Source organism: Mycobacterium spongiae (assembly GCF_018278905.1).
GTDB classification, from domain to species: domain Bacteria; phylum Actinomycetota; class Actinomycetes; order Mycobacteriales; family Mycobacteriaceae; genus Mycobacterium; species Mycobacterium spongiae.
Genome location: NZ_CP046600.1, coordinates 748,225 through 863,567 on the forward strand (window position 1 = coordinate 748,225; position 115,343 = coordinate 863,567).

Annotated in this window: 92 protein-coding genes and 2 pseudogenes (2 of these 94 only partly in view); 46 read left to right on the plus strand and 48 right to left on the minus strand. The window is 68.5% G+C overall.

Annotation, left to right across the window (positions count from 1 at the left end):
• The 17 genes and pseudogenes from mnhG to F6B93_RS03030 all read right to left on the minus strand — a co-directional run.
• On the minus strand, positions 1-18 hold the beginning of the coding sequence (gene mnhG / locus F6B93_RS02955) for a monovalent cation/H(+) antiporter subunit G (RefSeq protein ID WP_211697660.1). The gene continues 345 nt to the left of window position 1, outside the view; 18 of the gene's 363 nt are visible here — the first part of the coding sequence; it begins with the start codon at positions 16-18; its stop codon lies beyond the left edge, outside the window.
• Positions 15-290 (minus strand): monovalent cation/H+ antiporter complex subunit F, encoded by a 276-nt coding sequence (locus F6B93_RS02960; RefSeq protein ID WP_211697661.1) that lies wholly within the window; start codon positions 288-290, stop codon positions 15-17. Before F6B93_RS02960 ends, mnhG begins: the two co-directional genes overlap by 4 nt.
• Positions 287-853 carry a Na+/H+ antiporter subunit E gene (locus F6B93_RS02965; protein ID WP_211697662.1) on the minus strand — a complete coding sequence of 189 codons (567 nt, stop codon included), beginning with the start codon at positions 851-853 and terminating at the stop codon, positions 287-289. Before F6B93_RS02965 ends, F6B93_RS02960 begins: the two co-directional genes overlap by 4 nt.
• A complete protein-coding gene (locus tag F6B93_RS02970; protein ID WP_211697663.1) occupies positions 850-2,517 on the minus strand; it encodes a Na+/H+ antiporter subunit D in 1,668 nt (555 codons plus the stop codon). Before F6B93_RS02970 ends, F6B93_RS02965 begins: the two co-directional genes overlap by 4 nt.
• Positions 2,514-2,978, minus strand: a complete 465-nt coding sequence (locus F6B93_RS02975) for a Na(+)/H(+) antiporter subunit C (RefSeq protein ID WP_211697664.1) — start codon at positions 2,976-2,978, stop codon at positions 2,514-2,516. Before F6B93_RS02975 ends, F6B93_RS02970 begins: the two co-directional genes overlap by 4 nt.
• Entirely contained in the window at positions 2,975-5,884 is a 2,910-nt protein-coding gene (locus F6B93_RS02980) for a Na+/H+ antiporter subunit A (protein WP_211697665.1), read from the minus strand. Before F6B93_RS02980 ends, F6B93_RS02975 begins: the two co-directional genes overlap by 4 nt.
• Before the next feature lie 117 nt (positions 5,885-6,001).
• Positions 6,002-8,179, minus strand: coding sequence for an AAA family ATPase (locus F6B93_RS02985; protein ID WP_211697666.1), 2,178 nt, complete (start codon positions 8,177-8,179; stop codon positions 6,002-6,004).
• Positions 8,176-9,126 carry a CDP-diacylglycerol--serine O-phosphatidyltransferase gene (pssA, locus tag F6B93_RS02990; protein ID WP_211697667.1) on the minus strand — a complete coding sequence of 317 codons (951 nt, stop codon included), beginning with the start codon at positions 9,124-9,126 and terminating at the stop codon, positions 8,176-8,178. Before pssA ends, F6B93_RS02985 begins: the two co-directional genes overlap by 4 nt.
• Entirely contained in the window at positions 9,123-9,869 is a 747-nt protein-coding gene (locus F6B93_RS02995) for a phosphatidylserine decarboxylase (RefSeq protein ID WP_211697668.1), read from the minus strand. The genes pssA and F6B93_RS02995 overlap by 4 nt, the downstream gene beginning before the upstream one ends.
• Before the next feature lie 70 nt (positions 9,870-9,939).
• The gene (gene moeA, locus F6B93_RS03000) at positions 9,940-11,160 is read right to left on the minus strand and encodes a molybdopterin molybdotransferase MoeA (RefSeq protein WP_211697669.1); all 1,221 of its coding nucleotides are present in this window, start codon (positions 11,158-11,160) and stop codon (positions 9,940-9,942) included.
• A 284-nt stretch (positions 11,161-11,444) separates the two neighbouring features.
• Positions 11,445-11,633, minus strand: coding sequence for a hypothetical protein (locus F6B93_RS03005; protein ID WP_211697670.1), 189 nt, complete (start codon positions 11,631-11,633; stop codon positions 11,445-11,447).
• Positions 11,634-11,723: 90 nt separating this feature from the next.
• On the minus strand, positions 11,724-28,349 hold the full coding sequence (locus F6B93_RS03010; protein WP_211697671.1) for a hypothetical protein: 16,626 nt from the start codon (positions 28,347-28,349) through the stop codon (positions 11,724-11,726).
• Between the two features lie 170 nt (positions 28,350-28,519).
• Positions 28,520-28,693: a hypothetical protein gene (locus tag F6B93_RS03015; RefSeq protein ID WP_211697672.1), complete on the minus strand. Its 174-nt coding sequence runs from the start codon at positions 28,691-28,693 to the stop codon at positions 28,520-28,522.
• 51 nt (positions 28,694-28,744) lie between these two features.
• Positions 28,745-29,038 carry a hypothetical protein gene (locus tag F6B93_RS23360; protein WP_211697673.1) on the minus strand — a complete coding sequence of 98 codons (294 nt, stop codon included), beginning with the start codon at positions 29,036-29,038 and terminating at the stop codon, positions 28,745-28,747.
• Positions 29,025-34,952: a hypothetical protein gene (locus tag F6B93_RS03025; RefSeq protein WP_425518524.1), complete on the minus strand. Its 5,928-nt coding sequence runs from the start codon at positions 34,950-34,952 to the stop codon at positions 29,025-29,027. Before F6B93_RS03025 ends, F6B93_RS23360 begins: the two co-directional genes overlap by 14 nt.
• 1,641 nt (positions 34,953-36,593) lie before the next feature.
• Positions 36,594-38,093, minus strand: a pseudogene (locus F6B93_RS23670) (PE family protein); the annotation flags it as partial.
• A gap of 638 nt (positions 38,094-38,731) precedes the next feature.
• Positions 38,732-39,226 carry a cupin domain-containing protein gene (locus F6B93_RS03030; protein WP_211697675.1) on the minus strand — a complete coding sequence of 165 codons (495 nt, stop codon included), beginning with the start codon at positions 39,224-39,226 and terminating at the stop codon, positions 38,732-38,734.
• Positions 39,227-39,670: 444 nt separating this feature from the next.
• Here F6B93_RS03030 and groL point away from each other — a divergent pair, with 444 nt between their 5' ends.
• Positions 39,671-41,296: a chaperonin GroEL gene (gene groL, locus F6B93_RS03035; RefSeq protein WP_211697676.1), complete on the plus strand. Its 1,626-nt coding sequence runs from the start codon at positions 39,671-39,673 to the stop codon at positions 41,294-41,296.
• A 112-nt stretch (positions 41,297-41,408) separates the two neighbouring features.
• Here groL and F6B93_RS03040 read toward each other — a convergent pair whose 3' ends face one another.
• Genes F6B93_RS03040 through F6B93_RS03050 form a run of 3 tightly spaced genes read right to left on the minus strand, consistent with a single transcriptional unit; the run spans position 41,409 to position 45,190 of the window.
• Positions 41,409-41,864 (minus strand): pyridoxamine 5'-phosphate oxidase family protein, encoded by a 456-nt coding sequence (locus F6B93_RS03040; RefSeq protein WP_211697677.1) that lies wholly within the window; start codon positions 41,862-41,864, stop codon positions 41,409-41,411.
• Between the two features lie 52 nt (positions 41,865-41,916).
• The gene (locus F6B93_RS03045; protein WP_211697678.1) at positions 41,917-43,416 is read right to left on the minus strand and encodes a PPE family protein; all 1,500 of its coding nucleotides are present in this window, start codon (positions 43,414-43,416) and stop codon (positions 41,917-41,919) included.
• A gap of 40 nt (positions 43,417-43,456) precedes the next feature.
• Positions 43,457-45,190, minus strand: coding sequence for an N-acyl-D-amino-acid deacylase family protein (locus F6B93_RS03050; protein ID WP_211697679.1), 1,734 nt, complete (start codon positions 45,188-45,190; stop codon positions 43,457-43,459).
• A gap of 156 nt (positions 45,191-45,346) precedes the next feature.
• Here F6B93_RS03050 and F6B93_RS03055 point away from each other — a divergent pair, with 156 nt between their 5' ends.
• From F6B93_RS03055 to F6B93_RS03065, 3 genes are all read left to right on the plus strand, one after another.
• The gene (locus F6B93_RS03055; protein WP_211697680.1) at positions 45,347-45,727 is read left to right on the plus strand and encodes a thiol-disulfide oxidoreductase DCC family protein; all 381 of its coding nucleotides are present in this window, start codon (positions 45,347-45,349) and stop codon (positions 45,725-45,727) included.
• Positions 45,728-45,793: 66 nt separating this feature from the next.
• A complete protein-coding gene (locus tag F6B93_RS03060; RefSeq protein ID WP_211697681.1) occupies positions 45,794-46,318 on the plus strand; it encodes a mycothiol transferase in 525 nt (174 codons plus the stop codon).
• 9 nt (positions 46,319-46,327) lie between these two features.
• Positions 46,328-47,185 (plus strand): hypothetical protein, encoded by an 858-nt coding sequence (locus F6B93_RS03065; RefSeq protein WP_211697682.1) that lies wholly within the window; start codon positions 46,328-46,330, stop codon positions 47,183-47,185.
• A 40-nt stretch (positions 47,186-47,225) separates the two neighbouring features.
• Here the strand turns inward: F6B93_RS03065 and F6B93_RS03070 are convergent, their stop codons facing one another.
• From F6B93_RS03070 to F6B93_RS03105, 9 genes and pseudogenes are all read right to left on the minus strand, one after another.
• Complete coding sequence (locus F6B93_RS03070) at positions 47,226-47,930, minus strand: anti-sigma factor (protein WP_211697683.1); 705 nt, start codon at positions 47,928-47,930, stop codon at positions 47,226-47,228.
• Positions 47,931-48,047: 117 nt separating this feature from the next.
• A pseudogene (locus F6B93_RS23675) lies at positions 48,048-48,138 on the minus strand (sirohydrochlorin chelatase); the annotation flags it as partial.
• Positions 48,135-48,698, minus strand: coding sequence for a sigma-70 family RNA polymerase sigma factor (locus F6B93_RS03075; protein ID WP_211697684.1), 564 nt, complete (start codon positions 48,696-48,698; stop codon positions 48,135-48,137). The pseudogene F6B93_RS23675 and the gene F6B93_RS03075, both read right to left, overlap by 4 nt.
• Before the next feature lie 48 nt (positions 48,699-48,746).
• Positions 48,747-49,529, minus strand: coding sequence for a DUF1295 domain-containing protein (locus tag F6B93_RS03080; protein ID WP_211697685.1), 783 nt, complete (start codon positions 49,527-49,529; stop codon positions 48,747-48,749).
• Entirely contained in the window at positions 49,526-50,818 is a 1,293-nt protein-coding gene (locus tag F6B93_RS03085; protein ID WP_211699241.1) for a class I SAM-dependent methyltransferase, read from the minus strand. The genes F6B93_RS03080 and F6B93_RS03085 overlap by 4 nt, the downstream gene beginning before the upstream one ends.
• The gene (locus tag F6B93_RS03090; protein WP_211697686.1) at positions 50,815-51,558 is read right to left on the minus strand and encodes a DUF1365 domain-containing protein; all 744 of its coding nucleotides are present in this window, start codon (positions 51,556-51,558) and stop codon (positions 50,815-50,817) included. Before F6B93_RS03090 ends, F6B93_RS03085 begins: the two co-directional genes overlap by 4 nt.
• A complete protein-coding gene (locus F6B93_RS03095) occupies positions 51,552-52,895 on the minus strand; it encodes an NAD(P)/FAD-dependent oxidoreductase (RefSeq protein ID WP_211697687.1) in 1,344 nt (447 codons plus the stop codon). The genes F6B93_RS03090 and F6B93_RS03095 overlap by 7 nt, the downstream gene beginning before the upstream one ends.
• A 99-nt stretch (positions 52,896-52,994) precedes the next feature.
• A complete protein-coding gene (locus F6B93_RS03100; RefSeq protein WP_211699242.1) occupies positions 52,995-55,826 on the minus strand; it encodes an MMPL/RND family transporter in 2,832 nt (943 codons plus the stop codon).
• Between the two features lie 62 nt (positions 55,827-55,888).
• Positions 55,889-56,311: an MmpS family transport accessory protein gene (locus F6B93_RS03105; RefSeq protein ID WP_211697688.1), complete on the minus strand. Its 423-nt coding sequence runs from the start codon at positions 56,309-56,311 to the stop codon at positions 55,889-55,891.
• Positions 56,312-56,686: 375 nt separating this feature from the next.
• Here F6B93_RS03105 and F6B93_RS03110 point away from each other — a divergent pair, with 375 nt between their 5' ends.
• Positions 56,687-57,397, plus strand: coding sequence for a TetR/AcrR family transcriptional regulator (locus F6B93_RS03110; RefSeq protein WP_211697689.1), 711 nt, complete (start codon positions 56,687-56,689; stop codon positions 57,395-57,397).
• 38 nt (positions 57,398-57,435) lie between these two features.
• Here F6B93_RS03110 and F6B93_RS03115 read toward each other — a convergent pair whose 3' ends face one another.
• The 4 genes from F6B93_RS03115 to F6B93_RS03130 form a co-directional block, all read right to left on the minus strand.
• Entirely contained in the window at positions 57,436-57,765 is a 330-nt protein-coding gene (locus F6B93_RS03115) for a hypothetical protein (protein ID WP_211697690.1), read from the minus strand.
• 269 nt (positions 57,766-58,034) lie between these two features.
• Positions 58,035-58,484, minus strand: a complete 450-nt coding sequence (locus tag F6B93_RS03120; RefSeq protein WP_211697691.1) for a DUF5078 domain-containing protein — start codon at positions 58,482-58,484, stop codon at positions 58,035-58,037.
• 76 nt (positions 58,485-58,560) lie between these two features.
• A complete protein-coding gene (locus F6B93_RS03125) occupies positions 58,561-59,472 on the minus strand; it encodes a crotonase/enoyl-CoA hydratase family protein (RefSeq protein WP_211697692.1) in 912 nt (303 codons plus the stop codon).
• A gap of 31 nt (positions 59,473-59,503) precedes the next feature.
• Entirely contained in the window at positions 59,504-61,549 is a 2,046-nt protein-coding gene (locus tag F6B93_RS03130; protein ID WP_211697693.1) for a prolyl oligopeptidase family serine peptidase, read from the minus strand.
• A gap of 74 nt (positions 61,550-61,623) precedes the next feature.
• Here F6B93_RS03130 and exaC point away from each other — a divergent pair, with 74 nt between their 5' ends.
• The 6 genes from exaC to F6B93_RS03160 are packed head-to-tail and all read left to right on the plus strand — an operon-like array spanning position 61,624 to position 66,355.
• The gene (gene exaC / locus F6B93_RS03135; protein WP_211697694.1) at positions 61,624-63,147 is read left to right on the plus strand and encodes an acetaldehyde dehydrogenase ExaC; all 1,524 of its coding nucleotides are present in this window, start codon (positions 61,624-61,626) and stop codon (positions 63,145-63,147) included.
• The gene (locus F6B93_RS03140) at positions 63,147-63,674 is read left to right on the plus strand and encodes a DUF779 domain-containing protein (protein WP_211697695.1); all 528 of its coding nucleotides are present in this window, start codon (positions 63,147-63,149) and stop codon (positions 63,672-63,674) included. Before exaC ends, F6B93_RS03140 begins: the two co-directional genes overlap by 1 nt.
• A 20-nt stretch (positions 63,675-63,694) precedes the next feature.
• Entirely contained in the window at positions 63,695-63,973 is a 279-nt protein-coding gene (locus F6B93_RS03145; RefSeq protein ID WP_211697696.1) for a putative holin, read from the plus strand.
• Positions 63,966-64,637 carry a hypothetical protein gene (locus tag F6B93_RS03150; RefSeq protein ID WP_211697697.1) on the plus strand — a complete coding sequence of 224 codons (672 nt, stop codon included), beginning with the start codon at positions 63,966-63,968 and terminating at the stop codon, positions 64,635-64,637. Before F6B93_RS03145 ends, F6B93_RS03150 begins: the two co-directional genes overlap by 8 nt.
• Before the next feature lie 31 nt (positions 64,638-64,668).
• Positions 64,669-66,063, plus strand: coding sequence for a dihydrolipoyl dehydrogenase (lpdA, locus tag F6B93_RS03155; protein ID WP_211697698.1), 1,395 nt, complete (start codon positions 64,669-64,671; stop codon positions 66,061-66,063).
• Between the two features lie 7 nt (positions 66,064-66,070).
• Positions 66,071-66,355 (plus strand): hypothetical protein, encoded by a 285-nt coding sequence (locus F6B93_RS03160; RefSeq protein ID WP_211697699.1) that lies wholly within the window; start codon positions 66,071-66,073, stop codon positions 66,353-66,355.
• A gap of 7 nt (positions 66,356-66,362) precedes the next feature.
• On the opposite strand, the gene F6B93_RS03165 is transcribed toward F6B93_RS03160, so the two are convergent.
• On the minus strand, positions 66,363-66,947 hold the full coding sequence (locus F6B93_RS03165) for a carboxymuconolactone decarboxylase family protein (protein WP_211697700.1): 585 nt from the start codon (positions 66,945-66,947) through the stop codon (positions 66,363-66,365).
• Positions 66,944-68,368 carry an acetate metabolism transcriptional regulator RamB gene (gene ramB, locus F6B93_RS03170; protein ID WP_211697701.1) on the minus strand — a complete coding sequence of 475 codons (1,425 nt, stop codon included), beginning with the start codon at positions 68,366-68,368 and terminating at the stop codon, positions 66,944-66,946. The genes F6B93_RS03165 and ramB overlap by 4 nt, the downstream gene beginning before the upstream one ends.
• A gap of 150 nt (positions 68,369-68,518) precedes the next feature.
• Here ramB and F6B93_RS03175 point away from each other — a divergent pair, with 150 nt between their 5' ends.
• The 4 genes from F6B93_RS03175 to F6B93_RS03190 all read left to right on the plus strand — a co-directional run bounded on the left by F6B93_RS03175 (position 68,519) and on the right by F6B93_RS03190 (position 72,889).
• On the plus strand, positions 68,519-69,313 hold the full coding sequence (locus F6B93_RS03175; RefSeq protein ID WP_211697702.1) for an acyl-[acyl-carrier-protein] thioesterase: 795 nt from the start codon (positions 68,519-68,521) through the stop codon (positions 69,311-69,313).
• Positions 69,314-69,641: 328 nt separating this feature from the next.
• Entirely contained in the window at positions 69,642-70,928 is a 1,287-nt protein-coding gene (gene aceA / locus F6B93_RS03180; protein ID WP_211697703.1) for an isocitrate lyase, read from the plus strand.
• Positions 70,929-71,029: 101 nt separating this feature from the next.
• Complete coding sequence (locus F6B93_RS03185; protein ID WP_211697704.1) at positions 71,030-71,893, plus strand: 3-hydroxybutyryl-CoA dehydrogenase; 864 nt, start codon at positions 71,030-71,032, stop codon at positions 71,891-71,893.
• A gap of 135 nt (positions 71,894-72,028) precedes the next feature.
• Complete coding sequence (locus F6B93_RS03190) at positions 72,029-72,889, plus strand: cyclopropane mycolic acid synthase family methyltransferase (RefSeq protein WP_211697705.1); 861 nt, start codon at positions 72,029-72,031, stop codon at positions 72,887-72,889.
• Positions 72,890-73,109: 220 nt separating this feature from the next.
• Here F6B93_RS03190 and pcaA read toward each other — a convergent pair whose 3' ends face one another.
• On the minus strand, positions 73,110-73,973 hold the full coding sequence (pcaA, locus tag F6B93_RS03195) for a cyclopropane mycolic acid synthase PcaA (protein WP_211697706.1): 864 nt from the start codon (positions 73,971-73,973) through the stop codon (positions 73,110-73,112).
• Between the two features lie 206 nt (positions 73,974-74,179).
• Positions 74,180-74,884 carry a TetR/AcrR family transcriptional regulator gene (locus tag F6B93_RS03200; RefSeq protein ID WP_211697707.1) on the minus strand — a complete coding sequence of 235 codons (705 nt, stop codon included), beginning with the start codon at positions 74,882-74,884 and terminating at the stop codon, positions 74,180-74,182.
• Positions 74,885-75,043: 159 nt separating this feature from the next.
• Between F6B93_RS03200 and F6B93_RS03205 the strand changes: the two genes are divergently transcribed.
• The 6 genes from F6B93_RS03205 to deoC all read left to right on the plus strand — a co-directional run bounded on the left by F6B93_RS03205 (position 75,044) and on the right by deoC (position 79,748).
• Complete coding sequence (locus F6B93_RS03205; protein ID WP_211699243.1) at positions 75,044-76,414, plus strand: DUF445 domain-containing protein; 1,371 nt, start codon at positions 75,044-75,046, stop codon at positions 76,412-76,414.
• Positions 76,415-76,500: 86 nt separating this feature from the next.
• The gene (locus F6B93_RS03210) at positions 76,501-76,995 is read left to right on the plus strand and encodes a helix-turn-helix domain-containing protein (protein ID WP_211697708.1); all 495 of its coding nucleotides are present in this window, start codon (positions 76,501-76,503) and stop codon (positions 76,993-76,995) included.
• Positions 76,996-77,240: 245 nt separating this feature from the next.
• A complete protein-coding gene (gene hbhA / locus F6B93_RS03215) occupies positions 77,241-77,849 on the plus strand; it encodes a heparin-binding hemagglutinin HbhA (protein ID WP_211697709.1) in 609 nt (202 codons plus the stop codon).
• Between the two features lie 95 nt (positions 77,850-77,944).
• Positions 77,945-78,232 carry a DUF2516 family protein gene (locus F6B93_RS03220; RefSeq protein ID WP_211697710.1) on the plus strand — a complete coding sequence of 96 codons (288 nt, stop codon included), beginning with the start codon at positions 77,945-77,947 and terminating at the stop codon, positions 78,230-78,232.
• Positions 78,233-78,618: 386 nt separating this feature from the next.
• Positions 78,619-79,068, plus strand: coding sequence for a DUF2599 domain-containing protein (locus F6B93_RS03230; protein WP_211697711.1), 450 nt, complete (start codon positions 78,619-78,621; stop codon positions 79,066-79,068).
• On the plus strand, positions 79,068-79,748 hold the full coding sequence (deoC, locus tag F6B93_RS03235) for a deoxyribose-phosphate aldolase (RefSeq protein WP_211697712.1): 681 nt from the start codon (positions 79,068-79,070) through the stop codon (positions 79,746-79,748). The genes F6B93_RS03230 and deoC overlap by 1 nt, the downstream gene beginning before the upstream one ends.
• Positions 79,749-79,764: 16 nt before the next feature.
• On the opposite strand, the gene F6B93_RS03240 is transcribed toward deoC, so the two are convergent.
• Both F6B93_RS03240 and F6B93_RS03245 read right to left on the minus strand, forming a co-directional pair.
• Positions 79,765-80,847, minus strand: coding sequence for an LmeA family phospholipid-binding protein (locus F6B93_RS03240; RefSeq protein WP_211697713.1), 1,083 nt, complete (start codon positions 80,845-80,847; stop codon positions 79,765-79,767).
• On the minus strand, positions 80,844-81,674 hold the full coding sequence (locus F6B93_RS03245; protein ID WP_211697714.1) for a carbon-nitrogen hydrolase family protein: 831 nt from the start codon (positions 81,672-81,674) through the stop codon (positions 80,844-80,846). The genes F6B93_RS03240 and F6B93_RS03245 overlap by 4 nt, the downstream gene beginning before the upstream one ends.
• Positions 81,675-82,078: 404 nt before the next feature.
• Here F6B93_RS03245 and F6B93_RS03250 point away from each other — a divergent pair, with 404 nt between their 5' ends.
• Positions 82,079-82,642, plus strand: a complete 564-nt coding sequence (locus F6B93_RS03250; protein ID WP_211697715.1) for a TetR/AcrR family transcriptional regulator — start codon at positions 82,079-82,081, stop codon at positions 82,640-82,642.
• Between the two features lie 55 nt (positions 82,643-82,697).
• Here F6B93_RS03250 and F6B93_RS03255 read toward each other — a convergent pair whose 3' ends face one another.
• On the minus strand, positions 82,698-83,228 hold the full coding sequence (locus tag F6B93_RS03255) for a DUF2505 domain-containing protein (RefSeq protein ID WP_211697716.1): 531 nt from the start codon (positions 83,226-83,228) through the stop codon (positions 82,698-82,700).
• 26 nt (positions 83,229-83,254) lie between these two features.
• On the opposite strand from F6B93_RS03255, the gene F6B93_RS03260 reads away from it, so the two are divergent.
• Both F6B93_RS03260 and F6B93_RS03265 read left to right on the plus strand, forming a co-directional pair.
• A complete protein-coding gene (locus tag F6B93_RS03260; RefSeq protein WP_211697717.1) occupies positions 83,255-84,379 on the plus strand; it encodes a UDP-N-acetylmuramate dehydrogenase in 1,125 nt (374 codons plus the stop codon).
• A gap of 40 nt (positions 84,380-84,419) precedes the next feature.
• On the plus strand, positions 84,420-85,775 hold the full coding sequence (locus F6B93_RS03265; RefSeq protein WP_246540983.1) for a L,D-transpeptidase: 1,356 nt from the start codon (positions 84,420-84,422) through the stop codon (positions 85,773-85,775).
• On the opposite strand, the gene F6B93_RS03270 is transcribed toward F6B93_RS03265, so the two are convergent.
• Entirely contained in the window at positions 85,753-86,511 is a 759-nt protein-coding gene (locus tag F6B93_RS03270; RefSeq protein WP_211697719.1) for an SDR family oxidoreductase, read from the minus strand. The genes F6B93_RS03265 and F6B93_RS03270 overlap by 23 nt on opposite strands.
• A gap of 181 nt (positions 86,512-86,692) precedes the next feature.
• On the opposite strand from F6B93_RS03270, the gene F6B93_RS03275 reads away from it, so the two are divergent.
• The 6 genes from F6B93_RS03275 to regX all read left to right on the plus strand — a co-directional run bounded on the left by F6B93_RS03275 (position 86,693) and on the right by regX (position 93,044).
• Positions 86,693-88,021, plus strand: a complete 1,329-nt coding sequence (locus F6B93_RS03275) for an ROK family transcriptional regulator (protein WP_211697720.1) — start codon at positions 86,693-86,695, stop codon at positions 88,019-88,021.
• Between the two features lie 55 nt (positions 88,022-88,076).
• Entirely contained in the window at positions 88,077-89,429 is a 1,353-nt protein-coding gene (gene mshA, locus F6B93_RS03280; RefSeq protein WP_246540985.1) for a D-inositol-3-phosphate glycosyltransferase, read from the plus strand.
• Entirely contained in the window at positions 89,426-90,010 is a 585-nt protein-coding gene (locus F6B93_RS03285) for a type III secretion system chaperone family protein (protein ID WP_211697722.1), read from the plus strand. Before mshA ends, F6B93_RS03285 begins: the two co-directional genes overlap by 4 nt.
• Before the next feature lie 93 nt (positions 90,011-90,103).
• The gene (locus F6B93_RS03290; RefSeq protein WP_211699244.1) at positions 90,104-90,889 is read left to right on the plus strand and encodes a phosphoglyceromutase; all 786 of its coding nucleotides are present in this window, start codon (positions 90,104-90,106) and stop codon (positions 90,887-90,889) included.
• Between the two features lie 133 nt (positions 90,890-91,022).
• Complete coding sequence (locus tag F6B93_RS03295) at positions 91,023-92,258, plus strand: sensor histidine kinase (protein WP_211697723.1); 1,236 nt, start codon at positions 91,023-91,025, stop codon at positions 92,256-92,258.
• Positions 92,259-92,360: 102 nt separating this feature from the next.
• Positions 92,361-93,044 carry a two-component sensory transduction protein RegX gene (gene regX / locus F6B93_RS03300; protein WP_211697724.1) on the plus strand — a complete coding sequence of 228 codons (684 nt, stop codon included), beginning with the start codon at positions 92,361-92,363 and terminating at the stop codon, positions 93,042-93,044.
• Here regX and F6B93_RS03305 read toward each other — a convergent pair.
• Genes F6B93_RS03305 through F6B93_RS03315 form a run of 3 tightly spaced genes read right to left on the minus strand, consistent with a single transcriptional unit; the run spans position 93,041 to position 96,275 of the window.
• Positions 93,041-94,921 carry a GMC family oxidoreductase N-terminal domain-containing protein gene (locus tag F6B93_RS03305; protein ID WP_211697725.1) on the minus strand — a complete coding sequence of 627 codons (1,881 nt, stop codon included), beginning with the start codon at positions 94,919-94,921 and terminating at the stop codon, positions 93,041-93,043. The genes regX and F6B93_RS03305 overlap by 4 nt on opposite strands.
• Positions 94,918-95,283, minus strand: coding sequence for a hypothetical protein (locus F6B93_RS03310; RefSeq protein ID WP_211697726.1), 366 nt, complete (start codon positions 95,281-95,283; stop codon positions 94,918-94,920). Before F6B93_RS03310 ends, F6B93_RS03305 begins: the two co-directional genes overlap by 4 nt.
• Positions 95,280-96,275: a hypothetical protein gene (locus F6B93_RS03315; RefSeq protein ID WP_211697727.1), complete on the minus strand. Its 996-nt coding sequence runs from the start codon at positions 96,273-96,275 to the stop codon at positions 95,280-95,282. Before F6B93_RS03315 ends, F6B93_RS03310 begins: the two co-directional genes overlap by 4 nt.
• A gap of 166 nt (positions 96,276-96,441) precedes the next feature.
• On the opposite strand from F6B93_RS03315, the gene F6B93_RS03320 reads away from it, so the two are divergent.
• Positions 96,442-97,167 carry a FadR/GntR family transcriptional regulator gene (locus F6B93_RS03320; RefSeq protein ID WP_211697728.1) on the plus strand — a complete coding sequence of 242 codons (726 nt, stop codon included), beginning with the start codon at positions 96,442-96,444 and terminating at the stop codon, positions 97,165-97,167.
• Positions 97,168-97,178: 11 nt separating this feature from the next.
• Here the strand turns inward: F6B93_RS03320 and F6B93_RS03325 are convergent, their stop codons facing one another.
• Positions 97,179-97,973 (minus strand): DUF3109 family protein, encoded by a 795-nt coding sequence (locus F6B93_RS03325; protein ID WP_211697729.1) that lies wholly within the window; start codon positions 97,971-97,973, stop codon positions 97,179-97,181.
• Between the two features lie 126 nt (positions 97,974-98,099).
• Between F6B93_RS03325 and F6B93_RS03330 the strand changes: the two genes are divergently transcribed.
• The 9 genes from F6B93_RS03330 to F6B93_RS03370 all read left to right on the plus strand — a co-directional run bounded on the left by F6B93_RS03330 (position 98,100) and on the right by F6B93_RS03370 (position 106,025).
• Positions 98,100-99,134: a Ppx/GppA family phosphatase gene (locus F6B93_RS03330; protein WP_211697730.1), complete on the plus strand. Its 1,035-nt coding sequence runs from the start codon at positions 98,100-98,102 to the stop codon at positions 99,132-99,134.
• Positions 99,131-100,318 carry a hypothetical protein gene (locus F6B93_RS03335; RefSeq protein ID WP_211697731.1) on the plus strand — a complete coding sequence of 396 codons (1,188 nt, stop codon included), beginning with the start codon at positions 99,131-99,133 and terminating at the stop codon, positions 100,316-100,318. The genes F6B93_RS03330 and F6B93_RS03335 overlap by 4 nt, the downstream gene beginning before the upstream one ends.
• A gap of 18 nt (positions 100,319-100,336) precedes the next feature.
• Positions 100,337-101,179, plus strand: coding sequence for a sugar phosphate isomerase/epimerase family protein (locus F6B93_RS03340; protein ID WP_211697732.1), 843 nt, complete (start codon positions 100,337-100,339; stop codon positions 101,177-101,179).
• Between the two features lie 25 nt (positions 101,180-101,204).
• Positions 101,205-102,113: a thioesterase family protein gene (locus F6B93_RS03345; protein ID WP_211697733.1), complete on the plus strand. Its 909-nt coding sequence runs from the start codon at positions 101,205-101,207 to the stop codon at positions 102,111-102,113.
• Between the two features lie 35 nt (positions 102,114-102,148).
• On the plus strand, positions 102,149-103,024 hold the full coding sequence (gene proC, locus F6B93_RS03350) for a pyrroline-5-carboxylate reductase (protein WP_211697734.1): 876 nt from the start codon (positions 102,149-102,151) through the stop codon (positions 103,022-103,024).
• Positions 103,025-103,164: 140 nt separating this feature from the next.
• Complete coding sequence (locus F6B93_RS03355; protein ID WP_211697735.1) at positions 103,165-103,419, plus strand: cell division/environmental response transcriptional regulator; 255 nt, start codon at positions 103,165-103,167, stop codon at positions 103,417-103,419.
• Positions 103,420-103,643: 224 nt separating this feature from the next.
• Positions 103,644-103,745 (plus strand): 30S ribosomal protein bS22, encoded by a 102-nt coding sequence (locus F6B93_RS03360; protein WP_003402602.1) that lies wholly within the window; start codon positions 103,644-103,646, stop codon positions 103,743-103,745.
• Between the two features lie 73 nt (positions 103,746-103,818).
• Positions 103,819-104,952 carry an SDR family oxidoreductase gene (locus tag F6B93_RS03365; protein WP_211697736.1) on the plus strand — a complete coding sequence of 378 codons (1,134 nt, stop codon included), beginning with the start codon at positions 103,819-103,821 and terminating at the stop codon, positions 104,950-104,952.
• Positions 104,934-106,025, plus strand: coding sequence for a lysophospholipid acyltransferase family protein (locus tag F6B93_RS03370; RefSeq protein ID WP_211697737.1), 1,092 nt, complete (start codon positions 104,934-104,936; stop codon positions 106,023-106,025). Before F6B93_RS03365 ends, F6B93_RS03370 begins: the two co-directional genes overlap by 19 nt.
• Positions 106,026-106,085: 60 nt before the next feature.
• On the opposite strand, the gene cmaA2 is transcribed toward F6B93_RS03370, so the two are convergent.
• From cmaA2 to F6B93_RS03385, 3 genes are read right to left on the minus strand one after another with little or no spacing between them, the layout of a single operon-like run.
• Positions 106,086-106,994, minus strand: coding sequence for a cyclopropane mycolic acid synthase CmaA2 (gene cmaA2 / locus F6B93_RS03375; RefSeq protein ID WP_211697738.1), 909 nt, complete (start codon positions 106,992-106,994; stop codon positions 106,086-106,088).
• Between the two features lie 22 nt (positions 106,995-107,016).
• Positions 107,017-107,517 carry an FAS1-like dehydratase domain-containing protein gene (locus F6B93_RS03380; protein WP_211697739.1) on the minus strand — a complete coding sequence of 167 codons (501 nt, stop codon included), beginning with the start codon at positions 107,515-107,517 and terminating at the stop codon, positions 107,017-107,019.
• A gap of 45 nt (positions 107,518-107,562) precedes the next feature.
• Positions 107,563-108,486 carry an HAD family hydrolase gene (locus F6B93_RS03385; RefSeq protein WP_211697740.1) on the minus strand — a complete coding sequence of 308 codons (924 nt, stop codon included), beginning with the start codon at positions 108,484-108,486 and terminating at the stop codon, positions 107,563-107,565.
• Positions 108,487-109,215: 729 nt separating this feature from the next.
• Here F6B93_RS03385 and F6B93_RS03390 point away from each other — a divergent pair.
• The 6 genes from F6B93_RS03390 to hemB form a co-directional block, all read left to right on the plus strand.
• Positions 109,216-110,433, plus strand: a complete 1,218-nt coding sequence (locus F6B93_RS03390; protein ID WP_211697741.1) for a PPE family protein — start codon at positions 109,216-109,218, stop codon at positions 110,431-110,433.
• 102 nt (positions 110,434-110,535) lie between these two features.
• A complete protein-coding gene (locus tag F6B93_RS03395; protein ID WP_211697742.1) occupies positions 110,536-110,808 on the plus strand; it encodes a glutaredoxin family protein in 273 nt (90 codons plus the stop codon).
• Positions 110,809-110,955: 147 nt separating this feature from the next.
• On the plus strand, positions 110,956-112,359 hold the full coding sequence (locus tag F6B93_RS03400) for a glutamyl-tRNA reductase (protein ID WP_211697743.1): 1,404 nt from the start codon (positions 110,956-110,958) through the stop codon (positions 112,357-112,359).
• Between the two features lie 13 nt (positions 112,360-112,372).
• Positions 112,373-113,323, plus strand: a complete 951-nt coding sequence (hemC, locus tag F6B93_RS03405) for a hydroxymethylbilane synthase (RefSeq protein ID WP_211699245.1) — start codon at positions 112,373-112,375, stop codon at positions 113,321-113,323.
• A 21-nt stretch (positions 113,324-113,344) separates the two neighbouring features.
• On the plus strand, positions 113,345-115,036 hold the full coding sequence (locus F6B93_RS03410; RefSeq protein ID WP_211699246.1) for a bifunctional uroporphyrinogen-III C-methyltransferase/uroporphyrinogen-III synthase: 1,692 nt from the start codon (positions 113,345-113,347) through the stop codon (positions 115,034-115,036).
• A 64-nt stretch (positions 115,037-115,100) separates the two neighbouring features.
• Positions 115,101-115,343, plus strand: the start of a protein-coding gene (gene hemB / locus F6B93_RS03415; protein ID WP_211697744.1) for a porphobilinogen synthase. The gene runs 747 nt beyond the window's last position; the window shows 243 of its 990 coding nt (coding positions 1-243); the start codon lies at positions 115,101-115,103; its stop codon lies beyond the right edge, outside the window.

Here is a 115,343-nt window from a genome sequence, read left to right on the forward strand (position 1 = left end):
CACATCGAAGATGTTCACTTCGGCCCTTTCCGCCGGATGTCGGGTACCCGGAACCGCGCGACGCTGACCGATCCCACGAAGCTGATCAACGCCATGGCCGTCAGGCTGTATGTCGCGGTGCTGTCCAGACTGGACGCGGCCCACGTACCGATCGAGCACATCGTCACCGCAATCAGGGTGTCCAGCGCGACCAGCCGGTCCAGCGTGCTGGGACCGGCCAGCAGGCGGAAGACCGTGATGATCGCCGCGGTGCCGAGCAGCACCCCGGCAATGACCCAGATACCGTTCATGCATACTCCCGGGGCTGTCGCGATGGGCTGGCAGGCTGCCAGTCCGCATCCCGCTCGAAGGCCGCCACCAACAGCCGCTCGACTTCGGCGACTTGGCGATGGAACCGGTCCAGGGAGCGAGCCGAGCCCACGCCAATGGCATGCAGGTAGATCACTCGCCGCAGCTGGTCGATTTCCAACACGATCGATCCCGGAATCATCGTCAGGATGCTGGCGGCGTACACCATTACCAGGTCTGACTTGAGGGACATCTGTACTCGCAGTACCGCGGTGGGCGGCGGGGGACCAGGCCGCACCGCTAGCCAGGAGACTTGAATGCTGGACGCCGCAAGGTACCAAGCCACCTGGACGAACAGCCGCAGCAGCGACAGCGGATGAACCCGGCCCTGGACGCGCACGGGTGGCATCGGCAGCAGGGTCGTGATCGCCAACGCGACCAGCAGCCCGGTCAGCACAGTCGCTACCGACAGGAGATCCCACAGCAGGACCCACTGGGCGGTCAACCCGACCAGGATCGTGATCCGCAGGGCGACGGTCCTCGCGGTGGCGTTCGTGACGCTCATGGCCCGGCACCTCCCGGCCCACCCGAGCTGACTCCGGCCTGAACGTGCCGGCCCGTGTCATCGTCGGGCAGCACCGTCGAGATGTAGTGGCCGCGGTCGAGCACTTCGCTCGCTGCTCGCTGGCTGTAGGCGAAAATCGGCCCGGCCAGGACCGCCAACCCCAGCCCGACCGCTACGAGCGCTACGGTTGGGCCGATCATTGCGGTCGGCATCCGGCCGACGTCGTGGCGGTCGCCGAACGCGACAACGTCGTCCTCGGTATCGAGCAACGCAGCGGCTCGGGCGCTCACGAGGTCACCTTCCGGTGCGTCAGCACGCGGACGCCAGAACGCCTGGGTCCACACTCGCGTCACCGCGTACAGCGTGAGCAGGCTGGTGATCAACCCGCCGGCCACCAGCAACCACGCCAACACCGATCCGTCGGCGGCGCCGGCGCGTAGCAAAGCCACCTTGCCGATGAACCCCGAAAACGGCGGAATGCCGCCAAGATTCAGCGCCGGGACCAGGAACACGAACGCGAGCAGCGGGTTGGCGGCCAGGCCGCCGAGGCGGCGCAGGGTGGAGGCTCCACCCTGGCGTTCGATGAGCCCGGCCACCAGGAACAATGTGGTCTGAACGACGATGTGGTGCGCCACGTAGTAGATAGCGCCGGACATGCCCAGCCGATTCGACAGTGCCACCCCGAACACCATGTAGCCGATATGGCTGACCAGTGTGAAAGACAGCAGGCGCTTGATGTCGCTCTGCGCGATGGCCCCGAGGATGCCCACGAGCATGGTCAGCAGCGCGGCGACCAGCAGCACGCCGTCCAGCGTCGCACCCGGAAACAGCAATGAATGCGCGCGGATGATCGCATAGATACCGACCTTGGTGAGGATTCCGGCGAACACGGCGGTGACCGGTGCCGGCGCTATCGGGTAGGAGTCCGGCAGCCAGGCTGACAGTGGGAACACCGCGGCCTTCACACCGAAGGCAACCAGCAGCACCGCGAGTATCGCACTGCGGGTGCCGGCGCTCAGCGTGCCGACTCGCACCGCCAACTCCGCCAGGTTGAGCGTTCCCGTCGCGGCATACACCAGAGCTATGCCGAGTAGGAAGATGGCCGACGACACCAGCGATACCATCACGTAGCCGATACCGGCGCGCACCCGTGGGGCGCTGGCGCCGATGGTGAGCAGCACGAAGCTGGCGCTGAGCAGGACTTCGACGCCGACGAACAGATTGAACAGGTCGCCGGCCAGGAACGCGAGGCACACACCGGCCGCCAGGGCGAGATAGGTCGGCAGGAAGATCGAAATCGGTTGCCGCTCGTCGCCGTCGCGAATGCCCTGGCCGATTGCGTACACCACCACTGCCAGCAGCACGATCGACGACACCACCAGCATGAGCGCTGACAGCCGGTCCAGCACCAACGTGATGCCCAGTGGCCCCATCCCGGGTTCGGTCTGGCCCCAGCCGCCGACGTTGAGTGCGAGGGTGCCCGCTTGGTCCGTCAGGTAGAGCAGCACCGCGGAGACCACGACGATCGTCGTCAGCGCGAACAGCGTGACCGCGCGCTGTAACCGCGGCCGCCGGCCGGCGATGAGGTTCGCCGCGGCACCGATGGTCGGCACCAGCACCGGTAGCGGGATGAGGGCGGCGACTACGCCGCTCGACGAGCTCATCGCGACCCCTGACGGCCGGGTAGAGCGTCGAGCTCGTCGGGTTCGTCGGTGTCCGGGTAGGGCTCGGCCGGGTCGGTATCTGGCGCTGCAGCCTCCCTGATCGACAGCCGCGAGACCCGGGTGTCCTCGGGATCGTTGTCGAGCGCCTCGACGGTGGTCAGCCGATAGGCGCGGTAGGCCAGCGCCAGCACGAACGCAGCGACGCCCATGGTGATGACGATGGCGGTCAGGACCATGCCCTGCGCCAGCGGGTCGGCGATGGTGGTCTTGCCGACGCTCTCGCGGTCTTGTATCGGGGGACTGCCGGCAGGCCCGCCGACGGTAACGATCAGCAGGTTGATCCCGTTGCCGATGAGCAACAGCCCCAACAACATCCGGATCAGATTGCGTTCCAGGAGCAGGTACACACCGCAGCTGATGAGGCCCGCGATCATGAGCAACGGAATGAGGAAGACAGTCACCGCGCCGGGACCTTCGGTGCCACAGTGGGATCGTTTGCCTGCTCGTCGAGGCGCGCGCCCAGGCTGCGCAGGACGTCGAGCACCAGGCCGACCACGATCAGGTACACGCCGAGATCGAAGAACAATGCGGTGCTGAACTCGACGTGGCCGACGACGGGTACATCGAAGTGCACCAGCGCTGAGGAGAGCACCGGCGCCCCGAGCGCCAGCGACGCCAGTGCGGTGGTCGCGGACAGACCCAGGCCGGCGCCCAGGATCTTGCCCGCATCCAGCGGCAGCGTCTCGCCGAGTTCGTAAGGACCGCCCGCGAGATAGCGCAACACCAGTCCGAGCCCAGCCATGAGCCCGCCGGCGAAACCACCTCCGGGAGTGTTGTGGCCGGTGAGGAAGAAGTACACCGACACCATCATGATCATCGGAAAGATGGTGCGCGTGGTGACCTCCAAGACCAACGAGCGGTTCTTGGGGTCGCGGTAGTCGCTGCCGCGCAGCCAGGTGGTGTCGCCGATGGCCGGGCTATACGGTGTCGGCGGGCTTTGCGCGCTCCGGGGCTGCTCGGGTTGGCCGGTGTGGGGGATCCGCGGCGCGGCACCGAACCTGCGGTGCCGGAACACCATGGATGCCACTCCGGTCGCCGCGACCAGCAGCACCGAGATCTCGCCGAGGGTGTCCCAAGCGCGGATGTCGACCAACAGGACGTTGACCGTGTTGGCGCCGTGTCCCCGCAGGTGTGCCGCGTCAGGAAGCAAACTCGCGATCGGGCGGTCGGTCCGAGCGGCCATCGCGAACATTGCGAGGACCGTGACAGCGGCGCCTACCGCCACCGCCATGAGCGTGCGGGGCAGCCGGTGTTGGTTCATGGCGTCGCGGTCAACCTCCGCCGGCAGCGTCCGTAGGACCAGCACGAAGATCACCAGCGTCACGGTCTCGACCAAGAACTGCGTCAGCGCCAGATCCGGAGCGCCGTGATAGGCGAACACCGCGCCGCAGCCGTAGCCGGTCACGCTGACCATCAGCACCGCGGCTAGCCGATTACGCATCATCGTGGCGCCCAACGCACCGGCCAGCAGCGGGATGCCGAGCAACAGTTGCAGTGGGGTGTCCCAGATCCGGACATCGGGCCGGTCGCGGGCACCGGACAGCAGCGCAGCCGAGGATATGAGCACCAGCGTGCACAGGATCACGGCCTGGGTGGCGGGGATCGAGCCACGCTGGGTAATGGCCGTCAATCGCACCGAAAGCACGTCGAGGGCGCGGATCGTGCGTTGATAGACGCGGTCGGCGTTGCTCAGCGGCAGCCAATCCGGTCGGAGGCGGCGCAGCCGGGCGCGCGCGACGAACGCCATCGTTCCAGTCAGCAGGACCAGCGTCGACAGCAAGAGTGGCAGATCCGGGCCGTGCCACAGCGCCAGCTTGTAGCCGGGCGCGCCGGGCGCACGCGCAAACGAGGTATCGGCGTAGTCGGCGAGCACACGGCTCAGCCGTACGGGGGCCAGTCCGACTGCCAAGCCGGCCGTGGCCAAGATCGCCGGTGTGGTCAGGAATGTCGCTGCGGGACGGTGCAGGCCGGCCACGGGGGCGCTGGGGCCGGCGTTCCCTTTCCGGGCGAATGCGCCCCACAGGAAGCGCAGGCTGTAGATCAACGTGAACACCGAGCCGACGACGATCGCGCCGAGCACATAGGGAGTGGCCACGCCGAGTGCCGCACTGTGCGCCAGCGCCGCGAACCCGGCTTCCTTGGCAACGAACCCAAGAAAGGGGGGCAACGCAGCCATGCTGGCGGTGGCCGCTGCCGCGATCACGAATAGCCACGGGCAGCGGTTGCCGAGCCAAGCCAGCCGGTGGATATCCCGGGTGCCGGTGGCGTGGTCGATGATTCCGACCACCATGAACAGCGCGGCTTTGAACATCGCGTGTGCGCACAACACCGCCAGGCCGGCCAGCATCAGGTTGCGCCCGCCGCCGCCCACCAGCACGGTGATCAACCCCAGCTGGCCGACGGTGCCGTAGGCAAGGATCAGCTTGAGATCGTCTTCGCGGATCGCGCGCCAGCCGGCCAGCAGCATCGTGACCACACCCAGGACCAGCAGTGTTGGCCGCCACCCCGGAGAATCGGCGAAACCCGGCGCCAATCGTGCGATCAAATACACACCGGCCTTGACCATCGCCGCGGCATGCAGGTAGGCGCTGACCGGCGTCGGTGCCGCCATCGCGCCCGGCAGCCAGAAATGCAGCGGTACGATCGCCGATTTGCTCATCGCGCCGACCAGCACGAGCAGCACGGCAACGGTGACTGCCGTCCCCGACGGTGGGGCGGCGATCACGTCGGAGAGGTTGAAGCTGCCGGCGGCATAGCCCAGGATGATGATCCCGGCCAGCATCGTCAGGCCTCCGGCCGTGGTCACCAGCAGAGCTTGGGTGGCTGCCCGGCGGCTGGCGATACGTTCGGCGTAATGGCCGATCAGCAAGAACGACAGCACCGTGGTCAGTTCCCAGAACACGTAAAGGACCAGCATGTTGTCGGCGACGATCAGACCGAACATCGCTCCGGAGAACGCGAGCAGCTCGGCCGCGAAGCTGGGGAGCCGGTTCTCGGCGTCATCGTCGCGGGGACGGAAGTAGTCGGCGCAGTAGCACAGCACCAGGGCGCCGATCCCCAGCACCAGCACGCTCATGATCGCCGCCAGGATGTCGAACCGCAGCGCAATGTCCATCGAGAGGCCCGGCACCCAGGACACCGCCACCCGATGGTCGTCGCCCGGCGAGCTCGGCCAATTCGTGGCGACCCAGGCCAGCGAGATCAGCGGAACCAGTGCCAGCGGATAGAAGGCGAGCCGACCCCATTTGCGTACTAGTGCCGGCGCCAGGGCAGCGACCACCGCATGGGCGAGCAGGATCGCGAGCACGGCACTCCGAAGCGGTCTGCGATGAGCCCTCGGCGAAGAGCGCAAAGCGGGGTGTCAGCCTAATAGGGCCATTTCGGTGGGCAGTCTACCGGCCGGTTGCGACCGCGGGACTCGGCCTCACCGGCCTTCGGCGAACGCGCGCAACGATGCCACCTGGGCGGGATTCAGTGAGGGACCGATGGTTTCGCAGGCGGCGGCAAGGTCCGCGGCGGTGACGGTGGCCGCGTCGATGGTCCGGCGCATCGCGGTAAGCGCGGCCTCGCGCAGCAGGGCCACGCAGTCGGCGGCGCTGTATCCCTCCAGGCCGGCCGCTACGGCGTCGAGGTCAACGTCAGAACCCAGCGGGATCGACTTGCCGGCGGTGCGCAGGATTGCGCTGCGCGCTGCGGTGTCGGGCGGTTCGACGAACACGAGCCGTTCCAGCCGGCCCGGCCGCAGCAGCGCGGAGTCGACAAGGTCGGGCCGGTTGGTTGCACCGAGCACGACCACGTCGCGCAGCGGATCGATACCGTCGAGCTCGGTCAGTAGCGCGGCCACCACTCGGTCGGTCACTCCCGAGTCGAAGCTCTGGCCGCGTCGCGGCGCCAGCGCGTCGATCTCGTCGAGGAACACCAACGCCGGCGCTGAGTCGCGAGCCCGGCGGAACAATTCGCGCACCGCCTTCTCCGAGGAGCCCACCCATTTATCCATCAGCTCGGAGCCTTTGACCGCGTGCACGCTCAGCTGGCCGGTGCTGGCCAGCGCACGCACCAGATATGTCTTTCCGCAGCCCGGCGGTCCGTACAGCAGCACGCCCCGGGGCGGTTCGATACCGAGGCGGTCGAAGGTGTCGGGGTGCTGCAGCGGCCACAGCACGGTTTCGGTGAGTGCCTGTTTGGCCGCGGCCATGTCGCCGACGTCGTCGAGCGTGACGCTTCCCACGCTGACTTCTTCGCCGGCCGATCGTGACAGCGGCCGGATGACGGTCAGTGCGCCGAGCAGGTCGTCCTGGGTCAATGTTGGAGGCTGGCCGTCGGCGCTGGCTCGAGATGCCGCCCGCAACGCCGCCTCGCGCATCAGTGCGGCCAAGTCGGCGACGACGAAACCCGGTGTGCGGTTAGCGATCTCGTCAAGGTCGAGGTCTTCGGTCGGGACCGGCTTCAGCAGCGCCTCCAACAGCGATTTGCGGGTCGTCGCATCCGGTAGCGGAAGGCCCAGCTCCCGGTCGCACAGTTCAGGCGAGCGCAGCCGTGCATCCACTTGGTCGGGCCGGGCGGAAGTGGCGATCAGCGCTACGCCTTCGGTGTCCACGGCGGTGCGCAGCTGGGTCAGGATCAGCGCCGACACCGGTTGGGCAGCCGCCGGCAGCAGGGCGTCGATATCGGTGATCAGCAGCACGCCGCCGCCGTCGCGAACCGTCTTCACGGCCGAGGCGACGGCGCGCAGTCGGTCGTTGGCGGCCACCGCCCCGGCCTCCGGGCCGTCCAGTCGCACTACTCTGCGGCCGTCGCACACCGCGCGTACCAGCGTCTCCTTTCCCACGCCGGCCGGACCCGACACCAGCACACCGAGAAAGGTCTCGGCGCCCAGAGCCTTGAGCAGGTGCGGTTCGTCAAGGGCGAGTTTGAGCCATTCGGTGAGCTTGGCGGCCTGTGGTTGGGTGCCCTTGAGTTCTTCGACTTGGATCTCCGGGCTCGCGAGGTCACCGACGGACGTGGTGGCGACAGATTGGCCGGCGGAACCCCAGGTCACCAGCGAGTTGGGCTGCACGCTGACCGGACTCTTGGGGTCGACGCCGGTGACGGTCAGCAGCTCCGACGTCCAGCTGATCCCGACCGCCGCCGCCAGTGCACTGCTCGCCGCTGACGTCGACGTGCCGGGGCCCAGATCGCGCGGCAAGAGCGACACAGCGTCGCCCACCGTCATCACCTTGCCGAGCAGGGCTTGGCGCAGGGTGGCCGGGGGAATCGACTTGGTGGTCTGTGAGGAGCCGCTCAGTGTCACCGACCGCGCGCCGTAGACGGTGACCGGACCGACAAGGACCTCGGAGCTCTCCCGCAGCCCCGCGTTGGACAGCGTCACGTCGTCGAGCAACACCGTGCCCACCGGGACATCGCCCTCGGCCACCCCCGCCACCGCGGCAGTCGTTCGTGACCCGGTCAGCGACACCGCGTCCCACTCACGGATACCGAGGGCGGCAATGGCATTCGGGTGCAACCGGACGACGCCGCGGCGCGAGTCGACCGCCGACGTATTCAGCCGGGCCGTGAGTTTCAACTGGCGGGTCGTCCCGGATTGTGCACCGGGTTGGGTCATGGCCGCCCGCCAGGCTTGCGCAGGCCCAGGCGCGCCATCGACCGGCGGTGCGGTTGTGACCGGCGGCGGGTGGCGCGCCGCACGGCGCGCTGTTGCGCCCAGCGCTGCCTCGCCTTCGGGTCCCACGTTTCGGGGTGCTTCGCCAGAAACCGCTTGCTGCGTACCGCAAAGGGGATGTGGATGACATAGGCGACGATGATCGCCAGAAGCGTGAGGTACGGAAAGATGAATGCCGAGGCCACGCCGATGGCGAGCAGAGCCAGCATGGGGGCGACCATGGTCGGCGGCACCGTGAAGGTATGCACCTTGCGCATCGGGATGCGGCTGACGACCAGCAGGGAGACTCCGACGAGCCACACCGCCACCACCCAGTTGGCCCAGTCGGTGTTCCACCAGTCGTCGCGGAAACCCCATTCCTCCAGCTGCAGCTTCGCCGCAATGGGACCGACGGCTCCGACGGCCCCGGCCGGCGCCGGCATGCCGACGAAGTAGTTCTTGGCATAGACAGGCTGATCGACATCGAGCAGCACGTTGAATCGCGCCAGGCGCAGCACGACGCAGACCGCATAGAGGAGGACGACCAGCCAGCCAACCCTGGGCAGGTTCTGCAACAGGATTGCGTAGACGATGAACGCCGGGACGACGCCAAAGTTGATCGCGTCGGCGAGCGAATCGATTTCCTCGCCCATACGCGACGTCGCGTTCAGCACGCGCGCAATGCGCCCGTCGAGCGCGTCCAGCACGGCAGCCAGCACGAGCAGAGCCATTGCCCAGGTGGCCCGGCTGTGTTCGGGCATGCTGGTGTCTTGAGCGTATTTGACCGCGGTGAGCCCGAGGCAGATCGCCGCCACGGTCATGGCGCTGGGTAGGTAGCGCACGGTGATGTGCCGCTGCCTGTCGGGCCTGGTGGAACCTGTGGACCTGGCGGACCTGGTGGGCTTGGTCATGGCAGCTCGGCCAGGACGGTCTCGGCGCCCACCGCGCGCTGGCCCGGCGTGACCAGCACCCGCGAGCCCTCGGGAAGATAGGTGTCTAGTCGCGAGCCGAAGCGGATCAGGCCGTAGGTGTCGCCGATCACCAGCTTGTCCCCGGCGTGTGCGTCGCACACAATGCGCCGGGCTAACAATCCCGCTATTTGCACGACGATGACCTCTGAGACCTCTGAGCCCTCTGTGCCTTGGGCGCCGCCTGGGGTGCGGATCCGCACGCTGGTGCGCTCGTTGGCCGCGCTCGCCTCGGGCCGATCGGCTGATCCGAAGCGGCCCGGGCGGTGCTGGACGGCGATAACTTCGCCGCTCACGGGGACGCGCTGGACGTGAACATCCAGCAGCGACAGGAAGATGCTGATCCGCAGCCAGGGCACCTCGCCCATGCTGAGTTCGGCGGGCGGGGCGACGGAGTCGATCGCGCAGATCACGCCGTCGGCGGGTGCGACGACAGCGCCCGGCCGAGTGGGTGGCACCCGCGGGGGGTGTCGGAAGAAGCCCGCGCATGCGCCGGCGGCCAGCAGACCCCCCCGGCGCAGCCAGCGGAAGTTGCGCCCGGTTGCCGCTTGGCACAGAGCCCCGGCGGAGGCGACCGCCAGGCCGGTGGAGATGAAGGGGCGGCCTGCCGGGTGAATCGGCGGAACGGTGGAGCGCACCAACTCGAGGAGGTGTTGGGGGCCTTCGGGGCGGGGGCGTCGTGCCACGCGGTCATCTTACGGAAGGCATTGCGAGCCGAACTGGCCCGTCGGCACGGCTTTGCCCACCCGGTGTTGGCTACGTCAGATCCCAGACCTGCAGCTGGGTTCCGGCGGAAACCTCCACGGTGTCCTCCGGGATGTCCAGGAGCCCGTTGGCCAGCGCCAGCCAGCGCAGGTGATGCGACGCCGGTGGCCCGTAGCTGGTGACCTCGCCGGTTTCCTTGTTGAGGACGGCGCGGCGGAACTGCCGTTTGCCGCGCGGCGACGTCAGTGTCTCGGTGAGTACTGCGGCGCGGTGCGGTCGGTACGGATCCGGCAGCCCCATCGCCCTCCGCAGCGGCGGACGGATGAACACCTCGAAGGACACCAGCGCGCTGACCGGGTTGCCGGGCAGCGTGACGATCGGTGTGCCGGCGACCCGCCCGACGCCTTGAGGCATTCCCGGCTGCATGGCCACTTTGACAAATTCCACGCCCTCATCGGCCTGGCCGGAGGGGCCGAAGGCGTCTTTGACCACTTCGTAGGCGCCGGCGCTGACCCCGCCGCTGGTGATGATGAGGTCGACGTGGTACTCAGGGGCCGCGTGGCGGTCGAGGATCGCGCGGAATTGGGCGACGTCGTCGCCGGCGGTCGCGGTGGCGACCACCGTGGCGCCCGCGTCGCGGACGGCGCCGGCCAGCATGACCGAGTTGGACTCGTAGATCTGACCCGGCTGCAGCGGGGTGCCCGGGGTCACCAGCTCTGACCCGGTGGAAATCACCAGAACCCGCTGCGGAGGCAGCACGTGCAGCTCGGCGAGCCCGAGTGCGGCGGCCAGGCCGAGGGTGGCGGGAGTGACGATCTGGCCTTTGGACAGCACCGTCGTGCCCGCGGTGACGTCTTCCCCGGCCAGCCGGATGTGCTTGCCGGCGGTGGCCTGCTGGCGGATCGCCACGGACGCGACGCCGCCGTCGGTGGCTTCGACCGGGACGATGGCCGTCGCACCAGCCGGAACTGGCGCGCCGGTCATGATGCGGTGTGCGGTTGCGGGTTGCAACGTGAGTTCTTCGGTGCGTCCGGCGGGAATGTCTTCGGCCACCGGCAACACGATCGGATGGTCCGGTGTCGCAGCCGCGGTATCTTCGGCGCGCACCGCATAGCCGTCCATCGCGGAGTTGTCGAAAACCGGCAGTGACAGCGGCGCCACCACGTCGTCGGCGAGGGCCAGCCCTTGGGCGTGTTCGAGCGGTACCGAGGCCGCGGCGCGGGGCCGGATCAACTCGGCGACGACGCGCTGGTGCTCTTCAACTGAACGCATTTGGCCATTATCGGCGTGGGTCGTGGGGACGTCGGACACGGTCCCATAGAAGCAAAGCCTCGGGTCAGCTTCAGAGATAGTTCGGTGTCGTCAACTGTCTCGTGCGGAGACCGTCGCGAGATCTCGTGGCACGACTGTCGCCCGCCCGATGGGTGAATCGACGACCGTCGCCGCGCTCATCTAAGGGCACCGACGGATAGACATCGCGCGGCTCAAGCCGCATGGCCATCTGAGGCACATAGCCATCTGAGGATTGCGCCGCCGGCGAGTCGTTGCAGGGCCATTCAGGCCAGGGCGACGCAAAGCCCGCTGATCGTGTTCGGCTGGTCTGCGGCGATCACGATCAGATCAGGTATCGCGAGTTCGCCGAATACTGCCCGCAGTTTGGTCTTGTCGTATGCGGCAGCGGGAGTGTGTGAGCCGCAGCGAGGAGGCAGCCCTGCACGTGGTGGCGCATGGGCCGATTTGCCCACCGCGTGGCGATGCTAGCTCGTTGCGGAGACACGACGCGACCCGTACCCGTTGTTTGCGGGCACTACGGCCAGCCTAGCGGGTGTCCGCTGTTACGGTGCGACGCCGCCGGCCCCACCGGTGCCCGCGGTGCCGCCGGTGCCACCGCTGCCGCCGCTGACTCCCACCGGGCCGCTGCCTGGGTTGCCGTCGCCGCCGCTGGTGCCAGGGTCGCCGGGAGCCGGGATCCCGATGCCAGCGCCGTCGTTGCCGGTGCCGCCGTGTCCGCCGTCGCCGCCTTTGCCGCCGTCTCCACCGGTGCCCCCGGTGCCGGTGCCGGTGCCGGTGCCCCCGGCACCGCCGGTCCCACCGATGGCACCGTCACCGCCAGTCCCACCGGCACCATCCGGACCGGTGTCGTTGCCGTCGCCGCCTCTGCCGCCGGTGCCGCCGCCGCCGCCGGTGCCGCCGGCGCCGCCGTTGCCGTTGCCGCCGGCACCAGCGTCCCCGCCGATACCGCCATTGCCGGCGGCGCCGCCCGCGCCGCCCGCGCCGCCCATGAAGGGGCCACTCACAGGGGGTGTAGCACCCCCCTGGCCGCCGGTACCGCCGGTGCCGCCGGCGCCGGCGTCGCCGCCGTTGCCGCCGCCGGCACCACCCACGCCGCCGTTGCCGCCGTTGCCGGCGGCGCCACCGACGCCGCCTACGCCAGCGCTGTTCGAACCCGGAGCGCTTGTTTCGAGGGGACCGCCCACGCCGCCGGTGCCGCCGTCGCCGCCGCCACCACCGGCTCCGCCGGTGCCACCGCCAGTGCCACCGATGCCGGCACCGCCGGCACCGCCCTGCCCGCCGACGCCGCCGATACCGCCGACGCCGCCAGTTCCCGAGTCTAGGACGTCTTCCCCAGAGGCACCGGCCCCGCCGGCGCCGCCAATGCCGCCCTGCCCGCCGGCGCCCCCGTCTCCGGCGTTCCAGCCAGCACCCGCCGCGGATCCGGCGCCGCCGGCGCCACCGGCGCCGGCCGCACCACCCTGCCCGCCGTCACCGCCTCCGAGGCCGCCGGTATTACCGAAGCCGCCTTCACCGCCGCTGCCGCCCTTGCCGCCGGCGCCGCCGTTGCCGTTACCGCCGACACCAGCGTCGCCGCCGATACCGCCGTCGCCACCGGCGCCGCCGACGCCGCCGTTGCCGCCCTCGCCCGGGGAAATAATAGGACTCCCAAAGCCGCCGGCGCCGCCGTTGCCGCCGGTGCCGCCGGTGCCAGCGTCGCCGCCGTTGCCACCGCCGGTACCGCCGTTGCCGCCGTTGCCGCCGTTGCCGGCGGCCCCGCCAGCGCCGCCATTGGCGCCAACACCGCTAAGACGAGTAATGCTTATGCCGCCGTCGCCCCCGTCGCCGCCGGTGCCGCCGGCGCCGCCGATGCCACCGCCAGCAGAACCGATGCCGGCACCGCCGACACCGCCCTCACCGCCCGCGCCACCCATACCGCCGGGTCGGCCAGCCGCCTTACCAACAACGCCGTCTCCGCCAATCCCGCCGGTCCCGCCGGTCCCTCCCTCTCCGCCGGTGCCACCGGTGCCGTTGGCCCCGCCTCCGGCGCCGCCTGCGCCGGCAGCACCGCCTGCACCGCCGGTCCCGCCAGCTCCCGCGTTTCCACCGGCCGCGACTGCGCCGCCGTCGCCGCCTTTACCCCCAGCGCCGCCTTGGCCGCCGATGCCGCCGGTCCCGCCGGTGCCGGCGGTGGATCCGGTGCCGCCGGTGCCGGCGTCGCCGCCTGCGCCGCCGGTGCCACCTATGCCGCCGTCGCCGCCGACGACACCGCTGTTGGCGCTGTTGTCGGTGCCTGCGCCACCAGCACCGCCGGTGCCGCCTGTGCCGCCTTCACCACCTGTGCCGCCGGCGCCCTGGATGCCGCCCGTGCCGAGGCCCGCGGCGCCGCCGTCACCTCCGGTGCCGCCCTGGCCGCCGATGCCACCTGTGCCGCCGGTGCCGCCGCCTGCTGCGCCAGTGGTTCCGGTGCCGCCGGTGCCGCCGGTGCCGCCTTGGCCGCCGGTGCCGCCGTCGCCGGATGAGCCGTCGGCACCCGTGGCCGAGCCGGTGCCGCCAGCACCGGCATCGCCGCCGGTGCCGCCGGTGCCGCCTTGGCCGCCGTCGCCGCCGACGACCAGCGGGTCGGTGCTGTTGGTGCCCACACCACCCGTGCCGCCGGTGCCGCCGGTGCCGCCGTCGCCGCCTTGACCGCCGGCGCCCTGGATACCGCCGGCGCCGGCACCGGCGGCCCCGCCGGTGCCGCCGGTGCCGCCTTGGCCACCGGCCGCGCCTTGGCCGCCGTTGCCGCCATCGGCCGCCCCGACGGTGCCGGCACCGCCTTTGCCGCCGGTGCCGCCTTGGCCGCCGGTGCCGCCGTCGCCGGAGGAGCCGTCGGTGCCGGCGGTGGAGCCGGTGCCGCCGGTGCCAGCGTTGCCGCCGACGCCACCGAGACCACCCTGGCCGCCGGCGCCGCCGGCGACGCCGTCGTTGGCGCTGTTGTCGGTGCCGGCGCCACCGGTGCCGCCGGTGCCGCCGGTGCCGCCGTCGCCGCCTTGACCGCCGACGCCTTGGATGCCGCCTGTACCGGCGCCTGCTGCGCCGCCGCTGCCGCCGGCCCCGCCGGCCCCGCCGGTGCCGCCAGTGGCGCCTTGGGCGCCGGCGCCCACCACGGTGGTGTTGTCCGCGCCCGCGCCGCCGTCGCCCCCGGCCCCGCCGGCGCCGCCGTCACCGGCGGTACCGGTAGCGCCCGTGGTGGAGCCGGTGCCAGCGACACCGGCGTCGCCTCCCACGCCACCGTCACCGCCCTGGCCACCGGCCCCGCCGGCCAGCAGCGGATCGGTGCTGGCAGTACCGTCTCCGCCGGTGCCGCCTTGGCCCCCGGTGCCGCCGTCGCCGGCGCTGCCGCCGGCGCCTTGGATGCCGGTGCCTGAGCCGGCGCCGCCGTTTCCGCCGGTGCCGCCGGCGGCTGCGGCGCCGCCGGTTCCGCCGGCGCCATTGTTGCCCTGACCGACGCCGCCTATACCGCCATCGCCGCCGGTGCCGCCGTTACCGCCGGCACCGCCGTTTCCGTTGCCGCCGGCACCAGCGTTGCCGCCTATACCGCCATTGCCGGCGGCGCCACCGGCGCCGCCGATGGCGCCGTCGCCTTCGATAAAGGCCGGGCCGCCTGTGCCGCCGTTGCCGCCGGTGCCGCCATTGCCGGCGTCGCCGCCGTCACCGCCGCCGATGCCACCTGCGCCGCCGTTGCCGCCGTTGCCGGCGGCGCCGCCCAAACCGCCTACACCGGCGGGATCACCGGGGTTAAAGGCCTCGCCGCCTATGCCGCCGTTGCCACCATTGCCCCCGGCGCCGCCGGCGCCGCCGGTCCCACCGCCTGTCGAGCCGATGCCGGCGCCACCGATACCGCCGTTACCGCCGTTGCCGCCCATTCCGCCGGTAAAGCCGGGATCGCCGAAGCCTGAGTTGTCGCTAGCTTGGCGGCCGTTGCCGCCGGCTCCGCCCGCTCCTCCGGTTCCACCGGTGCCGTGAGCCCCGCCTCCGGCGCCACCCGCACCGGCCGCACCCCCTGCACCGCCGGTCCCGCCGGTCCCGCCGGTGGCGCCGCTGCCGAAGGCGCCGCCGGTGCCGCCATCACCAGCGATACCGCCAGTGCCGCCGTTACCGCCGCGTCCGCCGACGGCGCCGTCGATGCCCGCGCCACCGGCGCCGCCGGCCCCACCGGCTCCGCCGGCCCCGCCGTCACCGCCATCCTCGGGGCCGATGCCGCTGTCGCCTTTGCCGCCGGCCCCGCCGGTGCCGCCGTCGCCGCCGTTGCCGCCGCTTCCGCCTCCGACCCCGCCAATGCCGGCGCCACCGGCTCCGCCGGCCCCGCCGGCCCCGCCGGCCCCGCCATCGTCGCCGTTGAGGGCGGTCCCGCCGCCGTCTTCGCCTTGGCTGCCGGTCCCGCCCGTGCCGCCGTCGCCGCCAACCCCACCGGCGCCGGAGCTACCGTCAGCGCCGGTGCCCGACCCGCTGCCGCCGGCACCGGCCGCGCCGCCGGTCCCGCCGTCACCGCCATCCCCACCGATCCCGACGCCCTCAGGCTCGGCGTTGCCGCCGATGCCGCCGATGCCGCCGGTGCCGCCGGTGCCGCCGGTCCCGCCGTCGCCATCGCCGCCAGCGCCAGCCGCGCCACCCGTGCCGCCCGCGCCGCCTGTGCCGCCGGCGCCGCCGACACCTCCGTCGGGCGTGGATGCCCCGGTTCGGGAATCGCCAGCACCGCCGATGCCGCCGACACCGCCATCGCCAGCCGCACCCCCATCACCGCCGCCGATGCCGCCCGTGCCGCCAGCACCGCCATCGCCGCCGGTACCGCCGGTCCCGCCGGCACCGCCGTCCTCGCCGCCCTCGCCTGCGATGCCGCCGGCCCCGCCAGCCCCGCCGGTGCCGCCGGTGCCGCCGCCGGTGGCACCGATGCCAGCGCCGCCGGTGCCGCCGGTGCCGCCGACGCCGCCCTTGCCGCCGTCGCCACCCGGCTCGCTGGTGTTGGGGCCGTGGCCGCCTTGGCCGCCGGTGCCGCCATCGCCGCCGGCTCCACCGGTCCCTCCGGTGCCGTCGGCGCCCATGACGGATCCGGTGCCGCCTTGACCGGCCGCACCGCCGCTGCCGCCGTCGCCGCCGGCGCCCGCGTCGCCGCCGGCCTTCCCCGTCAGATCCGCGCTGTTGTCGACGCCGTTGGCGCCGGTGCCGCCCTTGCCGCCGGTCCCGCCGTCGCCGCCAGTGCCACCGGCGCCTTGGGTCCCGCCGGTGCCGGTGCCGGCGGCCCCGCCGGTGCCGCCTTTACCGCCGTCGCCGCCAACGGCACCCGCCGCGCCGTTATCGCCGGGGTTGGCGCCGTCGGCGCCTTGCCCAGCGGCGCCGCCGGTCCCGCCGGTGCCGCCGGTGCCGCCGTCGCCGGAGGAGCCGTCGGCGCCTGCGGTGGAGCCGGTGCCGCCGGTGCCGGCCGCCCCACCGGTGCCGCCGGTGCCGCCTTTACCGCCGGCCCCGCCCGCGGTGCCGTCGTTGGCGCTGTTATCGGTCCCCGCCCCGCCTTGGCCACCGGTGCCGCCGGTGCCGCCGTCGCCGCCCGCACCGCCGGCGCCCTGGGTGCCGCCGGCACCGAGGCCGGTCGCGCCACCGGCACCGCCGGCCCCGCCGTCGCCGCCGGTCGCGCCTTGGCCGCCGGTACCGCCATCGGCGGCGCCCATGGTGCCGGCACCACCGGCACCGCCGACGCCACCAGTACCGCCGACACCGCCATCACCGGCGCTGCCGTCGGCGCCTGCGGTGGAGCCGGTGCCGCCGGTGCCGGCCGCCCCACCGGTGCCGCCGGTGCCGCCTTTACCGCCGGCCCCGCCCGCGGTGCCGTCGTTGGCGCTGTTATCGGTCCCCGCCCCGCCTTGGCCACCTTGGCCGCCGGTGCCGCCGTCGCCGCCCGCACCGCCGGCGCCCTGGGTGCCGCCGGCACCGAGGCCGGTCGCGCCCCCGGCCCCGCCGGCACCGCCGTCGCCGCCGGCCGCGCCTTGGCCGCCGGTACCGCCATCGGCGGCGCCCATGGTGCCGGCACCACCGGCGCCGCCGGTGCCACCGATCCCGCCGGTGCCGCCATCCCCGGCGGACCCATCGCTGCCCGCGACCGAGCCGGTGCCGCCTTGGCCGGCGTCGCCGCCGGTGCCGCCGATGCCGCCTTTACCGCCGGCCCCGCCCGCGGTGCCGTCGTTGGCGCTGTTATCGGTCCCCGCCCCGCCTTGGCCACCGGTGCCGCCGGTGCCGCCGTCGCCGCCCGCACCGCCGGCGCCCTCGGTGCCGCCGGCACCGAGGCCGGTCGCGCCACCGGCCCCGCCGGCACCGCCGTCGCCGCCGGCCGCGCCTTGGCCGCCGGTACCGCCATCGGCGGCACCCATGGTGCCCGCACCACCGGCGCCGCCGGTGCCACCGATCCCGCCGGTGCCGCCATCCCCGGCGGACCCATCGCTGCCCGCGACCGAGCCGGTGCCGCCTTGGCCGGCGTCGCCGCCGGTGCCGCCGATGCCGCCTTTACCGCCGGCCCCGCCCGCGGTGCCGTCGTTGGCGCTGTTATCGGTCCCCGCCCCGCCTTGGCCACCTTGGCCGCCGGTGCCGCCGTCGCCGCCCGCACCGCCGGCGCCCTGGGTGCCGCCGGCACCGAGGCCGGTCGCGCCCCCGGCCCCGCCGGCACCGCCGTCGCCGCCGGCCGCGCCTTGGCCGCCGGTACCGCCATCGGCGGCGCCCATGGTGCCGGCACCACCGGCACCGCCGGTGCCACCGATCCCGCCGGTGCCGCCATCCCCGGCGGTACCCGCCGCGCCCGCGACCGAGCCGGTGCCGCCTTGGCCGGCGTCGCCGCCGGTGCCGCCGATGCCGCCTTTACCGCCGGCCCCGCCGGCGGTGCCGTCGTTGGCGCTGTTGTCGGTGCCGGCACCACCAGCACCACCGGTGCCGCCGGTGCCGCCGTCCCCGCCTTGACCGCCGGCGCCCTGGGTGCCGCCGGCACCGAGGCCGGTCGCGCCACCGGCACCGCCGGCACCGCCGTCGCCGCCGGTCGCGCCTTGGCCGCCGGTACCGCCATCGGCGGCGCCCATGGTGCCGGCACCACCGGCGCCGCCGGTGCCACCGATCCCGCCGGTGCCGCCATCCCCGGCGGTACCCGCCGCGCCCGCGACCGAGCCGGTGCCGCCTTGGCCGGCGTCGCCGCCGGTGCCGCCGATGCCGCCTTTACCGCCGGCCCCGCCGGCGGTGCCGTCGTTGGCGCTGTTGTCGGTGCCGGCACCACCAGCACCACCGGTGCCGCCGGTGCCGCCGTCGCCGCCCGCACCGCCGGCACCCTGGGTGCCGCCGGCACCGAGGCCGGTCGCGCCACCGGCACCGCCGGCACCGCCGTCGCCGCCGGTCGCGCCTTGGCCGCCGGTACCGCCATCGGCGGCACCCATGGTGCCGGCACCACCGGCGCCGCCGGTGCCACCGATCCCGCCGGTGCCGCCATCCCCGGCGGACCCATCGCTGCCCGCGACCGAGCCGGTGCCGCCTTGGCCGGCGTCGCCGCCGGTGCCGCCGATGCCGCCTTTACCGCCGGCCCCGCCCGCGACGCCGTCGTTGGCGCTGTTATCGGTCCCCGCCCCGCCTTGGCCACCGATGCCGCCGGTGCCGCCGTCCCCGCCTTGACCGCCGGCACCCTGGGTGCCACCGGCACCGAGGCCGGTCGCCCCACCGGCACCCCCGGCCCCGCCGTCGCCGCCGGCCGCGCCCTGGCCGCCGGTACCGCCATCAGCGGCACCCATGGTGCCGGCACCACCCGCACCGCCGGTGCCACCAGTACCGCCGACACCGCCATCACCCGCGCTGCCGTCGGCACCCGCCGCGGAGCCGGTGCCACCGGTGCCGGCCGCCCCACCGGTGCCGCCGACGCCGCCTTTACCGCCGGCCCCGCCGGCGGTGCCGTCGTTGGCGCTGTTATCGGTCCCCGCCCCGCCTTGGCCACCTTGACCGCCGGTGCCGCCGTCCCCGCCCGCACCGCCGGCACCCTGGGTGCCGCCGGCACCGAGGCCGGTCGCGCCACCGGCACCGCCGGCCCCGCCGTCGCCGCCGGTCGCGCCTTGGCCGCCGGTACCGCCATCGGCGGCACCCATGGTGCCGGCACCACCGGCGCCGCCGGTGCCACCGATCCCGCCGGTGCCGCCATCCCCGGCGGTACCCGCCGCGCCCGCGACCGAGCCGGTGCCGCCTTGGCCGGCGTCGCCGCCGGTGCCGCCGACGCCGCCTTTACCGCCGGCCCCGCCGGCGGTGCCGTCGTTGGCGCTGTTATCGGTCCCCGCCCCGCCTTGGCCACCTTGGCCGCCGGTGCCGCCGTCGCCGCCCGCACCGCCGGCACCCTGGGTGCCGCCGGCACCGAGGCCGGTCGCGCCCCCGGCCCCGCCGGCCCCGCCCGCGCCGCCGGTCGCGCCCTGGCCGCCGGTACCGCCATCAGCGGCACCCATGGTGCCCGCACCACCGGCGCCGCCGGTGCCACCGATCCCGCCGGTGCCGCCATCCCCGGCGGTACCCGCCGCGCCCGAGACCGAGCCGGTGCCGCCTTGGCCGGCGTCGCCGCCGGTGCCGCCGACGCCGCCTTTACCGCCCACACCGCCGGCGGTGCCGTCGTTGGCGCTGTTATCGGTCCCCGCACCACCAGCACCACCGGTGCCGCCGGTGCCGCCGTCGCCGCCCGCACCGCCGGCACCCTGGGTGCCGCCGGCACCGAGGCCGGTCGCGCCCCCGGCCCCGCCGGCCCCGCCCGCGCCGCCGGCCGCGCCCTGGCCGCCGGTACCGCCATCAGCAGCACCCATGGTGCCGGCACCACCGGCACCGCCGGCGCCACCGATCCCGCCGGTGCCGCCATCCCCGGCGGTACCCGCCGCGCCCGCGACCGAGCCGGTGCCGCCTTGGCCGGCGTCGCCGCCGGTGCCGCCGACGCCGCCTTTACCGCCGGCCCCGCCCGCGGTGCCGTCGTTGGCGCTGTTGTCGGTGCCGGCACCACCAGCACCACCGGTGCCGCCGGCGCCGCCGTCGCCGCCCGCACCGCCGGCGCCCTGGGTGCCGCCGGCACCGAGGCCGGTCGCGCCCCCGGCCCCGCCGGCCCCGCCCGCGCCGCCGGCCGCGCCCTGGCCGCCGGTACCGCCATCGGCGGCACCCACGGTGCCCGCACCACCGGCACCGCCGGTGCCACCGATCCCGCCGGTGCCACCATCCCCGGCGGTACCCGCCGCGCCCGCGACCGAGCCGGTGCCGCCTTGGCCGGCGTCGCCGCCGGTGCCGCCGATGCCGCCTTTACCGCCGGCCCCGCCGGCGGTGCCGTCGTTGGCGCTGTTGTCGGTGCCGGCACCACCAGCACCACCGGTGCCGCCGGTGCCGCCGTCGCCGCCCGCACCGCCGGCGCCCTGGGTGCCGCCGGCACCGAGGCCGGTCGCGCCCCCGGCACCCCCGGCCCCGCCCGCGCCGCCGGTCGCGCCCTGGCCGCCGGTACCGCCATCGGCGGCACCCACGGTGCCCGCACCACCGGCACCGCCGGCGCCACCGATCCCGCCGGTGCCGCCATCCCCGGCGGACCCATCGCTGCCCGCGACCGAGCCGGTGCCGCCTTGGCCGGCGTCGCCGCCGGTGCCGCCGACGCCGCCTTTACCGCCCACACCGCCGGCGGTGCCGTCGTTGGCGCTGTTATCGGTCCCCGCACCACCAGCACCACCGGTGCCGCCGGTGCCGCCGTCGCCGCCCGCACCGCCGGCACCCTGGGTGCCGCCGGCACCGAGGCCGGTCGCGCCCCCGGCCCCGCCGGCACCGCCCGCGCCGCCGGCCGCGCCCTGGCCGCCGGTACCGCCATCAGCAGCACCCATGGTGCCGGCACCACCGGCACCGCCGGCGCCACCGATCCCGCCGGTGCCGCCATCCCCGGCGGTACCCGCCGCGCCCGCGACCGAGCCGGTGCCGCCTTGGCCGGCGTCGCCGCCGGTGCCGCCGACGCCGCCTTTACCGCCGGCCCCGCCGGCGGTGCCGTCGTTGGCGCTGTTGTCGGTGCCGGCACCACCAGCACCACCGGTGCCGCCGGCGCCGCCGTCGCCGCCCGCACCGCCGGCGCCCTGGGTGCCGCCGGCACCGAGGCCGGTCGCGCCCCCGGCCCCGCCGGCCCCGCCCGCGCCGCCGGCCGCGCCCTGGCCGCCGGTACCGCCATCGGCGGCACCCATGGTGCCGGCACCACCGGCACCGCCGGTGCCACCGATCCCGCCGGTGCCGCCATCCCCGGCGGTACCCGCCGCGCCCGCGACCGAGCCGGTGCCGCCTTGGCCGGCGTCGCCGCCGGTGCCGCCGACGCCGCCTTTACCGCCGGCCCCGCCGGCGGTGCCGTCGTTGGCGCTGTTATCGGTCCCCGCCCCGCCTTGGCCACCTTGACCGCCGGTGCCGCCGTCGCCACCCGCACCGCCGGCACCCTGGGTGCCGCCGGCACCGGCACCGGTCGCCCCACCGGCACCCCCGGCACCGCCGTCGCCGCCGGCCGCGCCTTGGCCGCCGGTACCGCCATCGGCCGCGCCCACGGTGCCCGCACCACCAGCACCGCCGGTGCCACCGATACCGCCGGTGCCGCCATCACCCGCGGACCCGTCAGCACCCGCCGCGGAGCCGGCGCCACCGGTGCCGGCCGCCCCACCGGTGCCGCCGACGCCGCCTTTACCGCCGGCCCCGCCCGCGGTCCCGTCGTTGGCGCTGTTATCGGTCCCCGCCCCGCCTTGGCCACCTTGACCGCCGGTGCCGCCGTCCCCGCCCGCACCGCCGACACCCTGGGTGCCACCGGCACCGGCACCGGTCGCGCCACCGGCACCCCCGGCACCGCCGTCGCCGCCGGCCGCGCCCTGGCCGCCGGTACCGCCATCAGCAGCGCCGATGGTGCCGGCACCACCCGCACCGCCGACGCCACCAGTACCGCCGACACCGCCATCACCGGCGCTGCCGTCGGCACCCGCCGCCGAGCCGGTGCCACCGGTGCCGGCCGCCCCACCGGTGCCGCCGACGCCGCCTTTACCGCCGGCCCCGCCCGCGGTCCCGTCGTTGGCGCTGTTATCGGTCCCCGCCCCGCCTCGGCCACCTTGACCGCCGGTGCCGCCGTCGCCACCCGCACCGCCGGCGCCCTGGGTGCCGCCGGCACCGAGGCCGGTCGCGCCACCGGCACCCCCGGCACCGCCGTCGCCGCCGGCCGCGCCCTGGCCGCCGGTACCGCCATCAGCAGCGCCGATGGTGCCGGCACCACCCGCACCGCCGACGCCACCGATACCGCCGACACCGCCATCACCGGCGCTGCCGTCGGCACCCGCCGCCGAGCCGGTGCCACCGGTGCCGGCCGCCCCACCGGTGCCGCCGACGCCGCCTTTACCGCCGGCCCCGCCGGCGGTCCCGTCGTTGGCGCTGTTATCGGTCCCCGCCCCGCCTTGGCCACCGATGCCGCCGGTGCCGCCGTCGCCGCCCGCACCGCCGGCGCCCTCGGTGCCGCCGGCACCGGCACCGGTCGCGCCACCGGCACCCCCGGCACCGCCGTCGCCGCCGGCCGCGCCCTGGCCGCCGGTACCGCCATCAGCAGCACCCATGGTGCCCGCACCACCCGCACCGCCGGCGCCACCGATACCGCCGGTGCCGCCATCACCCGCCGACCCATCGCTGCCCGCGACCGAGCCGGTGCCGCCTTGGCCGGCGTCGCCGCCGGTGCCGCCGACGCCGCCTTTACCGCCCACACCGCCGGCGGTGCCGTCGTTGGCGCTGTTATCGGTCCCCGCACCACCAGCACCACCGGTGCCGCCGGTGCCGCCGTCGCCGCCCGCACCGCCGGCGCCCTGGGTGCCGCCGGCACCGAGGCCGGTCGCGCCACCGGCACCGCCGGCCCCGCCGTCGCCGCCGGCCGCGCCCTGGCCGCCGGTACCGCCATCAGCGGCACCGATGGTGCCGGCACCACCGGCGCCGCCGGTGCCACCGATCCCGCCGGTGCCGCCATCCCCGGCGGTACCCGCCGCGCCCGCGACCGAGCCGGTGCCGCCTTGGCCGGCGTCGCCGCCGGTGCCGCCGACGCCGCCTTTACCGCCGGCCCCGCCGGCGGTGCCGTCGTTGGCGCTGTTGTCGGTGCCGGCACCACCAGCACCACCGGTGCCGCCGGCGCCGCCGTCGCCGCCCGCACCGCCGGCGCCCTGGGTGCCGCCGGCACCGAGGCCGGTCGCGCCCCCGGCCCCGCCGGCCCCGCCCGCGCCGCCGGCCGCGCCCTGGCCGCCGGTACCGCCATCAGCGGCACCCATGGTGCCGGCACCACCGGCACCGCCGGTGCCACCGATCCCGCCGGTGCCGCCATCCCCGGCGGTACCCGCCGCGCCCGCGACCGAGCCGGTGCCGCCTTGGCCGGCGTCGCCGCCGGTGCCGCCGACGCCGCCTTTACCGCCGGCCCCGCCCGCGGTCCCGTCGTTGGCGCTGTTATCGGTCCCCGCCCCGCCTTGGCCACCTTGACCGCCGGTGCCGCCGTCGCCACCCGCACCGCCAGCACCCTCGGTGCCACCGGCACCGGCACCGGTCGCCCCACCGGCACCCCCGGCACCGCCGTCGCCGCCGGCCGCGCCCTGGCCGCCGGTACCGCCATCAGCAGCGCCGATGGTGCCGGCACCACCCGCACCGCCGGTGCCGCCAGTACCGCCGACACCGCCATCACCGGCGCTGCCGTCGGCACCCGCCGCCGAGCCGGTGCCACCGGTGCCGGCCGCCCCACCGGTGCCGCCGACGCCGCCTTTACCGCCCACACCGCCGGCGGTGCCGTCGTTGGCGCTGTTGTCGGTGCCGGCACCACCAGCACCACCGGTGCCGCCGGTGCCGCCGTCGCCGCCCGCACCGCCGGCGCCCTGGGTGCCACCGGCACCGAGGCCGGTCGCGCCACCGGCACCGCCGGCCCCGCCGTCGCCGCCGGCCGCGCCCTGGCCGCCGGTACCGCCATCAGCAGCGCCGATGGTGCCGGCACCACCGGCGCCGCCGGTGCCACCGATCCCGCCGGTGCCGCCATCCCCGGCGGTACCCGCCGCGCCCGCGACCGAGCCGGTGCCGCCTTGGCCGGCGTCGCCGCCGGTGCCGCCGATGCCGCCTTTACCGCCGGCCCCGCCCGCGGTCCCGTCGTTGGCGCTGTTATCGGTCCCCGACCCGCCTTGGCCACCTTGGCCGCCGGTGCCGCCGTCGCCACCCGCACCGCCGGCGCCCTGGGTGCCGCCGGCACCGGCACCGGTCGCGCCACCGGCACCCCCGGCACCGCCGTCGCCGCCGGCCGCGCCCTGGCCGCCGGTACCGCCATCAGCGGCACCCACGGTGCCGGCACCACCCGCACCGCCGACGCCACCGATACCGCCGACACCGCCATCACCGGCGCTGCCGTCGGCACCCGCCGCGGAGCCGGTGCCGCCGGTGCCGGCCGCCCCACCGGTGCCGCCGACGCCGCCTTTACCGCCGGCCCCGCCCGCGACGCCGTCGTTGGCGCTGTTATCGGTGCCGGCACCCCCGGTGCCACCGGTGCCGCCGGTGCCGCCGTCGCCGCCCGCACCGCCGACACCCTGGGTGCCGCCGGCACCGGCACCGGTCGCGCCACCGGCACCCCCGGCACCGCCGTCGCCGCCGGCCGCGCCCTGGCCGCCGGTACCGCCATCAGCGGCACCCATGGTGCCGGCACCACCCGCACCGCCGGCGCCACCGATACCGCCGGTGCCGCCATCACCCGCCGACCCATCGCTGCCCGCGACCGAGCCGGTGCCGCCTTGGCCGGCGTCGCCGCCGGTGCCGCCGACGCCGCCTTTACCGCCCACACCGCCCGCGGTCCCGTCGTTGGCGCTGTTATCGGTCCCCGCCCCGCCTTGGCCACCGATGCCGCCGGTGCCGCCGTCCCCGCCCGCACCGCCGGCACCCTGGGTGCCACCGGCACCGGCACCGGTCGCCCCACCGGCACCCCCGGCACCGCCGTCGCCGCCGGCCGCGCCCTGGCCGCCGGTACCGCCATCAGCAGCACCCACGGTGCCCGCACCACCCGCACCGCCGGTGCCGCCGGTGCCGCCGACACCGCCATCACCGGCGCTGCCGTCGGCACCCGCCGCCGAGCCGGTGCCACCGGTGCCGGCCGCCCCACCGGTGCCGCCGATGCCGCCTTTACCGCCGGCCCCGCCGGCGGTGCCGTCGTTGGCGCTGTTGTCGGTGCCGGCACCACCAGCACCACCGGTGCCGCCGGTGCCGCCGTCGCCGCCCGCACCGCCGGCGCCCTGGGTGCCGCCGGCACCGAGGCCGGTCGCGCCACCGGCACCGCCGGCCCCGCCGTCGCCGCCGGCCGCGCCCTGGCCGCCGGTACCGCCATCGGCGGCACCCATGGTGCCGGCACCACCGGCGCCGCCGGTGCCACCGATCCCGCCGGTGCCGCCATCCCCGGCGGACCCATCGCTGCCCGCGACCGAGCCGGTGCCGCCTTGGCCGGCGTCGCCGCCGGTGCCGCCGACGCCGCCTTTACCGCCGGCCCCGCCGGCGGTGCCGTCGTTGGCGCTGTTATCGGTCCCCGCCCCGCCTTGGCCACCTTGGCCGCCGGTGCCGCCGTCGCCGCCCGCACCGCCGGCGCCCTGGGTGCCGCCGGCACCGGCACCGGTCGCGCCACCGGCACCGCCGGCACCGCCGTCGCCGCCGGCCGCGCCCTGGCCGCCGGTACCGCCATCAGCGGCACCCACGGTGCCGGCACCACCGGCGCCGCCGGTGCCACCGATCCCGCCGGTGCCGCCATCCCCGGCGGTACCCGCCGCGCCCGCGACCGAGCCGGTGCCGCCTTGGCCGGCGTCGCCGCCGGTGCCGCCGATGCCGCCTTTACCGCCGGCCCCGCCGGCGGTGCCGTCGTTGGCGCTGTTGTCGGTGCCGGCACCACCAGCACCACCGGTGCCGCCGGTGCCGCCGTCGCCGCCCGCACCGCCGGCGCCCTGGGTGCCGCCGGCACCGAGGCCGGTCGCGCCCCCGGCACCGCCGGCCCCGCCGTCGCCGCCGGCCGCGCCCTGGCCGCCGGTACCGCCATCGGCGGCACCCACGGTGCCGGCACCACCGGCGCCGCCGGTGCCACCGATCCCGCCGGTGCCGCCATCCCCGGCGGTACCCGCCGCGCCCGCGACCGAGCCGGTGCCACCGGTGCCGGCCGCCCCACCGGTGCCGCCGACGCCGCCTTTACCGCCGGCCCCGCCCGCGGTCCCGTCGTTGGCGCTGTTATCGGTCCCCGCCCCGCCTCGGCCACCTTGACCGCCGGTGCCGCCGTCGCCACCCGCACCGCCGGCACCCTCGGTGCCGCCGGCACCGAGGCCGGTCGCGCCCCCGGCCCCGCCGGCACCGCCGTCGCCGCCGGTCGCGCCTTGGCCGCCGGTACCGCCATCGGCGGCACCCACGGTGCCGGCACCACCGGCGCCGCCGGTGCCACCGATCCCGCCGGTGCCGCCATCCCCGGCGGTACCCGCCGCGCCCGCGACCGAGCCGGTGCCGCCTTGGCCGGCGTCGCCGCCGGTGCCGCCGACGCCGCCTTTACCGCCGGCCCCGCCCGCGGTCCCGTCGTTGGCGCTGTTATCGGTCCCCGCCCCGCCTTGGCCACCGATGCCGCCGGTGCCGCCGTCGCCGCCAGCACCGCCGACACCCTGGGTGCCGCCGGCACCGGCACCGGTCGCGCCACCGGCACCCCCGGCACCGCCGTCGCCGCCGGCCGCGCCCTGGCCGCCGGTACCGCCATCAGCAGCGCCCACGGTGCCGGCACCACCCGCACCGCCGACGCCACCGATACCGCCGACACCGCCATCACCGGCGCTGCCGTCGGCACCCGCCGCGGAGCCGGTGCCGCCGGTGCCGGCCGCCCCACCGGTGCCGCCGACGCCGCCTTTACCGCCGGCCCCGCCCGCGGTCCCGTCGTTGGCGCTGTTATCGGTCCCCGCCCCGCCTTGGCCACCGATGCCGCCGGTGCCGCCGTCCCCGCCCGCACCGCCGACACCCTGGGTGCCGCCGGCACCGGCACCGGTCGCGCCACCGGCACCCCCGGCACCGCCGTCGCCGCCGGCCGCGCCCTGGCCGCCGGTACCGCCATCAGCAGCACCCACGGTGCCCGCACCACCCGCACCGCCGGCGCCACCGATACCGCCGGTGCCGCCATCACCCGCCGACCCATCGCTGCCCGCGACCGAGCCGGTGCCGCCTTGGCCGGCGTCGCCGCCGGTGCCGCCGACGCCGCCTTTACCGCCGGCCCCGCCCGCGGTCCCGTCGTTGGCGCTGTTATCGGTCCCCGCCCCGCCTTGGCCACCTTGACCGCCGGTGCCGCCGTCCCCGCCCGCACCGCCGACACCCTGGGTGCCGCCGGCACCGGCACCGGTCGCGCCCCCGGCACCCCCGGCACCGCCGTCGCCGCCGGCCGCGCCCTGGCCGCCGGTACCGCCATCAGCAGCGCCGATGGTGCCGGCACCACCCGCACCGCCGACGCCACCAGTACCGCCGACACCGCCATCACCGGCGCTGCCGTCGGCACCCGCCGCGGAGCCGGTGCCACCGGTGCCGGCCGCCCCACCGGTGCCGCCGACGCCGCCTTTACCGCCGGCCCCGCCCGCGGTGCCGTTGTTGGCGCTGTTATCGGTCCCCGCCCCGCCTCGGCCACCTTGACCGCCGGTGCCGCCGTCGCCGCCCGCACCGCCGGCGCCCTGGGTGCCGCCGGCACCGAGGCCGGTCGCGCCCCCGGCACCCCCGGCACCGCCGTCGCCGCCGGCCGCGCCCTGGCCGCCGGTACCGCCATCAGCAGCGCCGATGGTGCCGGCACCACCCGCACCGCCGGTGCCACCTTGGCCGCCGACACCGCCATCACCGGCGCTGCCGTCGGCACCCGCCGCCGAGCCGGTGCCACCGGTGCCGGCCGCCCCACCGGTGCCGCCGACGCCGCCTTTACCGCCGCCCCGCCCGCGTCCCGTCGTTGGCGCTGTTATCGGTCCCCGCCCCGCCTTGGCCACCGATGCCGCCGGTGCCGCCGTCGCCGCGCCGCCGCCCGCCGCGCCCTCGGTGCCGCCGGCACCGGCACCGGTCGCGCCACCGGCACCCCCGGCACCGCCGTCGCCGCCGGCCGCGCCCTGGCCGCCGGTACCGCCATCAGCAGCACCCATGGTGCCCGCACCACCCGCACCGCCGGCGCCACCGATCCCGCCGGTGCCGCCATCCCCGGCGGACCCATCGCTGCCCGCGACCGAGCCGGTGCCGCCTTGCCGGCGTCGCCGCCGGTGCCGCCGACGCCGCCTTTACCGCCCCACCGCCGCGCGTGCCGTCGTTGGCGCTGTTATCGGTCCCCGCCCGCCTGCCCACCGGTGCCGCCGGTGCCGCCGTCGCCGCCCGCACCGCCGGCACCCTCGGTGCCGCCGGCACCGAGGCCGGTCGGCCCACCGGCACCCCCGGCACCGCCGTCGCCGCCGGCCGCGCCCTGGCCGCCGGTACCGCCATCAGCAGCACCCACGGTGCCGCACCACCCGCACCGCCGGCGCCACCGATACCGCCGGTGCCGCCATCACCGGCGCTGCCGTCGGCACCCGCCGCCGAGCCGGTGCCACCTTGCCGGCGTCGCCGCCGGTGCCGCCGACGCCGCCTTTACCGCCGCCCCGCCGGCGGTCCCGTCGTTGGCGCTGTTATCGGTCCCCGCCCCGCCTTGGCCACCTTGACCGCCGGTGCCGCCGTCGCCGCCCGCACCGCCGGCACCCTCGGTGCCACCGGCACCGGCACCGGTCGCCCCACCGGCACCCCCGGCACCGCCGTCGCCGCCGGCCGCGCCCTGGCCGCCGGTACCGCCATCAGCAGCACCCACGGTGCCGGCACCACCCGCACCGCCGACGCCACCGATACCGCCGCACCGCCATCACCGGCGCTGCCGTCGCGCCCGCCGCCGAGCCGGTGCCACCGGTGCCGGCCGCCCCACCGGTGCCGCCGACGCCGCCTTTACCGCCGGCCCCGCCCGCGACGCCGTCGTTGGCGCTGTTATCGGTCCCCGCCCCGCCTTGGCCACCGATGCCGCCGGTGCCGCCGTCGCCGCCCGCACCGCCGGCACCCTCGGTGCCACCGGCACCGAGGCCGGTCGCGCCACCGGCACCCCCGGCCCCGCCGTCGCCGCCGGCCGCGCCCTGGCCGCCGGTACCGCCATCAGCAGCACCCATGGTGCCGGCACCACCCGCACCGCCGACGCCACCGATACCGCCGACACCGCCATCACCGGCGCTGCCGTCGGCACCCGCCGCCGAGCCGGTGCCACCGGTGCCGGCCGCCCCACCGGTGCCGCCGACGCCGCCTTTACCACCCACACCGCCCGCGGTCCCGTCGTTGGCGCTGTTATCGGTCCCCGACCCGCCTTGGCCACCGATGCCGCCGGTGCCGCCGTCGCCGCCCGCACCGCCGGCACCCTCGGTGCCACCGGCACCGGCACCGGTCGCCCCACCGGCACCCCCGGCACCGCCGTCGCCGCCGGCCGCGCCCTGGCCGCCGGTACCGCCATCAGCAGCGCCGATGGTGCCGGCACCACCCGCACCGCCGGTGCCACCAGTACCGCCGACACCGCCATCACCCGCGCTGCCGTCGGCACCCGCCGCGGAGCCGGTGCCACCGGTGCCGGCCGCCCCACCGGTGCCGCCGACGCCGCCTTTACCGCCGGCCCCGCCCGCGGTCCCGTCGTTGGCGCTGTTATCGGTCCCCGCCCCGCCTTGGCCACCTTGACCGCCGGTGCCGCCGTCGCCGCCCGCACCGCCGGCACCCTCGGTGCCGCCGGCACCGAGGCCGGTCGCGCCCCCGGCACCCCCGGCACCGCCGTCGCCGCCGGCCGCGCCCTGGCCGCCGGTACCGCCATCAGCAGCACCCATGGTGCCGGCACCACCCGCACCGCCGGTGCCACCAGTACCGCCGACACCGCCATCACCGGCGCTGCCGTCGGCACCCGCCGCCGAGCCGGTGCCACCGGTGCCGGCCGCCCCACCGGTGCCGCCGACGCCGCCTTTACCGCCCACACCGCCCGCGGTCCCGTCGTTGGCGCTGTTATCGGTCCCCGCCCCGCCTTGGCCACCGATGCCGCCGGTGCCGCCGTCGCCGCCCGCACCGCCGGCACCCTCGGTGCCGCCGGCACCGGCACCGGTCGCCCCACCGGCACCCCCGGCACCGCCGTCGCCGCCGGCCGCGCCCTGGCCGCCGGTACCGCCATCAGCAGCGCCGATGGTGCCGGCACCACCCGCACCGCCGGTGCCACCAGTACCGCCGACACCGCCATCACCGGCGCTGCCGTCGGCACCCGCCGCCGAGCCGGTGCCACCGGTGCCGGCCGCCCCACCGGTGCCGCCGATGCCGCCTTTACCGCCGACCCCGCCGGCGGTCCCGTCGTTGGCGCTGTTATCGGTCCCCGCCCCGCCTTGGCCACCGGTGCCGCCGGTGCCGCCGTCGCCGCCCGCACCGCCGGCGCCCTGGGTGCCGCCGGCACCGAGGCCGGTCGCGCCACCGGCACCGCCGGCCCCGCCGTCGCCGCCGGCCGCGCCCTGGCCGCCGGTACCGCCATCAGCAGCGCCGATGGTGCCGGCACCACCGGCGCCGCCGGTGCCACCGATCCCGCCGGTGCCGCCATCCCCGGCGGTACCCGCCGCGCCCGCGACCGAGCCGGTGCCGCCTTGGCCGGCGTCGCCGCCGGTGCCGCCGATGCCGCCTTTACCGCCGGCCCCGCCCGCGGTCCCGTCGTTGGCGCTGTTGTCGGTGCCCGCACCACCAGCACCACCGGTGCCGCCGGTGCCGCCGTCGCCGCCCGCACCGCCGGCGCCCTGGGTGCCGCCGGCACCGGCACCGGTCGCGCCACCGGCACCCCCGGCACCGCCGTCGCCGCCGGCCGCGCCCTGGCCGCCGGTACCGCCATCAGCAGCGCCCATGGTGCCGGCACCACCCGCACCGCCGGTGCCACCAGTACCGCCGACACCGCCATCACCGGCGCTGCCGTCGGCACCCGCCGCGGAGCCGGTGCCGCCGGTGCCGGCCGCCCCACCGGTGCCGCCGACGCCGCCTTTACCGCCCACACCGCCGGCGGTCCCGTCGTTGGCGCTGTTATCGGTCCCCGCCCCGCCTTGGCCACCTTGACCGCCGGTGCCGCCGTCGCCGCCCGCACCGCCGGCACCCTGGGTGCCGCCGGCACCGGCACCGGTCGCGCCACCGGCACCCCCGGCACCGCCGTCGCCGCCGGCCGCGCCCTGGCCGCCGGTACCGCCATCAGCGGCACCGATGGTGCCGGCACCACCGGCGCCGCCGGTGCCACCGATCCCGCCGGTGCCGCCATCCCCGGCGGACCCATCGCTGCCCGCGACCGAGCCGGTGCCGCCTTGGCCGGCGTCGCCGCCGGTGCCGCCGATGCCGCCTTTACCGCCGGCCCCGCCCGCGGTCCCGTCGTTGGCGCTGTTATCGGTCCCCGCCCCGCCTTGGCCACCGATGCCGCCGGTGCCGCCGTCGCCGCCCGCACCGCCGGCACCCTGGGTGCCGCCGGTACCGGCACCGGTCGCCCCACCGGCACCCCCGGCACCGCCGTCGCCGCCGGCCGCGCCCTGGCCGCCGGTACCGCCATCAGCAGCGCCGATGGTGCCGGCACCACCCGCACCGCCGGTGCCGCCGGTGCCGCCGACACCGCCATCACCGGCGCTGCCGTCGGCACCCGCCGCGGAGCCGGTGCCACCGGTGCCGGCCGCCCCACCGGTGCCGCCGATGCCGCCTTTACCGCCGGCCCCGCCGGCGGTGCCGTCGTTGGCGCTGTTGTCGGTGCCGGCACCACCAGCACCACCGGTGCCGCCGGTGCCGCCGTCGCCGCCCGCACCGCCGGCGCCCTGGGTGCCGCCGGCACCGAGGCCGGTCGCGCCACCGGCACCGCCGGCCCCGCCGTCGCCGCCGGTCGCGCCCTGGCCGCCGGTACCGCCATCGGCGGCACCCATGGTGCCGGCACCACCGGCGCCGCCGGTGCCACCGATCCCGCCGGTGCCGCCATCCCCGGCGGTACCCGCCGCGCCCGCGACCGAGCCGGTGCCGCCTTGGCCGGCGTCGCCGCCGGTGCCGCCGATGCCGCCTTTACCGCCGGCCCCGCCGGCGGTGCCGTCGTTGGCGCTGTTATCGGTCCCCGACCCGCCTTGGCCACCTTGGCCGCCGGTGCCGCCGTCGCCGCCCGCACCGCCGGCGCCCTGGGTGCCGCCGGCACCGAGGCCGGTCGCGCCACCGGCACCGCCGGCACCGCCGTCGCCGCCGGTCGCGCCTTGGCCGCCGGTACCGCCATCGGCGGCACCCATGGTGCCGGCACCACCGGCGCCGCCGGTGCCACCGATCCCGCCGGTGCCGCCATCCCCGGCGGACCCATCGCTGCCCGCGACCGAGCCGGTGCCGCCTTGGCCGGCGTCGCCGCCGGTGCCGCCGATGCCGCCTTTACCGCCGGCCCCGCCCGCGGTGCCGTCGTTGGCGCTGTTATCGGTCCCCGCCCCGCCTTGGCCACCGATGCCGCCGGTGCCGCCGTCCCCGCCTTGACCGCCGGCACCCTGGGTGCCACCGGCACCGAGGCCGGTCGCCCCACCGGCACCCCCGGCCCCGCCGTCGCCGCCGGCCGCGCCCTGGCCGCCGGTACCGCCATCAGCGGCACCCACGGTGCCCGCACCACCCGCACCGCCGGTGCCACCAGTACCGCCGACACCGCCATCACCCGCGCTGCCGTCGGCACCCGCCGCGGAGCCGGTGCCACCGGTGCCGGCCGCCCCACCGGTGCCGCCGACGCCGCCTTTACCGCCGGCCCCGCCGGCGGTGCCGTCGTTGGCGCTGTTATCGGTCCCCGCCCCGCCTTGGCCACCTTGACCGCCGGTGCCGCCGTCGCCACCCGCACCGCCGGCACCCTGGGTGCCGCCGGCACCGAGGCCGGTCGCGCCACCGGCACCGCCGGCCCCGCCGTCGCCGCCGGTCGCGCCTTGGCCGCCGGTACCGCCATCGGCGGCACCCATGGTGCCGGCACCACCGGCGCCGCCGGTGCCACCGATCCCGCCGGTGCCGCCATCACCGGCGCTGCCGTCGGCACCCGCCGCGGAGCCGGTGCCACCGGTGCCGGCCGCCCCACCGGTGCCGCCGACGCCGCCTTTACCGCCGGCCCCGCCGGCGGTGCCGTCGTTGGCGCTGTTATCGGTCCCCGCCCCGCCTTGGCCACCGGTGCCGCCGGTGCCGCCGTCGCCACCCGCACCGCCGGCGCCCTGGGTGCCACCGGCACCGAGGCCGGTCGCCCCACCGGCACCGCCGGCACCGCCGTCGCCGCCGGCCGCGCCCTGGCCGCCGGTACCGCCATCAGCAGCGCCGATGGTGCCGGCACCACCCGCACCGCCGGTGCCACCGATACCGCCGGTGCCGCCATCACCGGCGCTGCCGTCGGCACCCGCCGCCGAGCCGGTGCCACCGGTGCCGGCCGCCCCACCGGTGCCGCCGACGCCGCCTTTACCGCCCACACCGCCCGCGGTCCCGTCGTTGGCGCTGTTATCGGTCCCCGACCCGCCTTGGCCACCGATGCCGCCGGTGCCGCCGTCCCCGCCTTGACCGCCGGCACCCTGGGTGCCACCGGCACCGAGGCCGGTCGCGCCCCCGGCACCCCCGGCCCCGCCGTCGCCGCCGGCCGCGCCCTGGCCGCCGGTACCGCCATCAGCGGCACCCATGGTGCCGGCACCACCCGCACCGCCGGTGCCACCGATACCGCCGGTGCCGCCATCACCGGCGCTGCCGTCGGCACCCGCCGCGGAGCCGGTGCCACCGGTGCCGGCCGCCCCACCGGTGCCGCCGATGCCGCCTTTACCACCCACACCGCCCGCGGTCCCGTCGTTGGCGCTGTTATCGGTCCCCGCCCCGCCTTGGCCACCGGTGCCGCCGGTGCCGCCGTCGCCGCCCGCACCGCCGGCACCCTCGGTGCCGCCGGCACCGAGGCCGGTCGCGCCCCCGGCACCCCCGGCACCGCCGTCGCCGCCGGCCGCGCCCTGGCCGCCGGTACCGCCATCAGCAGCACCGATGGTGCCGGCACCACCGGCACCGCCGGTGCCACCAGTACCGCCGACACCGCCATCACCGGCGCTGCCGTCGGCACCCGCCGCCGAGCCGGTGCCACCGGTGCCGGCCGCCCCACCGGTGCCGCCGACGCCGCCTTTACCACCCACACCGCCCGCGACGCCGTCGTTGGCGCTGTTATCGGTCCCCGCCCCGCCTTGGCCACCTTGACCGCCGGTGCCGCCGTCGCCACCCGCACCGCCGGCACCCTCGGTGCCACCGGCACCGGCACCGGTCGCCCCACCGGCACCCCCGGCACCGCCGTCGCCGCCGGCCGCGCCCTGGCCGCCGGTACCGCCATCAGCAGCACCCATGGTGCCGGCACCACCCGCACCGCCGGTGCCACCGATCCCGCCGGTGCCGCCATCCCCGGCGGACCCATCGCTGCCCGCGACCGAGCCGGTGCCGCCTTGGCCGGCGTCGCCGCCGGTGCCGCCGACGCCGCCTTTACCGCCGACCCCGCCCGCGGTCCCGTCGTTGGCGCTGTTATCGGTCCCCGCCCCGCCTTGGCCACCTTGACCGCCGGTGCCGCCGTCGCCACCCGCACCGCCGGCACCCTCGGTGCCACCGGCACCGGCACCGGTCGCCCCACCGGCCCCGCCGGCCCCGCCGTCGCCGCCGGCCGCGCCCTGGCCGCCGGTACCGCCATCAGCAGCACCCATGGTGCCGGCACCACCCGCACCGCCGGTGCCGCCGGTGCCGCCGACACCGCCATCACCGGCGCTGCCGTCGGCACCCGCCGCCGAGCCGGTGCCACCGGTGCCGGCCGCCCCACCGGTGCCGCCGACGCCGCCTTTACCGCCGACCCCGCCCGCGGTCCCGTCGTTGGCGCTGTTATCGGTCCCCGCCCCGCCTTGGCCACCTTGACCGCCGGTGCCGCCGTCGCCGCCCGCACCGCCGGCACCCTCGGTGCCGCCGGCACCGGCACCGGTCGCGCCACCGGCACCGCCGGCCCCGCCGTCGCCGCCGGCCGCGCCCTGGCCGCCGGTACCGCCATCAGCAGCGCCGATGGTGCCGGCACCACCGGCACCGCCGGTGCCACCAGTACCGCCGACACCGCCATCACCGGCGCTGCCGTCGGCACCCGCCGCCGAGCCGGTGCCACCGGTGCCGGCCGCCCCACCGGTGCCGCCGACGCCGCCTTTACCGCCGGCCCCGCCCGCGGTCCCGTCGTTGGCGCTGTTATCGGTCCCCGCCCCGCCTTGGCCACCTTGACCGCCGGTGCCGCCGTCGCCACCCGCACCGCCGGCACCCTCGGTGCCACCGGCACCGGCACCGGTCGCCCCACCGGCACCCCCGGCACCGCCGTCGCCGCCGGCCGCGCCCTGGCCGCCGGTACCGCCATCAGCAGCACCCATGGTGCCGGCACCACCCGCACCGCCGGTGCCACCTTGGCCGCCGACACCGCCATCACCCGCGCTGCCGTCGGCACCCGCCGCCGAGCCGGTGCCACCGGTGCCGGCCGCCCCACCGGTGCCGCCGACGCCGCCTTTACCGCCGACCCCGCCCGCGGTCCCGTCGTTGGCGCTGTTATCGGTCCCCGCCCCGCCTTGGCCACCTTGACCGCCGGTGCCGCCGTCGCCACCCGCACCGCCGGCACCCTCGGTGCCACCGGCACCGGCACCGGTCGCCCCACCGGCACCGCCGGCCCCGCCGTCGCCGCCGGCCGCGCCCTGGCCGCCGGTACCGCCATCAGCAGCACCCATGGTGCCGGCACCACCCGCACCGCCGGTGCCACCTTGGCCGCCGACACCGCCATCACCGGCGCTGCCGTCGGCACCCGCCGCCGAGCCGGTGCCACCGGTGCCGGCCGCCCCACCGGTGCCGCCGACGCCGCCTTTACCGCCGGCCCCGCCGGCGGTGCCGTCGTTGGCGCTGTTGTCGGTGCCCGCACCACCAGCACCACCGGTGCCGCCGGTGCCGCCGTCGCCACCAACACCGCCAGCACCCTGCAAGGCACCGGTGCCGCCACCCTCGCCGCCGGCCCCACCGTCGCCACCCGCAAACCCAGTGCCACCGGTGGCCCCGGCGCCGGTGGCGTCGGTGCCGGCCGCGCCACTACCCCCCTGACCACCATCGCCACCATCGCCACCGAGACCGATGGCACCGGCGGCACCGGCCTGGCTGAAGATGTTGCCGGCACCGCCGGCGCCGGCCCGACCCGCGGCGCCGCCGAGGCCGCCATCACCACCCTCGCCACCGACACCGGTCAGGCCCTCAGCCCCGGTACCACCGGCCCCGCCTTGCCCGCCGATCCCGGCGGCTCCGCCGGCCCCGCCCGGACCGAACAGCAAAGCAGCCCGACCCCCGGCCCCACCGTTGCCGCCGAGCCCGCCGGCACCACCGTCACCACCGCCGCCACCATCGCCGACACCGTCGGCACCGGCCTTGCCCGCACCCCCGGCCCCGCCGGCCCCGCCGTCACCACCGCGCATGAACAGCCCGCCGCGCCCGCCGGCACCCCCGCTACCGCCGTCACCACCGACACTGCCGGTGGTGGCCGCCACGCCACCCGCACCCCCGGCACCACCGGCACCACCGACGCCGAACAGCCACCCCGGATTGCCGCCGACACCGCCGTCGCCACCGGTACCGCCGGGGGCACCGACCCCGCCGGCCCCGCCGGCGCCGCCGAAACCAATCAGCTGCCCGGCATGACCACCGTTACCGCCGGCCCCGCCGCCGATACCGCCCACGCCGCCGTGACCGCCGTCACCAATAATCAGGCCGCTGTTGCCGCCAGCACCCCCAGCCCCACCATCAATGCCGCCGAATCCGCCGGCACCGCCATCGCCGAACAACAACGCCCCGTTACCGCCGGCCCCGCCGCCGATACCACCGCTACCGCCGGCACCGCCAGCACCGCCGTCACCGAACACCCAGCCGCCATCACCGCCGCGTCCGCCGCCAGCACCGCCGGTGCCGCCATCGCCGAACACCAGGCCGCCATGGCCGCCGGTGCCGCCGACGAACCGGCCGCCGTCGCCACCGGCGCCGCCGTCCCCGCCACGGCCCCACAACCCCGCGTTCCCGCCGGCCCCACCGGTCTGACCAGAGCCGCCGGCCCCGCCAGCACCACCACTGCCGAAGAACGCGCCACTGTGCCCGCCCGCACCACCGGTGCCACCGCCGGCACCCCCGGTGCCCCCGGCGCCACCGATACCGCCGTTACCGATTAGCCAGGCACGTCCGCCCGCACCACCGGTGCCGCCACCGATCCCGCCGGACCCGCCGTTACCGCCACTGCCATACAGCCACCCACCAGAGCCACCGGCGCCACCGTTAGCGCCGATACCGCCCGCACCGCCGTTGCCGCCGTTGCCCAACAACCCGGCCGACCCGCCGGCCCCGCCGGCCTGCCCGGCTGCCCCGGCGGCGCCGCTGCCGCCGCTACCTAACAGCAGCCCACCATCACCACCGGCACCACCAGGAGTGGTCGCGTTGGCGCCATCGCCGATCAGGGGGCGGCCCAACAAGGCCAGGGTGGGGCCGTTGATCAGGTTGAGCAGGGTCTGCTCGACGTTGGTGGCCTCCGCGGCCGCATACGAGGCCGCGCCGCCCTGCAGCGTCTGCAGGAACTGTTCGTGATAGGCGGCGACTTGGGCGCTGATCGCCTGGTACTCCTGGCCGTACATGCCGAACATGGCCGCGATACGCGCCGAGACCTCATCGGCGCCGGCGGCCAGCACCTCGGTGGTGGCCGCGGCCGCCGCGGAGTTCGCGGCTTCCAGGGTCGAGCCAATACTCGCCAAATCCCCGATCGAGGCGGCGAGCAGGTCGGGGGTTATCGAGACGAACGACATGTGGCGGCTCCCGTTAGTGCGCGGCAACAGTCAGGGACCGCATCCACCCACAAATTGATGCGATCGTCATTTTGAAGGGTATATCGTCATTTTGAAACGTATTTCGTCTTTGGTTAACCGATTTGGTGGTTCCGCTAAACCTGCGGTTGGCCCCAGTTGGTTTGGCCCACGGTTTGTGAGAGTTGTGTGGTCCCGTGTGACGGGCGGGAGCTGGTATGACCGCGAGCAGATCGTGCCCCGGTATATTTCGACTGATCGGCTGCTGGTCGCCATGGGTGAGACGCGACGCGACGTCGTGCGGTGACCAGCCTGTCTCGGAGGCGAAGCGTCACCGACGGCCTAGCGCGTTGGGTGGCGATAGCCCGGGAGCGACACACCTTTGTCCAGATCTTTGTCCGGATCATGCGACGACACGAGCCGCAATCCATGCCAGATAGCTATTGACCAACACCTTCGAAGAAGGCCACGGGGCTGCCGGGCCGGGTAGCTGATGGCTGGGGCGCCGGGGGCAACGTTGGGTTGGCCGGCAACGGCAGCAATGGCGGTGGCGCCGGAACAAGGGGTGAGGCTACGCGGAGCCGGTTGAGGCGGACAGTCAGGCGGAACTGGACGGACAGGTTGACCTAGCCGGTTTGCCGCTACTGGATCCAGTAGTTGTCGTGGTGGATGAAGAACTCGCGGCGTTCGTCGTCAGTCATGTCGACAAGACCGGCCAAGCCTTCGAAGTAGCCCTGACGGGGTCCGCCCGGAGCGAACAGGATAAGGATCGATGCCGGTTCGTCAGCTTCGTTGCTAAAACCGTGCACCCCGCCCGGCGGCACGTAGAGGTAGTCCCCAGCAGATGCGTCGACCCAGTCCTGGCCGTTATGCATGCGCATCCTCCCAGTCAGGATGAAAAACGACTCGGACATCGTCTTGTGGAAGTGTGGGCCGGGTCCGCCGCCGCGAGGGGCGATCTCTAGTCGGAACAGGCCGAAGTCACCGTCGGTGGAGGTCTGAGTGGCCAAGTAGTGGAACTTGTTGCCGCCCAATTCATAGTCGGGCGGCTCGTCTCCACGCTTCAGCCATGCACTGACTTCACCGCGATCGCCGGTGTACCGGGGCGGCGGATACGGCGGCACTGCGAGCGACATCAACCAAGTATTGCGGTTGCCGTACCCACAAGCTAGGGCCGAAGAGCTCGCCCGGGCGGGGTTTGATGGTCCGGCTCCTCAGCGTGCCGCGCCCCGGCGCGCATCGTCGCCGGGGCGGGGTTTGATGGCCCGGCTCCTCGGCGTGCCGCGCCCCGGCGCGCATCGTCGCCGGGCGGGGTTTGATGGCCCGGCTCCTCAGCGTGCCGCGCCCCGGCGCGCATCGTCGCCGGGCGCCTTGCACTCGGCATAGGCGAGTGCTAAGAATGACGTTGGCACTCGCGACCGGCGAGTGCTAGGTCGGGACGGTGAGACTGGGCTCTGTCGTGGTCCCCACGGCAGTCGTGGTCGTCCGTCGCGGGCACTGCACCCGGCCAGCGTAAGTAATGGGGTCGACCCTCACCCGGTCACCCCGTTTCATTCCCGATCCGGAGGAATCACTTCGCAATGGCCAAGACAATTGCGTACGACGAAGAGGCCCGTCGCGGCCTTGAGCGGGGTCTGAACAGCCTCGCCGACGCGGTAAAGGTGACGTTGGGGCCCAAGGGCCGCAACGTGGTCCTGGAAAAGAAGTGGGGCGCCCCCACGATCACCAACGATGGTGTATCCATCGCCAAGGAGATCGAACTGGAGGACCCCTACGAGAAGATCGGCGCCGAGCTGGTCAAGGAAGTCGCCAAGAAGACCGATGACGTCGCTGGTGACGGCACCACGACGGCCACGGTGCTGGCCCAGGCGCTGGTTCGTGAGGGCTTGCGCAACGTCGCAGCCGGAGCCAACCCGCTGGGTCTCAAGCGCGGCATCGAGAAGGCAGCCGAGAAGATCACCGAGACCCTGCTCAAGGGGGCCAAGGAGGTCGAGACCAAGGAGCAAATTGCGGCCACCGCCGCGATTTCGGCGGGGGACCAGTCGATTGGCGACCTGATCGCCGAGGCGATGGACAAGGTCGGCAACGAGGGCGTCATCACCGTCGAAGAGTCCAACACCTTTGGTCTGCAGCTTGAACTCACCGAGGGCATGCGCTTCGACAAGGGCTACATCTCGGGCTACTTCGTAACCGACGCCGACCGTCAGGAAGCGGTCTTGGAGGAGCCCTACATCCTGCTGGTCAGCTCCAAGGTCTCCACGGTCAAGGATCTGTTGCCGTTGCTGGAGAAGGTCATCCAGGCCGGCAAACCGCTGCTGATCATCGCCGAGGACGTCGAGGGCGAGGCGCTGTCCACCCTGGTCGTCAACAAGATCCGTGGCACCTTCAAGTCAGTGGCGGTCAAGGCTCCCGGCTTCGGTGACCGGCGCAAGGCGATGCTGCAGGACATGGCGATTCTTACCGGCGGTCAGGTCATCAGCGAAGAGGTTGGGCTCAGCCTGGAGAACGCTGACTTGTCGCTGCTGGGTAAGGCCCGCAAGGTGGTCATCACCAAGGACGAGACCACGATCGTCGAGGGCGCTGGCGACACCGAAGCCATCGCCGGGCGAGTCTCCCAGATTCGCGCAGAGATCGAGAACAGCGACTCCGACTACGACCGGGAGAAGCTGCAGGAGCGCCTGGCCAAGCTCGCCGGGGGCGTCGCGGTGATCAAAGCCGGTGCCGCCACTGAGGTAGAGCTCAAGGAGCGCAAGCACCGCATCGAGGACGCGGTGCGCAACGCTAAGGCAGCGGTTGAGGAGGGCATCGTCGCCGGTGGCGGTGTGACCCTACTGCAAGCCGCCCCGGTGCTGGACGAGCTGAAGCTCTCCGGCGACGAGGCGACCGGCGCCAATATCGTCCGGGTGGCTTTGGAGGCTCCGCTCAAGCAGATCGCCTTCAACTCCGGGTTGGAGCCCGGCGTGGTGGCCGAGAAGGTGCGAAACCTTGCGGCCGGCCAGGGCCTCAACGCCGCCACCGGTGAGTACGAGGATCTGCTCGCCGCCGGCGTTGCCGACCCGGTCAAGGTGACCCGCTCTGCGTTGCAGAACGCCGCGTCCATTGCGGGGCTGTTCCTGACCACGGAGGCAGTTGTCGCCGACAAGCCGGAGAAGGCGGCCGCTCCGGCGGCCGACCCGACTGGCGGCATGGGTGGCATGGACTTCTAGTCCAGCGACCCCAGATATCCGAGCGGGCCGCGTTGCGGCCTTAAGCTGGACAGTCGGTTCGAGTCCGAGTACGAAAAAGCCCGGTCCCGTTGGGGCCGGGCTTTTTCGTGCACTACGCCGGTTCGGCGAACACCACACAGTCGTGCCGGCAGCCTTTTGCAGCCGCAGGTGAGTCCGGATCGGCGTCGCGGTGCAGCAACGCCCGAGTAGGCACGACAGTGCACCGCGCGGTCGCGGCCTCGTCGTCGCCGTTGGAGCCCGTGTCGTCGTGAGCCTCCGCGCGGCCGTCGACGATCAGGGAGTAGCCGCCCGGTTCGGGTGGGGGCCACAACAGTGTGACGTCACTGCGCCGGGTGAGATTTACTCGGGTGCGCCCGCCGATCAACCCGGCGTCGACAATCGTCCGGGGTCCATCGGGGCCGTCAAGGGACTCCCGCAATACCGGCTCGACCGCAACGGTGTGTATGCGGTAGCCGTCATCGACAGTGATCAGGTAGGCGAACGGATAGTCGGCCAGGGCAGCCGCCAGGCGCTTGAGGTCTACCTTCTTGGCGTTCTTAGCACCCATGGATTCGAGCATAGGCCGCACGTGGCTCGGTGCCGGTGGGTGTTGCGCGGTGCTAGTCCGTCCTGACTGGCAACAGTCTGATGACGTTGTTGACGTCCCCGGGCTCCTGTTCGTCCGCCGGGTAGAAGCTGGACTTGGGGATGCCTGCGGGTGGAGTGCTCGGGTTGCCGATGGCCGGTTCACGCACGCCTGCGTTGCGCATAGCGGCCTCGTTGGTGCCCGGGTTGTAGACGCTCGTGTAGCCCGGGGCTCGGAGGCCGGTGTTGGCAGCACCTGCCGTATTGGCGGCGTTTGCCGAGTTGGCGGCGCCGCTGCCGGGATTGCCTGGCTCGAAGCTGCCAGTAGGGGCGCTGGCTGGAGCGGCGACTGGCGCATTGACCGGGCCTGCCGTGGCGACCGGGGGTGGGTTGATGGGGCCCGCGAGTGCGGGGGTGAGCCCGCCGGTATTTGCCATCGCCGAGCCGAGAAGGCCGGAACTTAGCGCTACAGTGCCGCCCGTCGCGTAGCTGGCCGAGCTGGCCAGCCCTGCGTCCATGCCGGCCGCGCTTTCCACGCCAACGCCCTGCATGCTTGACGACCACAAGCCGGAGCCCATGCTGCCGACGCCGCCCAAACCGGCGTCGGCCAACCCCGAGTTTCCTAGGCCCGTGTTGAGCGAGCCCGAATTGCCGACGCCCATGTTTCCGTCGCCGGAGTTGAAGAAGCCGACGTTCCCGGTACCGGAGTTGCCGAAGCCAACGTTGTCGCTACCGGAGTTGAGGCCGCCGAAACCGACCTGGCCTTCGCCGGTGATCCCGAATCCGACGTTCCCGGTGCCGGTGTTACCGAAACCAATGTTGGAGTCACCGAGGTTGCCAAAGCCCATGTTGCCGCTGCCGGTGTTTCCGCTGCCGACGTTGCCGCTGCCGGTGTTTCCGCTGCCCAGGTTGTAGTTGCCGCTGTTGTTGTTGCCGATGTTGCCGCTGCCGGTGTTGCCGAATCCGAGGTTGACCGAGCCGTTCTTGCCGATGTCGATACCGAGGTTCCGCAGCACCTGTTGCCAAGGAGCCAGGTGTTCGGCCGCCGCCGATGCGTCGAAGTGGTAGCCCACCATTGCCGCGACGTCCAACGCCCACATCTGCTCGTAGGCGGCCTCGACATCCATAATGGCTGGAGTATTGAAACCGAACCAGTTCGTGTTCGCCAACACCTGCATCAGGCCCCGGTTGGCTTCCACTACCGCGGGCTGCACGGTCGCAGCCAGCGCTGTTTCAAACGCCGTAGCCGTTGCTGCAGCCTGCGCGGCCGCCTGTTCCGCCTGAGCTGCCGCGGCACTGAGCCATGACATGTACTGGGTGGCGACGGCCATCATCGCCGCTGCCGAGGGGCCCACCCAAGCACCGCTGGTCAGCTCGGATGTCACCGAGCTGAACGAGGTCGCCGACGAGATCAACTCTTCGGCCAGTCCGCCCCAGGCCGCGGCCGCGGCAAGTAGCGGCCCCGCTCCGGGACCGGCGAACATTAGTGCCGAGTTGATCTCAGGCGGCAACCACGCAAAATGCGGGCTTGTCACTGAACCAACTTAACTTCCAGCGCCCGCTGGCGTGGCCGGATTAGCCAGACACAGGGGCAGGTTTACGCCCGCGGACCAACTTCCCAGGTCGCGCAGGGGTCGGAACACCGTTTTCGGCGATGATCTGACCGGAAACCAGAGTCGCAATGTAGCCCTCGGCGGATTGGTCGAGGCGGCGGCCGCCGGCGGGCAAGTCGTAGGTGATGACCGGCTTGTGCAGCCGCAGCGCGGCGTGGTCGATGATGTTGAGATCGGCTTTGTAGCCGGTCGCGATGCGCCCGCGGTCGCCTAGCCCGGCAACGCGGGCCGGGACGGACGTCAGTTCGCGGATGGCTTCGGCGACCGTAAACTGTCCCGACTTCCGGTCGCGGGCCCAATGGGCGAGAAAGAACGTCGAGTAGCTGGCGTCGCAGATCATGCCGTAATGTGCGCCACCGTCTCCGAGACCGAGCACTACGTCCTCGCGGTGCAGCAGCTGGCCCACGGTGTCCAGCGAGTTGTTCTCCAGGTTGCTTGTCGCAACCAGCAGCATGGCCTGGCCCTCGTTGTCGAGCAGCCGGTCATAGGCTTCCTCCATCGGGCTTACCCCCCGAGCCCGCGCCCGGGCCCCGATGCTGGTCGAGGGGTCGGGCTCGTATTGGGGGTCGTCATCGAGCGGGAAGATCCAATCCCAGGCCTGAGCCACGTACAGGATCGGGTGACCGTCGCCGGGTTTGTCGGCCAGTATGCGGGCACGGACCTCGGGTTTGCGCATTTCGGCCACCCGTTCGGCCAGTGGCAGGTGGGCGATCTCGCGGTAGCTGGGATACAGCACGAACGGGTTGGCAGTCAGCTGCAACCCGATGATCAGCCCGATCGGACGCGGCAGCAGTTGTGCCGTGACGACGGACCCCGCTGTCGCCCGGCTATTGGCCTTTTCCACCATGGTGATGGCGTCCGGCCACGTGGGTTCGCCGGTGTTGGCGACGACCAGCGTAAACGTCACCGGCAAGCCGACCTCTTCGGCGACGTCGAACACCGTCTGGAGCACCGGTTGATAACCGCCGGCCGGAATGTCGGGCACAAATTGCAGCAGGCCACCGCCGCCGTCCACAACGCCGCGGGCGATCTCCTCGATCTCCCCACGAGCGGCGTCATAGCTGGGGATCTGTGCACCGCTCTCGGTCTTGTGGATCGCCAGCCGGGAGGACGCAAAGCCCAGTGCCCCAATCTCGATAGCCTCCTTGGCCAGTGCCCGCATCTTCGCCAGATCCTGGGCAGTGGCTGGCGCGCGGTCGGCGCCCCGCTGTCCCATCACGTAGACCCGCAACGGGGAATGGGGGAGATAGACGGCGACATCAATATCGCGCTTGCCTGCGTCCAGCGCATCCATGTACTCGGGGAAGGATTCCCAGGTCCACGGCAGCCCGTCAGTCATGACGACCCCCGGGATGTCCTCGACACCGGCCATCACGTCGACGAGTACCTCGTGATCCTCCTTGCGACAGGGCGCGAAGCCGACGCCGCAGTTGCCCATCACCGCCGTGGTTACCCCGTGCGCCGAGGATGGCGTTAGCCGATCCGACCAGATGGCCTGGCCGTCGTAGTGGGTGTGCAGGTCGACGAAGCCGGGTGTGACCAGCAATCCAGTCGCGTCGATCTCCCTCGCGGCATCTCCGTCGACGGCGCCGACAGCTGCGATGACGCCGTCGTGCACCGCGACGTCGCCAACGTACGGCTCGCCACCCAGTCCGTCGACGATGGTGCCACTGCGGATCAGAAGGTCGTAGGTCATCTAACTAATCTACGACCGTGTCGGTGGCTGATGCCAGGATCGATGATGTGCGACGTAGTGGCCTTGTCGGCGGGCAACTCAGCCGACGCTTCTCTCAGGGAAAATACTTGGTCTCTCAGCGAAAATACTGGCAGGCCTAGGGCGGGAAGGGTGGGCATGGAGGGCACGTTGTTCTTCGACGGCAAGTGCGGCATGTGCACTCGGAGCCGCGATCTGGTGGTAAAGCTAGATCGGCGCGGACGCGTGGCGACGGAACCCTTTCAGCGGCCCGGGTCCGCGGAAAGATTGGGTATTGCGGCACACCGGCTGGGGGAGTCGGTGTGGTGGTTGGACTCCTCAGGGGCGGTATATGGTGGCGCCGAGGCCGCAAATGCTGCCCTGTCGGCTGCGCTGGGCACTGGGCTGCCGCTGCTGATCTACCGTCGGATCCCGGGGATGCGGCGGCTGCAGGAGCGTCTCTACACCTGGGTAGCGGCCAACCGGTATCGCTTTCCCGGGACTACTCCCCAGTGCGAAGCTCATCCCGAGACCTGCTGACAAACGCGCAGGTTGAGCCCGGCGCTGTCCATGCCGGAGCCGCTGCAACGGCGTAGGGTCACCGGTATGTCAGGCGCCAAGGCTAGGGCCGATGCGGCCCAGGAGTTGCTGCGCGACGCATTCACCCGGCTGATCGAACACGTCGACGAACTCACCGACGAGCTGACTGACGACGTCTCCAACTATCGGCCGACCGCACACGCCAACGGCATCGCCTGGCTGATCTGGCACAGCGCACGGGTTCAGGACATTCAGGTTGCCCATATCGCGGGCGTCGAAGAAGTGTGGACCCGAGACGGCTGGGTGGACCGCTTTGCGCTGGATCTGCCCCGGCACGACACCGGCTACGGGCATACTCCCGCGGATCTGGTGAAGGTGCGGGCACCCGCGGACTTGCTGTCCGCCTACTACCACGCGGTGCACAAACTCACGCTCGATTACGTTGCCGGCGTGACCGCCGACGAGCTATCCCGTGTGATCGACACCAGCTGGGATCCGCCAGTGACCGCCAGCGCGCGGTTGGTGAGTATCGTCGACGACTGCGCGCAACACCTTGGCCAGGCCGCATACCTGCGGGGGATTGCCCAGTAGGTTCTATCCGTGCGATTCCTGGCGGCTGTGCTGTTTTGGCTGGCCACGACGCTTGCGCTCGCGGTCGCGGTCCCGGTGGTGTGGGCGCAGCGCAATGTCGTCGATGCGGACGGCTACGCCGCCTTGGCCCAGAAGGCGGCCGATGATCCGGCCCTGCAGGCCGCCATGGCGGCTGAGTTGACCTCCCGGGCGATGACGCTGATCGCCGAGCGTAGCGGGCAGCGCTCTCCGGTCGACAGCTCAGTGGTGCACGAGGCCGCCATCGCCTTCACGACGAGCCCATCGTTTCCGCCGCTGTTCGCTCACGTGGGCCGCGCCGCACACAGCTGGTTGTTCAGCGAGCCGCGGCCACACAACGGCGAGCAATGGGTGGTCGACTTGGCGCCGATGCTCAAAGACGACAGCTCGCTGCAGCAGTTGTTGAGCAGCTACAACGTGAAGGTACCGGCGACGCTGACCGTTCCGTTGACCGTCTCGGCACCGTTGGCGGAGGGGTCGATGCGGCAAGGACAGTTGCGGCGGCTAGCCGTCTGGGGGCCCTGGGTGAGCGTTGGTGCGGTAGCCGTGAGCGGTGTCTGCGCACTAGCGACCCTGGTGGCCGCGCGGCGCCGCGGCAAGGCGCTGGCCAGCTTGGGCGTTTCGGCGCTGCTGGTGGGTGCGGCCGGGTGGGCGGGAATCGAGATCGCCGGGCGTTATGTCAACGACGCGCTTAACAGGACCACCGGCGACATCCGCCGGGTCGCCGACGTGATGGTCAGCCATGCCGAGGACAGCATGCACCTATGGCTTAACGTCACGCTGGTCGGTGGTGTGGCGCTGGTGGTACTTGGCGTGTCCGTCGCGATGCTAGGCAGCCTCTTCACGTGATTTGTGCCGCGTTGCCCTGGTGGTCGTGCTGTTCCCTCGCTCACCCAAGGGGCAGCTCGGCCAGGAACGTGCCGGTCGGTTCCACCGATCCGGTGCCAGGTTCGACGGTGAACGCCAGCGCCCTTGAGGTGCCGAGGTCGCTCAAAGTGGCTGTTGTCGAAGGAGTCACCGCCGCCGCGCCCATGGTCCCCGCCGACGTCGGTCCCTTGGCGCCGAGCAACCACATCTGATAAACGGTGCCCGGAGCCGGCGGCGGCACATTGTTCATCACAAGTACGCCTGCATTGCGGTCCCGGGAGAACATGACCGTGGCGGTTCCTGGGCCGAGTGAGCCAGAGATCGTTTGCACGTCGGGTGCCGCCAAGACTTGATCCGCGACCGTCGGGGTTGGCGATGGCCGCGTTAGCGCCCCGAGGCCGAACGCCGCGAGCCCTATGGCGATTGCGGCCGCGGATGCCACAACAGCCAAAACAGTTTTGCGCCAACGTGATTGACGCTCAACGCTAAGTTCTAGGACAGCCAGGGTAGCGGCGCGCAGCTGCGCTGGCGGCTCGACCATCGTGGTGGCCGACACGACTGCCATCGTCTCGCGGACAGCGCGAACTTCTTCATTGAAGGCGGCCGCCACCGGTGCGGGCACCGCGGCAACCTGCCGGTCGATAGCGGCCCGCTCGTCGTCTGATACGGCATGCAGGGCATACGGAGTCGCCAGCTCGAGCAGCTCGAAGTCAGCGGGCTCAGTCATATGCGCCGCTCCTCCCCATCGCTGCGCTCTGCATCGTCGCCGGCGCGGTCATTAGCGCCGCTCCTGCGCATCGCTGCGCTCTGCATCGTCGCCGGCGCGGTCATTAGCGCCGCTCCTGCGCATCGCTGCGCTCTGCATCGTCGCCGGCGCGGTCATTAGCGCCGCTCCTGCGCATCGCTGCGCTCTGCATCGTCGCCGGCGCGGTCATGACACGTCCAGGCAGTTGCGCAACCCCCGCAGCGCGTCGCGCATCCGGGACTTGACCGTGGACAAGTTGGCCGCCAAGCGTTGCGATACGTCGGCATACGTCAGCCCGCCGTAGTAGGCCATTTCGATGCATTGCCGCTGCGCATCGGTCAACGCGTCCAGACACTCGGTCACCCGGCGCCGCTCATCACCGGCGATGGCGGAGTCGGCGACGACGTCGCTGGCAGGATCAATATTGGCGACGGCGTACCGGGATTCCCGCTGCCCACCGGCTTGCTCGGCACGCACCCGATCGACAGCGCGTCGGTGGGACATGGTCAGCAGCCAGGCGAGGGCCGAACCTTTTCCGGGGTCATAGACCGATGCTGTCCGCCACACCTCAAGATAGATCTCCTGGGTGGTTTCCTCGCTGTAGCCGGTATCACGTAGCACCCGTATCACCAGTCCGTACACCCGGGCCTTGGTGTGATCGTAGAACGCGGCGAAGGCGTCGGTATCGCCGCTCGCAATGCGAAGCAGCAACGCGTCGAGGTCGTTGCTGCGCCGTGGCGGTCCGGTCATCGATCGGTAGCCTATCGCCACCGACGACCGTGGTTGGCACACCGGTGGTCATGGGCGCGCCCACTGCGGCGGTCGGGGTACGAAATACGCGGTCCGCCGCTGGTATTCGGCAAAGCCGGGACGACCGTTCATGTACTTCTCGGTCAGCCGAGCCCCACTGACATTCACCAGGAAGTAGGTCATGACCATTGGCGAGGCCACCGTCACCAGTGGCAACCAACCGTTGACGGTGATCAGCCACAGCCCCCACCAGACGCAGGCATCGCCGAAGTAGTTGGGGTGGCGCGTCCACGCCCAGAGGCCGCGGTCCATGACCTTGCCGCGGTTGGCCTGGTCGGATTTGAATGCCCGCAGCTGCCGGTCGCCCACCGCTTCGAAGGTGAGACCGACACCCCACAGGGCCAAACCCACGCCCGCGACCGCCAGGAGCGGCTTCGGTGTCGGCCCGGTGACCGCCGACAGCTGCAGTGGGAACGAGATGAACAGGGTCAAAGACCCCTGCAGTACGAAGACCTTGCGCACCACCCGAGCGGTCGTGGCCCCGCGCAGCAGGTCGGCGTAGCGCGGATCTTCGCCCTTGCCGGCGGTCTTCCGGTATACGTGCCAGCTCAGGCGCAGGCCCCAAATCGAGACCAGTGCCAACAGCAGCCACCGGCGGGTGGGATCACCGTGACCGAGCAAGGCGCAAACAGCTGCGACCCCGACGAAGCCCAGGCCCCAGGCGACGTCGACGACGTTGTACCGGCCGATCCTCCTACCGATCACGAAGGCGGTCGAATGCACGACTGCCAGTGCTAGGGCCGAGACGCCGGATACGGCAACGATATTCACGGGTTGGTCCTACATTCGAACGTCCATTGGTACACGTCGAGGTAGCCGGACCTGAACCCCGCCTCTGAGTAGGCCAGGTACAGCTCCCACATCCGTTGAAACACGTCATCGAAGCCCAAGTGCACCAACGCATCTCGTTTCTGAATGAACTGTTCCCGCCACAGCCGCAAAGTCTCGGCGTAATGCGGTCGCAGTGAGGCGGTATCGATTGTGCGCAAACCGGTCTGGCGTTCGGTGATTTCGACGATGGCCTGTGTGGAAGGCAGCAGTCCACCGGGGAAGATGTACTTTTGCATCCACGTCTGGGTGTTGCGGGTGGCCTTCATTCGATGGTGCGGCATTGTGATTGCCTGAATCGCTACGCGACCACCAGGCCTGACAAGGCGTTCGAGCGTTCCGAAGTATGTCGGCCACGAACGGTATCCCACTGCTTCGATCATCTCGACCGAGACAATGGCGTCGTAGCCGGTCCCAACCTGGGTGACGTCGCGGTAATCGCACAGGTCGATCTGAACCAAATGGGACAGGCCGGCCGCGGCAACGCGCTGACGCGCTAGCCGTTGCTGTTCTGTCGAGAGGGTCACCGACTGGACTTGGGCTCCCCGAGCCGCGGCCTGGATGCAGAGCTCGCCCCATCCGGTGCCGATTTCCAGCACTCGGCTGCCATGCTCGACCCCGGCGGCGTCGAGAAGCCGGTCGATCTTGCGGCGTTGAGCTGCGGCCAAGTCGTGCCACGTTGCCGGCAAGTCGCTGAACAACGCAGACGAGTACGTCATCGTCTCGTCGAGAAACTCGGCGAACAGATCGTTGGACAGGTCATAGTGCTCGGCGACGTTGCGGCGGGCCTGATCTCGGCTGGGGTCCCGCCATATCGGCTGAAAGGCCGGCGCGATCGGTCGCAGCCAGTGCAGTGCTCGCGGCACCAGGTCGCCCACCGATTCGGCGAACACCGTCAGCACTCCGGTCAGGTCATTCGATGACCATTCGCCGGCCATATAGGACTCGCCGAATCCGATGAGTCCATGGCGTCCGACCCGGCGCGCGAACGCTTCCGGCTCGTGCAACACCAGGGTGGGGGACATCGGATTGTCGGCGCCAACCAGTGTTCCGTCGGGGTGGATCAGGCGAAGCGGCAGGCGGGCGGCGGCCCGATGCAGCAGCCCGCGGGCGATCGCGGCTGATGCCGTGGCGACCAGTCCGGACGGGACCTTGGCCACCGCGGGCCAGCGCTGCGAGTCTATTGCCGCGGAACGATTTTCGACGGTTCCTTGCAACGCCCGAGCGCTCATCGCGGTACTACCGGAAGTCGACGTAGCCATAACTTTATCCCCTGTATTCGGATACGAGCGGCCACCAACAATGGGGCCAGTGGTGAAATGAACTGCATAATCGCGACTTGGGTCCACGTCGCCGGCCGCAGGTCTCCGCGCAAATTGGCGATGAAGTCCGGGAAGGTGTTTTGGCGCTGTCGGTGCAGCGAAACGGTGACGTCGACTTCTTGGCCGGGTCGTGGTGCCCGCACCGAGTAGTAGCCGTCGACCTTATTAAACGGCGACACGTAGAACTTTTTGGCTGTCACGACAGGTAGATCTGCCGGGGGCAGCAAATAGGCGTGACGCCCGCCATAGGTGTTGTGCACCTCGGCCACGACATGGCGCAGACGCCCGTCGCGGTCGTGACACCAAAAGACGCTCAACGGGTTGAAGACGTAGCCAATAACTCGGGCCTGCAGCAATGCGGTGATCTGCCCGTCGGGCATGGCGATGTCATGGTCGGCGAAGACGGCTTCCAGGCGGTCGCGCAGCGAAGCGTCGGTGGCAGACGACGGATCCTCAGAAGGAGGTTCAGCGAAATGATCATCGGGGTTGAACCGGGCGAACGGGCGAAGCCACCACGGGAGTGCAGGGAGTTCGTCGACGTCGATGTACCAGCTGTAGCTGCGGTATTCGAACGAGTGGTGTATCGGTGTGTGCCGGGAATGGGTAATTCTGGTGCGGTAGATCGCCGGTGTCGGCGCTTGCGTCAGCATCCAACTACCGCCTTCGGACGGGTAGTTGCGGGCCAGTCGGCGCCGAGTCGTCGGGCCGCGCGCAGTCCCGACGCGGCACCGTCTTCGTGGAATCCCCACCCGTGGTAGGCGCCGGCGAATACCACACGATCGTCGTCGAGGGTCGGCAATAGGCGTTGGGCGGCAACCGATTCGGGCGTATACAACGGGTGGCTGTAGGTCATCTCGGCAATCACTGACTGCGGATCGACGCGGTCATGTCCGCCGAGTGTCACCAGAAAGCGCCGGTCGCCGCTAATGCGCATGAGGCGGGTGACGTCATAGCTGACCACGACATGGTCCTTGTCCGGTGCCATTAGGTAATTCCAGGATGCCCTAGCTCGGCGGTGGCGAGGCAACACTGACTCGTCGGTGTGTAGCTGGGCGCGGTTGGTCGAGTAGGGAATCGCTCCCAGAACGGCACGCTCGGCCCGCGTTGGAACGTCGAGTAGCAGCAACGCCTGGTCGGGGTGAACGGCGACGACGGCCGCGTCAAAGAACCGCGGCGTGTGGCTACCGGCTTGCACCAGCACGCCGCTGGGCACGCGCCGCAGCGAGTGCACGGGTGTTCGGGTCAATACCTCGTCGACCCCAGCCGCAATGGCCTGCACGTAGTTGGCCGATCCACCGGTCACCGTGCGCCATCTCGGCGAGCCGAACACCGAGAGCATCCCGTGATGTTCGAGGAAGACGAAGAGATACCGGGCCGGATAACGCATGGCGTTGGCTCCGGCGCAGGACCACACCGCCGCGACCAGCGGTGTCATGAAGTGATCGATGAAGTACTGCGAGAAGCGGTGTCGATTGAGGAAGGCTTGCAGTGTCTCCAGGTTGTTTTGAGCAGCGTCGGTATCCTCGCTCAGCAGTCGAAGAGCGGCGCGGTGGAAGCGCAGGATCTCGCCAAGCATCCACAGATAGCGAGGCCGCAGGGATTGGCGGCAGGCGAACAGTCCCCCGATTCCCAGCGCACCGGCGTACTCGAGGCCAGTGTCGTCGGCTCGGACCGACATCGACATGTCCGACTCCTGGGTCGCCACGCCGAGTTCCTCGAACAAGCGACACAGCGTTGGATAGGTCCGGTCGTTGTGGACCAGGAAGGCCGAGTCGACGCCGACGACGTTCGTGCCCTCGGGGCCGGCACCGCTGTCCACATAGTGGGTGTGGGCGTGACCCCCGAGCCGTTCGTCGGCCTCATAGAGGGTGACGTGGTTGCGTCCCGACAGAACGTAGGCGGCAGTCAGGCCGGCCACACCGCTGCCAATAACGGCTACCGAGCGTCCCGTGGAACGCCAGGGCTGTATCTGCTGCACACCAGTCATTCGGAGCTGTGGACCCCTCGGATGGCTATTCCGGCCGCGTGCGGTGGCGCGTGCGGCATCGGCCTGGAGATGGCCACGGGCGCTATCGGTCGGACCCTCCTATCGGTTGCCGCTCAACGCTAGGGACCGTTCCGCGGGCTGCGGTGCCAGATGCTCGGCCCGGGTTCTCGCGGGGCGCGAGCGCACGCGCATCGGCCACCAGAACCAGCGGCCCAGCAGAGCGGCGATGGACGGTGTCATGAATGCGCGCACGATCAAAGTGTCGAACAGCAGGCCCAGCCCAATGGTGGTGCCCACCTGTCCAATGACCCGCAGATCGCTGACGGCCATGGATGCCATGGTGAACGCAAACACCAGGCCCGCGTTCGTGACAACCTTGCCGGTACCGCCCATCGCCCGAATGATGCCGGTGTTGATCCCGGCGTGTATCTCCTGTTTGAACCGGGAAACCAACAGCAAGTTGTAGTCGGACCCCACCGCCAGGAGAACGATGATGGACATCGCAAGCACCAGCCAGTGCAATTGAATGCCGAGAATGTGTTGCCAAACCAGTACGGACAGGCCAAAGGACGCGCCCAGTGAAACAGCCACCGTACCCACGATTACCGTGGCAGCGACAAAGGCGCGGGTGAGGATCAGCATGATGATGAAAATTAGGCACATCGAAGCGATGCCGGCGATCAAAAGGTCCCATTTGGCGCCGTCGGCGATGTCCTTGAACACTGCTCCGACGCCGGCTATGTAGATCTTCGAGTCCTCCAGCGGTGTTCCTTTCAGCGATTCTTCGGCCGCGGTGAGTATTGGGTCGATGCTGGCGATGCCTTCAGGTGATGCGGGGTCGCCACGGTGCAAGATGATGAAACGGGCGGCATGTCCGTCTGCCGACAGGAACGAGCCCATGGCGCGCTGGAAGTCTTTGTTCTCGAAGACCTCGGGCGGAAGGTAGAACGAGTCGTCGTTCTTGGCCGCGTCGAAATCCTTGCCCATTGCTGTCGCGTTGTCGCTCAGCTCCTCCATCTGATCAAAGATCCCGGTCATCGTGCTGTGGAAGGTGAGAACCATGGCACGCATGTTCTCCATGCTGTCGATCATCGGCGGGAACGTCGCGACCATCTGCGGTGTGAGTCGATCCAGGTTGCTGATGTCGCCGATGAGGGCGGTGAGCTGTTCGTCGATCTGGTCGACCCCGTCCAGCGCGGTGAATACCGATCGCAGCGACCAGCAGATCGGAATGTCGTAGCAGTGTCTTTCCCAGTAGAAATAGCTGCGCAGCGGTCTCCAGAAGTCATCGAAGTCGGCGATGTTATTGCGTAGCTCATCGGTGATTTGCTGCATCTCTTCGGTGTCGAGAAGCATGTGGTGAGTGGTGTCGGAGAGTTGTGTCATCAAGCCCTGCATCCGGCGCATGAGTGCTGCCGTCCTGCCCATCTCGTCGGCTTGTTTGACCAAATCCTCCATTCGGTCACGCTGATACCGCAGGGTCTGTAGCTGACCAGCGTTTTGCATGCTGATCAGAAACGGTATTGACGTGTGATCCATGGTCGTCCCGTCTGGACGGGTTATTGCCTGCACTCGGGAGACACCTGGAACACGGAAGATGCCCTTGGCCAATCTGTCCAGGACCAGAAAGTCCGCGGAATTCCGCATATCATGATCCGACTCGATCATGAGGATCTCCGGCTTCAACCGGGCCTGAGAGAAATGACGATCCGCGGCCTCGAATCCTTGAATGGCGGGCGTGGATCTCGGCAGATACTCCCGGTCGTTGTAGCTGTTCTGGTACCCGGGCAGGGTGAGCAGTCCTATCAGAGCGACAGCGATGGTCGCGGTCAGGACGGGCAGTGGCCAGCGAACCACCACGGTGCCGACTCGTCGCCAGCCACGCACCTTGAGCAGGCGCTTGGGGTCGAATAGTCCGAACCGGCTGCCAACCGCGAGCACTGCTGGCCCGAGGGTGAGCGCGACTCCGACCGCGACCAGCATCCCCACCGCGCAGGGTATGCCCAGGGTTTGGAAGTACGGCATCCGAGCGAAGCTCAGGCAAAAGGTCGCTCCGGCGATGGTCAGCCCGGAGCCCAAGATGACGTGAGCGACCCCGCGGTACATGGTGTAGAAGGCGGTTTCTGGGTCCTCGCCGGCCTGCCGGGCCTCTTGGTAGCGCCCGATGACGAAAATTCCGTAGTCGGTACCGGCGGCGATTGCTAGCGACGTGAGCAGGCTGACCGCGAAGGTGGAAAGTCCGAACACCCGGGCTTGGCCGAGCAGCGCGACGGCTCCCCGTGCTGCCACCAATTCCATGCCGACCGTGGCCAGCAGCAGAACCACGGTGATGGGTGACCGGTAGACGAGCATCAGCATGATGAAAATCACGACGACGGTGGTCACGGTGATCTTGATCATGGATTTGTCGCCGCTCTCGTGCATATCCGAGACCAGAGCCGACGGTCCGGTGACGTAGGCGGTGACCCCGGGCGGCGTTGGCGTCTGTTCGACGATCTTGCGGACTGCTTCGACCGATTCGTTGGCTAGTGGCTCGCCTTGGTTACCGGCAAGATTCACCTGCACATAGACGGCCTTGCCATCGTTGCTCTCCGCGCCGGCAGCCGTGAGCGGGTCGCCCCAGAAGTCCTCGATGTTGTACACATGCTTCGTGTCAGCCCGCAGCTTGTGAATCAGACGGTCGTAGTACTCGTGGGTATCGTCGCCGAGGGGATGGTCGCCCTCCAAGACGACCATCGCCACACTGTCGGATTCCCCTTCGTCAAATACCCGCGCCATGCGGCTCAATGCGATGTACGACGGCGCATCCTTGGGGCTCAGCGACACTGAACGCTCCTGGCCGACCGTTTCCAGTGGCGGGACGAACACCGTCAGCAGGACGCAAATTGCCAGCCAGCCAAGGATGATGGGCACGGCAAAGGCACGGATCATTCGCGCAATGAACGGCTTTTCGGGCTCGGTGCTGGCGGCTGGGTCGTTCGCGTAGGTGGTACTCACGCGGACTTCACCACGCAAAAGGTATAGGCGTTGACGTCGTTGGTAACTCTCTCCGCTTTGACGACGCCGTCCACGATGATACGGCAGCCAATGCTGTTGCTATTCCCTTGGGCCACAATGTTTCCCATCACTGCCGCTGCATTTGTCGTGATATCCAACGACCATGGCAAGACTGCTCCATCCACACGCTGTGGCTCCGAGTTGACGTCGAAATAGCTGATGTCGGCGACGGTTCCAGGTGGTCCGAAGATCTCGTACGTCAGCTGTTTAGGGTTGAAGGGCTTGCGACCTTCCAGGTTGCTGTCGGAATACGACGCCCGCTTTTCCGAGCCGAAGTAACTGCGGATCCGGAACACAGTGAATCCCCCGACGACGACTACCGCCAGGATGACCAGTGGAATCCAAATCCGGGATAGCAACCTGAAAATCTTTGATCCCCTTCACCGGTTAGCACAGCTACGGCAAACGATACGCCGGCCCGTCGAGCCCTTTCTGGGCCTCTCCGAAGCCCTTTCGAACACGCTTCACTGCATCTCGTTCTTCTCGCCGCGTCGGACCCCACCGCGCTGGCGCCGACCGTGGCGGCGGCGGCAGGGCCACTTGCGAACATCGCCAGTCACCTCTCGCCAGGAGCGTCGTGGTGACGGCGCAACCAAGGCTTGCCTAAGTAAACCATGGCTCGATAGTGGCCCGTCGGGAACTGTCACTCCTCTCCGTTGAGCATCTGAGTCTAACGCATATCACGTGCGTAACAGGGGTTTGCAGTTTTGGCTTCTGCTCGCAAATCACGCGCTGTGCGTTACCCTCTGGCGGTGGGGCAACTTGGCTTTCAACGCGCCCGCACCGAGGAAAACAAGCGCCAACGTGCGGCGGCACTGGTGGAAGCCGCGCGCTCGCTGGCCCTTGAGGACGGTGTTGCGTCGGTGACGTTGACCGCGGTCGCCGATCGTGCCGGAATTCACTACTCCGCAGTACGCCGCTACTTCACCTCGCACAAAGAGGTCCTCCTGCACCTCGCCGCCGAAGGCTGGGTGCGGTGGTCGGACACAGTGTGTGAGCAGTTGGGCGCAGCTGGCCCGATGTCCTCCTCGCGGGTCGCGGAAACGTTGGCCAACGGTTTGGCCGCCGACCCGCTGTTTTGTGACCTGCTGGCCAACCTTCATCTACACCTCGAACACGAGGTGGATGTGGACCGGGTTGTCGAGGTCAAACGCACTAGCACTGCCGCGGTGCTTGCTCTCGCGGCCGCGCTCGAGCAAGCGCTGCCGGCGCTCGGCCGTTCCGGCTCCTTCGACATCTTGTTGGCCGCGTACTCATTGGCGGCCACACTCTGGCAGATCGCCAACCCCCCAGAACGGCTCACCGATGCGTATGCCGAGGCTCCCGAGGTGCTCCCGCCGGAGTGGAATCTCGACTTTGCCGCCGCACTCACCCGACTACTGACGGCCACCTGCGCCGGCCTTATCTCCGAAGCGTCGTCGGCAGACTACGGTTTCACGTTATGACCGGCCGTGCGTCGCGCGCTGGTCACCAGCTAGCTTGCCTATCCTGACAACACCGCGACGTCACGGATAATGTCGCCGGGTTCGTTCACCGGCGCCCCGCAGGTGCGGCACGACGAGCTGGAGTGGCGCCTGAGCCTGCCTACCTGCACCAAAGCTTCCGCCTCGGCGCGCCAAAGGCACGCGATGCACAGGATCGCGATGGTGTTCCCAAAGGGATCGAGGTGCGGATGGTCGCATTCGTCGACTGCGTGCATATGAACGATATGGGTGGCGCGGTTGGCGCAGCCAGTCTCGCTTTGGCAGGTGATCCCACGCCAGTCAAGCGCTGCCAGCGTGTCTGGGATCTCGTTGCCAGTCGTTTGGCTCATACGTCAACCTCTCCGGGCTTCCGGACCGCCAGCGCTTCCGACAGCTGGATGCGCATCGAATATCTCGGTGCATATCTCGGGGCGTGTCTCGGGTAGCGGCCTAATTATGGTTACCGTTGTACCGCCCTGGCAAGGGTTACCGGTGCGTTGTCACTCGTCGCAGGTTGAATTCATAGAACGGCAGAGCCACATCGGCGCACTTCTGGTAGCCACTCGACGCCTGGCTGACGGCGGGTTCGGAAGAACCGTCTCGACGAAATCCGCGCCGCTTAGGCCCAGTTCCACACCGACATATCGCCGGGAGGGTATGCGTTGCACTCCGCGGTGGACTTGGCGACAACGCCCTTGTTATTGAAGAAGATCTTCATGTGGTTTCGCCATCCCCACCACAGCGGATCGATGCCATCGTAAAAATGCTCGGAATAATCCCGGCGCTCCGCTGGCGTCAGCGAGAAGAACCAGTGGGCTTTGTCCTGGGTGGCTTGTTGAAACTCGGGGTGGTTGTTGTAGTCGATCATGTACCGCTGGTAGTAGATCGGGCTGGTATCCCTGGTGGCTGCCAGTATCTGTTCGGCATCGCACGTGGTCGCGATGATCCGGCGCGGGATCGGAAAGTCTTCGGTGGAGTCGGCGACGGCCGTTTTCGGCCAGGTCACGGCGGCCATGCTGAGAGCGAGGAAGGCAGCTCCTGCGCGCAGTGCCAAATTCAGCCGAGACATGTTGGTTACCGTAGCACTTTCGGTTGGTGGGCGGGTGGGCTCGGGTGAGCCGGGATCAGATTCATAGCTCAGCTTACTACGCATCGTCATCAGGAACGATCACATGTGTCGGGTCGGGCCGGCGCTCCGGCGGGGCCTGGCTGTAGTCGCCGAACGGACCGTCGCGGCGTTCGACTGCCGCCCGCACCCCCTCGGTCTTTGCGGTCTGGATGAATTCCACTGCATCGGGAGTGTTGCGCATCAGACCGTCGAGGATGCCGCCCAGCATCTGCGTGGTTGCCAGGCCCATGTTTTCGTAGGCCTGGTTCACGATCAGCTTCTGAGCGCGCAGCTGCGACAGTGGTATCTGCGCCAGCTCGGCCGCGATCTCGGCCACTCGGGCTTCGAGCCGTTCGAACGGCACGGCTTCGTTGATCAACTCGACGTCGGCGGCCTCGACGCCGGTCAGTGGCCGGCCCGTCAGCGAGTGCCATTTGACCTTGGCCAGGCTCAGCCGATACAGCCACATCCCGGTCAGATACGCCCCCCACATCCGACTGTAAGGGGTCCCGATCACGGCGTCGCTGCTGGCGATCACGATGTCGGCGCACAGCGCATAGTCGCTCGCGCCGCCGACGCACCAGCCATGCACTTGGGCTATCACCGGCTTGGACGCCCGCCAGATGGCCATGAACTTGTGCGTCGGCCCCGTCTCGTGAGCAGTGACCATGGCGAAATCCTTGCCCGGATCCCACTGTCCATCGGTCGTGATGCCGCCCGACCAATGCTGCAACCCTCCGCCGAAGTTGTAACCTCCGGAGAAGGCGCGGCCGGCACCGCGCAGCACAATGACCTTGACTTCCGGGTCGCGCTCGGCCAACCCGATGGCGGCCTCGATCTCGTCAGGCATGGGCGGAACGATGGTATTCAGCTGGTCCGGCCGATTCAGTGTGACGGTGGCAACCGCGCCGGCCGTCGCGTAGAGCAGCGTTTCGAAGTCAGTGGCCATAGCAGCAGCGAACTCATTTCCCCGGTGTCGGTCAAGCGTCGCCCAGCATCCGGCGCAGGAATGTGTAGCTCAATGCCGACTTGAAGGCGAGCTGTTCGTTGTCGGCCGCGCCCGCGTGCCCGCCCTCGATATTCTCGTAGTACCAGACCTGGTGGCCCGCGGCACGAAGGGCGGCTGTCATCTTGCGGGCATGGCCGGGATGCACCCGATCATCGCGAGTAGACGTGGTCATGAGCACTGGCGGGTATTTCCGGGTTGTCGAAATATTCTGGTACGGCGAATAGTCGGAAATGAACTCCCAGTCGGCTGGATTGTCCGGGTCGCCGTACTCGGCCACCCACGAGGCGCCAGCCAGCAATAGGTGGTAGCGCTTCATGTCCAGTAGCGGTACGTCGCAGACCAGCGCGCCGAACTTCTCCGGGTATTTGGTCGCCATGATCCCCATCAACAGTCCGCCGTTGCTTCCGCCTCGCGCGCCGAGCTGCTCGACGGTACAGATGCCACGGTTCACCAAATCTGCGGCCACCGCCGCGAAATCCTCGGCGACCTTGTGCCTGCCCTCCCGCATCGCCTGCGTGTGCCAGCCCGGTCCGTACTCGCCGCCACCGCGGATGTTGGCCAGCGCAAAGCTGCCCCCGCGGGCCAGCCACAACCGGCCAAGCACGCCGTCGTAACCGGGTGTCCGCGCCGTCTCGAATCCGCCGTAGCCGCTCAGCAGCGTGGGGCCGGGTCCATGGGAGCTCTCGGGATCGGCAGCCCGCACGACGAAGTATGGAACCGAGGTGCCGTCATCGGACGTAGTGAAATACTGTGCCACGGAGAGGTTTTCAGCATCGAAGAAGGCCGGCGCGGACTTGATCGGGTCCAGCGGGCCGGTGTCGGTGCCGCGGAGGAGTCGCGACGGCGAGTCGAATCCACTGGAGTCGAGAAAGAACTCGTCGCCGTAGCGGTCGGCGGTCACGACGACGGTATTGGTGGCGGCTGGGATGCCAGACAGCGGTTCGCGTCGCCAGGTTCCCGGGGTGGCGATCTCGACTCGGCTGGCGACGTCGGCCAGCGTAACGATCAGCAGCCGGTCTCGGGTCCACGCGTACTGATACAACGCGGTGTGTTGGTCGGGCTCGAACACCACCTGGATTTGCGCCGTGCCGGCCAGAAAGGCTGCATAGTCGGCGGCCAGCAACGAGCCGGCACGGTATGTGGCGTTACCCAGGACCCAGTCGGAGCGCAGTTCGATCAGCAACCAGTCACGATGAATGGACACGTTCGCGTCGGTTGGTGCATCGATGCGAACCAGCTCGTCGTCGCGCAGCTCGTAGACCTCGTCGTTCCAGAAGTCGAGGGCGCGTCTTAACACGGTGCGCTCGAATCCAGGCGTCCGATCCACCGACGCCGTGACGCTCACGTCGCTGCGCGCGCCCTCGAAGATCGTCGTTGCATCGGCCAGCGGCGTGCCGCGGCTCCAGCGTTTGATCACCCGCGGATAGCCGGACGTGGTGAGCGAGTCGGGACCAAAATCGGTGCCCACCAATATGGTATCCGGGTCGGCCCAGGTGAACTGCGACTTGGCCTCCGGTAGCGCAAACCCGTCGCTCACGAATTCGCGCGTCAGCATGTCGAATTCCCGCGCAACGATCGCATCCGAGCCGCCGGGCGAGAGGCTGATCAGAGCCCGCGTGCGGTCGGGCTCGATGACGGTGGCGCCGGCCCATACCCATTTCTGGCCGTCGGCGCGGCCGAGCTCGTCGATGTCGATGAGCACATCCCATTCGGGAGTGGCCGTGCGGTAGCTGTCCAGTGTGGTGCGCCGCCACAGCCCGCGCGGATTGTCCGCGTCGCGCCAGAAGTTGTAGAGGTATTCCCGGCGTCGGCCCACGTAGGGAATGCGGGTATCGGTGTCGAGCACCTCAAGAGCCTCGGCGCGCATTCTGTCGAACTCGTCCTGGAGCTTGCCGGCGCAGAACTCTTCCATGGTTGGCTGGTTGCGCGCGCGCACCCAATCCAGTGCCTCCTCACCGTCAACCTCTTCAAGCCATAGATAGGGGTCCGTGTCGTCCGCGGCAGCCTGCGATGTCATGAAAGCCATTGTGGCCTCCGGCGGTAGTGTGAGTTGTATTGCATCTGACGAGGATCGAACGAGGAGCTGAGCCAATGACTGTCTTTTCCCGTCCGGGTTCCGCCGACGCGCTGATGTCGTACGAGTCCCGATATGAAAACTTCATTGGGGGCCAATGGGTTGCGCCCGCCGCGGGCCGATACTTCGAAAACCTGACCCCGGTAACCGGCCAGCCGTTCTGCGAGGTGCCGCGCTCCGACGCTGCCGACGTCGACAAGGCGCTCGACGCCGCGCACGCGGCGGCTCCGGCATGGGGCAAGACCGCTCCAGCCGAGCGCGCAGCGATCCTGAACAAGATCGCTGACCGCATCGACGAAAACACCGCCGCGCTGGCTCTGGCCGAAGCCTGGGACAACGGCAAACCCATCCGGGAAACGCTGGCCGCAGACATCCCGCTGGCGGCCGATCACTTCCGCTACTTCGCAGCCGCTATCCGCGCTCAGGAGGGCTCGCTGTCGCAGATCGACGAGGACATGGTCGCCTACCACTTCCACGAGCCGCTGGGGGTGGTCGCGCAGATCATTCCGTGGAACTTCCCGATCCTCATGGGTGCGTGGAAGCTTGCCCCAGCGCTCGCCGCCGGCAACGCAGTCGTGCTGAAACCCGCCGAGCAGACGCCCGCCTCGATGCTCTTCTTGATGTCGTTGATCGGTGATCTCTTGCCGCCCGGGGTAATCAACGTTGTCAACGGATTCGGCGCTGAGGCCGGCAAGCCGTTGGCATCCAGCGACCGGATCGCCAAGGTCGCGTTCACCGGGGAGACCACGACTGGCCGACTGATCATGCAGTACGCCGCGCAAACCTTGATTCCCGTCACCCTGGAACTCGGCGGCAAGAGCCCGAACATCTTCTTCTCCGACGTGATGGCCGCGGGTGACGACTTCTGCGACAAAGCGCTCGAGGGGTTCACCATGTTCGCTCTCAATCAGGGTGAGGTCTGCACCTGTCCGTCGCGCAGCCTGGTTCAGGCCGACATCTACGACGAGTTCCTGGAGTTGGCGGCGATCCGCACCAAGGCGGTCCGGCAAGGCGATCCCCTGGACACCGAAACGATGTTGGGCTCCCAAGCGTCGAATGACCAACTGGAAAAGGTGTTGTCCTACATCGAAATCGGCAAGGGCGAGGGGGCAAAGGTCATCACCGGCGGCGAGCGCGCCGACCTTGGTGGCGACCTGTCCGGCGGCTTCTATATGCAGCCGACGATCTTCAGCGGCACCAACGATATGCGGATCTTCCAGGAAGAGATTTTCGGGCCCGTCGTCGCGGTGACCCCGTTTGCCGATTACGACGACGCGATGGGCATTGCCAACGACACGCTCTATGGTCTGGGTGCCGGTGTGTGGAGTCGCGACGGCAACACCGCCTACCGTGCCGGGCGGGACATTCAAGCCGGCCGGGTTTGGGTCAACTGCTACCACGTATACCCAGCACACGCCGCGTTCGGCGGGTACAAGCAGTCTGGTTTCGGCCGTGAGAACCACAAGGTGATGCTCGATCACTACCAGCAGACCAAGAACCTGCTGGTGTCCTACTCGGATAAGGCGGTTGGGCTCTTCTGATGGTCGCACCGGCGAGCGCCCCTCCGGGCGTGCTCATCACCGCCGATGCAGCCTCGCTGCTAGCGCGGCTGCAGGATCGCCATGGTCCGGTGATGTTCCACCAATCCGGCGGGTGCTGCGACGGGTCGTCGCCGATGTGTTACCCGAGCGGGGATTTCCTCGTCGGTGACCGCGACGTATTGCTTGGTGTGCTCGATGTCGGCCCATCATCGGGCTCGGACGGAGTCCCGGTGTGGATCTCGGGTCCCCAGTACGAAGCCCATTACCAGGGAGAAAAGCAGACCCAGCTGGTCATCGACGTCGTGGCCGGGCGCGGCGGCGGGTTCAGTCTGGAGGCGCCGGAGGGTGTGCGGTTCCTCAGCCGCGGTCGCGTCCTCACCGCGGCCGAGAAGGTGTTGCTGCAAGCTCAACCGGTGATCACCGGTGCCGGGTACGCCCGTGGTGAACGTCCGCCGTCGCGTGGTCATATCGTCGATCTCGATGACCACGATGCCGCGCCGGGCACGTGCCGCGCCACTGGGCAGTAACCGCAGTAAGGTCGTACACCGTGATTCCCCTACCACGGTCATGGCTGCTGACAAGCGCCATGCTGGTTGGCACGGCACTCGGGGTGCTCGCGGGGGTGGCGTTCACCGTGCTGGTCAGATCCCCGATCCGGCCAGATTTCGTCATTGCGCTGGTCGTCGGGATTCCCACGGTGACCGGGATGGCGGTCGTCCTGCTGTCCGGGCGTCGGTGGGTCACGATGGTGGGGGCATTCATCCTGGCGATGGCGCCGGGTTGGTTCGGTGTGCTGGTCGCGATCCAGGTGGCATCCGGTGGCTGACGACGGGCACCCGGCGGCGCCAGGCACTGAGCCTTTTATGCCGGATTTCGACGACATCGGCGAGCCCTCGGTGCCGTTCGTGCCGGATTTCGACACGGACGCCCAGCCCGTTGTTGCTGTGGCAAGCCCGAAGAAGTCTCGCCTGAGAATACGATCCCGCCTGAATAGGCAGCCCGGCCGGACAAAGAAGTCCGGCCCCCCGAAGAGATCCGGGGCGCACCGGACGCGGCAGCACGAGGACGAGCTCGAAGGTTCAGGGCCAGCCGGCATCGCGCAGGAGCCTACGCCCGATGCTTCGGCCACCGACGGGGCTGCCGCCCCGGTGGCGGTTCCTGGCAGGTACCAGTATGTGAAGTGGTGGAAACTGCTGTTGGTGGTGCTCGGCGTCTGGTTCGGCGCGGCGCCGGTCGGGCTGAGCTTGTTCTACTGGTGGTATCACACCATCGACAAAACGCTGACGGTGTTCGTCGTGTTGGCCTACGTCGTCGTGTGCACTGTGGGCGGCCTGATGCTGTCAATGGTGCGACGCAGACCGTTGATCGCGGCCCTGTCGCTTGCGGTGATGTCGGGACCGTTCGCCTCGGTCGCCGCCGCGGCACCGCTCTACGGTTACTATTACTGTGAGCGGGCTAGTCGTTGCCTGATTGGCGTCATCCCCTACTAGGTTTGTCGCGCCGGGCCACTAGGGTGGTGGCGTGACTCACTACGACGTCGTTGTTCTCGGAGCCGGACCCGGTGGATATGTCGCCGCAATCCGTGCCGCACAGCTCGGTCTGAAGACTGCAATCGTTGAACCCAAGTACTGGGGCGGCGTATGCCTCAACGTCGGCTGTATTCCTTCCAAAGCCTTGCTGCGCAATGCCGAGCTGGTCCACATTTTTTCCAAAGACGCCAAGAGTTTCGGCATGAGCGGCGAAGTGACCTTCGACTATGGGGTTGCCTATGACCGGAGCCGCAAGGTGGCCGATGGCCGCGTTGTCGGCGTGCACTACCTCATGAAGAAAAACAAGATCACCGAGATCCATGGCTATGGCCGATTCACCGATGCCAACACGCTATCGGTCGATCTCAACGATTCGGGCACAGAAACCGTCACCTTCGACAACGCCATCATCGCCACCGGTAGTAGTACCCGATTGGTTCCCGGTACCGAGTTGTCAACCAACGTCGTCACCTACGAGGAGCAGATCCTGTCCCGGGAGCTGCCCAAGTCGATCGTTATCGCCGGAGCCGGCGCAATCGGCATGGAGTTCGGCTATGTGCTGAAGAACTACGGCGTCGACGTCACGATCGTGGAATTCTTGCCGCGGGCACTGCCCAACGAGGACGCCGAGGTGTCCAAGGAGATCGAGAGGCAGTTCAAGAAGCTCGGCGTCAAGGTTCGCACCGCAACCAAAGTGGAGTCGATCTCCGACGACGGGTCGCAAGTCACTGTCACCGTGAGCAAGGGCGACAAGACCGAGGAGCTCAAGGCCGACAAGGTGTTGCAGGCCATCGGGTTTGCGCCCAACGTGGAGGGATACGGTCTGGACAAGGCGGGCGTCGAACTGACCGAGCGCGGGGCGATCGGTATCGACGACTACATGCACACCAATGTGCCGCACATCTACGCGATTGGTGACGTCACCGGTCTGCTGCAGCTTGCCCATGTTGCCGAGGCGCAGGGCATCGTGGCAGCCGAAACCATCGCAGGCGCAGAGACCTTGGCACTCGGTGACTATCGCATGTTGCCGCGGGCCACGTTCTGCCAGCCGCAGGTTGCCAGCTTCGGACTCACCGAGCAGCAAGCCCGGGACGAAGGTTACGACGTCGTCGTCGCCAAATTCCCGTTCACGGCGAACGCTAAAGCACACGGTCTGGGCGATCCCAGCGGGTTCGTCAAGCTGGTGGCCGATGCCAAACGGGGTGAGCTGCTGGGCGGGCATCTGATCGGCCACGATGTATCCGAGCTGCTGCCGGAACTCACGCTGGCGCAAAAGTGGGACCTGAGTGCCGCCGAACTGGCTCGCAACGTGCACACTCACCCCACGATGTCGGAGGCACTGCAGGAGTGCTTCCACGGTTTGACTGGCCACATGATCAACTTCTGAGCCAACGATGAGGCCTCACGAGACCACCGGGACCGTTGCGGGTGCTATCGGGGGTGCGGCACTCGGCTATGTCTTCTGGCTGGTCGCCATTTCGATCGGCGAGGACTTCTCAACGGTGAGTCGGTGGAGCCGGATCGTGTTGCTGGTGTCGGTTGCGCTAGCGATCGGCGCGGCCATCGGGGGTTTGCTCTTGCGATGGCGGCGCAAATATGCCTGGTCGGCGTTTGCGTTCTGTTTGCCGGTTCTTCCGGTCGTGCTGACGTTGGCCGTGCTGGCCGACGTCTACCTGTGATCGGCGGCTAGCGTTTGTCGACCGGGTTGTCCAGAGGGATAGCGAGGGCAGTCACCGTCGCGGCGATCCCGTCGTATTGAGTTGCGAGCATGCAGAATTCGATCAACCGTTGCCGATTGAGGTGAGTGGCCAACTGCTGAAACGTGTCGGCCGTGACCGAACGATTCGTGATCAACTCATCGGTTGCTTGCAGTAGCGCCTGTTGGCGGGCGCTCAAGACTTTCCGGGGACCGTCTGACTCGGGAGCCTCCGGCCACGCGAAAATCGTGGCCTGCGTTTGTGCATCCAGCCCCGCACCGCGGGCGATCCGGCGATGGTGCTGGAGCTCGTACTCGCAAGAGCGTAGGTGCGCGACCCGCAAGATCACCAGCTCGGTATCGGCGCGGGGCAGCCGTCCGCGCAGGAGCCGCCCGCCGTAGAGCAGGAAAGCCCAAAACAGCGACTGGCGATAACCCAGCGTGGCGAACAGGTGCATCCTCGGCGCCCGCAGCACGCGGGCGCCCACCTTGGCGATCACCCAATTGATCGGCCCGAGCTGGCGCAATCCGCCGGGCGGGATGCGCGCGATATCGCCAGATTGCGCCTCGGTCATGCCGGCTTCACCAGGTACGGGGACACGGTGCTGCGGTGCGCGTCGAGGTCCAATGCGCGCCCCAGGGCGGGGAATGCCCGCTGCGGACAGTTGTCGCGTTCGCACACGCGGCATCCCGCGCCGATTGGTGTAGCCACAATATTCGGGTCGCCCGACAAGTCGAGTCCTTCCGAGTAGGCGAGCCGGTGAGCGTGGCGGAGTTCGCAGCCCAGCCCGATCGCGAAGGTCTTACCGGGCTGACCATACCGGGCGGCGCGGCGCTCGACAGTTCTGGCCACCCACAGGTAGTTGCGGCCGTCCGGCATCTGGGCGATCTGCACCAGGATTTTGCCCGGGTTGGCAAACGTCTCGTAGACGTTCCACAGGGGGCAGGTGCCGCCGCTGGAAGAGAAGTGAAAGCCGGTGGCCGACTGGCGCTTTGACATGTTCCCAGCCCGGTCGACGCGGACGAAGGAGAACGGTACGCCACGCATGGACGGCCGTTGCAGTGTCGACAAGCGGTGTGCGATGGTCTCGTAGCTCACCGAGTAGAACGCCGACAACCGCTCGACGTCGTAGCGGAAGTTCTCCGCAACATCATGAAACTGGCGGTAGGGCAGCACCGCGGCGGCGGCGAAGTAGTTGGCAAGGCCGAGCCGCGCCAGCGTGCGCGACTCGTCGCTGGTGAACTTGCCTTCGGTGACCATGCTGTCGATCAGGTCGCCAAATTCGAGATATGCCAGTTCGGCGGCCATCTTGAACACCTGCTGACCCCATGCCAGGTGGCTACTGATCTCGAGTGTCTTCGTAGTCGGGTCATAGTGGTGCAGCACGGTATCGCCGAGATCAATCCGCTTGGCGATGCGTACTCCATGCAACTCGGTGAGTCGACGGGTCAATTCGCGGGACAGGTCGCCGTGGTGCATCCGCATTTTGGTCGTGAGGTCTTCAGCGGCGGTGTCCAGCTCGTGCAGATAGTTCTGGCGTTGGTAGAAATAGTCGCGCACCTCTTCGTGCGGCATGGTGATTGATCCGGTACCGCTGCCATCAAAGAATCGCTCCTCGGTGGCAGCGGCCAGCTGGGCGGTGGTGATCCGATAGCGTCGATGCAGATTGACCATCGCGCGAGCCAGGCCGGGATGAACACTGACCAATTCGGCGACTTCAGTCGGGGCGATGTCGACGTCCAGATCGCGGTCCATGGTCACCTCGCGGAGCTCGGCGATCAGACGCGTGTCGTCCTGAGAGGCAAAAAAGGTCGCGTCGACCCCGAACACCTCGGTGATCCGCAGGAGGACCGCCACGGTCAGCGGGCGAACGTCGTGCTCGATCTGGTTGAGGTAGCTCGGTGATATCTCGAGCATCTGAGCCAGCGCGGCCTGGCTGAAACCGCGCTCGCTGCGTAGCTGGCGCACACGTGCGCCGACATACGTCTTCGACACCTGGTCAAGCCTACCTGGCGTTGCGAAGGCTTCATTAGCAGAGTTCGCACCGGCGCGCGATTGGTGTTTCCGTGACGTCATTGGCATGATTCGCACCGGCGATCTCGGGTTGATCTGAGGCACCGACGAGGAGGAAACGGGGACTTAGCCGTGAGCCTGGACAAAGAATTGATGCCCGTGCCCGACGGTCACCCCGATGTGTTCGATCGCGAATGGCCACTGCGCGTCGGCGATATCGAGCGCACGGGCCGCCTGCGGTTGGACGCTGCTGCCCGGCATATTCAAGACATCGGCCAGGACCAGCTGCGCGAAATGGGCTTCGAGGAAACCCACCCGCTGTGGATCGTGCGCCGCACCATGGTCGATCTGGTCCGACCCATCGAATTCCAGGACATGCTGAGATGCCGGCGCTGGTGCTCGGGTACTTCGAATCGCTGGTGTGAGATGCGGGTCCGGATCGATGGACGCAAGAGCGGGCTGATCGAGTCCGAGGCGTTCTGGATCCATGTCAATAAGGAAACGGAGATGCCGGCGCGCATCGCCGACGACTTCCTGGCGGGTCTGCACAAGACCACCGCCGTTGATCGGCTTCGGTGGAAGAGCTATGTGAAGCCCGGGACCCGCGAGGACGCCACGGAAATCCACGAGTTCCCGGTCCGGGTCACCGATATTGACCTCTTCGACCACATGAACAACTCGGTGTACTGGAGTGTGATCGAGGACTACTTGTGGTCCCACCCGGAGTTGCTGCGCGGGCCGCTGCGCGTCACGATCGAACACGAGGCGCCGGTTGCGCTAGGCGACAAGCTGGAGATCATTGCGCACGTTCACCCGGCGGGCTCGACCGACCAGTTCGGTCCCGGCCTGACCGATCGCGCTGTTACAACGCTCACATACGCCGTCGGCGACGAGACGAAGGCCGTCGCCGCGCTGTTCGCTCTGTAGGCCTCGGCGCCGAATCGCCCGCCTTCTCGGAAACGCCGCTTCACCTGCGGATTGTGGTTACTGGCCAGTAGCTACTGTAACGGTTCAGTAATCTCACTCCTTCGCAACATTAGCAAAATTCGGCTGCGGCATTGCGGAAATTTGCAAGTGGAATCGGTAGACGATGTCGATGAGCTGTGCCATCGTCGACTTAGCACGCAAGTGAAGTTGAGTCCCGGCGCCGCCGCAAGATGGTCCGGCATTCAACAGCCGATTCACCAGCCATGGATGGTTGTCAGCCGTTCATCGGCCTGGTGATAGGCCCGGAAGAGCATGAAGGAGCAGCCCGATGTCTGTCGTTGGCACCCCGAAAAGCGCTGAGCAGATCCAGCACGACTGGGACCACAACCCGCGCTGGCGGGGCATCACCCGCACGTACACTCCCCAGGATGTCGTGGCCCTTCAGGGGCACGTCGTCGAGGAGCACACCTTGGCACGCCGTGGCGCCGAAGTGCTGTGGGAGCAGTTGCACGACCTGGAGTTCGTCAACGCGCTGGGCGCGCTGACCGGCAACATGGCTGTCCAACAAGTGCGCGCCGGCCTCAAGGCGATCTACTTGTCTGGTTGGCAGGTGGCCGGCGACGCCAACCTGTCGGGCCACACCTACCCCGACCAAAGCCTGTACCCAGCCAATTCGGTGCCCCAGGTCGTCCGGCGTATCAACAACGCATTGCTGCGCGCCGATGAGATTGCCAAAGTCGAAGGCGACCGTTCAGTCGGCAACTGGTTGGTGCCGATCGTCGCCGACGGTGAGGCGGGCTTCGGTGGTGCGCTCAACGTCTACGAGCTGCAGAAAGCCATGATCGCCGCTGGTGTCGCCGGTTCGCACTGGGAGGACCAGCTGGCATCCGAGAAGAAGTGCGGCCACCTGGGTGGCAAGGTGCTCATCCCCACTCAGCAGCACATTCGCACCCTGACCTCGGCTCGATTGGCGGCTGACGTCGCAGACGTGCCGACCGTTGTCATCGCGCGTACTGATGCCGAGGCGGCCACGTTGATCACCTCCGATGTCGACGAGCGCGACCGCCGATTCATTGCCGGCGACCGCACCAAGGAAGGCTTCTACCGCGTGAAGAATGGCCTCGAGCCCTGCATCGCGCGCGCCAAGGCCTACGCGCCGTTTGCTGATCTGATCTGGATGGAGACCGGCACGCCGGACCTGGAGCTGGCGAAGAAGTTTGCTGAGAGCGTCAAGGCTGAGTTCCCGGACCAGATGCTGGCCTACAACTGCTCGCCATCGTTCAACTGGCGCAAGCACCTCGACGACGCCACCATCGCGAAGTTCCAGAAAGAGCTGGGTGCTATGGGGTTCAAGTTCCAGTTCATCACGCTGGCCGGTTTCCACGCCCTGAACTACTCGATGTTCGATCTGGCCTATGGTTACGCGCGCAACCAGATGAGCGCCTACGTCGAACTGCAGGAGCGTGAGTTTGCCGCCGAGGAGCGCGGCTACACGGCCACCAAGCACCAGCGCGAAGTTGGTGCGGGCTACTTCGACCGGATTGCCACCACGGTGGACCCGACGTCGTCGACGACGGCTTTGGCCGGCTCCACCGAAGAGGGCCAGTTCCACTGAGCGGCTGCTCGCCGCTGGGGAAGTAGCATAGGCCCCGCCCAGCCAACCTGGGCGGGGCCTGTTGCGCTGTCGGACACCATTCGTAGGAAAGAGAACAAACTGTGAGCGATGCGGCGATTCAGCGGGTCGGGGTTGTCGGGGCTGGGCAGATGGGGTCGGGCATTGCCGAGGTCTGCGCGCGTGCCGGCGTCGACGTGGCGGTTTTCGAAGGCACCGAGGCGCTGATCACCGCCGGACGCAACCGCATTGTGAAGTCTCTTGAGCGCGGCGTCAGCGCGGGCAAAGTGACTGAACGCGAGCGCGACCGTGCGCTCGCCACGTTGTCGTTCACGACTGACCTGAGCGATTTTGCTGACCGGCAGCTTGTGATCGAAGCCATTGTGGAGGACGAGGCCGTCAAGGCCCGAGTCTTCTCCGAACTGGACCAAGTGGTCACCGATCCCGACGCGGTGCTCGCGTCGAACACCTCCAGCATCCCCATCATGAAAATCGCTGCGGCGACCAAGCATCCGCAGCGTGTGCTGGGCTTGCACTTCTTCAATCCGGTCCCGGTGCTGCCGCTGGTTGAGTTGGTCTGCACCCTGGCCACCGACGAGGCTGCCGCCACCCGCACCGAAGAGTTTGCCAGCGCGATCCTAGGCAAACAGGTCGTTCGATGTTCGGATCGGTCCGGCTTCGTGGTGAACGCGCTACTGGTGCCGTACTTGCTGTCGGCGATCCGGATGGTCGAGGCGGGATTTGCCACCATCGAAGATGTCGACAAGGCAGTCGTCGCGGGGCTGTCGCATCCTATGGGACCCCTGCGGCTTTCCGACCTTGTTGGCCTGGATACGCTCAAGTTGATTGCGGACAAGATGTTTGAGGAATTCAAGGAGCCGCAGTACGGGCCGCCTCCGCTGTTGCTGCGGATGGTTGAGGCGGGCCGGTTGGGCAAAAAATCGGGTCGAGGTTTCTACACGTACTGAAGCTTCCGAGCCGGCCGCAGGCGCCCCTTATGCCCGGTTCGCCGGGCTCCGGCGGCCAAGCCGTGATCGTGTGACAGCGGTTGTCGGTATCCGGTAGTATTTTTCGCGATCAGCAGACGAGAGGCATTTCCACACATGACTGACTTGAGGCCTTTTTACGAAGAGTCGCAATCCATCTATGACGTTTCCGATGAGTTTTTTGCGCTATTTCTTGACCCCACGATGGCCTACACCTGCGCGTACTTCGAACGCGATGACATGACTTTGGAAGAGGCGTCTAACGCGAAGTTCGATCTCGCCTTGGGCAAACTGAATCTAGAGCCCGGGATGACGCTCCTCGATATCGGGTGCGGCTGGGGTGGCGGGCTGCAGCGAGCGATAGAGAAGTACGACGTCAACGTCATTGGTATTACCCTCAGTCGCAATCAGTTCGAGTACAGCAAGGCCAAACTCGCGAAGATCCCGACCGAGCGCTCCGTGGAGGTGCGATTGCAAGGTTGGGAGGAATTCGAGGACAAGGTCGACCGGATCGTCACCATCGGTGCTTTCGAGGCGTTCAAGATGGAGCGCTATTCGGCCTTCTTCGAGCGATCCTATAACATCCTTCCCGACGATGGCCGGATGTTGTTGCACACGATTCTCACCTATACCCAGAAACAAATGCATGAAATGGGTGTCAAGGTGACGATGAGCGATATCCGATTCATGCGATTCATCGGTACCGAAATTTTCCCGGGTGGACAGTTGCCGGCGCAGGAAGACATTTTCAAGTTCGCACAGGCGGCCGGTTTTTCCGTCGAAAGAGTCCAATTGTTGCAAAAGCACTACGAGCGGACGCTGAATATCTGGGCGGCAAACCTGAAAGCGAACAAAGACCGAGCCATCGCCATGCAGTCTGAAGCCATATACGACAAGTACATGCACTATCTGACCGGGTGCGAAAACTTCTTCCGCAAGGGCATTAGCAACATTGGGCAGTTCACTTTGACGAAGTAGCGAAATGCCGCGCTGCTATCTCGCCGACTTGTCGCGGGTCCAGCTGGGGGATTATGTGCGTGTTCGGGCCGGTTCGTGTGAGCGGGTGGGCCTCGGCGCATCGGCGCATCAGGCTTAAGCCGGACTACACATCGGCTCTGCTTAGCCGTCTTGCTAGCCGTCTGGTTATCTGTCGTGGCCGCCGGCTTGCGGTCACGACGCCGCTGCTGGCTTGTGTTGGTTACTTTTCCAGGGTGAACTGGTTGATGTCGGTATAACCCTGGCGGAACAGCTTCGCGCACCCCGTCAGGTACTTCATATAGCTGTCGTAGACCTTTTGCGATTGGATCGCGATGGCTTGTTCCCTATTGGCTTCAAGGGCCGCCGCCCAGGTGTCGAGGGTCCTCGCATAGTGCAGTTGCAATGACTGGATCCGAGTGAGGTTGAAACCGACCTTTTCGGCGTGCTCTTCTACCGTGGGGATCGACGGTAGCCAGCCGCCGGGGAAGATCTCCGCGAGGATGAATTGGGTGAAGTGCACGATTTCGCGCGTCAACGGCAGACCCTTTTGCCTGGCTTCCCGAAAGGTGGGGCGCACGATCGTGTGCAGCAGCATCACGCCATCTTCCGGCAACGCGCGGTAGGTCACCTCAAAGAAATGGTGATAGCGCTGGTGGCCAAAGTGTTCGAAGGCGCCGATCGAGACAATGCGGTCGACCGGCTCGTGGAACTTCTCCCAGCCCTCGAGTAGGACGCGTCTGGTGCGCGGGGTGTCCATCTCGTCGAACATGCTCTGGACGTGCGCGGCCTGGTTTTCGGACAACGTCAGACCCACGACGTTGACGTCATATTTTTCGATTGCGCGTCGCATCGTCGCGCCCCAGCCACAGCCGATATCGAGCAGCGTCATCCCGGGCTCGAGCTTGAGTTTGCCCAGTGCCAGATCGATCTTGGCGATCTGCGCTTCTTCAAGTGTCATGTCGTCGCGTTCGAAATACGCGCAGCTGTACGTCTGGGTGGGGTCGAGGAACAGCCGGAAGAAGTCGTCGGACAGATCGTAGTGGGCCTGTACATTGCCGAACTGCGGTGTGAGCTGCACGGACATACCGATATTGAGCCTTTCTGTGTCCGGTACCTGCGAGGCGCAGGCCCCGGGGCACCCCGATTGCCACCGGGTGCACCTCCTGCATGCTAGCTGTTCTGGCCTGTTCTAGCTGCATCCTGGGCCGCGCCGGGGCCGTCGTCGCTTGCCGGAGGTCAGCCGGAATCCCGGAGGTGCGCCTGCCCGCCCATATCGGGAAGGCCTGGATGCTAGACCTCTTCGCGGGGCGGCACGATCGGCGAGGGATGTGGCTGCTCCCGGAATTTCTCTAGTGATCCGCCGGCCTCCACGATGCCACACAATGCGCTCCAGCTCAGCATCGTGAGGTAGTCGATCAGTTCGTCTTTAGTCATCCGCGGGTCCGACATCCACGAGTGGGTGGCCAATTGCACGCCCCCGACAATCAGGTATGCCCACGGCTCCACCCCACCGGTGTCCATCCCGGCCTCATGCATGCGGCGGCGCAGCATAACCGCGATCATGCGGGCAATGATTCGCTCTGAGTCGGCGATCACTTTGCTTTTGCTGGCCGAGCTGTTCGCCATCACGAAGCGATACGGCTCTGGCTCGGCCGCCACGGTTTCGACGTAGACCCGAATGATTTCGCGGGTGAGGTCGTAGCCGTCCAAGGTGGATGACAGCGCCGCGGCCATGTTGGGGATCAACGTGGTCTGCGTGAAGCGCATCATCACCGCTGTCGTCAGGTCGTTCTTGTCGACGAAATAGCGGTAGAGCACCGTCTTGGAGACGCCGATCTCCGCGGCGATCTCGTCCATGCTCAGGTAACGGCCGTGTCGGCGGATGGCGACGATCGTGCCGTCCACCAACTCATTGCGGCGCTCCACCTTGTGCTGATGCCAGCGTCGCTTGCGGCCATCCGTCTTCGCGGTCACGGCCGGGATACCCTCTGCCACTTTCGCCGATTGCCATTCATGAGACGCCTTGATACTACGGCTTGTGAGGGTCTTTATGGCGCATCAGGCGGCATGCGCACGTGGCTCGGATGGCCCGACAGGCACTGCCGTTACATTAACTGCTTGCCGCAACTGCTTGCCGCAATAGCGGATGATGGTGTGGTGGCACACAGAGCCGATGTGTCGGGCTCGCCGTCGCGCGGGTTGGACTCGAGCAGGTTGCCAACTGGGCTGCGCCGGGCCCGAGTATCTTTCGCGGAGTCGTTCGCCGGGGCCGATCCGGAGGCCGATGCCGAGCGGCGGGTGGCGTTGCGCCGGATGAAAGCGGTGGCGCTGAGCTTCTTGGTGGGTGCCACTGTGGTGTTCCTGGTGTGTCGCTGGGCGCAGTCGCAAGGTGCCACCGCGACCTGGATTGGTTACGTCGGTGCGGCCGCTGAAGCCGGCATGGTGGGCGCGCTAGCTGACTGGTTCGCAGTGACTGCCTTGTTCACGCATCCGCTGCGCATCCCGATTCCGCACACGGCAATCATCAAGCGTAAGAAGGACCAGCTAGGCGAGGGTCTGGGGACCTTCATACGGGAGAACTTCCTGTCCGCGACGGTTGTGGAGGCCAAGTTGCGGGATGCACAGGTGCCCAGCCGGCTGGGCAAGTGGCTGTCAGAGGTCGCGCATGCCCAGCGGGTGGCCACCGAAACTGCGACGGTGCTACGGGTGCTGGTGGAGCTGCTCCGTGACGAAGACGTCCAGCACGTGATTGACAGGATGATCGTGCGCCGCATCGCCGAACCTCAGTGGGGTCCGCCCGTGGGCCGAGTACTGGCGACACTGCTGGCGGAGAATCGGCAGGAAGCATTGATCCAGCTGCTGGCCGACCGGGCGTTTCAGTGGTCGCTGAACGCCGGTGTGGTCATCGAGCGGGTGGTGGAGCGTGATTCGCCGAGCTGGTCGCCCCGATTTATCGACCACCTGGTTGGTGACCGTATCCATCGCGAGTTGATGGAATTCACCGACAAGGTTCGCCGCAACCCCGACCACGAATTGCGCCGCTCGGCGACCCAGTTCCTCTTCGAGTTCGCCGAAGATCTCCAGCACGATCCTGCCACCATTGCGCGCGCCGATGCGGTGAAAGAGCAACTGATGGCGCGCGACGAGATTGCCGATGCCGCCGCGACCGCGTGGAAGACACTCAAGAAGCTGGTCCTCGAGGGTGTCGACGACCCGTCCAGCCCGTTGCGCACCCGGATCACCGAGGCCGTGATCCAGATCGGGGAGTCCCTACGCGACGATGCTGACCTGCGCGACAAGGTGGACAACTGGATGGTGCGCGCCGCCCAGCATCTGGTCTCGCAGTATGGCGTGGAGATCACCGCGATCATCACCGAGACCATCGAGCGCTGGGATGCCGAGGAAGCCAGTCGGCGCATCGAACTGCATGTGGGTCGAGACCTACAGTTCATTCGAATCAACGGGACAGTGGTCGGGGCGCTTGCCGGGCTGGCGATCTACGCCATCGCGCAGTGGCTGTTCTGAGTGGGTGCTAACAAGCGCTTGCAAAAGCAAGCACCTGTCCGTACGCTGGGGCCATCGATACCGGACATGACTCTAGGAGTACACCGATGCCGCCGGAGGAGAAGCTGGCCGCCAAGGTGTCCACAAAGGCCTCCGACGTGGCCTCTGACATTGGCAGCTTCATCAGAGCACAGCGGGAGATAGCCCACGTCTCGGTGCGGCAGCTTGCCGAGCGGTCCGGTGTCAGCAATCCGTACCTCAGTCAGGTGGAACGCGGACTGCGCAAGCCGTCCGCCGACGTGCTGAGCCAGATCGCGAAGGCGTTGCGGGTTTCAGCGGAAGTTCTCTATGTGCGTGCTGGGATTCTTGAGCCCAGCGAGACCAGTCAGGTGCGTGACGCGATCATCATCGACACCGCGATCACCGAGCGTCAGAAGCAGATTCTGCTCGATATCTACGCGACTTTTACCCAGCAGAACGAAGCCACCCAGCTGAACGAAGCCACCCAGCAGAACGAAGCCACCCAGCAGAACGAAGCCACCCAGCTGAACGAAGCCACCAGTGAGGAGAGTCCGAGCGATCCGACATCGACGATTGGCTAGCCCAGGTCAGCGACATTCATGCGCTCGGCCACGGCGGATCAATCCGAGCCGACACGGGTATCGCCAATCATGCGAGTCACATTGGTGATGTCCACGATGCCGGCTGTCGGGTAGCCCAACAGGAAGGGGAAAGTTATCTCTTTGAAGTCAGTTGCTGGCTGAGCCGGCTACAACTTCCAGACCAACTTTCAAACCGAATACGTAAAAGCACCAGCTAAGAAACCAAAGTAGTGAAAGGGAACACCATGGCTGACAACACGAATGTCGAGGACCTCAAGGCACCGCTTCTCGCGGCGCTCGGCGCGGCCGACTTGGCCCTGGCCACTGTCAATGACCTGATCGCCAACTTGCGCGACCGTGCCGAAGAGACTCGCACCGACACCCGCAGCCGGGTTGAGGAGAGCCGCGCTCGTATCACCAAGCTGCAGGAGGACCTGCCCGAGCAGATCACCGAGTTGCGCGAGAGGTTCACCACGGACGAGTTGCGCAAGGCTGCCGAGGGCTACCTCGAGGCCGCCACGAGCCGTTACAACGAGTTGGTCGAGCGCGGCGAGGCCGCTTTGGACCGGCTGCGCACTCAGCAGGGGTTTGAGGACGTGTCGGCGCGTGCCGAGGGCTATGTGGACCAGGCTGTCGAGCTGACGCAGGAAGCCCTGGGGACGGTCGCGACGCAGACCCGCGCGGTCGGTGAGCGCGCCGCCAAGCTGGTCGGTATCGACTTGCCGAAGAAGGAAGCCCCGGCCAAGGCCAAGAAGACGGCTCCCGCGAAGGCCAAGAAGGCTGCTCCGGCCAAGAAGACGGCCGCAAAGAAGGCGCCTGCGAAGAAGGCCGCCAAGAAGGTCACCCAGAAATAGCGATCCACTCGGACCGCTGATCCACTCGACTCCGAGCCGCCCCGCCGGGCGGCTCGGAGTCGACGTATTGGACGGAATCCGCTTAGGCTGAATGTGTGAACCACCTCGTGGGTACCGTCATGTTGGTCTTGCAGATCGCCGTCTTGGTGACGGCGGTGTACTCATTTGTGCATGCAGCGATGCAACGACCGGACGCTTACACGGCTGCCGACAAGATGACTAAGCCGGCGTGGTTGGTGATCCTTGGTGCGGCTGTGGCGTTGACGTCCTTCCTGGGCTTCGTTTTCGGCGTGCTGGGGATGGCGATAGCCGCTTGTGCGGCCGGCGTGTATCTGGTCGATGTACGGCCCAAGCTCCTCGAGATCCAAGGTAAGTCGCGCTAGCGTCCTGCGCCTGACGCGGCTGCAATCCTGTCACTTCGACCCGCGGCGAGCCGAAGGGTTTAGGTCAACCCGTTGATCCCGTTTTGGCCGAGCAGGAGCCCGCCGGTGCCCCCGGTGCCCGCGGTGATGCCGGTCCCGCCGTTGCCGATCAGCACGGCGTTGCCGCCTCAAGTACCGCGTATCCCCGTTGTGCGCGGCACGCTGCCCCCGCCGGTGTCTGCTGGATCGACGAAGTGGAACGCTGGTGCGGTGTGTGCACCGACCAACTGCGGCGCCGCGTCGCCCCCGAAGCGTTGCAACTCGCGCCAGCGACGCACTCGACTGCAGCTATGCTGGGGCGACCGCGACATCATTTCGCGCGGATTACGGGCGCAGGACATGGCGGGATGAGAGTTCTGTTGGCGGTGTCGACTGCGGTGTTCGTCGCCTTGTTGGGCGCAGGACCTGCCGGTGCGAGTCCCGCGGCTGACCCCGGGGCCGATGCGGATCCACCGTTCGTCGGCCACGTCGAGTGGACACAGTGGCGATCTCTGACAAGCCTGCGGATTTATCCCACGACATCGGGGCGCACGGCGGCCGGGCACCTCGGACCTCGCGGCGCGGCCGACGAGGCGTGGGCGGAGGTGCTCGCGCTCGCACCCGATGCTGACTCCGTCGGCATGCACGCACAGTTCATGTGCCACTGGAACTTTGCCGAGATTGCGCAGCCCGGAAAAGCTAGCTGGAACCTTGAGCCTTGGCGGCCGGTCGTCGATGACGTCGCGATGATCACGTCGGCCTGCAATCCGGTCGGCGCTGAGGTGCGGGTGCCCTCGACTACCGATGGCCAGTTCTAGTGTCGGGTCAACCCAGTCGGGGGCAGCTGGCGGCGCTGGTGGACCACACCTTGCTCAAACCCGAGGCCACCAATGCTGACGTGGCCGCCCTGGTTGCCGAGGCGGCAGACTTGGGCGTCTACGCGGTATGTGTGTCGCCGCCGATGGTGCCGGTCGCGGTCGACGCGGGCGGCGTGCGGGTCGCGGCGGTGGCAGGTTTTCCGTCAGGTAAGCACGTGTCCGTGGTCAAGGCGCGGGAGGCGGCTCTAGCCGTAGCTTCGGGGGCGCGGGAGATCGACATGGTGATCGACATCGGTGCTGCGCTCGCAGGTGACTTCGATGCGGTGCGATCAGACATCGAGACAGTGCGCGCCGCCGCGTCCGGGACCGTGCTCAAGGTAATCGTCGAGTCTGCGCTGCTACTCAGTCAGGCGAATGCGCAAACGCTGACCGGCGTTTGTCGAGTGGCCGAGGAGGCCGGCGCGGAATTCGTCAAGACCTCAACCGGGTTTCACCCCGCCGGCGGTGCGACGGTGCGTGCGGTCGAGCTGATGAACGAGACCGTCGGCGGGCGTCTTGGAGTCAAGGCCAGTGGCGGAATCCGGACGGCCGCGGATGCCATCGCGATGCTGGACGCGGGCGCTACCAGGCTGGGGCTGTCCGGCACTCGAATGGTGTTGGACGGGCTTAGTCAGGATTGACCCGAGGGTGGCGACGTCAGAGGTTGGCGAAGCACGGGTTCTGGGTGCCGATGGGGATGGCGGCGTCGCGGGTGGAGAAGTGGCTGATCACGCCGGTCGGGGTGACCTGCACGCTGTCCGCGTGAATACCCAACGGGTAGTTCTTGGTCAGGGTGGCGGTGAAGTCGTTGAGTGTCGATTGCACGATCTCGCGTGGCAAGGAAAAGCCCAGGGTGTTGAAACTGATGATCTCGAGCGCGATGCCGTTACCGGACACCTTGGGCTTCGCCACAATGTCGTTGAGCATCCCCTTTAATTCGATGGTGCCATCGGCGGGATGGGTGATCACGGCGCTGGTAACGAAGGCGCCCAGCACAGGAATCGCATTCTGTACCGATTCCTTGATGCCTTCGGACGACCACGTGATGGTGGCATCCAGCGCGCCGATCGTGCCCTGGGAGCTCGGCGTCGACTTGAGATTGACGTCTTGGATAGTGATCTGGACCTTCATGCCTTTGGCATCACGTATCTGGTTGCCTGCGGTCTCAACCGAAATGTTGGTGAAGTGGCGCGTGGCGACCTGCCACAGCAGCAGTGGCGCGACCCCGAACGAGGCCGTGGCTTGATCGTTGACCTCGCATGCCACCGCCTCGGCGACCTTGCTATTGGCGACGTGGCGAGCGTAGAGCTCGCCAGCGATCAGCCCGGCAACCAGGAGCGAAAAGACGATGATGAGGACCAGAAAAATGGTTAGCGGGTCCCGACGGGAGCGTCGCTTGGTTTTCACCGTTGCTGGCTCTTCCGGCGGCTTAGCCGTCTGAGCCGATGGCGCCGCCGATGTGCGGGGCGATGATTGGGAACTGGGTCGCGCCGCCGCGGCATTGGCGGCAGCCAGTTGTTCGGTTTGTGACTCGGCCTGCTGCGGCGACTGAGCAGGCAAAGTCGGTGATTCCTCGACCCGAGCACCGCCGGGCTCGCCGGGGCGAAGCCGCCCGGTTGATGGATCGGACTGTGCCGAAGGACGGGAGTGAGGGTCGCGCCCGCTCGCGGGTGAAGGACCTGGATCCCCGGGACGTGCCCACTTTGTTGGGTCGCTCGCTGGTCCTTGCGGGTTAGTCACCCACGCGATTCTGCCCTATCAAGCTGAACGAAGTGTGAGTGGTTGCGCAGCACTGCGAGGTTGTCGCGGGCGGCGGCGACGTTGTCGACGTCGATGTCGGCGACTAGCAGTTGCTGCCGGGTACCAGCCGCCGCAACCGTCTCGCCCAGCGGTGAGGCGACCAGGCTCCCGCCCACTCCGGTGGGCGCTTTCGAGCTCGCGAGCGTGTCGCCGGGGTCGGCCTGACCGGCCGCGGCGATGTAGCTCATCGAGTCCAGTGCCCGTGCCCGCGCCAGCAGTGTCCACTGTTCGAGTTTGCCGGCACCGGAGCCCCACGATGCGCACACCGTAATGAGCTGGGCTCCGCGCCGGGCTAGTTCGGTGTAGAGCGCGGGAAAACGGATGTCGTAGCAAATGGTCAACCCGACCGCAACGCCGTCGACGTCGACCACTACCGGTTGGTGTCCAGGTGCGACGGTCCGCGATTCGGTGAAGCCGAACGCGTCATAGAGGTGAATCTTGTGATAGTGGGTGTCGGGGCGATTGGGCGTGCCCGGCCCCGCGGCGATGAGTGTGTTCGTCACCCGCCCGCCGTCGGCGGGGGTGAACATGCCGGCGATCACGGTGATGTCGGACTCGGCCGCGATCTGACGGACGCTGGTGGCCCAGGGGCCATCAACGGGCTCGGCGATCGGGCTCAGCGGGACGCCGAACCGGCACATGGTCGCCTCGGGAAATACCACGAGGCGCGCGCCCTCGTCGGCGGCCGTGTCCGCGTACTCGCGCACCAGCTGCAGATTTGCCTCAGGGTCGGTACCGCTGAGGATTTGCGCCAATGCGATTCGCATGCGCGCCAGCTTAGGCCCGCCGACGATGCGCGCCGCCTGCGGCGTGAGGAGGAGGTGGGTGAGTCCAGTTCGAGCCCGCCGACGATGCGCGCCGCCTGCGGCGTGAGGAGGAGGTGGGTGAGTCCAGTTCGAGCCCGCCGACGATGCGCGCCGCCTGCGGCGTGAGGAGGAGGTGGGTGAGTCCAGTTCGAGCCCGCCGACGATGCGCGCCGCCTGCGGCGTGAGGAGGAGGTGGGTGAGTCCAGTTCGAGCCCGCCGACGATGCGCGCCGCCTGCGGCGTGAGGAGGAGGTGGGTGAGTCCAGTTCGAGCCCGCCGACGACCTAGCATACCACTAATGCAAGTAATAACTTGCATTAGTGGTATGCTAGCCACTACCGGTATCGACGCGGCGTTCGGAGGTACATGCCCAGGCGTATCGACGTAGACGGCTTATTCGACGCGACGGTCCGGGTATTCGCCGAGCGCGGATACCGGGCCACGACAACCCAGGAGATCGCCAGTCGAGGCGGGGTCAACGAGGTCACACTGTTCCGCCGCTACGGCGACAAGGCGACCCTGATCAACACGGCGCTGACGCACGCTCTCGCGAAGTCGCCTTTTGCTCGAGTGACGGTCACCGACGACGTCAGGGCCGACCTCGTGGCACTAGTGCAGGCCTACGCCGCGACGGTGGAAACCTACGGTGGTGCCGTCATGACGCTGTTGGTTGAAATTCCACGTCACCCCGAACTCCGTGGTGCGATGGCCGCGTTCACGCCGAACCTGCTCAACGCCGTTCAGGTGATTGCAACACATCAAGATCGAGGACAGCTTAGGCCGGGTGACCCCGTGCAGAAGCTCGTCACACTTATCGCGCCACTCATGGTAGTCGGCCTGTGGGCGCGCACCGGAGCCGAAATTATCGCGCCGAAGTTTGACCCGGACGCCCTCGTCACCGCATTCCTTGACGGCCAGCGCGGGAACTGATCCCGCATTCGTCACGGCGGGCGATGGAGCCCGGATAAACCTCGCGCACCAGGAACTAGCGCGCAGCGTTGTTGGCAATCCAGTCGGTGGTGAATTGATGTTCCGCGGTAACCAAGCCGGCCAATTGGGTGCCGATGATTTTCTCCAGCTTGCCGCCGATAATCGGGACACGCACCTGGACAGTGACCCGGTACGTCAGCCGGGCCGCCTCCGATTCAGGGGCTGGCGCCAGCACGGCGATGCCCTGAAGGCTCACGGGAGCGTTGACGATCGACCCGGCAATCGACGCCGTTGCGGTGCCGTCGTCGACCGGACCCCAAATCTCCTCGCGTCGCACGGACAAGTCGCCGCGGTGTAGCTGCGTGACCAAGCCAGGCAGGTTCTGGCTGAGCATGGTCTGCAGGGTCACCACTTCGATGGTCTTGTCGGTGTCCGATTCACCACCCACCTGCATCGACTCCAGCGTCGCGACGTCGACAGGGGAAACTGCCAGCCGTCCCTGCCAATAGTCGAGTTCACCGAAAGCTCGATGAACTTCTTCAACGCTGCGCTCGTAATCGACCGACATGTCAAATGAACGCGGCATAGCTGGTCAGGCTACCGTTACACGCCGTGGTCGGTTCGCTCTTTGCCGGTGCGCATGTCGCCGATGAGGTCCCGTTGGCGCCACTGACCACCTTGCGTGTCGGTCCGATTGCCCGCCGGGTAATTACCTGCGCCACTTCCGAACAGGTGGTTGCAGCACTGCAGTACCTGGATGCCGAGGCCACGGCCAGCGCCGGCAGTCCGCTGTTGGTGTTTGCTGGCGGGTCCAACCTGGTGATCGCAGAGACCATGACCGACCTGACCGTGGTCCGGCTGACAAACAGCGATATCACGGTTGACGGCAACCTCGTGCGCGCGCAGGCAGGGGCGGTGTGGGACGACGTCGTGGTCAAGGCCCTAGAGCACGGTCTCGGCGGGCTGGAATGCCTATCCGGTATCCCCGGGTCGGCCGGTGCGACTCCGGTACAGAACGTGGGCGCCTACGGCGCCGAGGTGTCCGACACCATTACTCGGGTTCGTCTCTTGGACCGGGGCAGCGGCGAGGTGTGCTGGGTGCCTGCGCGCGAGCTGGGTTTCGGCTACCGGACCAGTGTGCTCAAGCACTCTGGTGGGGAGGCAGATGGCCTTCGGACTCCCCGAGTGGTCCTGGAAGTGGAGTTCGCACTGGATCCATCTGGTCGCAGTGCGCCGCTAAGGTACGGCGAACTGACGGCGGCCCTGGGTGTCACCGGCGGCGAACACGCCGATCCGCACGAGGTTCGTGAGGTGGTGCTGGCGCTGCGGGCACGGAAGGGCATGGTGCTCGACGCGGCCGACCATGACACCTGGAGCGTCGGATCGTTCTTTACCAACCCGGTGGTGGCACCCGACGTCTATCATCGGCTGGCCCGGTGGGCCGCCGATCGCGGCGAGGGTGCGGTGCCGCACTATCCGGCACCCGACGGGGTCAAGCTGGCGGCTGGCTGGTTGGTGGAGCGGGCCGGATTCAGCAAAGGGTATCCGGACGAGTCGCTGGATGGCGCTACCGCGCGGTGCCGGCTTTCCACCAAGCATGCGCTTGCCCTGACGAATCGAGGTGGAGCCACTGCCGAAGACGTGATGGCGCTGGCACGAATCGTCCGCGACGGCGTTCGCGATGTGTTTGCTATCACACTTCATCCCGAGCCTGCGCTGGTCGGATGCATGGTGTAGCTGCTACTTTCGTGTTCTAGTACCCCCGCCGCGGGTCTTTGTGCCGGGGGAGTTGCAGTCTGTCCCGGTATGGTTGACGTCCGTGAACACATCGAGCGTCCCGCAGCCGGTCAATCGGCGCCGGGCATTGGCGGCCCTTGGGGTCGGGGTGTTCGCGCCGGTGGTTCTGGCCTCGTGCGCCGGCAAAGGAGCCCCGCTCACGGGCAAGAAGGTGCCGCAGGCGCCCCAGCTGACATTCCGGCCTGCCGACACCGCCGAGGATGTGGTCCCGATCGCTCCGATTAGCGTGGAGGTCGGCAATGGCTGGCTCCAACGGGTCACTCTGACGAATCCCACCGGCAAGGTTGTGGCCGGGGCGTACAACCGGGATCGCACCGCTTACACGATTACCGAGCCGTTGGGCTACAACACCACCTACGTCTGGAGTGGCTCGGCGGTCGGCCATGATGGCAAGGCCGTCCCAGTGGCAGGCAAGTTCACTACCGTGTCGCCTGCCACGACGATCGACGGTGGATTCCAGCTGGCCGACGGTCAAACCGTCGGGGTCGCTGCGCCGGTCATCATTCAGTTCGATTCGCCGATCAGCGACAAAGCCGCTGTTGAGCGGGCGCTGCGTGTCACCACCAACCCCCCCGTCGAGGGAAGTTGGGCGTGGTTGCCCGACGAGGCGCAAGGTGCACGCGTGCATTGGCGTCCGCGGGAGTACTACCCGGCGGGCACCACGGTCGACGTCGACGCGAAGCTCTACGGAATACCGTTCGGCGACGACGCCTATGGCGCACAAGACATGTCGCTGCATTTCCAAGTTGGGCGCCGACAGGTGGTCAAAGCAGAAGTCTCCTCCCACCGCCTTCAGGTCGTCACCGATGCGGGCGTCATCATGGACTTCCCCTGCAGCTATGGGGAGGCTGACTTGGCGCGAAACGTTACCCGCAACGGGGTGCACGTCGTGACCGAGAAGTACGCCGACTTCTACATGTCCAACCCGGCTGCGGGCTACACCAATGCGCACGAACGCTGGGCGGTACGGATTTCCAACAATGGCGAATTCATCCACGCCAACCCGATGAGCGCTGGAGCGCAGGGCAATACCAACGTCACCAATGGCTGCATCAATCTGTCTAACGCCAACGCCGAGGAGTACTACCAGTCCGCGATCTACGGTGATCCCGTTGAGGTGACCGGCAGCTCGATCCAGCTGTCCTACTCCGACGGGGACATCTGGGACTGGGCCGTGGACTGGGATACCTGGCTGTCCATGTCGGCGTTACCGCCGCGGGACGCGCACACACCGGCGACTCCGATTCCTGTCACCGCTCCGGGGACACCGTCGGAAGCCCCGAGCGCGACCAGTCCCAATAGCACCGTCACGACTAACGCACGCCCGGGTGGTTAGCCTTTCTGGTGGCTGATGCCTGGTCGCGCGGCCGTATGACGATCTGGTCCAGGTTGACGTGCGGCGGGCGGCTGGCCACGAAGCCGATCACCTCGGCGATATCTGCAGCCGTCAGCGGTGTCATGCCGGTGTAGACCGCATCCGCGCGTTGCCGGTCGCCGTCGAAACGAACCAGCGAGAATTCGGTCTCGACAGCACCCGGGGCAATCTCGGTGAGCCGGACTGGCTTTCCCAGCAATTCGCCGCGGAGCGTGCGGTGCAGAGCGCCCTGCGCGTGTTTGGCCGCCGTGTAGCCGGCGCCCCCGTCATAAACTTCGAGTGCGGCAATCGAGGTGACGGTGACAATCAGGCCGTCGCCGGAAGCGATGAGCTTGGGCAGCAGTGCACGGGTCACGCGCAGGGTGCCGAGCACATTTGTCTCCCACATCCAGCGCCAGTGCTCCATATCGGCGTCGGCCACGGGTTCCAGCCCTTTGGCGCCACCAGCGTTGTTGACCAGCACGTCAACCCGCTCCAAGTCACGTGCCAAGGCCTGTACGGCGGTGTCGTCAGTGACATCGGCCACAACTGCTGTTCCGCCGAGCTCGTGGGCGAGTGCAGTTAGTCGGTCTGCCCGACGTGCCACCACGACTACTTGAAACCCTTGGGCGGCAAGCGTTCTGGCACTTGCTTCGCCGATCCCGGAGCTGGCGCCGGTAACTACCGCGACTCGTTTCTGGGTGCCGGCTGTCGTCATCGGGACCACTGTAGTAAACGTGCTAAGTTTTCGGTGTGTACCTCAGCGCTTTGTTCAGCACGACGACCGCGTGTCTTTTCGCGGGCGCTTGTTGTTGTCGCGCACTTTGCCGCGCCTAACGCAAGCCCGTCGGCAGGTGTGGCCAAAGGACCCGGCCACCGGAACTCGGATAAGGACGCCCGTGCACTCGACTACCCGTGCCTCTCAATCGCCCCGCCGCAAACCCGGCCAACAGCGCCAGGTGCGGTCGCACCGTTACATAATGCGCCCTGCTCTGCATCTGTCGGATTCCGCGGCCGCGTCGGTCTTCCGAGCGGTACGCCTGCGGGGTCCCGTCGGCCGCGATGTTATCGCTGGGGTCACATCGCTGAGCGTCGCCACGGTGAATCGCCAGGTCAACACGCTGCTTGAGGCCGGTCTGTTGCGCGAGCGCGCCGACCTGGCGGTTTCTGGGGCCATTGGGCGCCCACGCGTGCCCGTGGAGGTCAACCACGAACCGTTCGTGACTTTGGGCATGCACATCGGGGCGCGGACGACCAGCATCGTCGCGGTCGACCTCTTCGGCCGCACGCTCGATTCGGTAGAGACTCCAACCCCGCGTCATGCTGTGGGGCCTGCGCTGACGTCACTGGCCGAGAGCGCCAGCAAGTACCTGAGTCGCTGGCACCGGCGCCGTGCGTTGTGGGTCGGGATAGCGATTGGTGGTGGAGTCGACAGCGCCACCGGGCAGGTCGATCACCCGCGGCTCGGGTGGTGCCAGGCTCCAGTCGGTGCGGTGTTTGCCGATGCTTTGGGTCTGCCGGTTTCGGTGGCGTCCCATGTTGACGCCATGGCCGGCGCCGAAGTGCTGCTTGCTAGGCGCCGGTTCGCGCCTAGCTCACCGACCAGCTTGTACGTATACGCCCGCGAAACCGTGGGCTACGCGCTGGTGATCGGTGGGCGCGTGCACTGCCCGGCCAGCGGCCCAGGCACTATTGCCGCGCTACCGGTCCACTCGGAGCTGCTCGGTGGCACCGGGCAGCTGGAATCCACGGTCAGCGACGAGGCGGTGTTGGCGGCTGCCCGCCGCCTCAAAGTGCTTCCCGATATCGTCCCCGGCGCCGCGCCCACGACTCGGGCTGGCGGTTCTGCAACGGCCATCACTGACCTGTTGCGGCTGGCGCGGACCGGCAATGATCAGGCCAGGGAGATCCTGGCAGAGCGGGCTAAAGTGCTGGGAGAGGCCGTCGCGCTGTTGCGCGATCTGCTCAACCCCGACGAATTGGTGGTCGGCGGCCAAGCGTTCACCGAGTATCCGGAGGCGATGGAGCAGGTTCAGGCGGCGTTTGCCGCGCGCTCGGTATTGGCGCCGCGTGATATCCGGGTCACGGCTTTCGGCAACCGAGTTCAAGAGGCTGGTGCCGGCATCGTGTCGTTGGGCGGCCTCTACGCCGACCCGCTCGGCGCATTGCGCCGTTCCGGGGTGTTGAACCCCCGGCACCTGGATCCGGCCCCCGAGGCACTTGCCTAACCGGGTCTGACGTGCAGCGTCCGCGCACGAGATGCGCTCCTGCAAGGATGGCAGTGTGGGCAACAATGACGGCTCTTTGAATCGCGTCGCGGCGAGGGACCCGCGCCGGGTTGCACTACTGGCGGTACATACCTCGCCGTTGGCTCAGCCCGGCACCGGCGATGCCGGAGGCATGAACGTCTATCTTCTGCAAAGCGCGCTGCATCTTGCCCGGCGCGGTATTGAGGTGGAGATCTTCACTCGGGCCACCGCGTCCGCGGATCCGCCGACGGTGCCGGTGGCGCCCGGAGTCTTGGTGCGCAACGTCGTGGCGGGGCCGTTCGAGGGCCTGGACAAATACGATTTGCCCACCCAGCTGTGCGCTTTTGCCGCCGGGGTGTTGCGCGCCGAGGCTGCCCACGAACCAGGCTATTACGACATCGTGCACTCGCATTACTGGCTCTCCGGCCAAGTCGGCTGGCTGGCCCGTGACCGCTGGGCGGTGCCGCTGGTACATACTGCGCACACCCTGGCCGCGGTCAAGAATGCGGCGTTGCCCGATGGTGACGCGCCCGAGCCGCCATTGCGCAAGGTCGGGGAGCAGCAGGTCGTCGATGAGGCGGATCGATTGATCGTCAACACCGAAGATGAAGCCAATCAAGTGATTTCGATCCACGGCGCTGACCCAAGACGAATTGACGTCGTCCATCCCGGCGTCGACCTGGACGTGTTCGGTCCCGGGGATCGCCGGACAGCCCGGGCCGCGTTAGGGCTGCCAATCGATGAGCCGGTGGTGGCATTTGTGGGTCGGATTCAGCCGCTGAAAGCGCCGGACATCGTGCTGCGTGCGGCCGCGAAGCTACCCGGGGTGCGCACGGTCATCGCAGGCGGGCCGTCGGGCAGTGGCCTGGCCTCGCCGGACGGATTGGTTCGGCTCGCCGACGACCTCGGCATCACCGCGCGGGTGACGTTCCTGCCGCCGCAGTCGCGCAGGGATCTCGCGACCGTGTTCCAGGCGGCCGACATTGTCGCCGTTCCGAGCTACTCCGAGTCGTTCGGGCTGGTCGCCGTGGAGGCGCAGGCCTGCGGTACGCCGGTCGCGGCGGCCGAGGTGGGCGGGCTGCCGGTCGCGGTGCGCGACGGGGTCACCGGGACGTTGGTGCCCGGGCATGAGGTCGATCGGTGGGCGGATGCGATCGATCACTTGTTGCGGCTAAGCGTCGGGCCGCAGGGAACAGCGATGAGTCGCGCGGCGGCCCAGCACGCGGCCACCTTCTCATGGGAAAACACCACAAACGCCCTGTTGGCCAGCTATCGACGTGCGATCGCCGATTTCGCTGCCGCGCATCCGCGACGCGACGTGATTTCGGACCGGGCTGCGATGCGCAGACCCCGGCGCTGGACGTCGCGTCGCGGGGTGGGCGCATGAGTTCCACCTCGCACACCATGCAGACCGTGCAGCGAGTCATCGAGGATGCACTCGAGGTCAGCCAGCTAAAATACGCACACCACGACGGCGCGCACGGCGGGCCACCCGGCTTGGTCGTGGAGCTTCCCGGCGAGCGAAAGCTCACGACCAACACCGTCTTGAGCATCGGCGAGCATTCGGTGCGCGTCGAGGCGTTCGTCTGTCGTAAGCCCGACGAGAACCATGAGGGGGTCTACAGGTTCCTGCTCAGGCGCAACCGGCGGCTATACGGGGTCGCCTATGCGTTGGACAAGGTCGGCGACATCTATCTGTTGGGCCGGATGTCGCTGCACTCGGTGAATGCGGAAGAGATTGATCGGGTGCTGGGGCAGGTGCTCGAAGCGGTGGATTCGGACTTCAACACCTTGTTGGAGTTGGGTTTCCGGTCGTCGATCCAAAAGGAGTGGGAGTGGCGGGTTTCCCGTGGCGAGTCGCTCCGGAACCTGCAGGCGTTTGCACACTTGCGCCCGACGACGATGCCGAGCGCTCAGCGCGATCAGCTGCAGGCGGGAAATCCGACGGTCGACGGCGAGGAGGACTAGCGTTCGGGACCCGTGGCCGGGGTTCTGCCACAGCCAGGCCGCGCGATCGAGAACGCCCACATTCGTGAGAGACTTGGCCGAATGCGACCCGAGATGCGCCCCAGAATCGGCACAGGAAACAGCGACACAAACACTGTCACATTGGTGCTGCTCCGCCACGGCGAGAGCGACTGGAACGCCCGCAACCTGTTCACCGGTTGGGTCGATGTCGACCTGACCGAGAAAGGCCGGGCGGAGGCAGTTCGAAGCGGCGAGCTCCTAGTCGAGCATGACCTCCTGCCCGATGTCTTATACACATCGTTGTTGCGGCGCGCGATCACCACCGCGCACTTGGCGCTGGACAGTGCCGACCGGTTGTGGATTCCGGTGCGGCGCAGCTGGCGGCTCAACGAGCGCCACTACGGCGCCTTGCAGGGCCTGGACAAGGCCGAGACCAAAGAGCGGTATGGCGAAGAGCAGTTTATGGCGTGGCGGCGCAGCTACGATACGCCGCCACCGCCGATCGAGAAGGGCAGCACGTTCAGCCAGGACGCCGACCCGCGATACGCCGACATCGCCGGCGGCCCGCTGACCGAATGCCTTGCTGACGTAGTAGCGCGGTTCCTGCCTTACTTCACCGACGTCATCGTCGGCGACCTGCGGTCCGGCAAGACGGTGCTGATCGTTGCGCACGGCAACTCCTTGCGGGCGCTGGTCAAGCACTTGGACCAGATGTCTGACGACGAGATCGTCGGACTGAACATTCCGACGGGCATTCCGCTGCGCTATGACCTGGATGAGGATCTGCGGCCGGTGGTGCCCGGCGGTGTCTATCTGGATCCGGAGGCGGCGGCCGCCGGTGCCGCCGCGGTGGCCAGTCAAGGCGCCGCAAAGACCTGATTTCGGCCGCTCTACGGCTGTCTGCTGAACATCGCATGAACGGTGGCGGAACACCTGGCGCGGATGGTGTGACTTGTCCGATTTTGGCCTTGCGCCGCTAGGGCTGCGTTCACCCGATTTGTAGGATTTCGTTGTGACTGTGTTCTCGGCACTGTTGCTGGCCGGGGTCTTGTCCGCGCTGGCACTGGCCATTGGTGTTGCGGCCGGAACCCGGTTGGCGCCCTGGATCGTCCAACGCCGCCAACGGGTGGCCACCGAGCGTTCGGGAATTACGGTCTCGCAGATGTTGCAACGCGTCGTTGCGCTGATGCCGATGGGCACCGCGGTGGTCGATGCCCATCGTGACGTTGTCTACCTCAACGAACAGGCCCGCAAGCTGGGTTTGGTGCGCGACCGCCAGCTTGACACCCAGGCCTGGCGGGCAGCGCAGGAGGCGCTGGGCGGTGAAGACGTCGAGTTCGACCTGACACCGACCAAGCGTTCGGCCCCGGGTCGATCTGGGCTCTCGGTGCATGGGCACGCGCGGCTGTTGAGCGAGGAAGACCGCCGGTTCGCGGTGGTGTTTGTCTACGACCAATCGGACTATGCCCGCATGGAGGCGGCCAGGCGCGACTTTGTCGCCAACGTCAGTCACGAGCTGAAGACACCAGTTGGCGCTATGGCTTTGCTTGCCGAAGCGTTGCTGGCTTCTTCAGACGACTCCGAAACGGTTCGCCGGTTCGCCGAGAAGGTGCTCATCGAGGCCAACCGGCTGGGCGACATGGTCGCTGAGCTGATCGAGTTGTCTCGGTTGCAGGGTGCGGAGCGTTTGCCCAATGTGACCAATGTCGACGTCGATACGATCGTGACCGAGGCGATTTCCCGCCACAAGGTGGCGGCTGACAACGCCGACATCGAGGTCCGTACCGATGCACCTAGCGGCCTGCGGGTCCTCGGAGACCAAACCCTGCTGGTTACCGCCTTGGCCAACCTGGTTTCTAATGCAATCGCCTATTCGCCTCGCGGATCGTTGGTGTCGATCAGCCGTCGCCGCCGCGGTGACGGTGTTGAAATCGCGGTCACCGATCGGGGTATTGGGATCGCTCTGGAGGACCAGGAGCGGGTCTTCGAGCGGTTCTTCCGGGGCGACAAGGCGCGCTCACGTGCTACTGGTGGCAGCGGCCTCGGGTTGGCGATCGTCAAACATGTCGCTGCCAATCACAACGGCAGCATTGGGGTGTGGAGTAAGCCCGGAACTGGATCGACGTTCACGCTGTCCATCCCGGCGTCGGGAGCAGCCTCCTCGGAGGTCGATGGGGAACCCGAGCAGTCAGGCGGGCGTGAAGGGCGGCCAAACAGGTCACAACGAGAGGAAGAGCTAAGTCGATGACCCGCACCGGCGACGATGCAGAGCGAAGCGATGAGAAGGAGCGGCGCTGATGACCCGCGGCGGCGACGATGCAGAGCGAAGCGATGAGAAGGAGCGGCGCTGATGACGAGTGTGCTGATCGTCGAGGACGAGGAGTCGCTGGCCGATCCGCTGGCGTTTCTGTTGCGTAAGGAGGGTTTTGAAGCCACGGTGGTGACCGATGGTCCCGCGGCCCTCGCCGAGTTCGACCGGGCCGGCGCGGACATCGTGCTGCTCGATCTCATGCTGCCGGGGATGTCGGGCACGGACGTGTGCAAGCAGCTGCGTGCTCGCTCCAGTGTTCCGGTGATCATGGTGACCGCCCGCGACAGCGAGATTGACAAGGTGGTCGGCCTAGAGCTGGGCGCCGACGACTACGTGACCAAGCCCTATTCGGCGCGTGAGTTGATCGCCCGGATCCGGGCGGTGCTCCGTCGGGGTGGTGACGACGAGTCTGAAATAAGCGATGGGGTGCTGGAGTCCGGCCCAGTGCGGATGGACGTCGAACGCCACATTGTCTCGGTCAACGGCGACACCATCACCCTTCCGCTCAAGGAGTTCGACCTGCTGGAATACCTGATGCGCAATAGCGGGCGGGTATTGACCCGCGGTCAATTGATCGATCGGGTCTGGGGCGCGGACTACGTTGGCGACACGAAGACGCTCGACGTCCATGTCAAACGCTTGCGGTCCAAAATCGAGGCTGACCCGGCTAACCCGGTGCACCTGGTGACCGTGCGGGGGCTCGGCTACAAGTTGGAAGGCTAAGTCCGGTCACCGACCACCTTGTCGGCGACTGCCGACGCCAGAGCCATGATGGCTAGCTGCGGGTTCACTGCGGCGCAGCTGGGCAAGATCGACCCATCGGCAACCCACACGCCTTCCGCACCGCGCAGTCGACCGGTCTCGTCGACTGGACATATCTGCTCGTTGGCACCCGCGGCCGCGGTGCCGGTCGGGTGGAAGGCCGCAAGGTGCAGGCTTGCGGGGTTGCTCTGCTGCACCACGTCGTGCAGCTCAGACAGCGACGTTACGGGTGGAACGCCGGGAAGTCCGGTGAGTACCTCGACGGCGCCGGCGGCGAAGAGCAGCCGACCCATGGCCTGCATTGCCACGCGAAGCTTGAGTACGTCGCCACGGTCGATGTCGTAGCGCACCAGCTGCTCGCCTCCCAGCGACCGCACTGAGCCCACCCCGCGATCGGCCACCATGGCACCGAAGGTTGCGACGTGAGACGCCCGGTCGAGCCAGCTCAGCAGCTCGGCGCCGTACCCGGGAAAGACCATCGACCCCATTCCCGGCGGCGTGGATGTCGCTTCGATCAGGACGCCATCCGACTCGTGCAATTCGTGGGCAGCGGCGCTCTGCAATACTCCGCGCCAGGCCAGGACATCGTCCTCGAAACGCCCGGCGAGCATTGTCGCCGGATGTAGCGCAAGGTTGCGGCCGAGCCGGGGATGCTTGCCAAGACCGCTGCGCCGCAACAGCCCCGGTGTCTCGGTTGTACCGGCGGCAATGATGACCGTGTCGGCGAGCACGTCGAAGGCGGTGCCATCGGGGCGGCGGGCGCGCACCCCGCAGGCGCGTCCACCCTGGTGGAGTACTCGTTCGACCCGCGCCTGCGAGACGATATGTGCACCGGCGGCGCAGGCTTGGGGTAAGGCGTTGAGATGTACGCCGAACTTGGCGTTTCGGGGGCAGCCGATTGCGCACTGGCAACAGCCGTCGCAGTCGGGTGCGTTTCGCGGAATGGGTGCGGCTCGCCAGCTCAGGGACTTGGCGGCGTCGAGTAGCAGGCGTCCGTTGCGGCCCATGACTTGGAGGGGCACCGGTGCGACTCGCAACGTGTGCTCCACCTCGTCGAGGTGGTCGGCCAGCAGGTCCGGGTCGGCGATGGTGAGGCCGAATTCGTCGCGCCAGCGCTGTTGCACGGCAAGTGGTGGCCGGTAGCAGGTGCCGGAGTTGACGACGGTGGTGCCTCCGATCGCCCGGCCGACGGGCAGCACTATCGCCGGGCGGCCCAACGCGACGGTGGCCCCTGCTCCGCGGTATAGCCCGGCGTAGCGGTCGATCGGATGGGTGGTGCGAAACTCCTCGACCGTCCAGCGCCGTCCCTCTTCGAGCACGATGGTGTCGAACCCATTCCGGGCCAGGGTGCGGGCCACCATGGCCCCGCCGGCGCCGGAGCCGACGATGACTGCATCGGTGGTTACGACGGAACGGCTTTCGGTCGACGAGGTGACGCCCAACTCCGCGTCAGGTCGCGCCGGATCGTGTTCCTGGGCGCGCGAGAGCAATTCGTGCGCGTATGTGTCGGCGCCGTTGGCGAGCAGCACGATCGCCTTCAGGCCCTCGACGGCCGCGCCGGCGTCCGGGCTAAGCGCAGCGATCCGGCGCAGCACCTGCGCACGCGCATCCGGGTCTAGTTGCGAAAACGACCGGCCGGTGGTGAGGTAGCTCGCTGCGGTCAGCGACAGCACGCCCCCACGCACGGCCCGACGCGATGTCGCTGGGAGCTGTGCCACATAGCGGTTGACGCGTTCGGCGAGCTGGGCCGGCGACGGGCCGCCGTGCTCTTCGGGCAGCAGCGCGGTGCCGAACGAGGCTAAGGACGCGAACGACGCCCGTTCCGCAATCCGGCTCATGACGCGGATGCGGTGAGCTGCCCCAGTTGTCGGCCGAGTTGTCGGCCGAGTTTGAGGAAGAACGGGTAGGTCGCGAAGATGAGGGCGGCGGTCGCGTGTAGTGGCCACCCGGACTTGCCGGTTTCCGGGGTCGTGTTCACGTTGAAGACCCCGCTGTTCCACATGAAGTCGCGCCCATTGTGGGCGCGGAAGGGCCGCCACAGCAATCCGAGGCCGGGCACGTTGTGGTAGAGCCCGAACGATCCGCCGAAGAAGACGCCCAGGGTGGCGGCCTCCGCGCCATCGCGACGATCCGCGGGTACGCGACGCTCGATGAGAACTCCGGAGATGAACAGCAACGGTGGGTCGAGTAGGAAGCTCATGATGGTGTCCTTTCGTTGAGGGCGGGTGCTCCAGAGCCCTCCGGGGCGTCGCGCAAGCCAACTTCGGCGTGCCCGATGCCGTGCAGCGACCAGGTGCGCTCGACTACCCGGCTGCCGCGCTGGCGGCGACTGATCTCGATGTGGATGTCGGCTTGTTCGGTGTTGGTGCACACCGCAGTGGCCCCGTCGGGATCGGTGTATCCCAGGCTCACGCACTTGTCCGGGGGCTGGTCCACCCGGATCAGCACGTCGCGGCTGCCGATGCGCCCCTCCAGCTGCCAGTGCTGCAGACCCAGCGTTGTCCGCATCCGAAGTGATGGCAGCGGGCTTGCGGGCCAATCCGTTCCGTCGATGCGGAAGCGAACGAACGCCATGGGCGCAAGCCTGCGTAGCCCCGGTCTGCGCGACACGGCGGTCACGACCTCGGCGACATCGCCGTTGCCGAGGTCGGCATGGATCCATCCCCAACGCTTGGCGTTGCCGTGCCCATAGATGTGGGCGATACCGCCTCGCCAGCCGTCGAGGCGGTGGGTGTCGTCGCCAACGCTCATTGTTCCGGTGAAGTCGGCGCTGGGAGCGAGCACTACTTGGGCACCGGGCAGCAACTCCCGCTCCCATGCCACGCGCGGAAACGTCCACAACGGTGCGCCGCTGTCCTTCCAGGACAGATCCCAGCCCAGCGATCCCGCTTGCCCGCTGAGTTCCTCGGGGCCCACGCGTGCCTCTGGGGTCTCGAACCAGGTCGGGCCGGCTGCGGGTTGGGTGGGCTCGGGACCGAAGCGTTCGGTGCGCGGCGGGCCGTCGGAGGGAAACCAGGTCGCCCAACCGTGCGCGTATGGCGCTACACCGGTCGCGGCCGGTGCCACCGTTTCGCAATGCACCCACAGGCCGGCGCGGGTCAGCGGATCCGACAGTGTGGCATACCACACTTCGAGGCGGCCGGACGCACCACGCCAGCGTGGGGCGGCGGCCGATCGCATTTCGTTGTCCACTGCTCACCTCTTCTCGTCGAGTGTGTTTTGAGGGCGTCGAGTGTGCCTTCAGGGCGGGAAAATGGCCCAAATCTCGCCCTGGATGCACAGTCGGACGCGCCCTAGGGCCGACAGATGCTTTGGTTCTGGCTATGTTGTTCGTTCATCCACTATATTGGTTGAGCCAATGAACCAGTCAAGTGTTTTTCAGCAACCGGATCGTCAGCGGGTGGATGAGCAGATCGCTACGTCGATCGCCGACGCCATCCTCGACGGAGTTTTCCCGCCCGGGTCGACCCTGCCGCCCGAGCGGGAATTGGCCGAACAGCTCGGGGTCAATCGCACTTCGCTGCGGCAGGGTCTTGCTCGGTTGCAACAGGTCGGGCTGATCGAGGTCCGCCACGGCAGCGGCAGTGTTGTTCGTGACCCGCAAGGCCTTACCCATCCGGCGGTGGTCGAGGCGCTGGTACGCAAACTGGGCCCGGATTTTCTCGTTGAATTGCTGGAGATCCGTGCGGCGTTGGGACCGTTGATCGGCCGTCTCGCGGCTGAACGCCATACTCCTGATGACGCTGAGGCCTTACGTGCCTCGCTGGCGGTCGTGGCGGAGGCGGACACGACCGCAGGCCGTCAGGCCGCCGATCTCGCCTTCTTCCACGTGGTGATCCACGGCACCCGCAACCGCGCATTGGGTTTGCTGTACCGCTGGGTTGAGCACGGCTTCGGGGGGCGCGAGCATGAGCTCACCGCGGCCTACGACAACGCTGTCGCGGTGGTGGCCGATCTACGGGCGATCACCGACGCGGTCCTGGCACGTGACGCCGATAAAGCCGCCGCAGCCGTGGAAGCGTACTTACGTGCCAGCGCGCTGCGCATGGTCGCGGCTTACGAGAGCCGTGACCAACGCGGCTAGCGGGCGGTGTGCTACTTGGCTGCTCGCGTCGCGGGATGTACGGCGATGAGTCCTAATCGCCCGCGGCGCTTACACATCGCGGCGAGTTCCGCGTAGGCCTTCGCGCCGAGCAGTTCGGTGAGCTCGTCGGCAAGGCTTTCCCAGACCGGCTTGCTGCCGATATGGGCGGCTGGATCACCGGTGCAGTACCAGTGCAGGTCGGCGCCGCCCGAGCCCCAGCCACGTCGGTCGAATTCGGTGATGGTGGTTTTGAGGACTTCGGTGCCGTCCGGCCGGGTGACCCATTCTTGACTGCGTCGGATCGGTAGCTGCCAACAGACATCGGGTTTCATGGTCAGTGGCGGCACGCCCAACTTGAGCGCTTTGCTGTGCAGCGCGCAACCGGCGCCGCCGGCGAAGCCGGGCCGATTCAGGAAAATACATGCGTCCTTGTGTCTGCGAGTTCGGAATTGCGGTTGCCCGTCGTGTTCGTCGAGCTCCAGATAGCCCTTGCGGCGCAGACCCTTATCGCGGAATTGCCAGTCTTCGTCGGTCAGCTTCTTCACCGAGTCGTCCAATCGCGCACGATCGTCGTCGTCGGACAGGAATGCTCCGTGCGAGCAACACCCATCGTCGGGCCGGTCTGCGACGGTGCCCTGGCAGGCTGGGGTGCCAAAGACACACGTCCACCGCGACAGCAGCCACGTGAGGTCGGCCGCGATGATGTGCTCGTGATTGTCGGGGTCGTAGAACTCCACCCATTCACGAGCAAAATCCAGTTCGACCTCTTGGCCTGGGTGCACCTGTCTCGGGCGCGAGTTCGCCACGACTGCAACGTTAGACGACCGCTAGAGCGGCGGTTCTGCCTGCTAGCCGGCGCGAGCCGCGCCGTAGTGCGTCGCTACTCAGCGGGTCGCGATGCCGCGGAATTTGCGCACGGCTAGTTTGATTTTGTGCGATTGGGCGTGCTGGACGTTGGTAGCAACACCGTCCATCTCCTGGTAGTGGATGCTCACCGTGGTGGGCATCCGACGCCGATGAGTTCGACCAAGGCCGCGCTGCGTCTGGCCGAGGCCACCGATAGCTCGGGCAAGATCACCAAGCGCGGTGCGGACAGGCTGGTGACCACCATCGATGAATTCGCCAAGATCGCGGTGAGTTCGGGCTGTGCTGAGTTGATGGCTTTCGCCACCTCCGCGGTCCGCGACGCGGAGAATTCTGACGACGTACTGTCCCGGGTACGCGACGAGACCGGTGTCGAGCTACAGGCGCTGCGCGGTGTCGACGAGTCGCGGCTGACCTTTTTGGCGGTGCGGCGCTGGTTCGGGTGGAGTGCGGGGCGCATCATCAACCTCGATATCGGTGGCGGTTCGCTGGAGGTGTCCAGCGGTGTCGATGAGGAGCCGGAGGTGGCGTTGTCGCTGCCACTGGGCGCCGGCCGGTTGACCCGCGAGTGGCTGCCCGACGACCCGCCCGGCCGGCGGCGGGTGGCGATGCTGCGTGATTGGCTTGACGCCGAGCTGGCTGACGCCAGCGTTGCCGTCCTGGAAGCTGGCAGCCCGGACCTCGCGGTAGCAACGTCGAAGACGTTTCGCTCGCTGGCACGACTCACCGGTGCGGCGCCATCGGCCGCCGGGCCGCGGGTGAAACGAACCCTGACAGCTAACGGCCTGCGGCAACTCATCGCATTTATCTCTAGGATGACGGCGGCTGACCGTGCAGAACTGGAAGGAGTTAGCGCCGAGCGTGCGCCGCAGATCGTGGCGGGCGCCTTGGTGGCGGAGGCGAGCATGCGAGCGCTGTCGATTGAAACGGTGGATATCTGCCCGTGGGCACTGCGGGAAGGGCTCATCTTGCGCAAACTCGACAGCGAAGCCGACGGAACCGCCTTGATTGAATCCTCGTCGGTAGCGCCTTCGGTGCGCGATGCTAGAGGTCAGGCAGTTGATCGGAACGCGGTTACCCGATCGAGAGGCAACAAACCATGACTCGACCACACTCCGAGACGGAGAGCCCGAGCACGCGGCAGATCCCGGTGGCCGAATTGCTCGCCAAGAACGGAACCATCGGCGCCCCGGCGGTAACTCGGCGGCGCCGTCGTCGCCGCGGTGATGCCGACATGGTCACGGTTGCCGAATTGACCGGTGAGATCCCGATCGTTCGTGACAGTGATCATCCCGATCATCCCGATCATCCCGATCATCCCGATCATCCCGATCGTCCCGATCGTGCTGACCATGCTGATCAAGGCGATCGTGAGGACCGCAACACACGCCCTCAGGATCGCCCGCAGGAAGCCCACGACCAAGCAGCCGAAGGGCCGATCCAGGTTGCCGAGGCTTCTCTGCAGTCGCCCGCCCAGACGGATCCATCACCGATCACCGAAGAAGGCCCGGAAAGCCATCCCAGTACCGGGTACTGGTCTGAAGCGGAGCCGCGCTGGCCCAAGTCACCGCCGCAGGCTCGGCGCGGTTCCGGGCCGGAGCGTAGCGAGTACCCGCGCCCCCTGCGTCACACCGACGATAGCGATGCGCAAAGCTCCTTCGCGCCTTCCGGTGCCGAGCATATGAGTCCGGATCCAGTAGAGCCCTATGGCGATATCTCGGTGGATGTCACCGACACCGAGGTGAGCGAGGTCGAACCAGCGACCGAGGATTCCGCCTTCGCGCGCTCCTACCTGCAGGCTGCAGACGGGGCCTCCGACCAGGCGCTTTTCGGCGGTCAGTCGATCGCGGACGAGATTGCCCGACGACAGCGCGGTCGACAGCAAGGATCGTGGTTCGGCGACGACGGTGTGGGTTCCGACGGTGAGTTCGCCGAACAAATCGCCGAACAGCGAGTCTTAGAAAGGGAGGCAGGGAAGGAAGGGGAGGAAGGGGAGGATTCCGGCGACTCGCCGGGCACGATTGACACGCTGTGGCGTGGCACCGCGGTGGTGTTGCAGTCGATCCTGGCCGTTGCGTTCGGCGCTGGCCTATTCATCGCCTTTGACCAGCTATGGCGGTGGAACAGCATCGTGGCCCTGGCATTGTCGGTATTGGTCATCCTGGGCCTCGTGGTCGGGGTGCGCGTGGTGCGCAAGACCGAGGACATCGCGAGCACGTTGATCGCGGTCGCGGTCGGAGCGCTGATTACCTGGGGACCGTTGGTGCTATCCCTGCAGGCGGGCTAGGCGCCACCACACTCGACAGTGCGCCCAGCAATCAAAGTCGGTCTTTCGACAGCCTCGGTTTACCCGCTGCGGGCCGAGGCCGCATTCGAGTACGCCGCCAGACTCGGCTACGACGGGGTTGAGTTGATGGTGTGGGGGGAGTCGGTCAGCCAGGACATCGACGCCGTCAAGAAGTTGTCGCGGCGCTATCGCATGCCGGTGTTGTCCGTACACGCTCCTTGCTTGCTCATCTCGCAGCGGGTGTGGGGCGCCAATCCGATCCTCAAGTTGGATCGCAGCGTGCGGGCCGCTGAAGAGCTGGGTGCCCAAACGGTCGTCGTGCATCCGCCGTTCCGGTGGCAACGCCGCTACGCCGAGGCGTTCAGTCATCAGGTAGTCGCGCTCGAAGCCTCGAGCGAGGTGATGGTGGCTGTGGAAAACATGTTTCCCTTCCGGGCGGACCGCTTCTTCGGGGCCGATCAGTCCCGTGAACGGATGCGTAGGCGTGGCGGTGGGCCGGGAGCGGCGATCTCAGCGTTCTCGCCGTCCTACGACCCGCTGGACGGCAACCACGCCCACTACACCCTTGATCTCTCCCATACCGCGACTGCGGGTACCGACGCGTTGGATATGGCGCGACGGATGGGCTCGGGTCTGGTGCACCTGCATCTGTGCGACGGCAGCGGCCTACCGGCCGATGAGCACCTGGTTCCGGGACGCGGCACGCAACCGACCGCCGAGGTGTGCCAGATGCTGGCCGGTGGCGGGTTCGCGGGCCATGTCATCTTGGAGGTGTCCACCTCGGGGGCACGTTCGGCTACCGAGCGGGAAGACATGCTGGCCGAATCGCTACAGTTCGCACGCACGAACCTGCTTCGCTGACAACCCGGAAAGCCCGGTAGGAGCCATGAAGCCGTTGTTCACGACCGCGATGTCGCTGCGCGCCGTCGACGGTAGTGGTGCGGAGTTTGAGGGTGAGCTGAACGAGCATTGGACCATCGGGCCCAAGGTGCACGGTGGCGCCATGCTGGCCTTGTGCGCCAATGCCGCTCGCATAGCTCACGGACGCGGTGCAACACCGCACGTGGGGCAGCCGGTCACCGAGCCAGCCCCCGCGCTGGGACCGGCCCTGGAGCCGGTCGCAGTGTCGGCCAATTTCTTGTGGGCACCGGATCCAGGGGTGATGCGGCTCCAGACGTTTATCCGCAAACGTGGTCGCCGGATCAGCGTGGTCGATGTCGAACTCAGGCAGCGCGACCGGACGGCGGTGCACGCGGTGGTCACCTTGGGCGAGCCCGAGCATTCTCTGCCCCGGGACACGGTTGACAGGGCGGATGAGACCAATCCAGCAGCGCCGCTCCTGTCAGCGAACCCCGTCGGGGAGCTGATGGCCCCGGAACCGCCGGGCGATATTGCACCCATCGGTCCCGGCCACCCGCTGGCCGGGTTGGTGCATCTGGGCGAAGGTTGCGACGTCCGGCCGGTGTTGTCGTCGCTGCGCCCAGCTGCTCATGGTCGGCCGCCAGTGATCCAGATGTGGGCGCGCCCGCGCGGTGCCGCCCCAGACGCGCTGTTCGCACTCATGTGTGGGGACTTGTCGGCTCCGGTGACGTTCGCCGTCAACCGCACCGGTTGGGCGCCCACCGTTCAACTCACCGCCCTGCTGAGGGCATTGCCAGCTGACGGCTGGCTGCGAGTGATCTGTACCTGCGTGGAGATCGGGCACGACTGGTTCGACGAGGATCACATCGTCGTCGACCGGTTGGGCCGTATCGTCGTGCAATCGCGCCAACTCGCGATGGTTCCCGCCCGGTAGCAGGCGACAGCAGGGCTGTCTGCGATGCTTTCGACATGGCGAGAATCGCGATCATCGGCGGCGGCAGCATCGGTGAGGCGCTGCTATCCGGTCTGTTGCGGGCGGGGCGGCAGGTTAAAGACCTAGTGGTGGCCGAACGGCTGCCTAGTCGAGCCAAGTACCTGGCGGAGACGTACTCGGTGTTGGTCACGTCGACGGCAGACGCGGCGGAAAATGCGACGTTCGTCGTCGTTGCGGTCAAGCCTGGCGACGTCGAATCGGTAATGGGGGACTTGGCCGCCGCCTCCGCCGCGGCCGATCGCGATAGCGCCGAACAGGTATTTGTCACCGTGGCGGCGGGCGTCACGATCTCGTATGTCGAGTCCAAGCTCCCGGCCGGGACGCCGGTGGCCCGCGCGATGCCGAATGCGGCGGCACTGGTCGGTGCGGGAGTCACCGCGCTGGCGAAGGGCCGGTTCGTCAGCCCAGAGCAGCTCGACGAAGTCCGCGCCCTGTTCGACGCCGTCGGTGTGGTGCTGACCGTTCCCGAACCGCAACTGGACGCGGTGACGGCAGTGTCCGGCACGGGACCGGCGTATTTCATGTTGTTGGTCGAGGCGCTGGTTGACGCGGGTGTCGCCGTGGGTTTGAGCCGTCCTGTAGCCACTGACCTCGCGGCGCAGACGATGGCCGGATCAGCTGCGATGCTGCTCGAGGGGTTGGATCAAGGCCGGCGACCGGCCGACGGGGGGCCGTTGGGATTGGGGGTGAACACCACCCCGTCCCAACTGCGGGCATCGGTGACGTCACCAGGCGGTACGACCGCCGCCGCGCTCCGTGAGCTTGAACGTGGGGGATTTCGGGCGGCCGTCGATGCCGCTGTCCAGGCCGCCAAAAACCGCGCTGAGCAGCTAAGAATTACATCGGAATAATTCAAAAATTTTTGAATTGATTGTCCCCCACTAGTACCAGTAACCCCACTAGTCCCGCTATTCTCCTTTTGTATGCACGCGTGGGTGCCAACGGAGGGGAAGCCGCTGGCATTGCGTGTGCCTGACACGATTGGGTTGCGATGACGTCTACGAATGGGCCATCGGCGCGCGATTCTGCCGGCAAGCGAGACACCGCTTCGGTCGAAAGCCAGCAGGCCAGGACACAATTTCTCACAGTGGCCGAGGTAGCGGCGCTGATGCGGGTCTCCAAGATGACGGTGTACCGGTTGGTGCACAACGGTGAGCTGCCTGCGGTTCGGGTCGGCCGGTCGTTCCGGGTGCACGCCAAGGCCGTCCACGACATGCTGGAGACGTCGTACTTCGACGCCGGGTAGCGCACAATCTCGCCGCGCGACGCTATTTTGGCGTCGGCGGGGCACCCTAATGTCGCGCCCCTCGGCAGTGGGAACGTAGCTTCTGAGCACCGGACGTGCCTGGTTCCGGCGGTGAACCGCGCACGGTGGCGATGCCGGTTTGGTGTTCTGCGCCGCCGGCCGGGTAAGGTGTCCGGGGCATTTCTTACGAGTCTTACCAGCCGGTACAGGCAGATAGCGGAGTCATGGGTTCAGTAATCAAGAAGCGGCGCAAGCGCATGTCGAAGAAGAAGCACCGCAAGCTGCTGCGCCGCACCCGGGTGCAGCGCAGGAAACTTGGCAAGTAGGCGGTCCGACGTCCGGCGCCGACCGTCATCCGCCTGTAACGCTCTTTCGTCTCGTCACCGGTAGGCTATCGGGGTGGATACGTCGAACGGCCGGGGTGGCACCGGAGGAGTCGGCGGCGACAACAGCGACAACGTGCACCTCCCGAAGGTTGTGCTGGTCACTGGCGCGTGCCGGTTCCTCGGCGGCTACCTGACCGCGCGCCTCGCCCAGAACCCACTGGTCAACCGGGTCATTGCGGTGGATGCGATCGCGCCGAGCAAGGACATGCTGCGCCGGATGGGCCGGGCCGAGTTCGTTCGCGCCGATATTCGTAACCCGTTTATCGGCAAGGTGATTCGCAACGGCGAGGTCGACACCGTGGTCCATGCCGCGGCTGCGTCGTATGCGCCCCGCTCCGGCGGCGGCGCCGCGTTGAAGGAACTCAACGTGATGGGTGCGATGCAGCTGTTTGCCGCGTGCCACAAGGCGCCGTCGGTTCGTCGGGTTGTGCTGAAGTCCACCTCCGAGGTCTACGGCTCGAGTCCGCACGACCCCGTCGTATTCACTGAGGACAGCACCAGCCGCCGGCCTTTCCGCGATGGCTTCGCCAAAGACAGCCTCGATATCGAGGGTTATGTGCGGGGCCTTGGCCGGCGCCGGCCGGATATCGCGGTGAGTATTCTGCGGCTGGCCAACCTGATCGGCCCGGCGATGGATACCACGTTGTCGCGCTACCTCGCCGGGCCTTTGGTGCCGACGATGTTTGGTCGCGACGCGCGACTGCAGTTGCTCCACGAGCAGGATGCGTTGGGTGCATTGGAGCGTGCGGCGATGGCCGGTAGGGCTGGCACGTTCAACATCGGAGCAGACGGCATCATCATGCTGTCGCAGGCGATCCGCCGCGCCGGCCGGATTCCGGTGCCGGTGCCGGTCTTCGGGGTGTTTGCGTTGGATTCGCTGAGGCGGGCGAATCGCTACACGGACATCGGTCGTGATCAATTCGCCTACTTGAGTTACGGCCGGGTGATGGACACCACAAGGATGCGTTCCGAACTCGATTATCAGCCGAAGTGGTCCACCGCCCAGGCATTCGACGACTACCTCCGCGGCCGTGGCCTGACTCCCATTATCGACCCGCATCAGGTACGCTCCTGGGAGGCTCGTGCCGTAGCCTTGGCCCAGCGCTGGGGTAGCCGAAATCCAATTCCATGGGGCGGGGTCAGGTAGATATCGTGGCGGGTGAACCCAGAGCGAATGTCATTCCACTGCACACGAATCGGGGTCGGGTGGCGGCGCGGAGGCGCGCCAATCAACGGACAGAAGAGTCCGGCCAGCACCCCTCGCTGATATCTGATCCGGGTAGCCCGGCGTCCGCCCAACAGGCCGCCGCCATCGTGCGCGAAATCGACGGGCATCGGCGGGCTGCCGGTGGCACGTCGACGGCCGATGCTCCGCTCAACGAGCTCGCACAGCGCGTTGCCGAGGTGGCCGGATTTTTCCGGCAACGACTGACCGGTGACTACAGCGTCGATGAGTTCGGCTTCGACCCGCACTTCAACAACGCCATCGTTCGGCCTTTGCTGAGGTTCTTCTTCGAATCTTGGTTCCGGGTCGAGGTCAGTGGGGTCGAGAACATACCGAGCGATGGCGCGGCCTTGGTGGTCGCAAATCATGCCGGGGTCCTGCCGTTTGACGGATTGATGCTGTCAGTAGCGGTTCACGATGAGCACCCGGCGCATCGGGATCTGCGACTGCTTGCCGCCGACATGGTTTTCGACCTACCCGTGCTCGGTGAGGCCGCGCGCAAGGCGGGTCACACGCTGGCCTGCACGACCGACGCGGAGCGGTTGCTCGGCTCTGGCGAACTCACCGCGGTGTTCCCGGAGGGCTACAAGGGGTTGGGCAAGCGCTTCGAGGACCGGTACCGGTTGCAGCGTTTCGGTCGTGGCGGCTTCGTGTCGGCGGCGCTGCGCACTAAAGCGCCCATTGTCCCGTGTTCCATCATCGGATCCGAAGAGATCTACCCGATGTTGACCGATGTCAAGCTGCTGGCGCGGCTACTCGGACTGCCGTATTTCCCAGTCACGCCGTTGTTCCCGTTGGCCGGCCCCGCCGGGCTGGTCCCGCTGCCGTCGAAGTGGCGCATCGCGTTTGGTGAGCCGATTTACACCGCAGACTACGCAACCACCGACGCCGACGACCCGATGGTCACATTTGAGTTGACCGACCAGGTTCGGGAGACCATCCAGCAGACGCTATACCGCCTGCTGGCCGGGCGTCGCAATGTCTTCTTCGGCTGAGATTGCGCTACTAGCGGAAACGTCACTGCACGATCGTGCCGTGACCGGCGCCGCCAGAAGTCACTTGACCATGGTGAACTGGCACACGTCCGTGTAGTGATCGCGGAACAGATCGGAGCAGCCGGTCAAGTAATGCATGTAGATGTCGTAGACCTCTTGGCCCTGTAGCTCGATGGCCTTGTCTTTGTGCGCTTCCAGTGCGGTAGCCCACGAATTGAGCGTCGGAACGTAGTTCGACCCAATCCGGTGGTAGCGCTCAACCTTGAAACCGGCCCGCGACGAGTATTCGTCGATCTGCGGAATCTGGGGCAACCGGCCGCCGGGGAATATCTCGGTCAAGATGAACTTGATGAAGCGCAGCAGGCTCATCGGCGACGTCAAGCCCAGCTCCTTGGCTTCGGCGGCATCGGGGACGATGATCGTGTGCAGCAGCATCCTGCCGTCGTCGGGTAGCACGTTGTAGCACATCTTGAAGAAGCGGTCGTAGCGCTCCCAACTGGCATCACCGGCGCCATCGGCAAAGTGCTCAAACGCGCCGAGTGACACGATGCGGTCAACTGGCTCGTCGAATTGCTCCCAACCCTCCAGCCGCACCTCTTTGTGACGAGGGCTGTCCATCTCGGCGAACTTCTGCTGGTCGTGGGTGAACTGGTTCTCGCTGAGCGTCAGGCCGATGACGTTGACGTCGTACTCGGCGATCGCGTGCCGCATGGTCGAACCCCAACCACAGCCGATGTCGAGCAGCGTCATACCAGGTTCGAGGTTGAGCTTGTCCAGGGCGAGTTTGCGCTTCGCGTATTGAGCTTCTTCCAACGTCATGTCGGGACGCTCGAAGTAGGCGCAGCTGTATGTCATGGATGGATCGAGGAACAGTTTGAAGAATTCGTTCGACCGATCGTAGTGCGACTGCACGGCCTCTACCGGCGGTGACAGGTCAACCGGCAGGGCTTTTTCACCCCGTTTGGTCATTGATCGGACCCTACTTCCCCCACTAGATGGACGCAATTGCGGCCACGGTCGCATCGGCTTCCGCCTCGTGGTGAGCGGCTTCTCCCAGCATGGTGACAACGCTGGTAACCACGGGTTTGCCGTCCGCGTCGGTCACTTCGCTGCGGATCTGGGCGAGTACGGTGCCGTGCGATTCGATGACGGAGTCGAGGTAGGTGTCGAAGTACAACTTGTCGTGGGCCAGGATCGGCCGGTGGAAGCGAAACTTCTGGTCGCGATGAAAGACTCGCGCGATGTTGATGGGGATGTTGAACTTGGTGAAGATCTCCAACTGCACCCGTCGCCCAGCGATCGCCAGGAACGTCAGCGGGGCGACCAGCGCCGAATAGCCGGCTTCAGCGGCATCGGATTCGCTGTAGTGGCTGGGGTGCTCGTCTTTGAGTGAGACCGCAAACTCACGGATCTTCTCGCGCCCGACCACGAAGTAGTCCGGGGCGCGGTAATGCTTGCCGATGAGTCCTTCGGCTTCCTCGGGGATTGTCATTCCGTTGCTGCTCTCCGCTCAAATAGATGCTAGCGGCGCAGCTTATCAGCGTGATTGGCGCCGCGAGGCCAGAGCCGCCAACGCGCCGCCGGCGGCACCTAGTGCCAGGGCCGACGGCACTCCGATCCGGGCTGCCTTGCGAGCGATTCGGAAGTCGCGGATCTGCCAGCCACGTTCGCGGGCCAGGCTGCGCAGCCGAGCGTCCGGGTTGATGGCGACCGCGGTGCCCACCAGCGACAGCATGGGCACGTCGTTGTAACTGTCGGAGTACGCCGTACACCGTTTGAGGTTGAGTCCCTCCCGTATGGCTAGTGACCGCACCGCGTGAGCCTTACCGGTTCCGTGCAGGATCTCGCCGACCAGCCGGCCGGTGAATACCCCGTCGACCGATTCGGCGACCGTGCCGAGGGCGCCGGTCAGGCCCAGCCGGCGTGCGATCGTCGCCGCGAGCTCGTACGGCGTAGCGGTGATCAGCCATACCTGCTGACCGGCGTCGAGATGCATCTGGGTCAGTTCGCGGGTGCCAGCCCAGATCTTGTCGGCAATGAACTCGTCGTAGATCTCCTCTCCCAGGGCCACGAGCTCCGCCACTGACCGGCCCTCGATGAAGGACAGCGCCTTGCGCCGGCCAGCGGCGACATCGTCACTGTTTTCCTTGCCGAGCAGCTGAAACTTGGCCTGTGCGTAGATAAATCCAAGAACGTCGCGATAAGTGAAGTAGTCGCGGGCGGCCAGCCCGCGGCCGAAATGCACCGCCGACGAACCCTGGACCAGGGTGTTGTCCACGTCGAAAAACGCGGCGGCGGTCAGGTCGATCGGCGGCGGGGGACCACCCTCGGGGGCGGCGACGGGGGCTTGAATGTCCTCGAGCGCACGGATAGCACTGGGATTGGGGGGCGGCAGATCGGCCGACCGCGCCAGATCACCGCGACTGCCCCAGCCGGTGCTGCTCGTGTCGGAGGAAGCCATCACACACCTCCTAGGTCGCGGTGCCGGCGCTGTGCCGGTTTCTTGGCCGCTGTCAACCCTATCCGGCCTATCCGGCGAATCCGCTGAGGACGTTTTGGTGCTTGGCGGGCCGGGCGATTGACGAGTACTTCGGTACCTGCGGGCGGTCGGCTATTTTGGAGTCAAGTCGGATGAGATATGCCTACTGGCATGCGACTGGCGAAGTCGAACATGGGGGACAAAGAACATACAAACTGGTGATGTTGTGAACATCGGCAAACTTAGGCAAAGGCGCCCTCAGCGTCATAATGAATTCATATGTGGGTCGTCGGATCTTCACGTTGCCGTCGCACGTCGCACGCCGAAGGTCGCGACCATCGCATCCTCGAGCGCGTCGCAAGAGTCGCCATCTATGACCGCCTAGACAGGGGTAGCCGTCCCGACTGATGCGAACACGCGGGGCACATGTCGCCGACCGGTACGGCCGATGCTGTTGCCGCTCGAACCCTGGCACTCGAGGTCGCGGCCGCCGCGAGATGACCGCTGAGGGTGGCTCAGGTGGCGGGCTAGGGCTCCGAAGTTGGCGGCGCCCGGTGCCTCGCGTCGGCGATCCACCGCAACTGGGTTGGCCGCACGACGGCCGCGACGGCTCGCACCCGGCCACCAAGGCCGCGAAGTCCTCACCGCCAGATCGAGATTCACCGCAACCGCACCGAAAGTCACGACAACAAGAAAAGGAGCAATGCAGAAATGTTGGTCGATTTCGCGATGTTGCCGCCGGAGATCAACTCGGCCCGAATGTATGCGGGCCCGGGCGTTGGTTCACTGCAAGCCGCGGCAGTGACCTGGGGAGAGCTATCCGCGGACTTGCAGTCCACCGCACAAATCTATGAATCCGTCGTCTCGGATTTGCGCGCCTACCGATGGCTGGGTCCGTCGTCGATGTCGATGGCCGCTGCGGTCATCCCCTACGTGGAATGGCTGACGACGACCGCTGCGCAGGCGCGGCAGACGGCCGGCCAGGCGGCAGCGGCGGTGGCCGCCTTTGAGCAGGCATTCGCGATGACGGTGCCCCCGCCGGTGGTCGCGGCCAACCGTGGCGAGTTGGCAGTCCTGACGGCGACGAATTTCTTCGGCCAGAACGCCGCGGCGATCGCGGCCGTCGAGCTGCACTATGCCGAGATGTGGGCGCAAGACGCCACCGCGATGTTCGACTACGAGGGCGCGTCCGCGGCCGCGGCGACGTTGGCCCCGTTCGCGTCTCCCGAGCAGACCACCAGCTCCAAGGGTGTGACCGCCCAGAACGCTGCGGTGGCCCAAGCATCTGCCCCCGCCGGTAGTGACGGCGTATTTGGAGGTGCGTTGAGATTCATCCTGCAAGCCATCGAGGGCGGGATCCTTCCGTTGGCTCCTGAGCTATTACCCCTGTTTGAGGCTGGCGAAGCGGCGCTCGATGTGTGGCAGCAGTTCCCAGATCTCGTGAGCGATGACTTCACCGTTCTCGACGGCGTCTTGGCTTGGTACGCATCGGTCAACACGGTCGATACCGTTGAATCGATCGGTACCGGGTTTATCCGCGCCCAGCAGGCACTTGGCTTGTTGCCGAATTTGGGGCCACCGGCGGCACCGCCGGTGGCCGCTCCGGAATTGCTCGGCTCGCTGAAGTCGATTGCCGATGCGATTTCTGGTGGCGGCTCGCGTGCGCTCGCGGGTCTCGGGAGCAAGGTGTCGGCGGCCATGACCAGCGCGGGCAGGGTCGGGCCAATGTCGGTGCCGGCAGCGTGGGCCGCACCGGAGGTCGCCAGTGTTAGCCAGTTGCAGGGCACACCCCTGACGACGGTGGCGCTCGACAACGGCCCCGCGGCCGTAATGCCCGGGGTGCCGTTGGTGGGGTCGGGGCGCACCGCCGCCGTGCCGCGGTACGGTTCGCAGCTCACCGTAATGACGCGGCCATTCTCGGGCGGGTAGCGAGCAAAACCTCTCATGTGCTCATCGGCTCCGAAGCCGAGTTGTCGCGGCCACTCCTGCGGCCCCGCCCAAGCGCGATTGCTGCGATGCCACACTGGGCCTATGCCCCGCTCCCCCCATCGGCCCCACGTGGAGTTGCTGACACGCGACGGCTGCACGATCTGCATACGGGTACGCACCCAGTTGATCGAATTGGCCGCCGAGCTGGGCTTCGACCTGGTGGCCACGGACGTCGACGTTGCGGCATCCGCCGGCAACCCGGGCCTACGGGCGGAATTCGGCGACCGCCTACCGGTGGTCCTCCTCGACGGCCGCGAGCATAGTTATTGGGAGGTGGATGAGGCGCGGCTGCGTGCCGATCTGGCCGCCCGCTGAGGCAACTGTCGTCGTCTGCCGGTATTTGGTAGCCCACCTGATTAACGTCTACCGTAGACATCGGTTCGCTAACCGCGGACAGTTTCACTGACTGCGGATAGTTTCACTCACTGCGGAAAGCAAGGGGGCTGGCCAGGTGATGCGGCTGTGAGCATCCTGCTTTTCGGGGTTTCGCACCGCAGTGCGCCGGTCTCTATCCTGGAACAACTCAGCATCGACGAACCCGACCAACTCAAGATCGTTGACCGGGTGCTGGCCTCGCCGCTGGTCACCGAGGCGATGGTGCTCTCGACCTGTAACCGCGTTGAGGTGTACGCGGTAGTCGACGCCTTCCACGCTGGACTGGCGGTGATCGGGCAGGTGCTTTCCGAGTATTCCCGGATGTCGATGGGCGAACTGACCAAATACGCATATGTCCGATACAGCGAAGCCGCCGTTGAGCACCTTTTTGCGGTTGCCAGCGGGCTGGATTCGGCGGTGATCGGCGAGCAACAGGTACTTGGTCAGGTGCGCCGCGCCTACGCTGCCGCCGAGGCCAACCGGACCGTCGGCCGGGTGCTTCATGAAATGGCCCAGCGGGCGCTGTCCGTCGGCAAGCGCGTGCACTCCGAAACGGGGATTGACGCCGCCGGTGCGTCGGTGGTGTCGGTTGCTCTTGGAATGGCCGAACGCAAACTCGGCAGGCTGGCGGACAAGACCGCCGTCGTGGTCGGCGCGGGCGCGATGGGGGCACTCTCGGCGACGCACCTGACTCGTGCCGGAATCTCCCAGATCCACGTGCTGAACCGGTCGTTGTCACGGGCGCAGCGGTTGGCGCGCAAGACCCGCGATTCGGGCGTGCGAGCCCACGCACTGCCTCTTGACCGCCTGGCCGAGGCGCTGGCGGATGCCGACGTGGTGGTCAGCTGTACCGGGGCGGTGAGCCCGGTGGTCTCGCTGGCCGATGTCCACTACGCGTTGGCCGCGTCGCGACGCGACGAAGCCACTCACCCGCTGGTGATCTGCGATCTGGGTATGCCGCGTGACGTCGATCCCGCAGTCGCGGGCCTGCCCGGGGTCTGGGTTGTTGATGTCGACCGCGTGCAACACGAACCGTCGGCCCATGCCGCCGCTGGAGACGTGGATGCGGCCCGCCACATTGTGGCGGCCGAAGTGGCCACCTACCTGGCGAAGCAGCGGATGGCCGAGGTTACTCCGACCGTGACGGCGCTGCGCCAACGCGCTGCGGATGTGGTGGAAGCCGAGTTGCTGCGACTGGACAACCGGCTGCCCGGCCTGCACAGCGCCCAGCGCGAGGAGGTGGCCCGCACGGTACGCCGGGTGGTGGACAAGCTGTTGCACGCGCCGACTGTACGAATCAAGCAGTTGGCCAATGCCCCCGGCGGCGACAGCTACGCGGAGGCGCTGCGCGAGCTTTTCGAACTTGACCAGACGGCCGTCGATGCCGTCGCCACCGCCGGCGAATTACCTTCGGTGCCAAGCGGATTCGATGCCGAAAGTCGCCGCAGCGTCGGTGATTTGCAGGGTGGCCCACAGCAATCCACCGAGTAGCCGATTGACCCACGTGATCCGGATAGGTACCCGGGGGAGCCTGTTGGCTCGGACCCAGGCTGCACTCGTCAGGGACGCATTGATCGCCGGTGGCCACCCCGCCGAGTTGGTCATCGTCAGCACGACAGGCGACCGGTCGTCGGCGCCAATCGAGAGCCTTGGTGTGGGCGTCTTCACCACGGCGTTACGCGAGGCTATCGACAATGGCCGAGTCGACGCGGCCGTTCATTCGCACAAGGATCTGCCGACCGCTGAGGATCCACGATTCTCGGTGGCCGCGATCCCGGTTCGGGATGACGCCCGGGATGCGCTGGTAGCCCGTGACGGGCTGGTGCTCGGCGAATTGCCGGCTGGATCGCTCGTGGGCACATCGTCGCCCCGCCGGGCGGCACAGCTTAGAGCATTGGGTCTCGGTTTGGAAATCCGCCCCCTACGAGGCAACCTAGATACCAGATTGAACAAGGTGAGAAGTGGTGATCTTGACGCTGTTGTGGTGGCCCGGGCCGGTCTGTCCCGGTTGGGCTGTCTCGATGATGTCACCGAGACGCTGGAGCCGGTGCAAATGATGCCAGCGCCAGCGCAAGGCGCGCTCGCGGTTGAATGCCGCGCGGGTGACAGCCGGCTCGCGGCAGTGCTCGCGCAGTTGGACGACGCCGACACCCGAGCGGCGGTGACTGCCGAGCGAGCCCTCTTGGCCGAACTCGAGGCGGGTTGCTCTGCGCCAGTGGGCGCGATCGCCGAAGTGGTTGAGTCGATTGACGACGACGGCCGAGTCTTCGAAGAGCTGTCGTTGCGCGGCTGCGTGGCCGCGCTGGATGGATCCGACGTGATCCGCGTGTCTGGTGTCGGCATGTCCGCGCGTGCACGGGAGCTAGGTCTCTCGGTCGCCGCGGAGCTGGTCGAGCTGGGCGCACGGACGCTGATGTGGGGAGCGCGGCAAAACCCGCGCAAGGAAGTTGAGTGAGAGTACGTGGGAGCGACAATGATGACGCGAGGGCGCAGGCCGAAACCGGGCCGCATTACGTTCGTGGGCTCAGGTCCGGGTGACCCCGGATTGCTGACAACACGGGCCGCCACGGTGCTGGCGAATGCGGCTCTGGTATTCACCGACCCCGACGTACCGGGTCCGGTTCTGGCGCTGATCGGCAAAGATCTTCCGCCGGTGTCCGGTCCGGCGCCGGCCAAGCAGGATGCCGGGACTGTCGATGCGGGTGGTTCGGGAGGCGGCCAGGCGTCACCGACGGTGATGTCTGGTGGTCCCGAGATCCGCCCGGTGCTGGAGGAATCCGCGGACGTTGCCAAGGCGCTGGCTGCTGAGGCTCGTGCAGGTGCTGATGTGGTGCGGCTAGTGGCCGGCGATCCGCTCTCGGTGGATGCGGTGATCGCCGAGGTAACCGCTATCGCGCGCACCAGCCTGCACCTGGAGATCGTGCCAGGCCTGGCCCCGACGAATGCGGTGCCGACGTATGCGGGACTTCCGCTGCGTTCGTCGCACACGGTTGCCGACGTGCGCGGCGATCCCAAGGACACCGATTGGGAGGCATTGGCGGCAGCGCCCGGTCCGCTGATCCTGCAGGCGACTGGGCCGCAGCTGGCTGACGCGGCCCGCACTCTCATCGAGCACGAGCTAGCTGAGTCCACGCCGTGCGTAGTTACCGCGCAGGGCACCACCTGCCAGCAGCGTTCGGTCGAGACGACCCTGGAGGGACTCACCGACCCCGCCGTGCTCAGCGGGACCGAGCCTCCTGGATTCTCCTCCGGAAGTGGCGGGGACACCCAGAATTTGCCGTTGGTGGTCACCATCGGCAAGACCGTCGCCAGTCGGACGAAGCTGAATTGGTGGGAGAGCCGCGCGCTCTACGGCTGGACCGTGCTGGTTCCGCGCACCAAGGACCAGGCTGGCGAGATGAGCGAGCGGCTGACGTCGTATGGCGCGCTGCCGCTCGAGGTGCCGACCATTGCCGTAGAGCCGCCACGCAGCCCCGCCCAAATGGAGCGGGCCGTGAAGGGTCTCGTCGATGGCCGTTTCCAGTGGGTGGTGTTCACCTCTACCAACGCAGTGCGGGCGGTGTGGGAGAAGTTCGGTGAATTCGGTTTGGATGCCCGCGCGTTCTCCGGGGTGAAGATCGCGTGCGTGGGCGAGTCCACGGCTGATCGGGTCCGTGCTTTTGGAATCAGCCCCGAGCTGGTGCCCGCCGGCGAACAATCCTCGCTGGGTCTGCTCGACGATTTCCCGCCCTATGACAGCATTTTCGACCCGGTGAACCGGGTGTTGCTGCCGCGCGCCGACATCGCTACCGAGACGCTGGCCGAGGGTCTGCGCGAGCGCGGCTGGGAGATCGAGGATGTCACCGCCTACCGGACCGTGCGGGCTGCACCGCCCCCGGCGGCCACCCGCGAAATGATCAAGACGGGCGGGTTCGACGCGGTGTGCTTCACCTCGAGCTCCACGGTACGAAACCTGGTCGGTATCGCCGGCAAGCCGCACGCGCGGACCATCATCGCTTGCATCGGGCCGAAAACCGCCGAGACGGCCGCCGAATTCGGTTTGCGGGTGGATGTCCAGCCCGACATCGCCGCGGTCGGGCCGTTGGTTGACGCCCTGGCCGAACACGCAGTCCGATTGCGCGCCGAGGGCGCGTTGCCCCCGCCACGCAAGAAGAGCCGCAGGCGCTAGTGACGACCGCAAGCGCGGCGACGACCGCAAGCGCGGCGGAGCCGGGCGCGGCGGGTTCTCAGTCATGAGTGTTCGTGGCTACCCGCGGCAGCGACCGCGCCGGCTGCGCTCGACGGCGTCGATACGCCGATTGGTGGCTCAGACCTCTTTGGAGCCACGGCATTTGGTGCTGCCCATGTTCGTCGCAGACGGAATCGATGAGCCGCGGCCGATCGCCTCGATGCCGGGCGTAGTGCAGCACACTCGGGATTCGTTGCGCAGCGCGGCCGCGGCGGCGGTCGCCGCAGGGGTCGGCGGGCTCATGCTG

Bases quoted from the DNA above. Each gene is read 5' to 3' on its own strand.
- F6B93_RS02960 (WP_211697661.1), bottom strand. From the start codon at position 290: ATGAACGGTATCTGGGTCATTGCCGGGGTGCTGCTCGGCACCGCGGCG.
- F6B93_RS02965 (WP_211697662.1), bottom strand. From the start codon at position 853: ATGAGCGTCACGAACGCCACCGCGAGGACCGTCGCCCTGCGGATCACG.
- F6B93_RS02970 (WP_211697663.1), bottom strand. From the start codon at position 2,517: ATGAGCTCGTCGAGCGGCGTAGTCGCCGCCCTCATCCCGCTACCGGTG.
- F6B93_RS02985 (WP_211697666.1), bottom strand. From the start codon at position 8,179: ATGACCCAACCCGGTGCACAATCCGGGACGACCCGCCAGTTGAAACTC.
- pssA (WP_211697667.1), bottom strand. From the start codon at position 9,126: ATGACCAAGCCCACCAGGTCCGCCAGGTCCACAGGTTCCACCAGGCCC.
- moeA (WP_211697669.1), bottom strand. From the start codon at position 11,160: ATGCGTTCAGTTGAAGAGCACCAGCGCGTCGTCGCCGAGTTGATCCGG.
- F6B93_RS03010 (WP_211697671.1), bottom strand. From the start codon at position 28,349: ATGGGTGCTGCTGATGGCGGTACCGGCGGCCAGGGCGCGGCCGGCGGC.
- F6B93_RS03025 (WP_425518524.1), bottom strand. From the start codon at position 34,952: ATGGGTGCTGCTGATGGCGGTACCGGCGGCCAGGGCGCGGCCGGCGGC.
- F6B93_RS03030 (WP_211697675.1), bottom strand. From the start codon at position 39,226: ATGTCGCTCGCAGTGCCGCCGTATCCGCCGCCCCGGTACACCGGCGAT.
- groL (WP_211697676.1), top strand. From the start codon at position 39,671: ATGGCCAAGACAATTGCGTACGACGAAGAGGCCCGTCGCGGCCTTGAG.
- F6B93_RS03040 (WP_211697677.1), bottom strand. From the start codon at position 41,864: ATGGGTGCTAAGAACGCCAAGAAGGTAGACCTCAAGCGCCTGGCGGCT.
- F6B93_RS03050 (WP_211697679.1), bottom strand. From the start codon at position 45,190: ATGACCTACGACCTTCTGATCCGCAGTGGCACCATCGTCGACGGACTG.
- F6B93_RS03055 (WP_211697680.1), top strand. From the start codon at position 45,347: ATGGAGGGCACGTTGTTCTTCGACGGCAAGTGCGGCATGTGCACTCGG.
- F6B93_RS03060 (WP_211697681.1), top strand. From the start codon at position 45,794: ATGTCAGGCGCCAAGGCTAGGGCCGATGCGGCCCAGGAGTTGCTGCGC.
- F6B93_RS03070 (WP_211697683.1), bottom strand. From the start codon at position 47,930: ATGACTGAGCCCGCTGACTTCGAGCTGCTCGAGCTGGCGACTCCGTAT.
- F6B93_RS03075 (WP_211697684.1), bottom strand. From the start codon at position 48,698: ATGACCGGACCGCCACGGCGCAGCAACGACCTCGACGCGTTGCTGCTT.
- F6B93_RS03085 (WP_211699241.1), bottom strand. From the start codon at position 50,818: ATGAGCGCTCGGGCGTTGCAAGGAACCGTCGAAAATCGTTCCGCGGCA.
- F6B93_RS03090 (WP_211697686.1), bottom strand. From the start codon at position 51,558: ATGCTGACGCAAGCGCCGACACCGGCGATCTACCGCACCAGAATTACC.
- F6B93_RS03095 (WP_211697687.1), bottom strand. From the start codon at position 52,895: ATGACTGGTGTGCAGCAGATACAGCCCTGGCGTTCCACGGGACGCTCG.
- F6B93_RS03100 (WP_211699242.1), bottom strand. From the start codon at position 55,826: ATGATCCGTGCCTTTGCCGTGCCCATCATCCTTGGCTGGCTGGCAATT.
- F6B93_RS03115 (WP_211697690.1), bottom strand. From the start codon at position 57,765: ATGAGCCAAACGACTGGCAACGAGATCCCAGACACGCTGGCAGCGCTT.
- F6B93_RS03120 (WP_211697691.1), bottom strand. From the start codon at position 58,484: ATGTCTCGGCTGAATTTGGCACTGCGCGCAGGAGCTGCCTTCCTCGCT.
- F6B93_RS03125 (WP_211697692.1), bottom strand. From the start codon at position 59,472: ATGGCCACTGACTTCGAAACGCTGCTCTACGCGACGGCCGGCGCGGTT.
- F6B93_RS03130 (WP_211697693.1), bottom strand. From the start codon at position 61,549: ATGACATCGCAGGCTGCCGCGGACGACACGGACCCCTATCTATGGCTT.
- exaC (WP_211697694.1), top strand. From the start codon at position 61,624: ATGACTGTCTTTTCCCGTCCGGGTTCCGCCGACGCGCTGATGTCGTAC.
- F6B93_RS03140 (WP_211697695.1), top strand. From the start codon at position 63,147: ATGGTCGCACCGGCGAGCGCCCCTCCGGGCGTGCTCATCACCGCCGAT.
- F6B93_RS03160 (WP_211697699.1), top strand. From the start codon at position 66,071: ATGAGGCCTCACGAGACCACCGGGACCGTTGCGGGTGCTATCGGGGGT.
- F6B93_RS03165 (WP_211697700.1), bottom strand. From the start codon at position 66,947: ATGACCGAGGCGCAATCTGGCGATATCGCGCGCATCCCGCCCGGCGGA.
- aceA (WP_211697703.1), top strand. From the start codon at position 69,642: ATGTCTGTCGTTGGCACCCCGAAAAGCGCTGAGCAGATCCAGCACGAC.
- F6B93_RS03190 (WP_211697705.1), top strand. From the start codon at position 72,029: ATGACTGACTTGAGGCCTTTTTACGAAGAGTCGCAATCCATCTATGAC.
- pcaA (WP_211697706.1), bottom strand. From the start codon at position 73,973: ATGTCCGTGCAGCTCACACCGCAGTTCGGCAATGTACAGGCCCACTAC.
- F6B93_RS03210 (WP_211697708.1), top strand. From the start codon at position 76,501: ATGCCGCCGGAGGAGAAGCTGGCCGCCAAGGTGTCCACAAAGGCCTCC.
- hbhA (WP_211697709.1), top strand. From the start codon at position 77,241: ATGGCTGACAACACGAATGTCGAGGACCTCAAGGCACCGCTTCTCGCG.
- F6B93_RS03230 (WP_211697711.1), top strand. From the start codon at position 78,619: ATGAGAGTTCTGTTGGCGGTGTCGACTGCGGTGTTCGTCGCCTTGTTG.
- F6B93_RS03245 (WP_211697714.1), bottom strand. From the start codon at position 81,674: ATGCGAATCGCATTGGCGCAAATCCTCAGCGGTACCGACCCTGAGGCA.
- F6B93_RS03250 (WP_211697715.1), top strand. From the start codon at position 82,079: ATGCCCAGGCGTATCGACGTAGACGGCTTATTCGACGCGACGGTCCGG.
- F6B93_RS03255 (WP_211697716.1), bottom strand. From the start codon at position 83,228: ATGCCGCGTTCATTTGACATGTCGGTCGATTACGAGCGCAGCGTTGAA.
- F6B93_RS03270 (WP_211697719.1), bottom strand. From the start codon at position 86,511: ATGACGACAGCCGGCACCCAGAAACGAGTCGCGGTAGTTACCGGCGCC.
- F6B93_RS03285 (WP_211697722.1), top strand. From the start codon at position 89,426: ATGAGTTCCACCTCGCACACCATGCAGACCGTGCAGCGAGTCATCGAG.
- F6B93_RS03290 (WP_211699244.1), top strand. From the start codon at position 90,104: ATGCGCCCCAGAATCGGCACAGGAAACAGCGACACAAACACTGTCACA.
- regX (WP_211697724.1), top strand. From the start codon at position 92,361: ATGACGAGTGTGCTGATCGTCGAGGACGAGGAGTCGCTGGCCGATCCG.
- F6B93_RS03305 (WP_211697725.1), bottom strand. From the start codon at position 94,921: ATGAGCCGGATTGCGGAACGGGCGTCGTTCGCGTCCTTAGCCTCGTTC.
- F6B93_RS03310 (WP_211697726.1), bottom strand. From the start codon at position 95,283: ATGAGCTTCCTACTCGACCCACCGTTGCTGTTCATCTCCGGAGTTCTC.
- F6B93_RS03320 (WP_211697728.1), top strand. From the start codon at position 96,442: ATGAACCAGTCAAGTGTTTTTCAGCAACCGGATCGTCAGCGGGTGGAT.
- F6B93_RS03335 (WP_211697731.1), top strand. From the start codon at position 99,131: ATGACTCGACCACACTCCGAGACGGAGAGCCCGAGCACGCGGCAGATC.
- F6B93_RS03345 (WP_211697733.1), top strand. From the start codon at position 101,205: ATGAAGCCGTTGTTCACGACCGCGATGTCGCTGCGCGCCGTCGACGGT.
- proC (WP_211697734.1), top strand. From the start codon at position 102,149: ATGGCGAGAATCGCGATCATCGGCGGCGGCAGCATCGGTGAGGCGCTG.
- F6B93_RS03355 (WP_211697735.1), top strand. From the start codon at position 103,165: ATGACGTCTACGAATGGGCCATCGGCGCGCGATTCTGCCGGCAAGCGA.
- F6B93_RS03360 (WP_003402602.1), top strand. From the start codon at position 103,644: ATGGGTTCAGTAATCAAGAAGCGGCGCAAGCGCATGTCGAAGAAGAAG.
- F6B93_RS03370 (WP_211697737.1), top strand. From the start codon at position 104,934: ATGGGGCGGGGTCAGGTAGATATCGTGGCGGGTGAACCCAGAGCGAAT.
- cmaA2 (WP_211697738.1), bottom strand. From the start codon at position 106,994: ATGACCAAACGGGGTGAAAAAGCCCTGCCGGTTGACCTGTCACCGCCG.
- F6B93_RS03380 (WP_211697739.1), bottom strand. From the start codon at position 107,517: ATGACAATCCCCGAGGAAGCCGAAGGACTCATCGGCAAGCATTACCGC.
- F6B93_RS03385 (WP_211697740.1), bottom strand. From the start codon at position 108,486: ATGGCTTCCTCCGACACGAGCAGCACCGGCTGGGGCAGTCGCGGTGAT.
- F6B93_RS03390 (WP_211697741.1), top strand. From the start codon at position 109,216: ATGTTGGTCGATTTCGCGATGTTGCCGCCGGAGATCAACTCGGCCCGA.
- F6B93_RS03395 (WP_211697742.1), top strand. From the start codon at position 110,536: ATGCCCCGCTCCCCCCATCGGCCCCACGTGGAGTTGCTGACACGCGAC.
- F6B93_RS03410 (WP_211699246.1), top strand. From the start codon at position 113,345: ATGACGCGAGGGCGCAGGCCGAAACCGGGCCGCATTACGTTCGTGGGC.